The following is a 115,343-nucleotide window of genomic DNA, read 5'->3' on the forward strand; positions in this document are numbered from 1 at the left end:
GACGAGCAGCGGCAGGCTGGCGCCGAACGCATTCAGTCCCATGCCGAGGCCGATGACGGCATAGCCGGCGGCCATGGCGTGGACGGGATGAAAGCGCCGGGTGTAGCTGGTGAGCGGCAGCTCAAGGAAGACGATGAGGATGCCATTCAACGCCATCAGCAGGCCATAGGCGCGCTCGTCGAGGCCGGCGCCCTCGGTGGTTTGCAGGCCGTAGCTGCTGCTCATTTGCCAGAAGACGATGCCGATGAGCAGCGAGGCGCCGGTGGCGAGCATGAAGGGCGCATTGCCGCGCATGTGCTTCAGCGCATGGGTCCAGCCGCCCTTGACCGGAGTGGCAGTGAGGGGCCGTGGCTTCAGGCCGAAGAGCACGGTGAGCCCGAGGATGATGGTGGTCGCCGCATCCGCGATGAAGAGCGCCATGAACGATTGCTTGGCCATGAAGCCGGCGGTGGCCATGCCGGCGGCGAAGCCGAAATTGATCGCCAGCCGCTGGCAGGCGAAGGCGCGGACGCGAAGCTCCGGCGGGATCAGATCGGCGATCAGGGCTCCTGCGGCGGGGCCATACATCGCGGTGAGCAGGCCGGTCATGAAGGTGGCGCTCACCAGTGCCGGCACGCCGTGGGCCTGCGACAGCACCATCATGAAAAGTGCCGCCCCCGCGCAGGAGATGAGCATGGTCGGCTTCCGCCCGAGGCGGTCGGCGAGGTAGCCGCCGATCGCTCCGGCGCACAAGGCACCTGCGCCGTAGGCCGCCATCACGAGCCCGGTGGTCTTCACGTCGTGCCCCTGCTGGCGCAGGTAGATGGCCATGAACGGGATCACGAAGTGCCCGAAGCGGTTCACGAGCGTGCCGCTGAAGAGGATCCAGTACTGGCCGGGCAAGGCGCGCAGGTCTTGCCACAGCGTGGTATCGCGGGTCGGGTTCGGGTTCGGAGTCGGGTTCATGGGGCGCAAAAAAAGCCCCGTCAGCCGGTGCGGCGGACGGGGCGAAAAGGGTTCTGGAATCTCGGTCTATCCCATCACGATTTCATCCCGCCGCACGCGGTAGCCTTTGCGGTTTTTCGCAAAGAACGGGCGGACGACGACGAGAGTGGATTGCCACATCCCCGCGATCTGCCCGGCGCACTCGAGGTGCGATAGGGAGCGTTCGTGGGTGGATGCCGGATTCATCGAGTGCTGCGGACAGTGTTAGGCGGGGAGGCGGGAGTCAATCCGGATCTCGGTGATGCGGGGCGACCGCGCGTGGAGTTTTTAAAAACCGTGAATGGACGCATGAAACATGGCCCTATGTCGGCAGCGCGCGGTGGGGAAAGTGGCGGGCATTTTAAAATTTCAGGAATCCCGAACTTGTCCTAGAGTAAATTTTAAACTATTCCCCAGCGCGTGAACTCTCCGGTCCCACCCCGGTGGATGCGTTTCACCCCCATCGCTTTCGCCCTTCAAGCCGTTTGCCCGCTGGCAGCCCAAGTGATCGTCTCCTCTCCCGCGGCGATCACCCATCATGTGCAGATCCAACCGATCCGCGTGAAGAAAACCAACGGGGTCGCCGCGACCACGTTCGGAACGGGGACCACGGAGACCTACATCAAGGACCAGATCAACCGCGTCTGGGCGCAGGTCGGCGTGCAGATCACGTGGCTGCCGATGGTGGATTACACGAACAACTTCGCCTACGATGGCGCTCCCACCAGCTACGCCACGACTGTCCGGCCGGACACGCATCTGGAAGAGATCGTGGATAGCGCGGGGGTGCCGCCGAAGAGCGGGAATGCAATCGTGCTGAATCTTTTCTTCGTGGAGGTCGTGCCGGGCTTTGCCCAAAGAAACGACAATACGGCCAACGGTCTCGCCTTCGTGGATTCCAATGGGATCACGATGCACGTGGGCACCGAGCTGCTGACCTGGCAGGCCGGGCGGGACGTGGTCGCCTCGGTGGCCGCGCATGAGATCGGCCACAATCTGGGGCTGATCCACGCAGAGGGTCAGCCCACCAATCTGATGAGTTCGAACGGGACCGAGGATCGGCTCACAAGTGCGCAGAAGACGACGATTTTCGCCAACAGGTCCGGCACCGACAGCTATGAATTCCTCCAGCAAGCGGCGACGAGCAGTCACTACCAGCAATGGGCGGCGACTCACGCGGTGACCGGCGGGCCAGAGGATGATCAGGACAAGGACGGCATTGTAAACGTGATCGAATTCATGCTGGGACTGAATCCCAAGGTTTTCAGCAAGCTGCCCACGCCGGTCGTGGGAGCCAATGGACTCACGTGGACCCTGGCGAAGAATGCCAACGCGCTGGCGGATGGGCTCGTCTATCGCGTAGAGAGCGGCAGCGGCGAGACGTGGCTGACTGCCGGAACCGCCGGCAGCGGAAGTACGGTGGTGCAGAACAATGCGACCTCACTGGTGGTGCGCCTGAATTCGGGCGGCGGCCGGCGCTTCATGCGGATGAATGTGGATGTGCCGATGGCGCTGAGTTCGGGTGCGGCCGCGGCGGCGTTCTATCCGCCAGAGGAAGAGCCTGCTCCGCGGGTGGTCTCGGATTGCGGGCACGCGGGCTGCGGGATCCACACGGTGGCACCGTAGCGGAAGCGTGGCCGATGCTTCTTCTTGTAGCGGAAGCTCTGCGAGCTTCCGGCGGGGCGGGGTGTGAATGGAGGTCGCGGACTTGTTTGCTGCTTCGGGCCTCTCCTAACGAAACGACGAAGTCGTTCCGCTACATGTCCGCTACGCGAGGAAGCCGAGCGGTCCGGTGGCACCGGGCGTGAAGAAGTTCCCGGCATTCGGCAGGACCAGATGCAGGCTCGAAGGTGGCACGCCGAGCCATAGGGCGAGTTCGGCGAAGTATTCATCGCAACTCGTTGTCGGGATCAGGCGGCCGCGGCCGGTATCGAGTGGGTTGATCTCCGTGCCGCTGTCGGGATTGAGGGCGAGGCTGGGATACTGGCCGTAGATCTTTCTGCCGCCGACGCTGCCACCGAGCACGAAGTGATTGCCGCCCCACGCATGGTCGGATCCTCGGTCATTGCTGGTCAGCGTGCGGCCGAAATCGGAGGCGGTGAAGAGCACGACTTGGTCCTGGATCTGAAGCTCGACGAGTGCCCGCCAGAACTCGCCGATGGCCTGGTCCACACCCGCCAGCATGCTGAGCTGCGATGCCAGGGTTTCACTGTGGTGGTCCCAGCCGCCGAGCTGGACGAAGAAGGTCTGGCGGACCGCCTGGAGCTGGCCGCGACCCATGATGGCCTTTGCCACCTGGCGGAGTTGGCGGCTGAGCGGATTGCCATTGGTAAAGGTGGCCGCGGGCGGCAGCGATGGTGCCGTGGCGGCGGCATACATGGCGTAGGCATCCTGCGCCACGCGCCGCTTCTTCTGGAAAGTGTCCTGCAGCAGGTGGCTATACTGCTGGGCCAGCATGCTATCGACCGCGGTGCTGGCGGCGTTGGTGAAAGTACTATTGACGTCGTAGCCAGCGTTGTAGCCGGTGAGCGGGGTGGCACCGCCGCCGGAGCCATCGTTGTAGCCCGCGTTGACCGCGTATTCCGCGCCGGTCACGCCGCTCTGGAAGACATTGCTGCCGTCCACGGAGATATTCATCGAGACCGCCTGGCCGGGATTGATGTCCTTGATAAGGTCCATCATGCGGCCGGCCCAGCCGATGCCGGTGCGGCTCTGCGGGACGCTGGTCTGCCACTGCTCGATCTGGTCAGAGTGGGAGTAGAGGCCGAGTGGCAGCCGCTTCGATGCGGCGATGACCTCGCCGCGGTTGAAGACCGGCTCGATCAAGGTGCCCACGTTGGCGACGAAGGCGGCATCGCCGGCCTCGAAGCGCGCGGCCAGATTTGGCATCGACGGATGCACGGCGAAGGTGCGGCCCGGTGTATTGGTCGGGTGGATTTCGCGAAGGCCCGTCAGCGGGAGCGCGAGATTGCCCCGGCTATTCACATACTCCGTGCGCGAGTTCGCGTGGGTGGAGGACGGGCCGCTGTAGGGGGAGAGCAGATTGAAGCTGTCGTTCCCGCCGCTGAGAAACAGGCAAACGATGGCGCGATACTCGCCGGCAACGGGCGGTGCCGCATTCGCGATCGAGCTGGCGAGACGCAGATTCAGCAGCGTATTCAGCAGCGGGATCGAGCTGACGGCGGAGCAACTGGCTTGGCCGAGGAAGCGGCGGCGCGAAGCATTGTGGGCTTTCATGGGTGATCGCGAGAAGAACGATGACGCCGGGGGACCGCCGTGAGGCTTATCTCAGAATCGCCGGGACCTGTCCACCCGAGGATGGGCCATCGTTGTTACGACAACGAAACGTACGAACTTGGCGAAATTGGATAATGGCAGGGAAGGCCGGGATTCGAGGGGATTTCAGATTTTCGCGTAGGTTCGCCCTTTTCGTTGTCCCCTTGTCCCTTTTCTCGCGATCGCGGGTGTTCCGGTGGGATTGCTGGTCGCCTTTCCCATCGACATCCCCGCACTGGCACATTGTCCTTCAGGCGATGTCTCTTCCGTCCTGGGCCACCGAGATCGTCGCGCGCTATGAAAGCGGCGCGGCGGGGCAATTCATCCTCCACGGCAATGTCGCCGACCGCATGCTGTTGCGCCTGCCGGAGGGACCGAAGCTCGGGCGGCTCACGGACTATTTGTTAGACGTGCTGTTGCCGCGCTTCCAAGTGGTGCTGAGCTACGATCCCGGCTTCGGGCTGCGCGTCGAGCGGGGGAAGGAGACCTTTGCCGATTGGCCGGCCTTGAAAGAGATCGGCGAGTTGCCATCGCTGCCGCTGCCCGCGATCCGGGCGATTGCCCGCTTTCTCCAGTATGCCCGCAATCTGCGCGCGGTGGGAGCCAAGCCGGTGACCGTGGCGGTGGTGCTGCGGGATGCCCAGCTCTACGTGCCGGTGCTGCCGCAGACGATGAACCATGAGCTGAGCGCGATCGCCTCGCTGATCCGCTCGTGGGGTGGTGACACGACCTTGGCGGCGCATGGGCAGGCGGTGTTCCTGGTGGCGGACCGGATTCACAGCCTCCACCCGCTGGTCGCCACGAATCCGCGGGCGGCGGAGATTGAACTGCCGCTGCCGGATACCGCCGAGCTGGCGGGCGCCATGCAGGTGCTGGCCCCCGAGTGCCCGAAAGCATTGCCGGCGGATGCGGATTTCCCACGTATCGCCGCGCGGCTGGCGGGGACATCGATCGCGGCGCTGGAGGCTTTCCTGCGCCGTCGCAATCACGCCGGTACGCCCTTGGTGGATGCGGATCTCGGGGAGCTGCGGAAAGCCTTGGTCGAACGCGATGCAGGCGAGCTGATCGACTTCATCGAACCCGATCGGAATCTTGAAGACGTGATCGGTCTGGAGGGCGTGAAGACGAGGCTGCGGCAGGACCTTTTGCTGTGGAAGCAGGATGAAGTCGCGGCATTGCCAATGGGCTATCTGTTCTGCGGACCGGTCGGCACGGGCAAGACCTACCTCGCCGAATGCCTCGCCGGGGAAGCCGGGGTGCCGGTGGTCACGCTGCGGAATTTCCGCGACCGCTGGGTGGGTTCCACCGAGGCGAACCTGGAGAAGATCTTCGCGCTGCTCCATGCGCTCGGGCGCTGCATCGTCTTCATCGATGAGGCGGACCAAGCGCTGGGCCGGCGCGCCTCCGGTTCGGGCGACTCCGGAGTTTCCAGCCGCGTTTACTCGATGCTCGCCGCGGAAATGTCCGACACGCGCAATCGTGGCAAGATCCTGTGGGTGCTGGCCTCGAGCCGGCCGGACTTGATCGAGGTGGACCTGAAGCGTCCCGGCCGCATCGACGTGAAGGTGCCGATCTTCCCCACCGCCACGGCGGAGGAGGGGATGGTTCTGTTAGGCGCGCTGTGCAAGCGACGTGGCATCCCGCTCGATGACGCCGCGAAGACCGCGCTGTTGCCGCTGGTCCCGCCATGGCTGACGCCCGGTGCGGCGGAGGCGCTGGCGGTGAAAGCCTATCGCCTGACAAAGACCGGCACGCCGTCCCCGCAGGAAGCGCTGCGCGCCTGCCTGCAAGGCTATCTGCCGCCGGTCGATCCGCTCATCATCAAGGCGCAGATGCGGCTGGCGGCGGAGGAAGCGACCGATGCCGAATTCGTGCCCGCGGAGGTCCGCCGCTATCTCGACGCGACGTGACGCCGGAGCACGAACGGTTCGCGGAACTGGCGACGAGGTCCTTGGAATCATCGCCGGAACTCCGGGAGGAAGCGCATGCCGAGGTGCTGGGCCGGCTGGCGCATGGCGGTGGAGCAGGGGAGATCCCGGAGGCTGTCGTGCGACTGGAATCGAAACGGCCACGGTCTCCATGGACGTTGGCGTGCTTCGGGGTAGCAGCGCTAGTCGTTCTGGGCCTGTGTGCCGGTTGGCTGGGACGGCAAGCGGTGGCGGAAGGGAGAGTTCTCCAAGGGGTCATTCATTTCGGATCGAGCCTCGAGCCCGATGACGACCTGCTGCGCGAGTCCTTGGACCCAGCGACCCGTGACTTTGTTTTCGCGGGGATCGGCTCGGACCTGGAGGCGGCGAAGAATCTCGAACGGCAGTGGGAGCTCCATCCCGATGAACTCGGGATCTACGAGGAACTCATTCACCGTCGACTGGCGGCAAATCAAGGCCTGCCGCCGGATTTCGCGGAGACGTGGCGACGCCTTGAACCTGACAACGGTCTGTGGCCCTTCCTTGAAGCGATCGGGAAGCACGAGGAATGGAGGAAGGCACCGCCGGCAGGAGAGACGTTTTCCCGGGAGACGCTCGACCTGCTCCGGCAAAGCGCCGCGGCACAGCGATTCGAGCCTCACTTGCGGGAACTCCGGTCGCGCCGGCTGGCGATGCTGGGGCCGACCGAGACCTTGGCGGAAGAAACCCGGCTGTTCCTGTATTCGATCTCGGCCCTCTGGGTGCCGACGACGCGCCAACAGCACGGAACCATCCTCACCCTCACCAAGGCGGCGCAGCAGGCAGCGGCGGAAAAGAACGCGGAGGAACTCACCGCTCAGATCGCGTCCTGGGAGGGCTTGGTCGGCCGGCTGGGGGCAAACGGGACCACCTTGCTGGATCTGATCATCCCGGCAATCAGTTGGAACGACACCGGCAAAGCCATGCTTCAGGGGAGTCGGGACCTCGGCCTGCATGAGCAAGAGGTCCGGCTTGATGATCTCCAGAAGCAGCTCGCGGATTACCAAGCGGCCTATCGTCATTCCACAAGGAATGCGCGGCCGATGAGTTCACTGGCCCGGGTGATGGCAGTCGGAGGGCCCAAGCTGGGCCTTGCCGATGATGAGACCCTCTTCGAGCCCGGACGACGGGTCGAGTACGCGGTGGTGGATCGGATGCTTGGCTTGGCCGCGGCCATCGTGGTGCTGCTTTTCTTCGCCGGTGCGGCCATCGAGAGCTTCCGGCGCGGTCGCCGGATCAACGGCTTGGCGGATGGCCTGGCGCCGTTGTTCCGCCCGGCGGATCTTTTGTGGACCTTTGGTCTCGGGATCGCCTTGCCGGCGCTATGGTATGTCGGGATCGCCCGATGGACGCCCATCGGGCTGCGCGACATCGGGATGACCGAATATCATCCGCGGCCGATTTTGATCCAAGCGGGCGCGGCGCTGGTGTTCGCGATGTTGATGGTGGTCCAGACCGCACGGTGGAGGCTGGTGGCCCGGGCCGGGTTCCTTGCGCTGCGACCGGCTCGTCCGTGGATCGGTTGGACGATGGCCGGGGTCGCGGCGGCGGTGATTCCTGCGGCCGGAGGCGTGCGCTGGTTGTCCGGAAACGAGGAGCGCTACCTGTGGGCGGTGGCAGCCACGGGGGGCTTGTCCTTGCTGTGGCTGCTGTGGGAGGCGGGATCGGTGGTCTTCTCGTCCCGCGATCAGTCGCTCGGTGGCGTCTTGCTCTGCCGTCGCTTGATTGCGCCGTTCACGATGCTGGCGGTGCTGCTGCTTGCTTCGTGGGCACCCTTGAGATCCACCGAGCGCCACTGGCACGCCCGCGACAAGGTCACCCGCGCGGACCGGGAGCGGGGCGGCCTGACCCTACGGGAAAGCCGCATGGTCGATCACATTCGCGAGCGCTTCCACAAGGCGTTCCCTGAAACGAGCGGCACCCGCTGAAAAACTACTGCCCCGAGAGCGCGGCGAAGAGCGCCTGCATTTCCTCGTCCACCAGATCGCCGGAGACGAGTGTCCGCGAGATTTCCTCGCGCAGGCGATGGCGGTAGCGCTTCCGCAGCCGGTGCACCGCCACCCGGGCCGCGCCTTCGGTCATGCCGAAGTTTTCCGCGATCTCCGCGTAGGCGATGCGGCTGCTGCCCATGCCGAGGAATTGCTTCCACCGCGCGAAGTCCTCTTCCTCTGCCTCCAGATCGGCCAGCACCTTGTCGAGCAAGGCCATCGCCCACTCGAGGTCATACAGCGCGTCCGGGCTGCGCGGATCCGCGGGATCGAGCGCGAGCCCCGTCTCCGCGTCGCGCCGGTCGATGGAGATCCGTGTCGCGAAGCCGCCGCGCTTCTGCCGGTGGGCGTGCCGCCATTCATTCGCGAGGTAGTGCTTGAGCGAGCCTAACAGGAATGCCCTGAACCGCCCGCGGTCGACATCGGCATGGCGCAGGCTCTGGCCTTCCCACAGGTGGGCGAAGAAGCCTTGCACCAGGTCCTCCGCATCATGCTCGCCGTGGCCGAGTCGCCGGACGTAGCGGTAGAGCGGCGGCCAGTAGATGCGGAACAGCTCCGCCAGCCCGTCGCGCGCCCGTGCCGGATCCTCCGCCCCCGCGTCGCCGACGAGGGTCCAGCGGGTGGTGGCGAAGAGTGAGACGTGGGATCTTTCCGCGGCCATGTGATCCCCATCCTAACGGGAATCCGGTGCCGCGTTACACGCGAATGTTGTCAGCTGCTCACGGATAGCGCACGTGCCGCACGGTGAGTCGGCTCAGGGCAAAGTCGCCGCCGTAGTCGTTCCAAAGCTCCAGCGTCGAGGGCATCGCGCTCGCTTCGGTGTCGAGCTCGGCCAGCGTTTCTCCCTGGGCATTGGTGCCGGCATGGAGGGTGATCTTTCCCGCCGCGGGATCGTAGCGCAGCGTGAGATCGTGGGTGTCCAGGGCGGACAAGCGGGTCAGCTTGGACTCTTTGCCAGCGACATCGTCGCGCAGGCGCCAGCAGTGGTTCTCGCGGGCAAGGGCGACCACCGAGCAGAGGCGCTTGCCGTTTGCATCCTTCAGCGTGATCCGCTCGATGCCGCTGCGGCGGGTTTTCTTGTCCGCCATCACGGCGGGGGGGGTGGTGGTGAAACTCGCCACCCATACCTGCCGACCATCGCCTGGCGGAAGGTCGGTGAAGACCGCTCCGAGGTGGCGGAAGCCGCCCGATGTATCGAGCCGTCCTCCGCCTGCGGTCATGATGCCCTGCTGCTCGACGACGTTCCACGGTTTGCCCGTGTCCGGCTGCTTGCCGGCGAGCACGGTGTCCGGCGGCTCGCTGAAGTCGTCTTCGAAGATTACCCGCTCGACCGGCGGTGCTTGACGGAACGCAAGCCGCTCCGCCGCGGCCCGCCGGGTCGGCCCGCCATCACGCCACGAGGCGGATTCACCGGCGGAGAGCACGAGCGTGTCCGTGCCCGGCCGCTTGATTTCCACGCTGCCGCCCAGCACGTGCACGTCGCACGATCCATCGTCCAGCGCGCGGATGCCGAAGTCGGTGCCGACATGCCGCACGGTCGCGCCAGCCACCTTGACCTCGAAGCCCGGGCTATCCGCCGCCGCGCGGAAGAAGGTCCGGCCACGCCGCAGCTCGAGGTCGCCGTCGTTGCTCGTCAGCCGCAAGCTCGCTTCGCCATCGATGCTTGCCTCGGCGGAAGGATTCAGCCGCACGACCACCATGCCGTTGTGGACGTCGAGCATCTCACCCTTTTTCCAGAAGTTGGAGGTGGCCCCTTTTCCGTCGATGAGGAAATGGCTGTCCGCAGAGGCGGTCATGGTCACCCGCGGCGTGTTCGCGTGGATGACCATGGCCGTGAAAAATCCGGCCACCAGCACGGCGGCGAGGGCCAGCAGCACCTTGCCGATCTTGCGCCGCCTGACCGTCGGGACGGTGACCACCTTGGCGTGCGCGGCCAGATAGTCCGGCATCTCGTAGGTATCCACGAGCATCTGGTCGGTGCACAGCAGCGCGTAGTAATCGCGCCGCGCTGCGGGGTCGCGCAGCAGAATCTCCTGGAGCCGGGCGAAGTCCTCCTTGCCGATGCTGCCGTCAACCAACTCGTGGATCAGCGGCAAGGTCTCGCTTGGCCGGCTCATGAACTCCCGGGTTGATGAAGTTGGCCCTCGATGCAGCGCCGCAATCCGGCCCGGAGCTGATGGAGCCGCGCCTTGAGCGTGCCCACGCTGCGGTGGGTGTCATTCGCCAGTGTCTCCAGCGAGCCGCCGCTCCAGTAGCGGTGGCGCAGCAACACGGTGTCCTTCGGGGTGAGCTTGGCCAAGCAGTTGGAAAGCGCGGCCCGGCGTTCGGGCAACTCGTCCACCGTCTCGGCGAACTCGGTGGCGAAGAGGTCGAAGAGCTTGTCGTCGAAATTCACCAGCGGCGACTTCCGCTGCTTGCGCAGGTGGCTTTTCACCTCGAGCTGCGCGATCTGGAAGGACCAGTTCTTAAAGCTGCTTCCCGGGCGGAACTTCTCGCGCTTTTTCCACAGCACCATGTTTACCGCCTGCCGGATGTCATACGCCGCGTGCATATCGCCGGTCAGCGCGCGGATAAAATAGAACAGATCCATCTGACAGCGGGTCAGTTCGCTCACGAATTCGTCGAGATTCTCTTCGCTGGAGTCCATGGCTGCCTGGGAATGCACGGTCCATGCCGGGCCGATGGTTTAGTTTGGATGCGGGATTTCTGCCAGCCGGGAGCGGATCTTTTCCACCGCCCAAGCCGCGTGTTCGGCAATCAGCGGATCGGGATCGGCCGCCGCGCGGTCCAGGGAGGGCAGATCGTCCGCTCCGCCGGTGTTGCCCAGCACCACGCAGACGTTCCGCAGGAAACGCGGGCGCTTGATCCGCTTGATCGGCGATTTTGAGAAGAGCGTGCGGAAACCGTCGTCATCCAGCGCCAGGAAATCGCGGGCCTTCATCGCGAACACCGTTTCGCGGGCGTGAAAGCGAGCCTCACGCGACTCCTGGGCAAAGCGATTCCACGGGCACACCTCGAGGCAGGCGTCGCAGCCGTAGAGCCGGTCGCCGATCGCCTCGCGGAATTCCTCCGGGATCGGTCCCTTGTGCTCGATCGTCAGGTAGGAGATGCAGCGCCGGGCATCCACCCGGTGCGGCGCGGTGATCGCCTGGGTCGGGCAGGCATCGATGCAGCGGGTGCATTTCCCGCAATGGTCGCCGAAAACCGGGTCCGGAGGCAGATCCAGGGTGGTCAGCAGCTCGGCGAGGAAGAACCAAGTGCCGATCTGCCGGTGAATCTGCACGGTCGATTTTCCGTTCCAGCCGAGCCCGGCATCGCTGGCGAAGTCGCGCTCTAGCACGGGGCCCGTATCGACGTAGAAGCGCTGCGTGCCGCCGAGCGCCTGCATGCCCTCGTCCATTCGCCGTAACATCTTCTCGATGATGTCGTGGTAATCGTCATTCCACGCATAGCGGGCGATCCGGTAGCCTTCCCCCGCGCTACGGCCCGGGTAGTAATTCAGCGCGAGGCAGACCACCGCCTTGCAGCCGGGCAGCACCTCGCGCGGGTCGCAGCGGCGCTCCGGCGTGCGTTCCATCCATGCCATGTCGCCGTGGCAGCCATCGTCGATCCAGTCCTTGAAAGTGTCCGCATGCGTCGCCACGCGCGCGACCGCGATCCGGCAATCGTCAAAGCCGGTCTCGCGGGCGAGCTGCTTGATCGCATCGGCCGGGGACATGGGGGGACCATGGGGCGGGAAGGCGCGCGAGACAACCGCGGCGTCATTGCGCAGTTTTTGGCCGCTCCGCCCCTACCCGAACCGGTGGATTGAAATCCCCGGCGGGCCGGTCAGGGTTGGGAACCATGCACCGCCGGCAATTCATCGAACGCTCCGCCCTCGCCCTCGCCGCCGCTGGCGTTTCGCCCCTGCTTGCGGCGGAGAATGCTCCGGCGGATCGGCCGCTCGCCGTCTTTACCAAGATGCTCGAGAAAGTTCCCGCGGACGAGCTCGCGGAGAAAATCGCGGCACTGGGCATTACCGGCATCGAGGCTCCGATCCGGGCGGGCGGGCACATTGAGCCGAGGGACGTGGCGGACAAGCTGCCTGCTTTCAACGAGGCCTTCAAAAAGCGCGGCCTCGAGATCGTCATTCTTTCCTCCGACGTCGATCAGGTGAAGCCCGAACACGAAACCGTGCTCCGCACTGCCGCCGCGCTCGGCATCAAGCGCTATCGACTCAAGCACTACCGTTACGACTTGAAGAAGCCGATCGCCCCGCAGCTTGCGGACATCCGCGCCAAGCTCATCGACATCGCCGCGATGAATAAGGAACTCGGAGTGCAGGGCCAGTATCAGAATCACCGCGGCAACGATTACGTCGGCGGCCCGATCTGGGACATGGTCTCAGCGCTTGACGGCATCGATCCCGCGCAGCTCGGATTGGCCTTCGACTTCGCGCATGCCACCGTCGAGGGAGGCAACGCCTGGGAACTGAACCTGCACCGCGCCGCTTCGCACATCGTGTCGGTCTATTTCAAGGACTACCGCCTGGATGGGCGCCAGTGGAACCCGTGCCCACTCGGTGAAGGTGCGGTGAATCCGAAGTCGGCGGCGCTCGTCCGTCAGCTCCTGCCAGCCACCACTCCGATCTCCATCCACATCGAGTACATCTCCGGCGACAACCACGTCGCCCGCATGCTGGAGGCGATGAAGAACGATGTCGGGACCTTGAGGAAGTGGCTGAAGCCGGCCTGAGAAGCCGTCTGAAAAATATCGGCGGAACGGCTCCCCAATTGCCCATTGGGGAGCCAAGGCGGAGGGGCGGGACGCCCCTCCAACGGACTGGGGCAAGATGCCCCAGCTACGAATTCCAGACAGGCTCTAACAGCCCTTACGGTCCGAACGCAAAGCGCGCGAAGAAGCTCGTGCCTCCCGGCGGCGGGGTGATGCGATAGTGCAGGCGATCCACCGCCGGACTGGTGCTTTCGCGCTGACTGCCGATGAACTCGGCGCTGGCATCCACGTCCCAGTCCTCGAGGTCGGTCGAGATTTCCGGCAACACGCTGGCACCTTCCGCAGTGGCGCGGCGGGTGATGGTCATCAGGAAGCTACCTCCTTCCTCGACTTCGAAGGTCGGTGCCAAAGTCGGTTCGGAGGCCTGCGGATTGCCGCCGAGGAAGTACTCCTCGCGGGTGGTGAAGCCATCGCCGTCGAGGTCATCGTTGTCGCCGTGATTGCCATTCGCGGTCTTCCAGGCGGCATAGCTCTGGGTATCGGCAAGGCCCGGTGTGCCACCGCCCGCCACCGCGCTGGCACGCCAGCTTCGCGGGTCATCGTGATCCGGTGCGGACGCGGGATTGATCAGGACCAGCGAGTAGCCGTCACCGTCGGCTTCCAGTGGCCAAGGCAGTTGATCGCTGTAGATGAAGTCGTGCAACTCGTCGCCGTTCGCGGCGACCAGCCGGAGCTGCTCGCCGGCGTTGTCGAGGCTGTTAGGGAAGGTTCCCACCACCGGCCTGCCGGTTCCGAAGGCTGCGTTGAAGGCCGCCGTGTCCTTTACCACCAGGATCCGCGCGCCGGGTGCCAGCAGGGTGCTGCCGGGGAAGGTGAACTCGACACCCGCCTCGAAGCTCACGCTGCTCAGGTCGAGCGTCGCGTTCGAGACGTTCGTCAACTCGACATATTCGGTGAGCTCCACGTCGCCCGGGGGATTGTAGTAGATCTCCGAGACCACCAGCGTGGACGGCGCGGGCAGCGCGATGCCGCCGGTATTCGTGACCACGATGCTATCGCTGCCGATCACGGCGCCGGTGAAGTCCACGGCTTCCAGCGTGATCGCATTCGGACCCGCGCCGATCGGCACCGCCACCTGCCACTCTGTCGATGAAGTCCATGTGATCGCCAGCGGGACGCTCGATCCGGCGAGGCGGATATTGCGGACGTTCACCCAGCCGCTGCCGGCGAGCGAGGCCGGGCTGAAGGGCGTCGAGAAATTGGCCCCGCCATTCGTGGTGATGGCAAAGGGGACGGACGGCGTGTCGCTCTGGATCGCGCCGAGGATGTAATTCGAGCGGGTGTTGATGTAGCTCAGATGCCCGGCGAAATCCTGACCCGGCAACAAGCTGCCGTAGTGAGTGGCCCACGGCCCCAGATAAGACTGGTTGAAGACGGTCGTGCACAGGTGATGCAGGTGTCCGAGGTAGAGCCGGCGCCGCGCGGGATTCGCGACCAGCTTCTGGAGCTCGGAATTGTCAAAGATGCCCCGCGTCGCGCTGAACGAGAAGTCCATGTCGTGCGGGAAATAGAGGACGCGTCCATCCGGCCGTGCGTAGAAGATCCCGTTGTGGTTCGAGTTGTCGAAGAACGAGTCCCCCGCGCCGGTGGTGCAGGCGTGGGCCGATGCCTGGAGCCATTGAGCCGGATCGATGACGTCAGTCAGCCCGGTTTCAAAGGCACTGCCATTCTTGGCGAACTGCTTCGCGGCGGCGATGATCCGCGAGTAGTCGTCCTTGTCCTCGTTGTTCTCTAATAGGAAGTTCCAGCGGTAGGCTTCCTTGTCGTCGCCGAGGTCGGTCAAGTCCGTGCCGACCACGCCGTCCGGCTGCGGAAGCTTGTAGCCATTGCCATCGGTGGTGGTGGGGTAGTAGATCAGCTCGTACTCCCAGCCCGTGCCGTCGCTGCCGTTCTCAAACTGCGAGTCGAGGAACACGTCGCCGAAGCGAGCCATCTGCAGGATGGCATGGCTGGTGTGCGCGGGATTCGGCGCGATGACCTTGCAGAGGTCATTGTATTCCGCCGGGATGCCGCCGCCCGCTGCCATCGTGTGGTCGAAGAGGATTTCCCGGCAGCCGGTTTCCTGGCCGTCCGAACGGTCGATGGCCACGGTGCGGTGGGCTCCGCGGAATAGCTGGTCCTGATTGAAGCCGAGGTTGAAGCCGACCCGGTTGTTGGAAGGACGGCCGCGCTGGCTGCTCTTCAGCCGGACGCCGGCATCGTAGTAGATCTCGCGTTCGTCATAGATCACGGTGCAGCCGAGCCGTTCGTTGCTCATCAGGTTGTTCTCCTGATAGAGCAGCGCCTCATCGGCCGGATCCATTACGATCCGCAGGTTGTGCAGGCCGTTGGTGGCGGCCAGGCCGTCGTTCACCTGATAAAGGGCGTGCGAAGAGGCTCCCTCCGCGGGGAAGTACGAGGTCTGTGGTAGCACCCCGGCATCCGTCGCGGACACGTAAAAGCGAACGACGCTGGAGGTGGCTTGGCCCGGGATGGCTCCGGTGAAGGTGGTGCCGTCGCCGGAAGGAGTCATTGGGATGGCCGTGAAGGATCCGCCATTCACCGCGTAGTGGACCGTCAGTGTGCCGAGACCATCGGGATCGGCAGCGCGGGCGGTGACAGTGACGCTTCCGCCGGCATCCGGCACTGCAGGCGAGTGGATGAAGCGGGTGAATCCGGGCCCGGCATTCGTCACGGCCGCCGAGTTCGCCGTGCCCGGCGTGCCGGGGTGCTCCGTGCGCGTCAGTTCGGTGGTCTTGGCGCAGCGGTTGAAGTAGAGCCGGGTATTGAGACGGTTCGATCCGCCGAGCCAGCGGGCGCGGTAGCGGATCTCGTAAACGCGGCCGTTCACCACCGATCTTCCGCTGGCGAGCGTCGTCTCCACGTGGTTGTGCATGTGCTCGGTCGGTCCCTTGGAGGAGAGGCGCAGCACCGGATTTCCCGGTTGGTCGGGATCGTCGATCACCTGCGCGTGGCGGTGGTTGCCGAGAAAGCGCCAGCCGTTGGTGCCAGCGCTGAAATTGCCATTGTCGATCATCGGCACCGCGCTGCTGTCGGGATTTTCGATGACGGCGATGTCGTCGATCAGAACGTCGCCGCTGTCTAACAAGCCGAAGATAAACTCGCGCCACTGGCCATCCGGTCCGACCCTGCTCGCCGCAGCGGTGATGCGGTAGCTGTAGTTCTGCCACGTCCGGCGGGTGCTTTCATCACTGGCAGACCATGCTTCCGGCAGCGAGTTGTCCGAGCGCGGGTCGCGGAGTTCGAGGGTCGAGCCGTCGCCATCGGGGCTGCCGGGCCAACGGCCGCCATCGAAATACTTCACCTCGTCGGCCGGATTCCCCGCGCTGTCGAAGAGCGTCACCGTCTCGCCGCTGTTGGCGAGGCTGCCGGACCACGGGCCGAGCACGGTCACACCGCCGGGAACGGGGAAGCTGCCGGGATTCTTTGCCACGATCAGATGGCCGCCAGTTGCGAGCATCGTGTTGGCTGGAAAGGTGAACTCAATCCCGCCACCGACGCGCCAGCCACCGAGATTCACCGTCGAGGCACCGCGGTTGCGGAGTTCGATCCACTCCTTGTCCGCGCTTGCCGGCGTCAGTTCCGGCGGATGGTAGCAGATCTCGTTGATCACGATATTCTGCTGCAGCGCGAAGGCATTCGCTGCTCCCGCTGTCGCCGAGGAAGGGTAAAGCCAGCGGTTCGGCCAAGCGGCGCTGCGGCCGCGTACGACGGCTTCCGCGATCTGGGCATCGACCGGAGCCCCACCCGGTGCGCGCAGGATGATCTTGTCGCCGGTGCCGGGGCGGAAGCCGAGTTGGGTCTGATTGAAATGCAGCAAGCCACCCGCGGGAACGGTGGTCGTCGGCAAGGCATCAACGGCATCTTCGGAACCTGCCACCTCCAGCGTGAAGCCATTCGTCGAAATCGCCTGCGACGATGGATTCCGGACTTCGATGAAGAATGATACCGCTCCGGACGCTGCGATCTCATTCAACTCCAGCGCTGCGGGAAGGTCGGGATCCACGGGCGTCTCAATGCCGCGGAGGTTGGCCGTGAAGTAGGCGGTGTTGTCGGAAGCACCGGTGTGCACCGAGACGGCGAGGACATTCGTGCCGCTGACCAGAGCCGAGGATGGGACGGTGTGATACGCGGTGACCGCCGGCGCGGCGAGGTCGGCTGACGCTGACGTCGAGTGAGCCACCGCACCGCCGGGCATGCCGCTGCGCGAGATCTCCTGGCCGTTCAGATAGAAGACCGCGCCATCGGCCAGCGTGTGACCGAGTTCCAGCGTCGTGCGAGCGGGGTCGCCGGTGAAGGTGAAGGATTTGCGGAAATAGGAAGTCGAGGCATTTGTGGCGAGCGACGTCCGTGCAGCGCCATCTGGAAAGGCGGTGGCGAGGCCGTATTTCGCTTCGAGGTAAGCGCCGGTTGCTTGGAAGTCGGATTCCCCGAGCGCGTTGCGATAGACCAGCAGCTCGGCAATGTCGCCATTGAAGCCTTGGGTGGTTGAACTGCCGTGGCAGCCCATCACGATCGGCTGTGGTGTGAGATCCGAGCCGTCATCCGGCACGCTGCCTTCCATCACGCCATCGACCCACAGTTCGAACCGGCTCTCCGCCGGATTCCGCCGCACTGCCACGATTTGGAACTGGGTGGTCGAGATCGAGGTTGTGGACACCGGTCCTCCAATGCCTCCGCCATCATCGTAGCGCTTTTGGAATCCGTAGCGGCCATTCACCGCCTTGAGCGAGACCAGCGGTTCACCCACCGTGGTGACGCGGTCGAAGAGATAGGCACCTTCGCCTCCGGTAACGCTGCCGCTGTTAGGCGCAGCATTCGCGCGGCAGACGATGAAGTAGACGAAGCCCGACGTGGGTGCGATGCCGGGCGAGAGCGAAGTACGAAACTCATCGTTGCCATCGAAGTCGATCGCCGGTTCGCCACTGGGAGTGGCATTCGCTTGAAAGGCAGGATTGCTACCCGGGACGGCATTCTGTGAAACGCCATCGCCCGTGGCCGTGTCGGTCCACGGGCTGAAGGTGGCACCGTTCGCCACACCGGTGACCGCGCCAGCTCGATAGCGTTCGACCAGATTCGCGGTGACGCTCAGCACCGGAGGGGTGCCGGTGGTGGCGAAGGGTGCTTGGCCTTGCGACCAGAGGCTGTCGTTGTAGGAAGTGTTTTCCCAAGAACTGGACGGCGCGGCGGTGTTGTCGCGGTAGCGCCAGGTGGTGTCAGCATTCGTGAAGACGTGAACCAGCGGTTGATCCGGTGAACGGAAATTGAGGGTCGCCGGGGTGGCAGTGGCAAAGCGCCAGTTCGCGGGATCAAGCGCGCTGCTGCCGGGGAGACGTTTCGCCAGCGTGGCTCCGGGGCCATCGGCCGCAACCGGCCACGGCGCGGTGTCGCCATACGAGACCCGGTCCATCAGCCGGCCGGTAGGGCTCAGCAGGTCGACCGTTTCGCCGCTGTTGGAAAGGTTTCCGGTGAAGGGTCCGCGCACGCCCGGAATGCCAGTGAGCGATGCGTGGCCCGGCGTCTTCGCGATCAGCAGATAGCCGCCGCCGGGAATGACCGTGCTACTAGGAAAGACGTAGTCGATGCCATCCGCCAGTGACCAGCCGGAGAGATCGACGTTCACCGCCATCTGGTTGTGCAACTCGATCCACTCCGCCTCCTGGCTGGTTGGCGGATTGAAGTGAATCTCATTGAAAGTGACGACCGCATCGGGCGTGTCGGCGGACAATCGCGTCGCAGCGACGAGGCCAAGGAGCGGGAACCATCTAGGGGTGAACATGGACGAACAGAAAGGAGATCGGAGGTGGGAGGAGAGCCAGGGAGGGCAGGGCTCTCTCTCCCGAAAAGAGGGCTCCGCGGACCACTCGGGTCCGCGGAGCCGGGAAGCATCAGACTGCGAGGGAGGTTACTCCTCGTAGGAGATTCGATAGAAGGCGCGGCCGTCCGGAGGATCATTGTCCACCAGGTTCACGACGCCCGAACCCTCAGCCACCTTCGTGTCCACATTGGTCCAGCTGTCCGCTAGGAGCGTGGTCGAGCGTTGCAGGATGTAGGTGGCACCGGGAGTGCCGGTGAAGGTGCCGGTGACGTTGTTGCCATTCAGGTCGACGGCCAGCGTCATCTGAGTTGGCGGGACGCTCGCCCCGGAGACCACGGCGATGGTAACGGTGCCTGTGGCGGTGCCTCCCCAGCCGTCGCTGATCGTGTAGGTGAAGGTGTCATTTGCCTCGCCCGTGATCGGCCAATCCACGGGCGGAGTATAGACGAGGGTGCCCGGGGACCCGCCCGCCACGATGGTTCCGCCATTCACACTCGTGGCGTTGTAGTTGGTGAGCGTCAGGGTGTCGGTATTGCCGTCGGTATCGTTTGAGAGCAGGTCGAATTCGACACTGAGTTCGAGTGGCACGTTTTCGTCGGTGACGAGCGGGCCGTCGTTATTCGCGACCGGCGCGGCATTGGCGACCATCACCGGAACCGTGGTGCTTTCCGCGTCTCCTGCCGCGTTGGTGACGATGACCTTGTAGTTCCCGTTGATGGCAGCGCTGGTGCCGACGAGGTTGAGCGAAGTGCCGGTTTGGCCTGAGATCGGGTCGCCGTTCTTGTACCATTGGTAACCCAACGGACCCGAGCCGATGGCTGAAACCTTGAGGGTGAGGTTGCCATTGCGGATGACCGTGCCGCCCTTGGGCTGCACGATGACGACGGGCAAGGCTCCCGCCGCCGGGATCACAACTGCGCGCAGGGTATCCACACGCAGGCCGGTGAGGCCGTCGCCGGCATTGTTCACCACGAAGTCGATGTTATTGATGCCCGCGATCAGGCCGGGCGCGTTGCCGGTATCGATGACGAAGGGTTCCAGGGTGGAAAAGGCCGCGCCGGTGGGGTTGAGATTCGAAATGCCGGTGGCCACTCCATTGACGCGGATTGCCAGGCCGTTGTTGTCCGATGCCCACCTCCCAAGGATCCTGACGGTGGCAAGATCGCGGCCCGTGAGATCGATGTGGGTGCGATAGACGTAGGTGCCGAAGCCTTCACCGGCGTCCAAGCTGCCATTGGCGGAAGCGGTGTTCGCGAGCGGGCCAATCCATTTCGAGGTGGCGGAGTTCGCCAGCCATGCGCCGGGAACGTTGGTCTGCACGTAGGTGTCGAACTTGGTTCCGTCGTGCGGATTCGCAGTCAGCGTGTAGTGCGGGTCGATAATGCCGTTGGCCAGGATTTCTCCATTTTCGTCCAAGCCGGTACCGAAGATACCGGGCACGTGGTCGAGGACGAGCAGTGTGACCGTCTGGCTGGCGACGGAGTTGACTCCATTGCTCACCGTCACGGTGTATTTGCCGGTGTCCCCGGCGGTCACATTGGACAGATCCAGAACGGGACTGTCGGTGCCGACGACGGTCGTTCCACGCTTCCATTGGTAGGAAAGGGTGGCGCTGCCGATGGCTCCGACACGGAGCGTGTAATTGGAACCCGTGGCGATGATGGAACCTGCCGGTTGCAGCGTGATCAGCGGGGCGACGCCTGTCGTAGGGTCGGCCTCGCGGTTGCTGATGGCGCAAACATGGATGGAGGTGTTGTGGGTGTAGGCGGAGTGGAAGATCTTCGCGGTGCCGTCGGCCTTCGCCGTGTAGCGGTACTCGATGCGGATGCCCTTGTTGTTTCCGAACTCGGATTGGTCGATGACCACGGGGGCGTCTTCGCGATTGCCGAAGAACGTATTGTAGCGAACGCCCGGCGCTTCAAAGCCGGTCGAGTAAATGGTGAAGACGTATGCCTTGCCAGGGGTGAGGCCGGAGAAGTTGTGAGCTCCGGGGAAACCGGCATGTGCGAAATCCCGCGACAATGCTGCGCTGGGGCTCGAGATTTCGTTGTTCGTGTCGTTGTTAAAGACGTTCGGAAGGGCGGACGTGTAGCCCGGAGCGGCTGGATTGGCACCGGGGGTGCCAGTGAAGACGACGCCATTGACGTTCACACTCGCGGCGGTGCCGAAGTTGAGGGCATGGGTGTAGTGGTGGGTGGGGAGGACACCGGAGCTTGCGTCATCGTTCCATGCGGCGGTGGTAAATGCGGGTGCCGGGGTGCTGGCGACGGCCTCGCGGTTGCTGAAGCCAGAGGTATGGAACCCGCCCCCTCCGAGGGCCGGGTAGAATATGGTGACCGGCGAGCCAAGCGCGTCGGTGGTGTAGGCGTAGTGGACAAGAAGGCCGTAGCCCTGGCCTTGGCCGGCGGGCTTGCCCAGACCATACTTGTTGAGGCTCACCGTGAGGCGTTGCTCATTCGCACTCGCATTGCTGGAGAAGGTTGCCGAGCGGTATTCCGTGGCGGGGTTGCCGTCCCAACTCACCCCGTAGACCGTGAAGACGTACTGGGTCGAAGGCTTGAGGTTCTCCAACTTGATCGACGGCTGCCCGTCGTAGCGGAATGGTCCCGCGAGACCCGCACTGTTGCCGGTCACATGATTCGTGCCGCCGCCGTGGGTAGTGCCGAGGCCGGTGAGGGCGAAGCGACCGGGCGTCCCGGTTTCCCTGCCGAGGAAACGGACGCCATTGATGGTGACCCCGTTGTTGGTGCCGAAGTTGTAGGAGTGGGTATAGACGTAGCTGGAGTCGATGCCCGAATCGGCGTCGCCAGTCCACGGAGCCACCGACCAGGCGTTGGAGGAGGGAGCGATTTTCACATCGTCCACCGTCAGGGTATGGTCACCGGCGGTGCGCATGTTGGCGATGGCGATCGTGTGCTGCTCCGCGGTGGCGGTGAATTCGAAGGCCGCGTATTTGTAGAGGTTGGTTCCCCCGACCGCGGTCACTTCGGCATCCTCCCCCGCGGGGGTGCCATCGACGGAGAACCTCAGCACGGCGGACTGGCCGGCGCGGGCGTTGACGCGAAAGGAGACGTTGTACTTGGTGTTGATCTGCAGGCCGGTGACCGTGGTCTGGAGGCTGGCCACGCCGGAAGCGCCCGCTTGGACGAAGGCGACATTGAGGCCTTCCGGAATGACGCCGTTGTCCGCGAAGGGAGAGGAGCCTGAGGGGTTGAGGCCCGTCCGGCTCACCGGGGTGCCGGTCCAACCGGTGATCGGGCCGTTCGGCGTGAAGGTCGGGCTGGCGTCGATGTAGCCGGGGAAGACGGTGAAGGTATTGGCTTCGAATCCCGGGTTGGTGATGGTCTGGGCCACCAGCGGGATGGGGGAGAACAAGAGGGCAGCGGCGAGACAACTCGCCAGCGCTCCTGCGGAGCACGTGGTTAATTTCATGGGGAACTGGGTTGTTTTCTGAATTGGGTCTTTCGTGTCTTGGGATTCCACCGGGCCGACCTCTTCCACAGCTCGCTGCGAAATGGCAGGCACCGATGAACTCCGGTTTTACCCCGGTCTCGGGAAGAGGCGATGGAATTGGATTCCCAATCCCTGCCAAAATGCGCGGCGTTGTTAGGTCGATCCGCAATGTCCGTAGTCGATTGACATTGATGGAGTAAGAGTCGCCCACCTCAGGGAGACGGAAGGGCTGCCAAGTCGGACGTTGCGCTGCCCGATCCCGGGCCTCAGCCTCCAGGTGGACTCGCTCATCGCTGCGGGACGAAACCACCGCCACTCGCGCGGGTTTTCGTCCCGGAGACCCGACCCCGACATTTTCGCTTCCCGCCCGCCTCTCATCTGCTTTCGTCGCCGCCCGCATGGACAAGACCGCATTCTGGAAACTGCTCGATGGCCTCGACACCGAGGACGCTGCCGCCGAACTCGCCGCCCGCCTCGAAGAACTCGAGCCCGTCGAGATCGCGGACTTCCAACGCCACTTCGATGAAGCCCACGCACGCGCCTACAACTGGTCGCTGTGGGGCGCCGCCTCCCTGATGGAAGGCGGTTGCTCGGACGATGGCTTCGCCGACTTCCGCTACGGCCTGATCTCGCGTGGCCAGAAGGTCTACGACTCCGCCCTGGCCGATCCCGATTCGCTCGCCGACCTGTTGGATGAAGAGGACTTTCTCTCCAACGAAGAGTTCGGCTACGTCGCCGGTCAGGTCTATCAATCGATCACCGACGAAGAAATCCCGCACTCGGACGATCCGCCCGCCTTGGAACCTTCCGGCGAGGAATGGGACTTCGATGACATGGACCTGAATGCCGAGAAGCTTCCCAAGCTGACGGCGAAGTTCGGCGACTGAGCGAGAACGTCGTTACGCTCCGAACAAGCTCATGACCGGCTTCCCCTTGCCGTCTTCGGTGGCGTAGAAGGGGCGTTTCTCGATGTCGTAAACCGTTTTGGGACTGATGCCCATGGCGGTGAAGAGGGTGGCGTGAAGGTCGGTGATGGTGACCGGGTCCTTCACGGCGACCAGCGGACGCTCGTCCGCGGTCGCACCGTGGACGTGGCCTTTCTTCATGCCGCCGCCGAACATCACGACGGAAGAACCGCCGGTGAAATGGCGGTGCAGGCCGTAGTGGGTCATGTTCTCCAAGGTGTCGGATTTCACGCGCGCCTGATCCTTGGCCTCCGAGCCGGGCACGCCCTCGATCATCATGTCGCGGCTGAACTCGCTGGCGATGATCACCAGCGTGCGATCCAGCATGCGCCGTTCTTCCAGGTCGCGGATCAGCCGGGCGATGGGGCGGTCGATTTCCTGTTTCAGCTTGGCGACGGTTTCGTGGCCGTTCTCGTGGGTGTCCCAGTGGAGGAAAGGGACATACTCGGTAGTCACCTCGATGAAGCGCGCGCCGGCTTCCGCCATGCGCCGGGCCAGCAGGCAACCACGGCCGAAACGACCGGGGCCGTAAGAGTCCAAGGTCGCCTTCGACTCGCGGGTCAGGTCGAAGGCTTCCTTTTCCTTCGAGCCTAACAGGCGATGGGCATTCTCCAGCGAGCGGAGCATCGACTCCTGCTGGTGGTCGCTCATGAAGTCGCGCTGCGGGTTGGCATCCACGAGCTTGCGGTAGAGCTGGTAGCGGTTGGTGAAGCGGCCGGCGTCCATGCCCTCCGGCGGGCGCACCGAGCGGGCGGCCTCATCGGGGTAGGGCAGATTGAACGGTCCGAACTCGGCACCGAAGAAGCCGGCGGTGGTGAAGGCCTTGAGCTCCTCGCTCTCGCCGATGCCTTCCAGCCGCTGGCCGATATTGACGAACGCGGGCATCACCGGATTGCGCGGGCCGAGCACACGACCCATCCACGCGCCGATGTGGGGTGCGGCGACGGTCTGCGGCGGCACGTAGCCCGTATGCCAGTGATACTGGTGGCGAGAGTGAAGGATGGAGCCGAGGTCGGGCTGGACGTGCGAGCGAATCAGCGTCGCGCGATCCATCAGCTTTGCGATCTCCTCGAGGCCTTGGCCGATTTTCACGCCGTCGAGCGTGGTATCGATGGCGGGGAAGGTGCTGAGGATCTTGTCGATCGGCAGGCCCTTCTCAAAGGGGCGATAGCCCTTGGGATCGAAGGTTTCCGGGGCAGCCATGCCGCCAGCCATCCACAGCAGGATGCAGCAGTCGGCGGTGGCCTTGGGATGGACGACCTCTTCATTGCCAAACGCGCGCGGCGCGCCTGACATGGCAGCGGCCAGGCTGGAGGCGGAGAGTGCCTTGAGGAAGGTGCGGCGGGTGGTTTCCACGGGATGCAGAATGGTTCAGCGGACGAACTGGAACTCCGGTAACAATAGTACCATCCAAAGAAGATCCTCGATGGCTTGCGGTGTCGGGCGCTGGCCAAGCGTGCTGCCGAGGCCGTTCCTTTCCGCGGCGGTGGCACGGCGGCCGAGGGCCCGCAGGAAGACGTGGTCGATCAGCTCGGGCGTGGCCTTTTGCTCCCGGGAAAGAGCGGCGGCTCCTTTTTTCAGCAGGCCGGCGAGTTGCTCACCGTTGGCCAAGTCGATGGCTTCGAGCGTGGTGATGTTATCCGGCCGCATGCTGACGATCTGCTCGCGATTCGGGCGGCCGAGCGCGCGCATCAGCAGATCCGCCGCCACCAGTGACGCGCGAACCATCGGTTGCGGATCCGCGGCGAGCGGAGGCATGGTCGCTACAAAGCGGTCCCATACTCCCGGGTTGGCCAGCTCTTGTGCGGGCTTCCAATCCGTCGGCGGGCGGGAGAAGCGGCCTTGGGCATCGGGCAAGGTGGGAGTCCACTTCCACGACGAGTCGGTGGCGATGGTCAAGGGCTTGGCATCGGGCAATTCGATCCGGCCCTCGAACAGGAAGCCGGCGGGATTCGGTCCGCTGCCGCCGTTGCGAGCCACGACGATGATGGAGTTCTTGCCGGCGCGGAGGTGATCCAAGTTGATGGCAAGCCCGCGAGGGCCTTCCGGCTGGATGGTCTCGCGCACGACGGAGCGGCCATTGACGAAAATCTCGGCTTCATTGTCGGCAATGAAGACCGCCCGTGCGGATAGCGGCGTGGAGGGCAAGGTGACCTCGGTGCCGAGCACGATCGCGTGGTTGTCAGGCACGGCGGACGAAGCACTCGCTTCCGACCAGATCCAGCGGGCCTTCAGAACGGAAGAGCCGTCCGGTTTGCCACGGGGAACCGCATTGTTGGCCTTGGCCGGTGCCGTGCCGGTGAGTGTCCACACGGCATCCACGAATTGCTCGGCGCTCATGCGCTTGGCGAGCGGACCGCGGAAGACGGTGGGGTCGGCATTCTCCGCGGTGGCCACCGGCTGCGACTGATAGATCCGCGACGAGACGATGAGCGAGAGCGCCTTCTTCAAGTCGTAGCCATCGTCGGCAAGGCGCACGGCGAGGTAATCGAGCAGGTCCTCGTCCCACGGTTGGGTGTCCATAGCATCGACCGGGTGGACAATGCCGCGGCCCATCAGGCGATGCCACAGGCGGTTGACGATGGTGCGGGTGAAGCGGCCGTTTTCCGGATGGGTCATCAGCCCGGCGAGTTGCTTCAGCCGCTCCGGCTGAGGCGCGTTGGCATCGACTTCGCCGAGCTCGGGAAAGATCCAGCCGGCCTTGGCCATGCGGCCGGTCGGCTTGTCGCAGCGGGCGATTTCCAAAGGCCTCTCGGCATAGATGGCGGCGAGACCGTAGGCCTCATCGAGCTTCCAGCGGTCCACGAAGCTGTCGTGGCACGAGGCGCACTTCATGTTCAGGCCGAGGAAGGTCTGTGAGATGGATTGGGAGAACTGGATCTCGCGGACTTGCGACGCATTGACACTGCCGCGCCACTGGATGCCATCGATGAAGCCGCGCGAATCCGGCGTCGGCGGGGCGAGCAGCTCGCGCGCGAACTGGTCGTAGGGTTTGTTAGAAAGCAGCGATTGGTAGAGCCAGCCGGTGATCGGCTTGCGGCCGCCATCGATGTAGCCGGTGCCTTGGTAATCATTCCGGAGCAGGTCGTTCCAGAAGCTCAGCCAGTGCTCGGCATAGTCGGTGTCGCGCGCGAGCGTCGCGGCGATCAGCTTCTCGCGCTTGTCCGCCGAAGTGTCCGCGACGAAGGCGTCGATGGCATCGGGGGCGGGCAACAGGCCGGTGAGGTCGAGCGTGAGGCGGCGGATGAAGGCGGCATCGCCGAGGGGTTGCGGGCGGGTGACCTTGTTGTCCGCGAAATAGGCATCGACCAGACGATCGACGGGATGTTCGCGGCCTTCGGCAATTGGCGGCAGCTCCGGCCGGCGCGGCTTGAGCGGCGGCTCATAGGCATCCTTGCCGAAGGTGAAGCCGGGCTCCCACGCCATGCCCTCATCGATCCACTTCTTGAGGATCTCGGCTTGGTCTGCCGGCACACGCGGACCTTTCGGCGGCATGCGGTCCGACTTGTCGTCGGAAAGAACGCTTTCCAGCAGGAGGCTCTCGTCCGCCTTGCCGGGTTCGACCACCGCGCCGTTCTCGGAGCCGGCGAGCAGTGATTCCCGGGTGTTCATGGAGAAGCCGCCCTTCTTGGCGGTGTCCATGTGGCACTTGGCGCAGTGCTCCTTCAGGACCGGGACCACCTGATGGGCGAAGTCCACGTCGCCAAAGGCAGCGGACGCCCCGAGAAGCGGTAAAAAGTAGCGGAGAAACATCATCGCAAGGCGGGGATTTCCCCCCGGGCGGCGGTCGCCGGGGAGAGAGGTTTCCACCTACGACCCCAAGGGTCATTCTAATTTCACTAAAAAAAGGCGGTCACTTCGCCAGAAGGTAGGCGAGCAGGTCCTTCAGCTCGTCCGGATTGAGGCGGTTGATCAGGCCGGCGGGCATCGGGGAAACCGGCGACGGCTTGATGTCCTTGATCTGGCTGCGCTCGATCTCGCTGGTGGAGCTGAAGTCGAACGGGCTGGTCGCGATGATCCAGTGCTCATCCTTCTCCTCGATCAACTTGCCGACGACCTGTGAGCCGTCGTGCTTGATGATGGTGTCGAAGGCGTACTGGTCGGAGACGACCTTGCTGGGCTCGAGGATGGCTTCGGCGAGGTCCTTCACGCTGAATCGTCCGCCGACGGCGGTGAGGTCGGGGCCGGCCGAGCCGCCTTCGCCATCGAAGCGGTGGCACGCGGCGCAGAGCGAGGCCTGATACATCTTCTTGCCGTTCTCCTTGTTGCGACCGGTGAGGCCGGTGGCAGCGAGCTTTTCGATTTCGGTGACGGTCCATTCACGGCCGGGGCCTTGGACGGGTGGCAGATTGGCGAGCGGATTGGCGGTCACCACGGGCGCCATCTTCTGGATCCATTCACGCTCTTCCGGGGTGGCAGTTTCCAGCGTCTGCTTGCGCAGATCTTGGATGAAGCCGGCATAGCTGGCACCACCACTCTTCTCTACCAGGCGGCCGAACCACGCGAAGAAGCGCTTGCGGTCCTCCTGACTCCACGGGCCCTTCACCACCCGCAGGCAATACATGTAGTGGATGACCTGCGCGGGCGGCAGGTTGGAGATCATTTTCTTCACATCGCCACCGTACTGGGCGTTGCGCTCGGCGACGGCGAGCCAGTCAGGTGCAGGCGAGGGGCCCGTGGTATCCATCAGCGCCAGCGTGCGACCGACGATGCCGGGAGCCTGCAGGTAGCTGAGCATGCGGCACAGCTCGCGATCGACATCGCTCTGGTTCGAGGGGAAGGCGGCATCGATCTTGCCGATGACCTTGGTGCGTTCGTCAGTGGTCGGTTCGCCATGGCGGGCGAAGGCGAGACCGGCCGCACGGAGCCAGTTGATCTTCTGCGCCACGTCGAGCTTGGCCCAGTCGAGGCGCAGCAGCGCCTCCAGTGACACACTTCGCTGCGAGGCAGAGCCGACACGTGCGAGGGCGATGGCCCCTTCGATGACCTTCCACGGATCGTTCTCGCCGGCCAGTTTCTGGGCAATCTGGCCGGGGCCAGCGTGCTCGATGGCGATGCGCGAGTTGAAGCGCTCGATGCGATCCTTCGAAGCGAGACCCTCCCACGCGCCTTCCTTGCCGACGAGTTCGGCTTCCTTGGCAGCGAAGGGAACCGGTGCGACCGATTCGTTGCCGGTGTAGGTGACGCGCCACAGCGCCGAGGCGGTGCGGCGACCGCCGGTCATGAAATACATCGAGCCGTCCTTGCCGATGGCGGCATCGGTCAGCGGCAGGCCGGTGCCGGCGAGGAATTCCTCGCGCTCCGCCTTGTAGCTCGCGCCATCCGGCGTGAGATGGACGGCGTGGATGGTGGCATAGGTCCAGTCGAAGGCATAGAGCGCACGCTGGTACTTCGCGGGGAATTTGGCATCCTTGCCGGAAAGCATGCCGGTGGGTGAACCCGGCCCCAGCTCGACAAGCGGCGGCATACTATCTTCGTAGTAGGTCGGCCACGGGCCGGTACCGTGACGCCAGCCGAACTCCGAGCCGGGGACGATGTGGCCGATGCGGGTGGGGCGATACCACGGCATGCCGAGGTCCCACTCCATGTCGGAGTCGTAACCGAAGAGATCCCCGCGGTCATTGAAGGCGATGTCGTAGGTATTGCGGAAGCCCATGCCGACGAGCGTCCAGTTGGAACCGTCCAGATTGCAGCGGGCAACCCACCCGCCGGGCGCGAAGCGGTCCTGCGCGTGGCCGCGGGCATCGGGCCGGCGTGGCAGGAGCTGATCCTCCTTCCACACCTTGGGCACCATCGAGTCCTTCATTTCTGGCAGGTCGGTGAAGTTGCCGGCGACGAAGTAGATGAACTTGCCATCCGGCGACGGGACGAGTGCGTGAGGGCCGTGTTCGCCGTTGCCTTTTACGGCTAGCACCCGCTCGGCCTTGTCCGGCTCGCCATCGCGATCGCTGTCGGTGACGCGATAGACGCCTGCGGGCTCGGGACCTTCATTCACCGTGACCCAGAGCACACCCTGATGCCACAGCAAGCCATGGGCACCGGCGAGCGGAATGGAAGTCGGGGTGACGACGGTTTCCTGGTCCGGCTTGGTGGCGGGCGTGACGCGGTAAATCTTGCCGTATTGGTCGGCGCAGAGCAGGCGACCCGTGCCATCGACGGTCATGGCGACCCATGAGCCCTGGATGTTTGGCACCTGATAGAGGCGCTCGAGCTTGAAGCCGGGGAGGAGCTGATACTTGTCGCTGACATCGACCGGCATGGTGCCGCCGCCGGCATCAGGTTGGAGCACCATGCCCCACGGGCCATCGCCCATCTTGCCGACAGGGACGGCGGGCGTCCAATCGCGCGGCGAGAACCGCGGCTCCTGCCAGCCGCGCGGCGCTTCGAGGGCGGTCTGCCACTTTTCGTCAGAGACGATCCATGCCTTGCGACCACCCTTGAGCGTGGCGGTGAAGCGCAGGGCCATGCCAGCGCTGCCGTCCTGATTGCGGCCTTCCACGGCGATGACGTTGCGGCCGCCTTGGACGATGTGCTTCATGACGTCATGATTGGCGGGCGCACCCCACTCGCTGGTCCAGCCGAGGTCATTGCCATTGACCCAGACGCGCTGCCAGTTGTCGCAGGTGACGGCGAGCGAAGCGGAGATGATGTCGCGCGGCAGCGCGAACTCGCGGCGGAAGTAGACCTTCTGGTCGCTGGCGGGCTTGGCGTTCTGCCAGATCCACGAGATGGTCGGCTCGCCGGCTTGAGCGGCGGCGGTGGCCTTCGGAGGGACGGCCACGGGAGCCGGAGTGAAGGTGCGCAGGCGCAGGCCCTTGAACTCCGCTTTCATGGCAGGACCGGCGTGGACTTGCAGCGCGAGCACGCCTTTCAGGGATCGCTTCGCGGCATCGACGTCATGGATCTCCGCGACGGGCTTGTCGTTGATGTAATGCGTGGCGGTATCACCCTTCGCGACGATGCGGTAGGTGTTCCACTCCGCGAGATTGGTGGCGGGACGATCGAGCGAGCCGGTGACCTTCGGCTTGTCTGCGAGGTCGACCTTTTGGCCGCTTTCGCAGGCAATGCCGCGGCCCTTTTCCTCGTAAAGCATGCCGAGGTATTTCGGCTCCGGGTGGAGGTCCATCTGGTAGCCGCCGACGACCCACTGCTTGGGATCGAGCACGCGGCTGCGGTACTGCATGCCGGAGTTGTTGTTGCCGGTGACGCGGGCCTGATATTCCACCTCGAAATCGGCGACCTCGCCGCCTTTCCAGATCAAGAAGGAATTTGCGGCGAGCTTGCGGCCGGCGTCGTCGGTCTCGCCGACCAAAACGCCATTTTCAACGCGCCAGAGGCGCGGGTCTCCGGTCCAGCCGTCGAGGTCGCGGCCATTGAAGAGCGGTTTCCATTCCTGGCCGTGGAGCGGCAGCGCGATGAGGAACAGGGAAAGTGTTGATGCGAATCGTTGCATGGGTCGGGTGAAGACAGGAACGGAGATGGTTACGGGTTCTTTCCAGATGACGCACGATGGTCAGGAAATCCGAGCACGCGAGGTGCGCGACTGCCGGCTTCATTGATGATAAAGAGAACCGTGCGTGATGCGGGATCGTGATTCCACTGCGTCTCGCAAAGAGGGTAGAGCGCGTCCTTGCCAGCGATGCGGAAGCTGAGGTTCACGTTGTAAGGTTCGACCGCGGAGGCCGGTGGGTCGAGGATGACCTTCGCACGCGATTTCACGGCGAGCTTCTGTTTTCCGACGGTGCCGCCGACATCGTGGGCGGTCAGATTGAACCACAGCATCTGACCGGGCTTGAAGCGGTCCGCGGTGGCATCGATGACCTGCATGCGCACCGGCGCGGTCTTGTTCGCCGGATCCGGGCTGAGCATCAGGTAGATGTCACCGGTAGTTTCGGGCACGGCGGCGGAGGGCACCGTGGCAGGGATGGGCTGACCTTCCACCGGCAGCGCGGCGAGCATCCTCAACGTGAGCGCACCGCCGGGCAACTCGTAGACTTTCGACAGGTTCAGCCGTGGCAGCTCGACTTCTTGCGCGGCGGTGCCGTCGTGCAGGAAGAGCTTTTCCGGATCCGTATCCGCGGCACCCAGGAAGAGGACGCGGCAGGTGCGGGCGCCCTTCTTTTCCTGGGCGGTGAGGGCGAGCGGCAGCAGGCAGCAGAGGAAAACGAGAAATCGCATGGAATCAGTCTGTCAGATCTCCGAGGGGTTCAGCCAGCGGAAGCTCACCATTTCGAAGCGGCGGCCGAAGGTTTTGTTGATGGCGGACCTCGGCGGCGTGGCGAGTTCGGGGGCATCGGTGGGATCGATGTAGTCGCGGGTGCGGCGGACGGTGGCTTCGCAGACGGCGCGGCTGACGATGTTGCCCTTGTCATCCCGGGCATCGCCGTGGGCGCGGATGACGAAGGTATCGTCGCGGGCGGAAAGGATGGGCGCGAGCGGGCGGAGGATGTCGGCCTGGCGGGTCCAGCCGGGCAGGCCGTAGGCATTCCAGCCCTCGGCGGCGGCGGGGTGGCGGTAGCCGGCTTCCGCGACGCGTGGCGGATTGGCGGTGGCCTTGCCGGGCAAACCGATGGTGGCTTCCAAGGTGGCAAAGGGATTCGAGCCGCCTTTGGCGACTTCGTTGAGCGCGGCCTGCACGGCACCGGCGAGGGCGAGATTTCCGGAGGAAAGCTGGCGGTTCACGAACTCCGAGAGCGAGAGGAAGGGACCGCGCGCGCGGACCTGCTTCACAATCTCCTCCGCGAGCTGGTCGATGACCTCGTCATCGAGCACGCGGTAGCCAGCGAACTCAGTGGCCTCGGGGAAGCTGCCGGACGAGCCGGCCTTGCCTGCTTCCACATCGCCGGAAATCGAGAAGCGGCTGACCGCGTGATCGGTCTCGCCCGAGGCATCGACATTCCATGAGCTGCCGCTTTCCTGGATGTAGGGCACGCGCTGCTGGCGGGCATGGCCAAGCAGGGCACGCCAGGCGAGGACGGAGGTGGAGTTCACGTTGAACATGCCTTCCACTTCAAAGCGTGAGGCGATGGTGCGATACCCGTCGGATTTCTTGACGTGGTCGTCGTAGAGTTTGGTGGCATTGCCTTCCGCGGCAGAGGCGAAGCCAGCGTCCGCCGCGATCGGCAGGTAGGCGCGGTTGGCGAGTGGCGCGACGCCGGAAACGAAGTCGGTGTAGGTCGTCTGGAGGTTCTTGCCGCCGGTGCCGTAGTGGGTGGGATCCGGCGCGATCGAGGAGAAGAACCAGTCGTCGAAGAGCAAGTGATTCGCGCAGTAGCTGTCGTCGTGCTGAAGGTTCGAGGTGAGGTTGGCGTAGCTGGAGTTGATCACGGCATTCGCCGGCAGCAAGGGGCTGGCATCGCTGTTGCCGATCAGATTAAAGGCAAAAGGCGGGATGGGATTTTCATAGCGTATGTCCCAGTGCTGAAGCTCCCCGAGCGAGGCGAGCGGGCGCACCGGGATTTCCGCGATGACGCAGCGCGAGAGGCCGTCGGACTTGTTGAAGCCGGTCACGATGTAGCCGCGGCCGGTGGTGTCGCTGGCATTCGGGAGCTGGCTATCCATTCCGGAGTGCTTGATGAAGCTGTAGTCGAAGGGCGAGTTCACCGGGTGATTGGTGCCGCTGTAGTCGATGCCAATGGTGCTCTCCGCCAGGTCCTTGTCACCCATCGCGGTGTAGTTCACCAGCGGGCTGGATTGGACGAAGCCCTTGGCCGGCAAGTGGGTCTTGCTGGCCATGCGGGCGCCGAAGACGGTGGACATGAACGGCACCGGATTGGTGGCCGCTTGGGCGAGCGTGGCATCGCCCAGCTGATTGAGCGGCTTGTAGACGTCGTTGGCGATCAGCGGCGTGTAAACCATGCGATAGACGAGGTGCCGCACGCTTCCCGTCGACATGTCCAGGTAGATGCCGACACCCGGCTTGCCGTCGTCGTAGGTCGTGTCGAACTTGGCGTCCGCCTTGATCATGGTGGTGCCGGTGCCGATCACGGGTTGGTTGGAGGCGTTCTTCACGTCGAAGTAGTGGCCGCCTTTGCTGCGGTAGCCTGGCTGCAGCGTGGCAATGCTGCCGGCAGGGACGATCGTATCCGCGGAGGAACTTGAACCCGGGCTGAAGACCCGGGTCTCGCCGGGCTTGAGCGTGAAGGCCGCGGCAATCTGGTACTGCAAGTTGCCGGCGGTGGAGAGCGAAGGCTGGTTGTTCAGGCCACCTGCGGTCAGGCAGTTGAAAGTCGTGCTGCCGCTCACGTTGTAGCGGAGCGCCACTGGCAGCGGCTTGGGGACGAAAAATGAAAGGGAGGACGGGGAAGTGATCTCCACGCTGTAGGGATTCCACATCGTGATCACCGGGGTCACCAACAGGCGGGCGGTGTATTGGCCGGAGCCGCTGGCACCGGTCGCCACGGCATAGTGGGAGAAGACCCACTGCATGCGGCCGACCACCGGCAGCAGGCGGACCTTGTGGAGGAAGCTGAAGCCGTTGGCGGTATCGTCGATCCCGACCGAGTAGTTGTTGATGCGATTGCGGCCGGAGGAGTTGCTGCTGATCTTCTTGTAGAGGGTCGCGTAGTCGCGGAGATTTTCCCAACTGCTGACCGGGCCGTGACGGTAGATCGGCCATTCGCTGGCGCTGCCGCGGTAGGCGGACCAGGGGTAGAGCATCGAGCGGTCGGCGGTGGCGTTGCTGGCGGTCGGCTTGGTGGCGGCGCCGTCCTTTTCCGGGGTGAGGCGGAAGAAGGGGAGATTCGACGAGGGCAACTGGGTCCAGTTCTCCGTGGCCAGCGAGAGGTCCTTGCGCCAGCCGCCGGTGGCGGTGTTGGTGAGCAAGCCGACCGAGGTGGTGGAGAGGTCGTGGAAGAACTCCTGCGACGCCTTCAAGGTGCCCTTCTCCGCGATGAGATCGCCAAGCATCAGGCTGACCGTGCGATCGGCGGGCGTGGCGTCTTCGAGCAGATCCTCCATGCGGAATGGCTTGGGGTCGGCCACGGTGTGGCTCTTCGCGAGCACGGACCAGCGGGCTGCGGTGTCTTCGCTCGGTTGGTGGGGTTTGGGCAGGCGTGCCTTCTGGTTTTCGCCACCGATCCACCAGGCGAAGCCACCATTGCCTTGTGCGTCCGAGACTCGCTGGGGTTCCAGGTGAACCTGCAATTCCGCACGACCGGTGCCATCGCCGACGGTCTTGATGCCGACGAGCGGCACACTGCCGTTTCGCTCCTTGGTGTCGGGCAAGGTCTTGAGGTCGCCCGAGGTCAGCCAGGCGAGAAAGCGTGCCTCCTTTTTCGAGGCGTAGTTGCCGGGGGAAACCGGGCGGCCCTTGGTATCGTGATCGGTGCCTTCCCAGCTCTTCCAGACGCCGAGTACCGGCGGACGATCCGCGCCCAGGATATCCGCGCGTGCCGTGACGCGGGTGTCGGGTCCGGCCTGTTGCTGGAGCTCGCCGATCGCCATGACCAGGGCCATGCGGGCATTCGCGCGGGCCTGCGCAGCGTGGACATCGCGACCACCGCTGCGCAGCGAGATGGTGGAGAGGCCGAGCAAGCCGGTGACCAGCACCATGATCAGCACCATCAACGACAAGGAAATGATCAAGGCGAAGCCGCGGGGCCGACGCTGCCGGGCGGGAAAAGTAGGGTTGGAAGCGGTCATGGGTTTTTGCGTCACAATCCGATGTTGCGGGAGCCGGTCAGGGTTACCGGTCTTTCAAAGGAGTTGTTTTTATAGCAGGTGGGAGCGGGCGTGGTGAACTTCCGCTCAGGCCGCGCTGGCGCGGCGGCCGTGGAAGGATTCCTTCCATTGTCCCGGCGTCAGGCCGAAGTGCTCCTTGAAAAGCCGGCAGAGGTTCTTGGCGTTGCCGAGACCGGTCTCCATGGCCACCGGCTCCAGCTTCACGTCCTCCTCGCGAAGCATCGTGGCAGCCGCCTCGATCCGGCGGGCGATGATGTCCTGGACGATCGTGTTGCCGGTCACGGAGCGATAGAGCCGGTGCAGCGACCGGACCGACATGCCGCACTCGCGAGCCAGCGATGACACGGTCAGCGGCCGGGAATACTCGTGGCGGATCGTGCGGATGGCCTTGCGGATGCCGGGGATGTCGCACTCCGGCAGGGTGGTGCGACGTTCGTGAAAGGACGGGTGCCCTTGTCGCGAATTGCTCCAGTCATATCCTCCACCGGACGAGCCGGCGGGCGCTTCGATCATGTCCGCGTCGTCGGCGGATCCTTCGTAGCAAGCTTCGAGTTTCATGGGTTTCGGGCACTGGGATTTCTCCAGTGGACCGTGCTTCCCTACCCGAATGAATGTCGCTTGGATACCTAGGTGAATACCTAGTAACTACTCAAATCACTGATTTCCAGTGAGATGAGGTTGTCGCAAAAGTGACAGAATCTCCGTCCGTGGGGCCCGTTACGGAGCCTCTGGCTCGCGTTTCATGTACTTTAGCACCGCTTCCGTGCGCGTCCGCACGTGGAGCTTCCGGTAGATGTTGCCGAGGTGGAAGCTGACCGTCTCCATCCGCACCCCGAGCTCATGGGCGATCTCCTTGTAGAGGTAGCCCTTGGCCAAGAGGTCCAGCGTTTCCTTCTCCCGCTGGGTGAGGTGGTAGTCCTCGCTCGGCGCCGCGACGGGGAGCTGGACGGGCAGTTGGAAGTGCTGCACCACCTTGCGGGCGATGCCGCTCGACATCGGCGAGCCGCCGGCCACGACGTCGTCGAGCGACTCCAGCAACTTCGCGTCGATGTCACGCTTGAGCACGTAGCCGGAAGCACCGGCGGCCAGTGCCTCGAAGACGCGGTCGGTGTCCTCGAACACGGTCACCATCAGGAACTGCGTGCTCGGGCACAGCGGCTTGATCTTGCGGAGAAGCTGGATGCCGGACAGTCCGGGCAACTGGATGTCCATGACACAGGCATCCGGCGGGGACTTCTGGAGGCCCTCCAGCGCGGTCTCGGCGCGGCCATAGCAGCCGGTGACGGTCCACTTGTCGGAAGCGGACAGCGTTTCGCGGAAGGACTCTCTCAACAGGGAGTCATCCTCGACGATGGCGATGGTGCGCTTGGCCTGAGTCATGCCCTCGGCAATGCCGGAACTTTGGGGAGCTGGCAACGGAAGATCGCGCGGGTGCCCTTTCCGGGAGACGATTCGATGACACAAGTGCCGCCGAGTTCGGTGAAACGCGCGGCCAGATTTGGCAGGCCATTGCCCTCGCGCGGGATCGCTGGATCGAAGCCCTCGCCGTGGTCGGCGATCTCCGCGACGAGTGCGCCGTGATCGAAGCGCAGGGTGAAGGTGGCCTCGCAAGGTCCCGCGTGCTTGAGGATGTTGTGCAGCGCCTCCTTCACTCCGAGCGCGAAGTGATGGCGGAAATCCGAGCGCAAGGTGATGCGCGGGAGATCGTCCGGGATCGAGATCCGCAGCCGCACCGGACTGTCGCGGAAGATTTCCTGGGCCACGGCGGAGAGGTGCGACGCCAAGTGATCGAGCGTGTCGTTCGAGGGATTCACCGCCCACACCAGCCCGTCCATCGCGGTGACCAGATCGCGCGCCGCGGACTCCAGCCGCACGACCTGCTGGCGCGCTTTCTCCGGATCGCCATCGATGGCGCGCCGCACGAATGACGCGGCGAGATTCAGCACCGTGACGCGCGTGCCCAGATCATCGTGCATGTCGCGGGCGATGCGCGCGCGGTCCCGCTCCACCGCATGCTGGAGCTTGATGGCCGCCAGGCGGTGACGGGTTCGGCGGCGATACGCGGCGAAGAAAAGCAAGCCGGTGGCCAGCACTCCGGCGGCGACGGCCAGCGGTATGAACCACTCGCGTTCCCAGATCGGGCGCTTGATCTCGAGAGGAAAGGCGAGGCTCGCCGTCGCCGGTTGCGGTTCCGATCCCACGGCGATCGCTTGGAAGGCATACTCGCCCGGCGGCACGTTCAGGTAGCTGGCACGCAGCGAGGCACCCGGAATGACGTTGAAGGCCTCCTTCCAGCTCAGCAGGAAGGTCTCGCCCCCCTTGGCCGGCTTCACACCGAGCTCCCGCGTGGAGGTCCACTGCGCGGAGTGCTGCTGTTCCGCATCGAGCAGCCCCAGCGAAGGTCCGCGCATTTGCATCACGCGGGCGATCGCCGGTTCGGTGCCGCGCCTTTCCCAGTGCAGTGGGACGCCGCCGATCTGGTTCATCCGCTCGCCCTGCTGGAAGCCGCCGTCCACCCACAGGTTCTTCTGCGGCGTGGAGGAGCGGGCCAGCGCGAGGTCGTCGATGACCCAGGTGCCGGTGGTATCGGGCGTGCCTGAGGAAACCGTCACGCGGACTTTCCGCGTGCCCTCGGGGATGAACAGCGGCTCGGTGCGCGGCACCATCGGCGAGCTCAGGGCATCGATCTGCCAGCCGACGCTCGACCCCGTGGTGGCGAAGATCCGCTGCGTGAGCAGGAGCCCTGTGGCATCAAGCATTTCCCACTCCATGGTCATGCCGCGTGCGGCGGGATGCCATTCGTCGCCGAGCCCCTCGAGCCGGCAGCGCACCGCCAGGGGGTCGGCATTCACGCCGGGCAAGAAGCTGAAGTCGAAGTCCAGGCGGTGCAGCCCGGGCCCGAGCACCAGCGGCTGGCCGGAGCGGGGCAAGACCATCGGCTGCTCACCCACCTGCACCTGCTGCAGCAGCATGCCCAGCGGAGGCACCTGGGGGGGGGTGCGGCGCAAAATCTCGTCCGAGCGTTTCTTTTCGTCCTCGCTGACGAAGCAGAAATCGTAAGTCGGGCGGGCGATGCTGCTGATGCGGACCTCGTCGATCAGTCCGGGGAAGAACTCCCGTGGGGAAGAGGTTCCCTGGCGGTTGCCGGTATTCCCGATAGCGAAGTCCGCGAGTTGCCGGCCGATGTCCGCGGTCAGGGTGCCTTGGCCGATCAAATTGGCGGCCTCGTCTCCCGCGCCGAGCCGGGTCCAGAAGAGTTTCAGGTTGTTCACCGCCGACTCGTGGCCGTCGTAAACCACCGCGGCATGGAACCAGTCGGTTGTGTTCACGGCATGCGGCCCGCTGGTGGGCAAGGTCGCCAGGCCACCGCCACGAACGTCGCTCCCGCTGATCGGCAGGAAACACAGGAAGCCCGGCTTTTCGACCCGGAAAATGAACACCCGGTTATCCGCCACCTCGTCGTCCATGCTGACGATGTCGAGCGCCAGCCCGGTGGCGTCTGCGGGCATCACGTTGAACTTCACCAAGGCCTCGATCGTGAAGGCCCCGTCGTTTCCCATGATCGGGAACGGTGGATCGACATTGTCCTTCGGTCCGCTGTCCAAGGCCTGCTTGGCCAGAAGGATCGGCCCGTAGTCGCGATCCCCCCCCGGCGATGGTTGGAACGAAATCGCCGCGCCGAAGCCCGGGAACGGCGGTTGACCCGCCTTCGCGCCATTGAGCAGGCCGAGCAGTGGCGAGGGGCTCACGCCATCGTCCTTGAACGGCGGGCCGGCTTCATCGAGGTGCCACAAGTGCAGCGTGTGCTCGTCTGCTTCGTACGGCTGGAAGGCCGCCACGGGCAGGGCCGCCGCCGTCATTCCCACCGCTGCCATGAGCTGAAGCACCCGCATTCGACCTCAACTGAACTGCCTGCCGAGCGCGTTGCAAGCTGCGAACATTGAACAGCTTGCCCTTTTCGTGGTCCTAACCATTAGATCCCCCATTACCGCACCTCCCCCCGAGATGACCGGACGACTGACATTCGATGCCCCAAGCTTCATTCATTGTGCCTGCCATTCTGGCGGGTGGCCTGTTTTTCGGGTGGATATTCGCACGCTGGCTGGAAAGACGGCTTGATCGCAGCCGCAACTCGAGTTCGGAGGAGTTGTTGGACGAACTCGAGACGGCCTGCACGCCGCGCCGCAGCTTTGAGATCCGGGTCCGGCCGGATCACTTGAAACCGTTCCTTTCCTGCGTGGCGGAGCAAGTCGAGAGCGGCTTCAGCGTGCGTCATGCCCGTCACCTGCTAGGACGGATCCTGTCGCTGCGCGATCACATGGTGCGCCACACCTGGTACTCGGTGAAGGTGAATGGCATCCGCACCAATCTCGATCTGCAATGGTCACGCGATTCGGACGGCCGGATCCGCCTGCTGGTGCTGGCCGTGCCCAAGATCATCCGCGAGCTGAAGAAGCAGGCCAAGGTGCCTGCCCCCGCGGCTCCGGCGCTGCCGCAGCGCGAGCCGGTCATCGAAGGGAGCCCGGTCCAATCGCCGGCCGGCGGTTGATCTGATCCCGCGTTGACGAGGGCGCGCCGCGTTTCCATGGTCTTGGACCATGGCTTCCATCGCATTCACGCAGCACCTCCAGACGCATGTGGATGCCCCGCGCTCGGTCGTTTCCGGTGGCACCGTGCGGGAGGCACTGGAGGAAGTATTGTCCGAGAACCCGCGGCTGCGCGGCTACGTGCTGGATGACGCCGGCGCGGTGCGGAAGCACATCGCCGTCTTCCTCGACGGGGAGTCGGTGAAGGACCGTGTCGGCCTGAGTGACCCGCTGCCGTCGGGTGGCGAGATTTTTGTGATGCAGGCTTTGTCCGGCGGCTGACCTCCCGTTCGTCGAAAGGAAGATCACCATGAAACCGCGAATTCACGTCGGCACCCGCAAGGGCCTCTTCGCGTTCGAGAAAACCAACGGCCACTGGACCCCGGCGGGCGAATGGTTTCTCGGCATCCATGTCCCGATGCTGCTCCACGATCGCCGGGATGGACTGCTTCACGCTGCCCTCGAGCACGGCCACTTCGGCACCAAGATGCACCGCTCCGCCGATGGCGGGGCCACGTGGGAAGAGATGGCCGGCGTCGTCTATCCGCCGAAACCGGATGACGTGCCGGAGATCCGCGACAACTTCCGCAATCTGGTCGTCCCGTGGTCGCTGGAAAAGGTGTGGTCGTTGGAAACCGGCGGCGTTGATCAGCCGGGCCTGCTGTGGTGTGGCACTATTCCCGGTGGCCTGTTTCGCTCCACCGACAGTGGCAGGACGTGGGAGCTTGTTCGCGGATTGTGGGACCGGCCCGAGCGCGCCGATTGGGGCGGGGGTGGCTACGATTTTCCCGGCATCCACTCGATCTGTGTCGATCCACGCAATTCCCAGCGCTTGGCGGTCGCCATTTCCTGCGGCGGCGTCTGGCTGACGGAGGATGGTGGCGAAACCTGGGAGCAAGGCGCCCACGGCATGACCTACGATTTCCTGCCGGCCGAGCAGGGCGGGGCCGAGCCGGACGGCCAGGACCCGCACCGCATGGTGATGTGTCCCACGGTGCCGGATCGCTGCTGGGTGCAGCACCATTGCAGCATCTACCGCTCCGATGGGGCGGGCCGCGGTTGGCAGGAGATTCCCGGCGTGAAGCCGTCCGGCTTCGGGTTCGCCGTCGCCGTGCATCCCAAGGAGCCGGACACCGCGTGGTTCGTGCCGGCACGCAAGGACGAGTTCCGCTATCCGGTCGATGGCGAACTCGTTGTCACCCGCACCCGCGACGGCGGCAAATCCTTTGAGGTCCTCAGCAAGGGCCTCCCCCCCTCGCCATGCTACGACCTGATCTATCGCCACGGTCTCGACATCGACGCCAGTGGTGACGTGCTGGTGATGGGATCCACCACCGGCGCGCTGTGGGTCAGCGAGGACCAGGGGGATTCGTGGGAGCTGCTCACGGCGCACTTGCCGCCGGTTTACTGCGTGCGCTTCGCCTGAGGCCCGCGATTTGCTAGAGAGTTCTCATGTCCGACGATCCCCGCTTCATGCGCCGCGCCATTGAGCTTGCCCGGATGGGCATGAAAACCCGTGCGGGCGGCCCCTTTGGAGCGGTGGTGGTCAAGGATGGCGAAATCATCGGGGAGGGTCACAACCGTGTGCTCGCCACCAATGATCCGACGGCCCATGGCGAGGTCGTGGCCATTCGCGAGGCTTGTGCCCGGCTCGGCACGTTCAGTCTGGCGGGCTGCGAGATCCACACGACCGGCGAGCCCTGCCCGATGTGCCTCGGGGCGATCCATTGGGCACGGATCGGCCGCATCTACTATGGATTTAGTATTTCCGACGCTGCGACCATCGGCTTCGACGATCGCGAGTTCTACCGCCAGTTCTCGTTGCCGCTGGAAGAGCGGGACGTGGCGATTACCGAGTCGCCAGGTCAGGAAGCAAAGGTGCTATTGGCCGAATACCTTTCACTGCCGGACCGGGTGGCCTACTGAAGAGTTCGAACGCACGAAGGTCCCGCCGAAGTGCTTCGACGAGACCTTTGCAAGAATGATCCGAATCCAGCGAACAAGGGCTTCGGCACTCAGTTGCGGCGCCGGCGCACGAGCGCAAGACCTCCAAGCACGCCGAGCAGCGCGGTGGAGGGCTCGGGAACGATTGCCAATCCAGTGAAGGTCAGACCCGGAGTATTACCGACCGCCCCGACCAGATTGCTGATACCAGTGGTGAGATTGATCGTATACAAGTTGGTGACGCCGGCAACGTTGGCCAACGCGTAGCCGGTGTTTGTCAGGTCGATGTCAAAGCCGCTGCCTGTGGGTGTGAAGCCCAGGCCGAAGGCACTGACCGCCACCCCGTTCCCGAACGTTCCGGCAGGTGTGGTGTGCGAATTGAGGAAACCATCCGAGGAAAGCGTGTACAAAACCGCGGACCCGGGATTGTCGCCCGGATTCGTGTATCCTGCGCCCAGCACCGTGATGCCCGCACGAGCGCCTCCCAACGAATCGGTGAAGGTGAATCCGCCGTCCACCAGGACACCGCCGGGATTCGTCACCGTCTGCGGCAAGGAGGCAACATCCGGCTGGATACGGTAGTTGTTGGCCCCGCCATTGGAAATCACCCGGACCCGGTCGGCGAACGGATTGAAGTCGAACGCGTTCACCGAGCCCGTGATCGGGTTGGTGTTTGGCGTCCAGGCGCTGGTGCTTGTGCCGTTCGCAGTGTTGATCCGGGATCCAGCGCCGCTGCCGGTGATCCCGTAGAGCGCGCCGTTTGCCCCGTAGATGTCAACATCGACGTAGCCTGTGGCGGCACCGGAGGTACCCACCTGGCTCACCGCTCCGGGAGCGGCCGAGTCAAAGGAGTAGAAGCTGTTGTCGCTGCCGATCGTGTAGATCGTGACCGCGTTGGCAGAAGAAACGAACAGGCCGAAGGCGATCGCCGGGAGGGAAAATGAGAGAGAGGACATGTTGATTTTTTGGTTAGGTAGCCGCGATTGAACCAGACTCGTGGATCTTCCCACCAAATCGATGGGGGCAAATCCCCTTTCTAGACCGTTTTCGGATACCCCTATTCGGTGGCCTCGAGCTGCCCCGCTCCTGAGCCGCGACGATCATCGGGGTAACGTTTCATGGCACCGGCTCGGGAGCCGCCGGGAATCAGCGGGGTCATTTACGGTGAGGAGTATGCGACCTCCGATCTCGGTTCCTGGCTGCCGATTCCCGACACCGGCAGCGGTGGAAGCCACGTCTTTGCCGTTCCGATGGCGGGCAAGGAAGCGCTTTTCATCCGGCTGGTGGTGATCGCCGAATAGTCAGTCGAGACGCCGTCGAGGAGGCCCTCAGTCAGTCCCGGCCCGATACACCGCCAGGGCTCCGCAAAGGTCGCCGAGGGCGCAGCCGACGGACTTGAAGAGGGTGATCTCTTCTTCCGAGGTTCGGCCGGGAACGGTGCCACGGCAGAGGTCGGCGAGTTCACCCGTCACTTGCTCTTGGGAGAAGACGCCTTCGGCGATCGGCACGAGGATCTCGCCCGCTTCGCGAAAGCAGTTCGCGCGGGTGTCCACGTACACCTTCGAGCGCGTCACCAGTTCCGTATCGCACTCGCGTTTGTCGGCGTGATGATTGCCCAGGAAATCGGTGTGGGTGCCGGGCTTCACCCAGGCACCGCGGACGAGGATATCGGGACTGCCAGTGGCGGCGACGATGACGTCCGCTTCGCCGCATGCGGCTTGGATGTCTTCGGCGACGTCGAAGCTGATGCCGGGATATTCGGCGGCCGCGGCGGAGATCAAAGCGCGGGCCTTGTCCGGATCCCTGCCCCATACCAGTACGCGCTGGATCGCGCGCACGCTCGCATGGGCACGGATGAGGTAGGGTGCAAGCCGGCCCGTTCCTAACAGGAAGAGAGTAATGGCATCCTTGCGCGCGAGAAAGTCCGCCGCCAGCGCCGAGACACCGGCCGTCCGCCAGTAGGTCACGCTTGCGCCATCGACGAGTGCCAGCGGCACGCCATTCGCGCGATCGAAGATGAGGATCTTCGAATAGAGCGAGCGAAAGGGCGCTTGGTTCTGCGGAAAGTAGGTGAACGCCTTGAGCGCGATCACCTGGTCGTTCCACGACGGCAGCATCGCGAACGCTTCATGCCCCGGTGAGGACGGATCGAGCAGCATCACCTGCCGCGGCGGCATGGTGTAGTCGCCGGCGAAGGCTTCGCGCAGCGCTCTGATAAAGTCCGGATACCGCAGCGCGGCGTGAACCTGCTCTTCCTCGAGGATTTTCATGAAGCCGTGGTCAGAAGATTCCGAAGAACCACTTCTTCTTCGCGCTGCGCTTGTATTCGCCGTCGCCGACGGAGAGGACCTTCACCTCCACCTCGGCCAGCCCTTGGTCCCTGAAGCCGATCTTTTTCGCGGCGCGAGGCGAGAGATCGATGATGCGGTCGCCGATGAAGGGGCCGCGGTCATTGACCCGGCATTTCACCGACTTGCCATTCTCAATGTTGGTGACCTGCACCATGCAGGGCAGGGGCAGGGTCTTGTGCGCGGCGATCAGGTGCCACGGCATGACCTTTTCACCGAGCGAGGTTTGGCCGCGCTTGAGGCCGAAGAAGCTGGACTCATTGTACCAGGAGGCGGTGCCGCTTTCGACGTGGTGGATCGCTTGGTCCACGTCCATCGGGTGATAGGTCTGCCCGCGGACGTGGTACGACTTGGTCTGATAGCCCCGGTAATCGCCACCCGGATAGGCGCAGGAGGCCAGTAGCAAAAATGGCAAAAGCCGGAGAAGAGGTCCGCGGCCTTCGTTCGGGCCGGCATCGGACTTCCTCCGGCGTGGCAAGGCGGGCATTACTTATCGCGCTCGCGGATCATCGGCAGGGTGCGGGCGACCTGCTCCTTCATTTCCTTGCCCGGCTTGAACTTGACGACGGCGCGGGCGGGGATCGGCACATCCTTGTCCGGATCCTTCGGGTTACGGCCGATCTTGGCCTTGGTCTCCTTCACCTGGAAGGCGCCGAAATTCCGCATCACCACGGTGTCGCCGTTGGAGAGGGAATCGGTGATGGAATCGAGGGTCTTCTGGATCACGTCGAACACCTGCTGTTGGGTGAGGCCGGTTTCGTTGGAGATTTTGATGACGAGCTCGCGTTTGGTGATGGTTGCCATGGCTTTACGGGTGAAATGGTTCTGCGTGCAGCGGGGGGATTGGACACCACAGAGGGCGGTGTTTGTCCCGCGAAAAAGTGCGAAAAATCATGCTGGATCCATGCCAGCGCCGTTTGAATCACCGCTGACCGCTGCCGTGGTCTTGAAATGCAGCTTTGCGACCTTGCCAAGCGCCTCCATTCCGTGCTTGGCGACGACCTGCTTGGCGGCCTCGATTACCGCGGCGGAAGCTCCCAATGGTAGCACAATACCTCCCGCGGAGGAAGTCTTGTCCATCCACTCCACGAAACGCTCGCGAGCGAGGATGGATGCGGCGGCCACGGCGATGTCCGATTCTCCCTTGGTCCGCTGGTCGAGCTGGATGGATATATTTTGCTGCTTGAGCGCGCGTGCCAGCACGTCGGGCCGGGCGAATTGGTCGCTCAGGGCGCGCGGGCAGGCCGGCCGCTGGGCTGCAAGATTTGCAATGACCTTGGCATGGCCCCAGGCGAGCAGGCGGTTGAGATTGCCGAACGAGGCGAACATCCCGTTGTAGCGTTCCGGGCCGATCGCCACGACCGAGGTCGCGACGCCCGGCACCTCGCGGATCTTCGCGGCGAGGTCGCGGATGCGTTTTGCGCTGGAGATCCGCTTCGAATCCATCACCCCCGCGGCCATCAGTGCCCGGACGACGGTCGTATCGGTATAGACCCCGGCGATGACCAGCGGGCCGAAGTAATCGCCCTTGCCGCTTTCATCGATGCCGAAGTGCGGCGCGAACATCTCGGGATCCAACTCTTCCTCGTAGCCTAACCGGGCCTCGCCGAGCACCTCGGGCTCCAAGATGAAGCGAATGAAGTCCTCGGTTTCCTTGCCCTGCACCAGCACCTTCGGGCCCTTCTCGTAGACGGACACGTTCAGCTTGCCCTTCTTCGCGGCGAAGAGCGTGTAGGGCTTGGCCTCGAACTCATAGCCGCGCTCCTCCAACACCTCCCGCAGGCGGGCGGCCTGGGCGGTGGTGAGCGGTGCGGTGTGGGAGGTCAGGGACACGCCGCAAGGGAACGGTCGCAGTGCGGTGAAGGCCAAGGATTTTCGCATCTTCATGGGGGCGGGAGAAACGAACGCGAAGGATTTTTTAAACCCATTCCGCGGGAACTGACATCCAGTGGAGTGAAGTGCCTCTCCCGCCAGGGAGGTTGCAACCCAAGGCAACCGGCACCGACCCGCCACTAATAACCCATGAAACTCCTTCGATCCCTTGTTGCGCTGGGGCTTTCCTCCAGCGCGGCCTTTGCCCTAACCACGCAGAACTACGCCGATGCCACCGCTGAGGTGGGGTTGGCGAGTTCGCAGCCCCACCTCGACATCACCTCGGTCGATGTGACCGTCGATGCCACCGGCGCGGATATCACGTTCAAGATCAACCTGACTGGTAGCCCGATAGCCACCAATTGGGGCAATTACATGATCGGCATCCGCTCGAATCCCGGCGGGGCGATCACCGGCAACGGATGGGGCCGACCCATCCACATGGCCGGCGGAATGACGCACTGGGTGGCCTCTTGGGTTAACGACGGCGGACCATCGGGAGCTGCCGGCCAAGTCTGGACCTACGCCACGAACTGGGCCAACACGGCGACGCCGACAGTCACCCGCGACGCGACTGGCGTGACGATCACCACCACGACCGCGGCACTCGGACTCTCGCCGGGAGAAACGTTCTCCTTCGATGTTTATTCGAGCGGCGCGAACGGCGGTCCCAGTGCCGTGGATGCGCTTTCCGCTGCGACCACCTCCATCAACGACTGGCCCGGACCTTTCCCACCAATATCGTCGCCGGCACGCCTAATCCGGCAAAGACCTTCGTCATGCCCGGCACCGCGGACTATGCGACGTGGATCGCCGACTTCGGCCTCACGGGGAATGATGCGCTTGCCTCGACCGACTACGATCAGGACGACCTGACCAACCAGCAGGAGTTCGATCTCGACCTCGGCCTCAATCCGACGTTTCAGGACACGGATTTCGACGGTCTTTGGGACGGCTGGGAAACGCTCGATGGTATCTATGATGGTCCCGAGGATACGGGCACGAACCCCATGGTCGTTGATTCGGATGGTGACGGCGTCTCCGACGGGGAAGAAGTCGATCCCACCATCGAAGGAGCCTACCAGCAGAACCCGAACCGCTTCAACCACGCCAAGATGGTGGTGCCGGGCACCTTCAACACTCCCGGCACTTGGGATGCTACCGGGGTCAGCGATCCGACGAACGAGATGACCCGCGTCGGAACCGATCTGACCCAGCAATATCAGTGGGCACTCGACTACCACTTCACCGTGCCGAAAGCCCAGATCACCTACAAGTTCGCTGCGGGATCCTGGACGCGGAACTGGGGCGCCAGCGGCACGGCCGGCGTGGCAGCGGCGAACGGCGGCGAGATCAATCGCATCGTCACCGCCAGCGGCATCCATCGCTTCACCTTCGACACGAACTCCCTGGCTCCCACTTACACGTTGACCCGGCCGAACTTCGCCGATGCGACGGCTTACCTCGCGGCCTACGGCTTGATCGCGGGTGCAGACGAGGATGAGGACAACGTGAACAACGAAGCCGAGTTCACCGCCAATACCGACCCGCGCAACAAGGACACCGATGACGATGGCCTGGACGACGATGTGGACCCCGATCCGCTGGTGCCTGCGCCGGAGTCGCGCGAGGTGGTCTTCCAAGTGAACATGAGCGTGGCGATCAGCAACGGCGACTTCGAGCTTGGTGATACAGTGCGCGTTATCGGTCAGTTCAATGGCTGGAACACAACCACCGGCGTGGTCCTGGAAGATCCCGACAGCGACGGCATTTACACCGGCCCCTATCAGGCGGTGGGCTTCGAGGGCGTCGCCTTCGGCACCTACAAGTTCTTCATCGATGGCGGCCCGAACTTCGGCTACGAGCAGGGTGCGGATCGCAATTTCAACCTTGGCCCGGATGGGGTTCAGCAAGAGTTGGCGGTCGTCTATTTCAGCCATGTGGGCCCTCCTGCGTGGTTCAACGCCTGGATCGCCACCTTCATCGGACTCTCCGATTCTTCCCGTGGCGGTGATCCCGATGGAGACGGCATGACGAATGAGGATGAGTTCCTCTTCGGCACCTCGCCGGCCAGCGGGGCGGAGCGTCCGATCTCCGCGACTCGCACCCAGACGGGCTTGCGGCTGACGTGGCTCGAGCGCGAGACCGGTGCCACCTACGCGTTGCAGGAGAATCCCGACCTCGCAGGGGTTTGGGATCCCAGCACCGTCGTTCCGGCCAACGCTACGGATCAATCCGGCGTGCCCGCCGACTACGATCGCGTGGAAGCGTTGGTGCCGGTCGGCAGTGGCGCGAACTTCTTCCGCGTGAGCGGCAGCGAGGACAACTGATTTACCCCTGGCGAACCCTCCCTTGCCCCGTCCGCTTCCCCAGCGGACGGGGTTTCGCGTTTTTCCTTCAGGCGAAGATTTCCTTCACCACGCGCGAGGGCTTGGTGACGTTCGACAAGCGCTGGTCGAGTCCTTGGAAGGGATAGGTCAGCCGCTTGTGGTCGAAGCCTAACAGGGTCATCAGCGTCGCGTGGAAATCGTGGGCGCTGACCTTGTCGATGATTGCGTCGTAGCCGACCGGATCGGTCTCGCCGTAGGAGAAGCCGCGCTTCACCCCGCCGCCGGCGGCCCACAGCGTGTACGCACCGGTGTGGTGGTCGCGACCGACGTAGGGCATTTCGACGCCACCGCGGTTCTCACGCATCGGGGTGCGGCCGAATTCGCCGCTCCAGATGACGAGTGTCTCGTCTAACAGCCCGCGCTGCTTGAGGTCGTTGAGCAGCGCGGCGATCGGTTGGTCGATCTGATTGCACTTGTCGACGAAGCCTTGCTTAAGGTCGGTGCCCTTGTCGGTGCCATGCGAGTCCCAACCCCAATCGAAGAGCTGGATGAAGCGGACGCCGCGCTCGGCCAGACGACGGGCGAGCAGGCAGTTGTTCGCAAAAGACTCCTGCCCCGGGCGGGTGCCGTAGAGCTTGTGGATCGTTTCCGGTTCCTGCTTCAGGTCGAAGGCGTCCGATGCGTGGATCTGCATGCGGAATGCCATTTCATACTGGGCGATGCGGGTGACGGTCTCGGGGTCGCCGAAGTCGGTGGCCACGCGTTGGTTCAGGTCATTGAGCGCATCCAGCGTGCGGCGGCGCAATGCCTGCGAGACGCCGTCGGGATTCTTCAGGTATAGCACGGGCTCGCCTTGGGAGCGGCACTGCACGCCCTGATAGACGCTGGGCAGATAGCCTGAGCCCCACACGGATTTGCCCGCGTCCGGGTTCTTGCCGCCGGAGGTGAGCACGATGAAGCCCGGCAAGTTTGAGTTCTCCGAGCCGAGACCATAGGTCGCCCATGCGCCAGCAGAGGGCGAGCCCGGGAGCTGGCTGCCGGTGTGCATCAGGAGCTGCGCCGGGCCATGGTTGAACTGGTCCGTCCACATCGACTTGATGAAGCAGACCTCATCGATCACCTGCTCGAACTTCGGCAGGCGGTCGGAGATCCACTGGCGGCTCTCGCCTGCCTGGTGGAAAGGGAACTGCGAGCCGAGCATCTTCGGCACGCCCTGGATGAAGGCGAACTGCTTGCCTTCAATGTACTCCTTCGGGCAGTCCTTGCCATCGAGCTTGGCGAGCTCCGGCTTGTAGTCGAAGAGTTCAAGCTGGCTCGGCGAGCCGGCCATGTGGAGGTAGATCACCCGCTTCGCCTTCGGCGCGAAGTGCGAGAGATCCGGCCGCAAGGGGTCCGCGGGATCCTTCTTCAGTGCCGCTCCGTAGCCCTGCGAGCCGAGCCAAATCCCGCCGAGGCCGATCGAGCAGTTCTGCAGGAAATGCCGCCGGGTGACGTGCCGCGCGCGGTCGAGGTGGAGTTCTTGGAAAACGTTCATCGGGTCAGGGCGAGGTCGGAGTTGAGCAGCGTGTTGGCGACGAGCACCATCGCAGCTTCCTCGGGTGTGGCGCCGAGCTTGGCGGATTCGGCCGGGGCTTTCTCGTAGTCCCCCTTGGCGTCGGCGTGAAGTTTCGCGAGCGTGGCGATCACCGGCTGAGGCGCGTCTTGAAGCGTCAGCATCTTGTAACCCCGTGCCAGACGTTCCTCGACACTCGCGCCTTCCATTCGCTTCGCGAAGGCCTGCGCGAGTTCGATGTGAGCGGGGTCGTTCAGCGTTACCAGTGCTTGCAGCGGCGTGTTGGTGGAAATGCGGCGGGCCGAGCAGGCGTCGCGGGTCGGCGCGTCGAAGGTGAGGAAGGCCGGGTAGCCGCTGGTGCGCTTCGAGTACGTGTAGAGTGCGCGGCGGTAGCGATCCTCGCCTTGTGAGGTGTCCCACTTGGCACCGCTGTAAACCGACTTCCACACGCCTTCCGGCTGCGGCGGATAGACCGGCTTGCCGAATTGCTTGCGCGACAACAAACCGGAAACGAGCAGTGCCTGATCGCGCACCATTTCCGCCGTCAGTCGTTGGCGCGGGCCGCGGGAGGCGAGTTGATTCTTCGGGTCATGCTCAAGCACCTTCGGCGTCGCCTTCGACGACTGCCGGTACGATGCGGATAGTACTAGCTCCCGCAGGAAGGGCTTGAGGTGCCACTGATGGTGATCGCGAAGACGCAGCGCGAGGTGATCTAGCAGCGGCTGGTTCGCAGGCGGCAAGCCGGAGCTGCCGAAGTCTTCCTGGGTTTCCACGATGCCGATGCCGAAAAGTTCGGCCCACAGGCGGTTCGCCATCACGCGGGCGGCGAGCGGATTCTCCGGCCCGGTGAGCCACTTGGCCATGTCGAGACGCGTCAGGCGGCCGTTTTTCTTCTTGGCGCCGCCGGTGAGGCCGGGGATGGCCGGCTGGACTGACTTGTCCTTGGTCATGCGGTTGCCGCGGAGGAAGACGCGGGTGTCGCGTGTGGCGTCCGGCAGGCGCTCCTGCATCACCGGCATCATGATGCCAGGGATGGCGCCGTAGGCCTGCTTGAGTTGGCCGTGGGCGATCCACGCGGCGGCCCGCTCCGGGCTCATCACGTATTGGGTCAGCCGGTCATCTGGAGAAACGGCGAGGCGGAATTTCCGCATCACGCAGCCCTGCGTCTCGTTGCAGGTCACGCCATGCTTGAGGCGGATCTCGAAGCGAGAGCCCGGCGGCGAATCCTCGACCTTTTCCGCCACGAACCAGCCGGTGCGCGGACCCCGCAGCACCGGGTAATCGCCGAAACCGCCGCCGCCCTGGACCACTCCATGTTGGTCGAATGGGCCGGCGATGAAATCGCAGACGACTTCCTTCAGCTTCACCGGCTGGCGGGCGCCGTCAGCGAGGATTCGGTCGATCTCCAGCTTGGTGACCACCGCGCCGTGCTCGCTCCACTTCGCCGGGTCATCGCTCATCGGCAGGATGTCGAGCCGCAACACGCCCAGCTTTGACGCCGGTGTGGTGACGGTGAAAACGGTGGCGGTCGGGTTGGTCCCACTGGCGAGGAACACGCCATCGGCTTGCTGCTCGAGCTTGCCGGTGGCGGCAGATGCCACGGCGGAGTCGGACTTCACCGTCTGCCAACCGCTGATTTCCTTGGCGAGGGACAGCACCGCTTGATTGAGGACGTCGCGGTCGTGCTGAATCTCCTTTTCCACGCGCTGTGACTCTGCCTGCTGGTCCGGATTGTTCGTGGCCTTGGTCTTGGGAAACTCGTTGTTCAGGTCGCTGTCCTCGCTGTTGTCGAAGAACGCCATGAACTTGTAGTAATCGTCGTGAGGAAACGGGTCGTACGGGTGCGAGTGGCACTGGGTGCAGCCGAAGGTCGTGGCATTCCACGCGGTCCACGTCGTGTTGACCCGGTCCATCACGGCAGCGACGCGATACTCCTCGTCATCGGTGCCGCCTTCGGTGTTGTTCTGGGTGTTGCGATGGAAAGCCGCCGCGATCAGATCGCCAGGCTCGGGCTTCTCTAACAAATCACCCGCGAGCTGTTTGCGAGTGAACTCGTCGAAGGGCATGTCCGCGTTCAGCGCCCGGATGACCCAGTCGCGGAAGGGCCAGATGTCGCGGTGCGGGTCCTTCTCGAAGCCCGTGGTGTCGGAGTAGCGCGCGAGATCGAGCCACATCGCGGCCCAGCGCTCGCCGAACTGGGGCGACGCGAGCAGGCGGTCCACCGCGGCCACCATGGCGGGTTTTGGATTGGCGGCGACGGCCTGCCGGAAAGCTTCCCACTCCTCGAGCGTCGGCGGCAGGCCGGTGAGGTCGAGCGTCACGCGCCGGAACCACTCGGCCGGCGGGGCTTCGGGCATCGGGGAAAGATCTTCCGCCTCCAGCTTAGCGAGGACGTGGCGATCGAGGCCGATCTGCGGCCACTCCGCGTTCTTCAGAACGGGGGCCGGCGGCTCGACCGGCTTTTGGAATGACCAGTGCTCGCCCCACTTCGCGCCTTCCTTGATCCAGCGCTCGAGGGTGTCGATTTGCGCCGGTTCCAAGCCATTGGGATGCTCCTCAGGCGGTGGCATCTTCTCGTCCGGATCGGAGCTCTTGATGCGCCGCATCAATTCCGACGCCGCCGGGTCGCCGGGAACCACGATCGTTTTGCCGGACTCGCCTTTGCCGAGCGCTTCCTCGCGATAAATGAACGAGGTTTCGCCGGCCTGCTTCACGCCGCCATGGCAGGTCGTGCAGTTCTTGGTGAGGATTGGCCGGACGTCGCGGTTAAAATCGACCGGCTCCTCCGCGGCGAGCGGGAGGGTCAGCGGGGCTAGGACGAGCAGGTGGAGACGCATCAGGTAGCGGGAATATACGACGAAGGTGGCGGATCTTTCACCTCCCTCGACTTGGACGAACAGGATAATACTTGTGGATTATGGGCGCAAATCCCCCGTAAGGGTCGGTGGTGAGCGGCCACCATTGGAAAATCTGGGCGCAGCAGGTCCACACCCCGCTGGGTTCGCTGGTGGAGGTTGGAGAGGTCGTCCACTCCAGCGGGCGGATGTCGCGTTTCCGCTATCTGCGACGCTACGCGCTGATCGTCATCACCCGCGGCGAGGGCCACTACGAGGACGAATCCGGCCGGGAGCGCAGTCTTTCGGCCGGCGACTGGATCCTTGTTTTCCCGGAAATCGGCCATTGCTACCGCCCGGACCGGCCGGGCGGCTGGGATGAGGTTTACGTGATGTTTGAGGGGCCGGTCTTCGAAGCGTGGCGGATGCATGGCCAGCTCGATCCCGAGCGTCCGACCGGTCGCCTGGCGGACCCGGAAAGCTGGCTCGCGGAGTTCAAGCGCGAGATGCTGGAGGAAAATTCCGGCAGCCTGTTGCGGCTTTGTGCCTTCCAGAAGCTGTTGGCTGCGGCCTTGGAGGGCGGTGGCGACGCCTCCGGGGCGACGAACTCGGCCCCGGCATGGTTTGCCGATGCCTGCCGGCTGCTATCGCGGCCGGAAGCGGATGCCGCCCAAGCCGCGCACGACCTCGGGATGAACTACGAAACCTTTCGTAGGAAGTTCAAGGCGCACGCTGGCGTCGCGCCGCATCGCTACCACCGCCATCAGCTCGTGAATGTGGCGGCCCGGATGCTCGACTCCACCGATCTCAAATCCGCGGAGATTGCCCGCACGCTCGGCTTCAGCGACGAGGCGTATTTCTCCCGCGTCTTCAAGCAGGTCACCGGCCGCTCGCCGCGGCAGTACCGGACGCGCCAGGAGGCACGGTGAAATCGACAGCGTCGGGATGTTGATCGCCTGACGGCAAGGGTACCCGCCAAGAAAAACGGCCGGAACCCCGAGGGTTCCGGCCGTGGCAGAAAAGGCGGCGTTTTCTCTCAGTCCGTTTGGATTTGGGCGGTACGGGCGTTGAGTTCCTCGACGGTCTTGCGGAGGCTGTCGATCTCCGTCGCCTTCGCGGCGATCTGCTGCTTGAGCGCGTCGCGATTGGTCAAGGCGGTGGTGAGCTCGCCTTTCACCGAAGCCAACTCCTTCTGGAGGGCAAACTGGGCGTCTTCCGCACGCTTGCGCGCGACATTTGCCTCGCGGATGGCGGCGGTAGCGAGTTCCGACTGTTCCTTGGCAGCCTTGATCTCGGCGGCAAGCGGTCCAACCGTATGGCGGAGCTGGGCGGCTTCCTTCTGGAGTTGCGCGAGCGTGTCCTTCGTCGCGGAGAGTTCGCCGCGGGCATCGTCGCGTTCCTTCGCGATCGTGGTGGTCGCCTTCTTCAGCCCTTCGGCTTCGGTGCGGACCGCCACGATGGCCTTTTCGTTTTCGGCCAGCTTGGCGGCGAGTTCGCTGCGCTCGCGGATCACCTTGGCGAGTTCCTCGGTCTTCGACTTCACGTCGGAGGTGAGCTTCGCAAAAGCCTGCTTGAGGCTGGAGAGAGCATTTTCGCTCATGGAGAGCTGTTGCTTCGTGCCGGCATGCGCCTTGCCTTCGATTTCGCAGCGCTTGGCGAGATCCGCATTGGCGGCCTTCAGGGTCTCCGCCTCTTTCTTCAGTGCAACTCGCTCGGCCGGGGCTTGGAGTTCGCTGCGGACTTCGGCGAGACCGCCCTTGAGCGCGGAGAATTCCTTCATGGCGGCGCCCATCTCGTCGCGGAAGGTCGCGAGCTTCGCGTAGGCCTCTTCGCCTGCGCCGAGCTTCTTCTCGAGCACGCCCGCCTTGTCCTTCCATTGGGAGATCTCCTGATTGGAAGAGCCGAGCTGTTGCTTCAGACCGGCGAGCTGCTGCTCGAGCTGTTGCTTCGCCTCGCGCAGGGCGGTGGCTTCGGTCCGCGCGGCATCACGCTGGGCGGCCGTATCGGCCGCTTCCTTGCGAGCGTTGTGGATCGTCTTGTTGATCGTTTCGAGGTTCTTCTGAAGGCCGGCGAGTGCGTCGGCCTCGGAAACGGCGGCGGTGGGGGCCGGTGCGGTCTGCGTAGAAGCGGGTGCGTTCTCCGCCCTGACAAGCGGGCTGGCAGCGACCACGAGGGTGAGCCAGATGGGTGCAGTGGTGCGTTTCATTGATTCCAAGGTTTGGGTCGCAGGAAACATTTCCCGCAACCTTGAGACCTACTTAATCAACAAATTGCGGTAATCAATCAAACTTCATACTAAATGTGCCTGAAGGAGCTCGGTGGTGCATCATGCACGAGATTGGGAGGATTTCCTTCCAAGCAGGAATTCCGGCCGTGACTCCAGATTTCCCCAGCAATGACGCTGGAATCTCACTCCTTCGGAGCCACCCGTTTCCAGAACTCGTCGAAGACGATGGCATCGAAGAAGGCGGTGACGGTGACAATCTTGCCATCTTTGATCTCCATGAACCATGCATAGGTATTGCGATACGGCTTGCCGTCGCGGGCGGTGGCTTCTCCATCGAACAGGGCGATCACCGTGTCGCCGTCGCAGTGGAGGCTTCGCACCGTGGGGACGAGCGGCTTCGTCACGCGCGCATTGAAGGGCCTGATCACGGTGCTCAGGAACTCCTCGCGGGTCGCGTATTTCTTGGCGACGACGGAATTTCCCGTGATCGTCCACGTGGCGTCTTCGGCGAGCAGTTCGAAGGGCCCTCCGGTTCCGGCGCGCCAACGGTCGAAGCTTTCACGGATCAACTGCTTGTTGGCTTCGGGGGCGCTCGGTGTCTTTTCCGCAGCGTTCATGGCAGAGGTTCCTGCGAGCCATCCGATGGCAAGGGCCAGGGCGAAGGAAAGGAACTTTGGTTGGAATTTCATGGTGCGACCGGGGTGGAGAAATGCGTCTGTTAGAACCGGATTACGGCCCGGCCGACGATGTCGCCGGTTCTCAGCAGCTCGAGGTTCTCGTTCGCGTCCTGAAGGGTGATCGACTTGACGGTGTGCTTGATCTTTCCCTGCGCCGCGAGCGCCATGATCTCGCTGAGGTCGTTGTAGTTTCCCCAGAAAGACCCGTGGTAGGTGTACTCGCGGGCCACGAACGGAAACAGCGGGATATCGATCTGGTCTCCCACGAGACCGACGGAGGAGTAGTGTCCGCCGACGGCCAGCAGCTCGAATCCCATGCGGATCATCTCAGGCGCACCCGCGCAGTCGATGACCGCGTCGAGGTCGCCTTTGCCGACGGCGTTGTTGAGTTCCTTGCGGATGTCGGCGGTGGATTTTCCCTTGGTGCTGATGACGTGGTCCGCACCGTATTCGGCGGCGACCGCGAGCTTGTCGGGATGACGGGCGAAGGCCACGACCGTGGCACCCCCTCCCAGCAGCTTCGCATACTGGACGGCGTAGGCACCCAAACCACCGACGCCGACAACACCCAGCACCCGGTTGGGTCCCAGGGCACCGGCATTGCGCAGCTTCTTGATGCCGCGGTAGGGAGTCAGTCCAGCGTCGGTGAGCGGCGCCAGTTCCTCGGCCTTCAGGCTCTTGTCCACCTTGATGAGGTAGCGGGAGGGAACGGGCACAAATTCCGAATAGCCGCCGTAGGGGCCGAAGCCGGGCCACTGTCCGTGGCTGCAGATCTGGGTGTTGCCCTCCTGGCAGTGGCGGCAGGTGCCATCGCCCCAGCCGCCGACCACGACGACCTGGTCGCCTTCCTCAAATCCGGCGGACTTCGGCACGAGGCTGCCGATCTTGTGGACGATGCCCGCGATCTCGTGACCGGGGGTCAGCGGAAACTTCGATTCCGCATACTTGCGGAAGTAGCCATCGAGGAGCTGCACGTCCGTGCGGCACATGCCTGCGGCTTTCACTTGGACGAGAATCTCGTCGGCTTTGATCTCGGGCACCGGCACCTCCTCGAGGATCAGGGGCTTGTGGAATTCATGCATGCGAGCGGCCAACATAACTAAGGTCCTTTCTTTTCTGGTGGGGATTGGATGGCGGCATCATTGCCGCCGGTCAGTGAAACGAGATCCCGGAAGAAAAGGGACAAACGCCGGTGAGATTTTTTTGGTCGGGACGCGTGGTACCGGTCTCGCGAAAATCGATCGGCCTTTTTTGACGCGCGATCTCGTTATCCACCTGGAGGCCTGGTCTTGTCCGATTGGCTATCCAGTTGCCATCGAGAACGATTTCATCGAAAGACGTAAGCGGTTGAGATGAACTCTTCTCCCGATCCGGTCATCGCCCTCTTCAACGAGGCGCTCGGCCTCGCGCCCGAAGAGCGGGTCCGCTATCTGGACCACGCCTGCGGGGGCGATGCAGCCTTGCGCGAGCGGGTGAAAAGCCTGCTGCTAGCCCACGACCGCGCGGGCGATTTCATGGGTGAGCCGGTGGCGATCCTCCAGCAGGGCACCGCGAGCGAGCCCGCCGGGGAGGCTGCGGGCGACCGGATCGGCCCTTACAAACTGCTTCAGCAGATCGGCGAGGGAGGCTGTGGCGTCGTTTTCATGGCAGAGCAGGAGGAGCCGATCCGCCGCCGCGTGGCGCTCAAGCTGGTCAAGCCCGGCATGGATACGAAGAGCGTGATCACCCGCTTTGAGGCGGAGCGGCAGGCGCTCGCGATGATGGATCATCCCAATATCGCCAAGGTCTTCGACGCCGGGGTGACGCCCACCGGCCGGCCGTATTTCGTTATGGAGCTGATCCACGGTATCCGGATCACGGAGTTCTGTGACGAGAGCGCGTTGTCCACTACTGAGCGGCTGGAACTCTTCGTGCAAGTTTGCCACGCGGTCCAGCACGCCCATCAGAAGGGTATCATCCACCGGGACATCAAGCCGTCTAACATCCTGGTGACCCGCACCTCGGCGGGCGACGCCTTGCCTATGGTCATCGATTTCGGCGTGGCCAAGGCGATCACCGGCCAGCGCCTGACCGACAACACGCTCTTCACCGCCTTTGAAATGCTCATCGGCACACCGGCCTACATGAGCCCGGAGCAGGCGGCGTTCACCAACGTGGATGTGGACACGCGCACCGACATCTACGGTCTCGGCGTACTGCTCTACGAGCTGCTGACCGGCACCACTCCCTTCGATGCGCGTGAGCTGCTCAAGGTCGGGTTGGATGAAATCCGCCGGGTGATTCTGGACAGGGATCCCGTCCTCCCCTCCACCCGTCTGAAATGCATGGAGGCAGGAGACCTGACCGCGACCGCACAGCACCGGCAGAGCGAGCCGTTGCGTCTGATCCGGGTCGTGCGGGGCGATCTCGATTGGATCGTGATGAAGGCGATGGAGAAGGATCGCGCCCGGCGCTATCCGACGGCCAACGCATTGGCGACGGACGTGCAGCGCTACCTCGCGGATGAAACCATCACGGCGCGTCCTCCCGGCTCTCTCTACAAGCTCCGGAAGTGGATGGTGCGGAATCGCCTGCTGGCCGGCAGCCTGCTGGTGATCGGATTGCTGCTGTCAGCGGCCTTGGCGATCACTTCCATACTGCTCTCCCGCGAGCGGGAGGCACGCCGCCAGGCCGACTTGGAAAAGCGCCGTGCACAGGCCGCCGCCGCGACCAGCCAGCAAGTTGTGACTTTCCTCAAAGAAACGCTGGCAGGCGTCGCTCCCTCGGCCGCCAAGGGAAGGGACACCCGGATGCTGAGGGAGATCCTCGATCGCGCGAATCACCGGATCGCGGAAGGCTTGGCAGGGCAGCCAGAAGCGGAGGCGGAGCTGCGCTACATCTTCGGCGTCGTTTATGCGGACCTTGGGGCTTACAAAACCTCCGAGCAGATGTTCCGGAGGGTCCTGGAGCTTCTCGGGAGGGTCTCGCTTCCGGAATCGGTTGGAGCTGCAAGGGCTCATAGCTTCCTTGGTCTCGTACTGCTTCGCCAGAGCAGATGGAACGAGTCCGAGGCCGAACTCCAGGCCGCTCTCGATCTGTGGAAACGCCTTGGCTTGCTGGAGGAGATTAGGGCGGTGGAGACGCTCGCAAACCTTTCGGTTTTGCGCAGGCTGGAAGGCAGGCTTGAGGAGGCGGAGTCCTTGTCGCGCCGCGTCCTGGAGTTACGGCGGAAAATTCTGCCACCCGCGGATTCCCGCATTCTTTCCGCGTCCAGCAATCTCGGCAGCGTATTGGTGGCTGCCGGGAAGATCAGCGAGGCGGAGCAGCTCTTCCGGCAGTTGATCGAGGAAAGGAAGAACCGCGAGGAAACCGAAGATCACAGCATTGCACTCATCCACCACGCTCTCGGGGCGGTGCTCCAGAGACAAGGGAAGTCCGGTGAGGCGAGGGAATGCTACGAACGCGCGGTCGCGATACGGCGCGAAATGCTGGTGAAAGGTCATCCCCATCTGACCTCATCGCTGATGGCTTTGGCGAATCTGCAACGTGCTGCCGGAAAGACCGGTGAGGCCGAAGCCCTGTATCGTGAGGCATTCGAAAACTCACGGAATAGAACGGATGAGGAGGATCCCACGGCCACCGCGAAAGCCTTGGAGGATCTCATCAAGCTGATGCTGGTCCAGAAGAAGCGGATTGAGGTCGATGCCCTGTTCTCGGAGCTGATGCCCCCCGGGTTTCCGATCACCTTGGAGAATGTCCCGCTGTGGAAGATCCGGGCGGAGTTCCTCGCTAGGACCGGCAAGTGGGCGGAAGCCATGGCACTTGGCGAAAAGCTCGTGGCATTGCAGCCCGGGGACCATGAACTCTACCACACGCTGGCCCCGCTCCTCATTGCCGAGGGGGAAATCGAAGCTTATCGCGAACTCTGCGACAGGATTCTCAAACGCTTCGTCGCGCCGACGGATCCATTCCTGGCGGACCGCATGGCCAAGGACTGCCTCATCATGCCTTCGGCGGAGGGCGACGTGAAGGCGGCCGCGGCGTTGGCGGAGGTCGCCGTGAGCAAAGGAGCGGGAAGGGCCTCCTCGCCCTTGTTTCATTTTTGCAAGGCACTGGCGGAATACCGTCAGGGGAACTTTGCGGAGGCCATCGAGTGGGCGGAGAAGGTGAAAGGCTTGCTTCCTCATGCCGCGGTGGAGGCGGGCGCAATCCTGGCGATGGCGAATCACCAATTGAAGCAGTTCGATGCGGCGCGGGCGCACTTGGCGGGCAGCTCGGCCGCATTTGCGAAGCTGCCATCCCTGGAAAGCGGCGATCTAGGCGGTGATTGGCGGGATTGGATCATCGCCCGCACGTTACTTGCCGAGGCCCGCACGCTGATCGAAGGATCGGCCCGATGAAGAGTTTCATTCTGTTTCAGAGCCGCGCCAGCAATCCATTGCGATTGCAATCGGAGGGGCATTGGCGAAGTTTGGCAACGCTTCCGAATCCATCTTCCCCCGATTCCATGAGTGATGTCACGGTCATGCTTGCGGCAGTCGAGCAAGGCGAGCCGAATGCCGCCGAGGAACTGCTCAAGCTGGTCTATGACGAGCTGCGCAAGCTCGCCGCTTTCCGGATGTCGCAACAGCCGCCGGGCCAGACGCTCCAACCGACGGCGCTCGTCCATGAGGCTTGGCTGAAGCTGGTAGGGTCAGCGACGCCGACCTTCAACGACCGGGCCCATTTCTTCTCCGCCGCCGCGGAGGCCATGCGCCATATCCTGATCGACCGCGCCCGCCGCAAACAAACCCGCCGGCATGGCGGCGACTTGGAACGGGTGCCGATGGGGGAGTTCGAAGTGATGTCGCCGCTTCCAGACGAGCAAATGCTCGCGGTGAATGAAGCGCTCGACCGCTTTTCTCTCCAGTATCCGGCGCAGGCCCAGGTGGTGAAACTCCGCTACTTCACCGGCATGACGAACGAGGAGATCGCACGGCTGCTGAAGGTGTCCGTTTCCACGGTGAAGAACTACTGGAATTTCTCCCGCGCCTGGCTGTTCCGGGAGATTGACGGCGAGCCGGATTGACCCGTGATCACTGGTCCAACAGGTCCGGCCGGTTCTCTCGCGTGCGCTCGAGCGCCCTCTCCGTTTTCCAAGCCGCGATTTTTGCGTGGTGGCCGGAGATCAGCACGTCCGGCACCTTCATCCCGCGGAAATCGATCGGGCGGGTGTAGGCCGGCGCTTCTAACAAACCGGGATCGGAAAACGATTCGTCCTGATGCGAACGCTCGTCGCCGAGTGCGCCCGGAAGCAGCCGCACGATGGCGTCCGTCACCACCGCGGCGGCGATGGCACCGTTGGTGAGGACGTAGTCGCCGATCGATAGTTCCACGTCGACCAGCGCCTCGATTACCCGATGATCGACGCCCTCGTAGTGGCCGCAGAGCAGGATGAGGTGCTTTTCCTCCGACAGCTCGCGGGCGATGGCCTGCTTGAAGACCTTTCCCTGCGGGGTCATGAGGATAACCTTCGACTCCGGGGTGCGCAGTTCCTCGATCGCGGCGAAGATCGGGCCGGGCATCATCAGCATGCCTTGGCCGCCACCGCAGAGGGTGTCGTCGGTGCGCTTGTGCTTGTCGGTGGACCAGTCGCGGATGTTGTGGGCGCGGATCTCCACTAGCCCGGCGTCCTGCGCCCGGCGGATGATGCTCTCGCCGAGCGGGGCGAGGGCGATCTCGGGAAAGAGGGTGAGGATGTCGATGCGCATTCGGCGGCCGGGTTTTAACCGCGAATGGACGCGAAGGAACGCGAATCTTCTGCAGCTATAGCGGAATGGCTGCGCCGTTCCGGCGGGGCGGAGTTGGGAGCTGGATCGCGCTTTGATTTGTGGTGCGGTCGGTACCCCGCCGGAACGACGAAGTCGTTCCGCTACCTCGAGTTGGCCAGGAACGCGATCAGCGCGATGACGGCGATCGCAAGCAAGGTCACGAACGCGATCTTCCACGCGCTTAGCGGGAAGCGGGCGTGGGCGGTGCCGGTGACGGCGTTGACCGCTCCCTGCCAGGTCTTGCCGCGATACTGGTAGGCGAGCAGCCAGATGGGGACGAGGATGTGCTTGAAGGTCTTGTCGGAAAACTCGGGGTAGATCTGGAGATTCCGATAGGTGTCACCGGGCACCTCGCGGCCGCACATTTCCCGCAGGATGCCTTCCATGGTGCCGAAGCCGAGGCGGGCGCCATCCAGCAGCGGGACCTGGTAGTGCTCGACCTGCCAGCCGGAGACGTAGCGGGTCTCGTAAGGCACGAGATCCTTCGTAGGAAACGGCTCCAGCTTCTGGAGGAGCTCGGTATCGAGTCCGCGCGAGCCAGAGATGACGATGTCGTCGAACCACGTGGAAACGTGGCCGCTTGCCGGTCGCCATTTGGTGCGGCGCTCCTGGCGGGTCACGGTGCGGCCTTCGGAATCGCGGCTCTGGACGGTGACGTAGTAGTAGGTGCCGCTCTCCGCGGTCCACGGGCACTCGGCATTGGAGTCGAAGGTCCAGTAGGGCAGATAGACCCGGTTGATGCGGTCGATCAGGTTGCGACGCTTGAGGTCGTTCGGGGCGAACCAGCGCGCGGCCAGGAAGGCCTTGAGCGCATGGTAAGCCTTCTCTTTCGAAATCGCGGCGGGCAGCAGCGACTCCGGCAGGATGGGGCTGTGGATGTCCTTGTAGTCGAGCAGTTCGGGCGAGCCGCAGAAGTCGCAGTGCTGGGCGACGGTTTCGGCGCTGCGGACGAGAACGGCGTGGCAGTTGTTGCACTGCACGCGGCGGGTGGCGGTGTCCACGTTGATGGCCTTGTCGCCGAGGCGCGCAATGGCTTCATCGAGGTCATGCTCGACGATCGCTCCGGCCATCGGCGGCGGGCCGATATTCGGGAAATGGGTGCCGCAATAAGGGCAGACGAGCTCTTTCTTGCCGGGATCCCACTCTCCCTTGCCGCCACATTCCGGGCAGACGTGTCGTTCGAGCGAACGCACCTCCGCCGCGACCCCGCGCCGGTCGGGCAGCGGGGGCGGCATGCGCTTCTTTGGCAGCTCGATCGGCAGGCTGTCTTCCTCCGGCAGCTCCGGTGAGTCGGTGGGCTCCATGGCGGTGGCGGGGGCGAGACGCCCCCGCAACGGACTGGGGCACGATGCCCCAGCTATGGGAGGTTAGTGGGCGAGGAAGGTATCGAGCGCGGTGCGGGTGACGCGGTAGCTGGAGCCGATCTTCTTCGCGACCAAGGCGCCGGACTCGATCTCGGCCATCACGTCGGCCTCGGACACGCCGAGCATGCGGGCGACGGTGGCGGGATCGAGCACGTCGGGATTTGCCGGAGCGGCGGCGGCAGCGGGAGCCGCACCGGGCAGCGGCGGCGGTGCGCCACCGGTGAGCCCGCCTTGTTGCATGAGTTCCTTGGCGACGGCGAAACCGACCGCCAGTTCGCTGGCGGTGCCGGCCGCGCCCCCGCCACCACCGGCCGCCATGCCCTGCGCCATCTGGTATTTCACGTAATCGTTGAGATTGCCGATGGCGGACATCGCGGAGCGCTTGTCGATCGCCTCCTCGACTTCCGGCGGAACGCTGACGTTTTCGACGACGAACGAGGCGACCTCGATGCCGTACTTCGCGGAGATAACCGGGTTGATCAGCGGCATCAGCGCATCGCCGAGCTCGGTGTAGCGGGTCGCCACGTCGAAGACCGGGACGTGGGCATTCGCCAGCGCGTCGGAGAAGATGCTGACGATGCGCGAGCGCATCGTGTCGGCGAATTCATCCACGCGGAAGTCGTGGTCGGAGCCGGCGACCTCCTTCAGGAAGGTCTGCACATTCACCACCCTGAAGTCATAGGTGCCGTAGGCGCGGGCGCGGACGACGCCGAGGTCGGCATCGCGCAGCATGATGGGATTGGCGGTGCCCCACTTGTTGCCGGTGAAGAGGCGGGTGTTGACGAAATAGACGTCGGCCTTGAAGGGCGACTGGAAGCCGTACTTCCAGCCCTTGATGCGGGTCAGCACCGGGATGTTGTCGGTGGTCAGCGTGTGCTTGCCGGGGCCGAAGGTGTCGCCGAACTGGCCGAGATAGAGGAACTGGGCGACCTGGCTTTCCCTAACAATAAGCTGGGCGCCGTTCTTGATCGCCTTGTCGTCATCCGGGTAGCGCCAGGCGATGGTGTCCCGTGAGTCGTCCTGCCACTCGATGATCTCGAGCAGCTCGCCTTTGATGAAGTCCATGAGTCCCATATGCGTGGAAGGGGTAAATTGACCCCTGCACGCTGAATGGCCCCGCGCGGGCCATCAATGAGAAATCGGAGACGATTTTCGTAACGGCGCGGGCCGCAGGTTTCTGCAAGTTTGCCGATCGTGATAGAACAACTCCCAGACTTGGCATGAAGGATTCCACCAAGCTGATTCTTTGTTCCCTGTTGTTCGTGCTGGCTGGCGTGATCGCTTTCCTCGCGCCCAAGTACCAGACTTGGCGATCCGCCCGGCTCCTGGAGGACTTGGAGACGCTTCCGCTGAAATCAACTCTCAGCATCCGGGGGAGCGACATCACCAGTCCGCGCCATACCTGGTCGGTTGGAAATTACGGCGTGACCGATGTCGGGCACTTGCGCCTGGTCTTCGAAGACCTCCCGTTTTCCGGCACCTCTTCGTCCGGCTCGCTTACCCTCGGGACGAAGTCCTCCGGTGGCGGAGGCGGCGGCAGTTCCGGAGTGGGGAATCGCACGTTCGAGTACGATTCCATTCCCGGCGGCAGCCGCTGCCGGTTCGGTGGCGCGACCTTCGAGATTGTCGGTGGGCAGCTGACTCTCGCGGGCACGACGGTCGATGCTACGGGAGCGCCCTCCTTGGTCCTGATCGGCAAGGACCGGAAGATCCGCGAGGTGAAGCCGCTGAGGCTGGCCGCTCCCTGAGCTGAAGCTAATGTTGGACGCGGATCCGGGATCCATATCGCGGCCCTACAGGCCGCCGTGGACGTCGGTTCGGCGACCCCGCCCGTTGGGCGGGGCTGAGGGATCGCGCACCGTTAGTGCTGAAGAATGAAAAAGCCCGGTTCCCTCGCGGAAACCGGGCTCTTTGGAAACGTTTGCGTCCCGATTAGTTCGAGGACGAGATCAGGCTGGCCTGGGTGGCGCCCTTCTTGAGCTTCTTGGCCTTCAGCCAGCTCATGGTGGCGCGGAGCTTTTCACCGGTCTTCTCGATCGGGTGATTGGCTTCCTCCTTGCGGATCTTGTTGAAGCGTGGATAGCCGTCCTTGTACTCTTGGATCCAATCCTTGGCGAACTTGCCGGATTCGATGTCCTTGAGCTGCTTCTGCATCCGCTTCTTGACGGAGGCGTCGATGATCTTCGGTCCGACGGAGACATCGCCCCACTCGGCGGTTTCGGAGACCGAGAAGCGCATGCCGGCGAGGCCCTGCTCATTCATCAGGTCGACGATGAGCTTCAGCTCATGGAGGCACTCGAAGTAGGCCATCTCCGGCTGGTAGCCGGCTTCGACGAGGACTTCGAAGCCCGCCTTCACGAGGGCGGAAGCGCCGCCGCAAAGGACGCACTGCTCGCCGAAGAGGTCGGTCACGGTTTCCTCGCGGAAGTTGGTTTCAAAGACACCGGCGCGGGTGCAGCCGACGCCACGGGCCCAGGCGAGGGCCTTGTCCTTGGCCTTGCCGGAAGCATCTTGATGGATGGCGATCAGGCCGGGGACGCCCTTGCCGGCGACGAACTGGGAGCGGACGGTGTGGCCCGGGCCCTTCGGCGCGACGAGGATGACGTCGATGTCCTTTGGCAGCTTGAGGCCACCGAAGAGGACGGCGAAGCCGTGCGAGAAGAGGATGGTCTTTCCCGCGGTGAGGTTCGGCGCGATGTCCTTCTCGTAAACGCCGGGGATGACGGTGTCCGGGACGGCGACGAAGATCACGTCGGCGGCCTTCACGGCCTCGGCGGTGTCCATCACTTCGAAGCCGAGCTTCTTGGCGACTTCGCGGGACTTGGACTTCTTGTAGAGGCCGATGACGACCTTGCAGCCGCTGTCCTTGAGGTTGAGGGCATGGGCGTGGCCCTGGGAACCGAAGCCGATGACGGCCAGGGTCTTCTTCTTAAGCGGAGCGAGCGACGCGTCCTTGTTCGTGTAGATCTTCGCGGCCATGGCGATGAGGTGTCTAGTGGTGAATGCCGGAGCCTCCTGGCCGCGGCGGGCGAACAAGCTGGAGACTTGACGCTCAGGGGTCAAGCGCGCGGTGCGCGGAAGGAAGCGGCGCGATTGATCCCGGGATTCGCGGGGTTCGTCACAGGTCTCTTGGAGCCGGGTGGATGGATCGGCATGACAGGCCCCGTGACCCGCATCCTTTCCATCTTTGCCTGTTTGCTGCTGCCTCTATCCGCCGCCACGTGGACCAGTGACTTCGACGCCGCGCTGAAGGAGGCCAAGGCTTCCGAGAAGGCCGTGCTCATTGATTTCACCGGCTCCGATTGGTGCGCGTGGTGCATCAAGCTGAGGCAGGAGGTCTTCGATCAACCGGAGTTCGAAGCCGGGGCGAAGGACAAGTTCATCTTCGTGGAGCTCGATTACCCGAAGGACAAGTCGCGGGTCACCGAGGCTGTCGGCAAACAGAACGCGGAGCTCTTGAAGCGCTACCCGATCAAGGGCTACCCAACGATTTTGCTCTGCGATGGGGAAGGCCGGCCCTTCGCCGCCACCGCGTATCAGGAGGGCGGACCGGGGAAATACCTGCCCCATCTCGACGAGCTGCTGGCGAAGCGCACCGCGCGGGACAAGGCCTTCGCCGAGGCCGATAAGAAGGAGGGCGTGGAAAAGGCGAAGCTCTTGATCGCCGCGTTGGAAGGCTTGCAGCTCGATCCGCCGATCGTTGCCGTGAACTACCCGCAGGTCGCGGAGCAGATCAAGAAAGCCGACCCGAATGACGAGACCGGCTTTGCCAAGAATCAGGCGGCCGAGGGGCGCTTCGCGGACTTCATGGCGAAGCTCGGGGAAAGCCGTCAGTCTAAGAATCTGGATGGAGAGATCAAGGCCGCCGAAGCCGCGCTCGCCGATCCGAAGATCACCGGCGAACTCCGCCAGCAGGTCTATGGGCATCACGCCGCCTCATTCGCTTACGCGGAGAAGTTTGATGAGGCGATTGTGGTGCTGAACCGGGCGATCGCCGACGAGCCCGACGGCACGCGCACGGTGGAGCTTCAGAACTTCCGCAGCCTGCTGGAGCGGCTGAAGGCGGGCCTGCCTGCGGAAGCTTTGCCGTCGAAAGGCGAGTGAGCGATGGTGGAGAAAAACGCGGGCGAGATAAAATTTCCGCTTGTTGTTTACCAAACGGTCAACTATCACTTCCGGCGTGGGACGCAAAAGTGACGCCAAGCAACGACTGCTCGATGCTGCTCTCGATCTGATCTGGGAGAATAGCTACGGGGTCGTGACGATTGACGCCATCTGCGAAAAGGCCGGGGTCAAGAAGGGTAGCTTCTACTACTTCTTCGAATCCAAGGCCGAACTGGCCGTCGCGGCGCTCGAAGAGGAGTGGCAGACGGAGATCAAGCCGAAGTTCGACGGGATGTTCTCGGTTTCGAATCCGCCGCTGGAGCGGATCCGCCTTATGTTCCAGTCCTGCGTCGATTGTCAGGAAGAGATCCAGAAGGAATACGGTCAGATCCTTGGATGTCCTTGTTTCTCATTGGGTTCCGAGATCTGCACGCAAAACGAACCGATCCGCGCCAAGGTTCAGGAAACGCTTTGCCGGTTGGTTCGCTACTTGGAATCAGCCATCCGCGATGCCCAGGCCGACGGGCTGATCGCTCCCGGCGATCCTCTGGTGAAAGCCAAATCGGTCTATGCCCTTTACGAGGGCAGCCTCGCCCAAGCACGCATTGCCAATGACCTCGAACCGCTCCGCCTGATGCAGGATTCCGTCATGGACCTGCTCGGCGCGACCGCTGAAGCCCGTCTGGGCTAAACTTTCCCTTTTTTGCCTAGATTGTTTACTAATTGGTCAACTATAAATCGCTAACTCCCAAAGCCATGAGCACGAACAAACTCGCAGGAAAAGTCGCCATTGTCACCGGAGCCTCCAAGGGCATCGGAGCCTCCATCGCCAAGCACCTCGCCGCCGAAGGTGCGTCTGTCGTGGTGAACTACGCCTCCAGCCGTGAGGCTGGAGAAAAGGTCGCCGCTGAAATCCAGGCCGCGGGCGGAAAAGCCGTCGCGCTGCACGGTGACCTTTCCAAGCAGGAAGACGTCTCGCGCTTCTTCGGCGAGGTGAAGCAGCAATTCAGCACCGTCGACATCCTCGTCAACAACGCCGGCGTCTATCAATTCGCCCCGCTCGAACAAATCGATGCCGCGCACTTCCACTGGCACTTCGACCTGAACGTGCTCGGCCTGCTGCTCGCCACCAAGGAAGCGGTCGCGCTGTTCCCGGAAAGCGGCGGCAACGTGATCAATATCAGCTCGGTGGTTTCCACCGGTGCCTTCCCTGGAGCCGCGGTCTATAGCGCGACCAAGGGAGCCGTGGATGCGATCACCCGTTCGCTCGCCGCCGAACTCGGCCCGCGCGGCATCCGCGTGAATGCCATCAATCCGGGGATGGTGGAAACCGAAGGCACCCACGCGTCGGGCATCTCCGGCAGCGACTTGCAGAAACAGGTCGAAGCCGTCACTCCGCTCGGCCGCATCGGCCAGCCGCAGGATATTGCGACCGCCGCTGTCTTTTTGGCGTCCGCCGATTCGTCATGGATTACCGGACAGACTTTTCAAATCGCGGGCGGATACCGGGCATGAGCCCGCTTTTTTGGCCCAAATCTTTACCAATCAGTCAACTACCTATCTTTATGAATGTTCCTGATCGTGATGAAATCGCGATTTCCGAGGTGCCTGAGCCCCGGTCACGCTTCCACACCCGCCTGGCGCTGATGCTCGTAGGCATCGGCGCGGTCGCTGCGGGAATCCACTATGCGCCCTCAGCCCTTGCGGCCGAGACGAAGCAAGAGGCTCCCGCGATGGCCCCGGCGAAAGTCACCGTCGCGACGGTCGAGCAACAGACGCTCGCCGAGCACCGCGAGCTGATCGGCCGCGTCGATGCGCGGGAAACCGTCGAGATTCGTCCCCGGGTCCCGGGCCCCATCGATGACGTCCGTTTTAACGCCGGCAGCGTGGTGGAAAAGGGCGACATCCTGTTCGTGATCGATCCCCGCCATTATCGCGCCCAAGTGGACCTTGCCGCGGCCGCCGTCGAGCGCGCCAAGGTCCGCCTGGGGATCGCGGAGAGCGAGGCGAAGCGCACCGGCAACCTGCTCGCCGCCCGCGCCGTCTCGGTGGAGGAGTCGGACACGCGCAACTCCCGCCTTGCGGAGGCCCGCACCGACGTCGCCGCCGCAGAGGCCAGCCTGGCGACCGCGAAGCTCGATCTCGAGCACACGGAAGTCCGCTCGCCGATCCGCGGCAAAATCAGCCGCGCGCTGGTCACCGCCGGGAACCTCGTTTCCAGCGAGAACCTGCTGGGCACCGTGGTCTCCACCGGTGACGTCTTCGTTTACGCCGACGTCGATGAGAACACCGCGCTGACCTTCGATCGCCTGCGTCGCGAAAAGAAGATGGGCGAGGGCAAGCTCATGGTGGAAATGCAGGTCGGCGATCAGAAGGATTACCCGCACAAGGGCTTCATCGAGTCCGCCGACAATCGCGTCGACCCCGCCACCGGCACGTTGGTCTATCGCATGATCTTCCCGAATGAAGACGAGTCGTTGGTCCCCGGCCTCTACGCTCGCGTCCGCCTGCCGGTCAGTGCTCCGGCGCCGGCCTTGCTGGTGAGCGAGCGCTCGATCGGCACGAACCAGAGTCAGAAATTTGTGCTCACCGTGACCGCAGACAACACTGTCGCCTACCGCACGGTGAAGCTCGGCCCGGTGCTGGAAGGCAAGCGCGTGATCCGCGAGGGCATCGAGCCCGGCGATCGGGTCATCGTGAATGGCCTGCAGCGCGTCACCGCCGGCATGATCGTCGATCCCGCGGTCGCAGTGAACTGAAGCGCCCGATCTAACAACTATCCCGCGGACCGGAGCAAGTGCTCCGGTCCGTGTGGGAAGCCGCGTCCCTTTTTCTCGCGTCCCCTCCTGCCATGAACTTCTCCGATTTCTTCATCAAGCGCCCGATCTTTGCCGGCGTGCTATCCATCGTCATCTTCCTCGTCGGCGCGATCGCGCTGTGGAAGCTACCCGTCAGCGAATATCCCGAGGTCATTCCGCCCACGGTGGTGGTGCGCGCCTCGTATCCCGGTGCGAATCCGCAGACCATTGCGGAGACCGTATCCACGCCGCTCGAGCAAGCGATCAATGGAGTGGAAAACTCCATCTACATGTATTCGCAGGCGACCAGCGACGGGGTCATGACCCTCACGGTCACCTTCAAGCTCGGCACCGATCCCGACCTTGCACAGGTGCAGGTGCAGAACCGCGTCGCGCAGGCGCTGCCCAAGCTGCCGGAGGAAGTGCGCCGCCTCGGCGTGACCACGATCAAGAGCTCGCCGGACCTCACGATGGTGGTGCACCTGCTGTCGCCCGATGGCCGCTACGATGACATCTACGTCCGCAACTACGCCACGCTGCAGGTGCGCGATGTGATCGCCCGCTTGCCCGGCGTCGGCCAGGTGCAGCTCTTCGGCTCCGGCGACTATGCGATGCGCGTCTGGCTCGATCCGAACAAGATCGCGGCGCGCGGCATGACAGCGGGGGACGTGGTGAATGCCATACGAGAGCAGAACGTGCAGGTCGCTTCCGGAGCGGTCGGACAGCAACCGACTCCGCAAGCCTCCGACACCGAGCTGCTCGTCAATACCAAGGGTCGCTTGGTATCGGAGGAGGAGTTCGGCGATATCGTGCTGAAGGTCGGCGCGCATGGCGAACGCACGCTTTTGAAAGACGTCGCACGCATTGAGCTCGGCGCATCCGAATACGCGTTGCGCTCGTTGCTCAGCAACCAAACCGCCGTCGCCATCCCGATCTTCCAGCTTCCCGGTTCGAATTCGATCGCGCTGTCGAACGCCGTGCGCGCCAAGATGGAAGAGCTGAAGGCCGACTTCCCCGACGGGCTCGACTACAAGATCGCTTATGACCCCACCGTCTTTGTCCGCCACTCGATCAAGGCGGTGGTGCACACTCTGTTAGAGGCAATCGTCCTGGTGGTGCTGGTGGTGATCCTCTTCCTCCAGACCTGGCGGGCCTCGATCATCCCGCTAGTCGCGGTGCCGGTCTCGCTGGTCGGCACCTTCGCGGTGATGCTTGCACTCGGGTTCTCGATCAATGCGCTCTCGCTCTTCGGGCTGGTGCTTGCCATCGGCATTGTCGTCGATGACGCGATCGTCGTGGTGGAAAACGTGGAGCGGAACATCGCGCTCGGGTACTCACCGTTGGAGGCGACGAAACGAGCGATGCGAGAGGTGACGGGGCCGATCATCGCGACGGCGCTGGTGCTGTCCGCGGTGTTCATTCCCACCGCGTTCATCACCGGCCTGAGCGGCCAGTTCTACAAGCAGTTCGCCATCACCATCGCGATCTCCACCGTCATCTCGGCGTTCAATTCGCTCACGCTTTCCCCGGCACTCAGCGCCTTGCTGCTGCGCGACCACCATGCGCCGAAGGATCGCCTGACGCGGATCATGGACGGTGCCTTCGGATGGATCTTCCGCCCCTTCAACCGCTTCTTCGAGTGGTCGTCTAACAAGTATGCGAGTTCCGTCCAACGGCTGGTCCGCCGCGGTGCCATCGCGCTGGTGGTTTATGCCGGTCTGGTCTTCATGACCTGGAGCATGTTCAAGAAGGTGCCGTCCGGGTTCGTGCCGGCGCAGGACAAGCAGTACCTGGTCGCCTTCGCCCAGCTACCTGAAGGAGCCTCACTGGAGCGCACCGATGAGATCGTGCGGAAGATGGGCGAGATCATGCTGAAGCATCCCGGCGTCCAGGACTCGATTGCCTTCCCAGGCCTTTCGATCAACGGCTTCACCAACAGCCCGAACTCCGGAATCGCCTTCGTCGGCCTCAAGTCCTTCGACGAGCGCAAGGGCCCCGGCCTCTCGGGGAAAGAGATCGCCGCCCAGCTCCAGGCTGAGTTCGCGAATATCCAGGGCGCCTTCGTTGCCGTCTTCCCGCCGCCGCCGGTCAATGGCCTCGGCACCACGGGTGGCTTCAAGCTCTACATCGAGGACCGCAGCGGCGCGGGCTATGATGAGCTCTACGCCGCGACCCAGGCATTGGTCGCGAAGGCCAATGCGACGCCCGGTCTTGAAGGCATGTTCTCCGGCTTCACGGTGAATACGCCGCAGCTCCAGGCCGATGTGGATCGGTTCAAGGCCAAGCAGCAGGGGATTCCGCTGGGGAATATCTTCGAGGCGATGCAGGTGAATCTTGGCTCGCTCTACGTGAACGACTTCAACCGCTTCGGACGCACCTATCAGGTCGTGGCCCAGGCCGACGCCGAGTTCCGGAGTGACGCCGATGACATCGCCAAGCTGCGCACCCGCAACGACAAGGGCCAGATGGTCCCGCTCAGCTCCGTCGTCAACGTAAAGGAAACCTACGGCACCGACCGCGCCATGCGATACAACGGCTTTCCTGCGGCGGACCTGACCGGCGGACCGGCCCTCGGCTTCAGCTCCGGACAGGCGGAGGCGCTGATGGAAAAGGTGGCCGCCGAAACCTTGCCGAAGGGCATGGCGCTCGATTGGACCGACCTGACCTATCAGAAGATCATTGCGGGCAATACCGGCATCTACATTTTCCCGCTGTGTATCCTGCTGGTGTTCCTGGTACTAGCCGCGCAGTACGAAAGCTTCCGACTGCCCTTCGCGGTGCTGCTGATCGTGCCGATGGCGCTGTTGTCCGCGATGGTCGGCGTGTGGTGGACCGATGGTGACAACAACATCTTCACCCAGATCGGCCTGATCGTGTTGATTGGTTTGGCGGCGAAGAATGCGATCCTGATCGTCGAGTTCGCCGTGCATTTGCGCGAGCAAGGGAAGAGCGTGGTCGAATCCGCGGTGGAAGCCGCGCGGTTGCGCTTGCGGCCAATCCTGATGACCTCGATCGCCTTTATCGCCGGTGTGTATCCGCTCGTCGCCGCGACCGGTGCCGGTGCGGAGATGCGCCACGCGATGGGTGTCGCGGTATTCTCCGGGATGATCGGTGTGACCGTCTTCGGCCTGCTGCTCACGCCGGTGTTCTATGTCGTGCTCGCGAAGATCGGCGCGAAGAAGGACGCATGAGGACCATGGGGGGAGCCGCCCTAACAATCGGAACGATGACTTGAGTCCAACCTAACCCAGCCGGAAGGGCGCAGCCCTTCCGCTACGAAGAAGAAAAGCATTTCATGAAAACTTCCCGTCTTCTGCTGCTCTCCGCAGCGTTCCTCACCTCCTGCTCATTCGAACCCGCGCTGGACAAGCCGGGCGTCGAGGTCGTGCCTGTCAGTTTCTCCGGCAACGGCGCTGGCAGCGCTTCCGCCACGCTCGACTGGCGCTCGTTCTTCACCGATCCGCGCTTGAAGAAGCTCGTCGGCATCGCGCTCGAGAACAACCGCGACCTGCGCGTGGCCACGCTCAATGTCGAGCAGGCCCGTGCTCAGTACGGCATCTCTCGTAGTGCGCTCTTTCCATCCGTCGATTTGTCCGCCACCGGCTCACGACGGCGGACACCGGGCTCGACCGTCTCCGGGGGGACGGCGGTCGAGTCCCGGAACTACGACGTCTCAGTGGGAGTCACGGCCTACGAACTCGATCTCTTCGGCCGCGTTCGCAGCCTGAACCACGCCGCCCTTCAAGATTACTTCGCCAGCGATGCCGCACGGCTCGGCGCGCAGATCTCGCTCGTCTCCGAAGTCGCCGCGCGCTACCTGAATGAACGCGCGCTGTTAGAAGAGATCGCACTTTCCGAACAAACGCTCGCGTCGGTGAGCAAGACCTACGACCTGACCCGGCAACGTCTCGAAGCGGGCGACGTGTCCGAGCTGGATGCCCGCTCAGTGGAGATCCAGGTGAAGACCGCCGAGGCGAACCTCGCGGCGTATCGCCAGCAGCTTGCGGAGACGCACAACGCGCTCGCCTTCCTGCTTGGCACTTCGTTGCCCTCGAATCTTCCTGAAGGCCGTAGCTTGGACCAAGCACTCGTCTCCGACCTGCATGCCGGTGTTCCTTCGAACCTGCTGACACGCCGTCCCGACATCCTTGAAGCGGAGCACCAGCTCCGCGCAGCGAACGCGAACATCGGCGCGGCCCGTGCGGCCTTCTTCCCACGCATCACGCTGACCGGCGCGGCTGGCACGGCGAGCGGGAGCCTCGGCGACTTGTTCCAAAGTGGCAGTTCCGCGTGGGCGTTCGCGCCACAGATCAGCGTGCCGATTTTCGACGGCGGCTACAACAAGGCGAACCTCGAAGTGGCCGAGGTCCGGAAGCAGATCGGCATCGCGCAGTATGAGAAGTCGATCCAGAACGCTTTCCGCGAAGTGTCGGATGGCCTTGCCGCACGCTCCGGCCTCAACGGCCAGGTCGCCGCCTACGAAGGTCTCGTGGCTGCCCAGCAGAAGCGCTTCGACCTCGCCGATGCGCGTTACCAGCAGGGCGTGGACAGCTATTTCGAGGTGCTCGATGCCCACCAGGATCTCTACGCGGCGCGCCAGATCCTCATCCGGCTCCGCCTCGCCCGCCTCACCAATGCGGTCGGCCTTTACAAGGCGCTCGGTGGGGGTTGGTGAGCCGTTCTTTCGGCTCGACCCCGCCGTGGCGGTGGGGTCGAGTCTGCGCGGAACCTCATGCCCGCCACCGCCATCCGACTGGCCGCCTTCACCGAATCGGTGATCCGCGGCACCACCCGCCTCGCCAACCAGCACGGCGCGATCAATCTCGCGCAGGGCTTTCCGGATTTCGATCCGCCGGAAGAGCTATTAGGCGCGCTGGAAAGGGCCGCACGCGGGCCGCATCACCAGTATGCGGTGACCTGGGGTGCTCCTCGCTTCCGGGATGCCCTGGCGCGAAAGATCTCGCGCTTCACCGGATTGGAAGTCGATCCCGATCGGCATCTCGTCGTCACCTGTGGCAGCACCGAGGCGATGATGGTCGCCATGATGACCGCCTGCAATCCGGGCGACAAGGTGATCGTCTTCTCGCCCTTCTACGAGAACTACGCGGCCGATGCGATCCTGTCGGGAGCGGAGCCGATTTATGTCGCGCTGCATCCACCGGACTTCGGGTTTGACCGGGACGAACTGACCAAGGCGTTCGAACAAAAGCCGAAGGCGATTGTTGTCTGCAACCCTTCCAATCCGACCGGCAAGGTCTTCACGCGCGACGAGCTGCTATTCATCCTGCAACTCGCGGAGGAGCACGATGCCTTCGTGATCATGGATGAGCCGTATGAGCACATCGTCTTTGCGCCGCATGAGCACGTCTATGCCGCGGCCTTGCCGGGTGCGGCGGAGCGGGTGATCACCTGCAATTCGCTATCGAAGACGTACTCGATCACCGGCTGGCGCTTGGGTTATGTCCATGCCGCGCCGGAGGTGATCGCGCAGGCGCGGAAGGTGCATGACTTCCTCACGGTGGGTGCGGCTGCCCCTTTGCAAGAAGCGGCCGTTGCGGGACTCGAACTGCCGGACAGCTACTACGCTGGCTTGCTCGATCTCTACACTGCGAAGCGCGATGTGTTCCTCGGCTACTTGAAGGAACTCGGCTTACCCTTCACCGAGCTGCAGGGCGCGTACTACGTGATGCTCGACATTTCCTCGCTCGGCTTCGCGACCGACACCGAGGCCTCCGATTGGCTGATCAAGAAAATCGGTGTGGCTGGGGTTGCGGGATCGAGTTTCTTCCGCGAGCCGGTGAACGACTTCATCCGCTTCCACTTCGCCAAGAGCGAGGGGATCTTGCGCGCGGCAGGGGAGAAGTTGCTCCGCTTGCGCGAGCGGTGAAACGCAATCGGCCTCCGGTCGCAGGAACCGAAGGCCGATAAGATCAACGACGGAAGGTGCCCGTTACTTCAGCGGAATGGAAACTTCCGGGCCGATGAGCTGGATCGCGCTGTCGGAGCAGCTTTCGATACGCTCGAGCACGCGGCTGACGGCTTCGCGGGCCGGCTTCGGAAGTGCGGCGAGCTTCGCATCGCCGAGGGCGGCGGTGACGGCTTCCGCAACCGGCGAGATCGAGCGGCCCATCTTCACGATCTCATCACCGGTTGGCTTTTCCGGCGGAGCGAAGAGGCCTTCGAGCGGGCTCTTCGGCTCGGGCACCAGCTTGATCGCATCTGCATCCACGCCGCATTTGCCGGAGGCAAAGGCGATCGCTTCACCGAGGCCGCCGAGTTCATCGACGAGGCCGAGTTCCAAGGCACGCTTGCCGGTGAAAACTCGGCCGCCTGCCATGCCTTCGAGCTCGCCCTTCAAGCGGGTGCCACGACCGGCTTCGATGCGCTTCTTGAAGGTGCCATAGACCTGGACCATCGAGTCACGGACAAGCTTGGCCTCTTCTTCGGTGAAGGGATGGAACATCGACTGCGCGCCGGCGTTCTTGCCGCGCTGGGTGGCGTGGGTGGTAATGCCGAGCTTCTCCATCGCGCCGCCGAGCACGAGCTTCATGCCGACCACGCCGATCGACCCGGTGATGGTGCCTTCTTCCGCGAAGATGCGGTCGGCACCACTAGAGATATAGTAGCCGCCGCTGGCCGCGACGCCACCCATCGAGACGACAAAGGGCCGGCCGCTGGCCTTCCACTCGTCGGTGGCTTCCCACAGGACCTCGCTGGCGAGGGCCGAGCCGCCGGGCGAATCGACGCGCAGCACCAGCGCCTTCGCGTGGTCGTCATGGAGCAGCTTGAGGATCTGGGTGCGGATCGGGGCGATGGACTCGTTGGAAATCTCTCCTTCGAAGGGAACCACCGCGATGTAGTCGGTCTTGCCGGCCTTCGACTTGTCGCTCTCGAACATGAGCTTGAAGATATCGAACATGCCGCTGATCTCCGGTCCATCCAGGTCGGGCAGCGCGTATTCGCGGTCGAACTTGGCGCCCTCATAGGCGGCCTTGACCGCGGCGGCGAAGTCGGTGCGGTGCTTTAGCTCGTCCACGAGCCCGGCTTCCTTCGCTTGTTGCGCGGTGAAGGTGCCGAGATCGACCAGCGAGCGGATCTTTTCCGCCGGCACCTTGCGGCCTTCGGAGATCCCCGCGATGAGCTGGTCGAAGATCCCGCCGATCAATTCTTCCTGCTGTTGCTTCGCGAAGTCGCTCGGGCCGGTGCGGTAGAATTCCTCGCCGAAGCTCTTGAAGTCACCGATGTGGATCACGTCGGCGACGACCCCGGCCTTGTCGAGCAGGCCCTTGAAATACATCGACTCGGAATAGAGGCCGCTGAGCGAGACATCGCCCTCGGGCATGAGGGTGAAGTGGTTCGCGGCGGAGCCGAGCAGGGCGGTGCCATTGCCGAGCGAGTCGGTGTAGAGCCAGACGTCCTTGCCGGCGGCGCGCACGGCCTGGAGCCGGCGGTGGAGTTCCTGGAGCTGCGAAAGCCCGAGTTCGGCATCGTCGGTATCCACCACCACGGCCTTCACGTTGGGATCCGCGGCGGCCTTTTTCAGGCTGCGGGTCAGGTCGAAAAGGGTGAGCGGGCGGGTGGCCTCCATGCCCAGCCCGCCAAGGAGCGAGGCTTCCGGGCGGCCGGATTCCGAAATCGCGCCTTCGAGGTCGTAGATGGCGACGACCGGTTTTTCTTCGGCCGCGGCGAGCGGCAGCGCGGCGAGGAGACTCAGGGCAGTGGTGGTTTTCATGATCACAACGGAACTTCGCACCGGGGAAGCGGCAGGTTACACCGGATTTGTGCGTTCTTTCGGCTCCCGGTCAATGCGGGCATTTCCCACTCAACGGAATCGCCCGCCGGGACATCTAGGAGGAAACCCATGCGACGCTGCCTTGCCGCCCTCCTATTCTGCCTCGCCTCCGCCCACGCCCGGCCGTGGACGGACGATGTGATGTATTTCGTCATGACCGACCGCTTCCACGACGGCGATCCGGCGAACAACACGCCGGCGGGCAGCGATCCGCTGCTTCATGATCCGCTGCAGAAGAATATCGGCATGTATCACGGCGGCGACCTGCGCGGCCTCGAGCTGGCGATCGAGAGCGGCTATTTCACGGAACTCGGCGTGACGGCGTTGTGGATCACGCCGCCGGTGAAAAACGTCTGGCGCTCCGGCTACGACCTCGGCGGCTGGAAGACCGGCTACCACGGCTACTGGACCCAGGACTTCCTCGATATCGACCCGCACCTGACCAGCGCAGTCTCGATGAAGGGCGAGACGTATCCGGAAAATGCCGAGGGGCGGATGCGGCACTACCGCGACTTCGTGGCGTTGGCCCACGCGAAGGGCCTGAAGGTGGTGCAGGATGTGGTGCTGAACCACGCGGGGCCGGTGTTTTTCTACGATGTGGATGGGGACGGCGTTTTCGATGACCAGACCAAGGAGGAATGGGTGCAGCCTTTCAAACGCGACGGCTTTCACCCGGGCGCGGCATGGGCGGACACCGCGAAGTGGAACTTGAAGAAGACCCAACCGGACGGGCCGCGCGAGCTGCTAGGAAAGCGGATCGCGACGAAAGGCGTGCTGGCCGAGCTGCCGAGCTACGGGCGGAAAGGCTTCTCTTCGGAGAGCTTGGGCAAGTCGGATGGCGAGGAAGTCGAGTGCGACTTCTTTTCACTGCGTGACCTGTGGACGAAACCGGGAAGCGCGCACTTCGAGCAGTTGGTGGACGAGTTCGTGGAGATCTACGCGTTCTACCTGCTGGACGTGGGGATCGACGGGCTGCGCATCGACACGGTGAAGCATGTGCACCACGAGTTTTGGGATGCCTTCACCGAACGGCTGCGGAAGCGGCTGGGAGGGAAGGCGAAGGACAAGCTGCTCTTCGGCGAAGTCTATGACGGCGATCCGAAGAAGCTCGGCGGCTACACGTGGCGTAGCGATTGGCCGAAGCGAAAAGAGCCGTGTCTCGACTCGGTGCTGGATTTCCAATTCTGCTTCGCGGCGCGCGACTACCTGCGGCGCGAGGGTGGGGAGCATGGTAACGCGGGAAATCTGGAGCGCGCGATGAAGGCACTCCGGGGCGGCGATGATGGCGGCCGCCCGTTCTACAATCCCAACCCGGGACCGGACGGGAAGAATGCGCGGGAGAAATCGATCACCTTCATCGAAAACCACGACGGATTGAATCGCTTCCGCGTGGCGGGGGTGACGGCGGAGCGCCATGACCTGGCGCAGGTGCTGGTGCTGACTTTGCCGGGGATTCCGTGTGTCTACTACGGTGCCGAGGTCGCCCTGCACGACACTCGGGGAAAGGTCGGGCAGGACACGGAGTCGGGCCGGCTGACGCTGTTCCGGCGCGAGGCTGCGCCGCTGCTGGACTCACTGAAGGAGGCTCCTTCCTTCCAAGCGATTTCGCGTGCGGCGGAACTGCGGCGGGAGTTGCCGGTGCTGCGCGACGGATCGTTCGTGCCGCTGTGGGTGGATAGCCCGCAGAGCGGCGAGGACGATGGCGTGTTTGCCTTTTGCCGCGAAAAAGGCGGAGAGCGGGTGATGGTGGTGTTCAATGCCGCTACCGATGGGCGGTCGCCGGAACTACCGGCAGGGGGCTTCCCCGCGGGCACCCAATTGAGCGTCACACCGGTGTGTGGGAGTAGCCCGACTTCCCAAGCCACGGTCGGCGCGGAGGGGCGGGTGAAGGTGCCCATCGGAGCCAATGCCGCCCTGCTGCTGCAACGAATCCTGGAGACCGCTGAGGCAAAGTAGTTCACTTTTCTTAACTTTCCGGGTATTTCCCCGGGGGTGACCTCCCAAGAAAAAGCCAATTGGATCCGCCGGATCTTCACCCTGGGCCTGATCGGAGCCGCTGCGGCGGCCGGCCTATATTTCGCAATGCCCAACGGCTGGTGGAAAGGACTCGGAAAGGCAGCGAAGAAATCCGGCCAGGTGAACAAGGAGAACTTCGCGCAGATCCAAGCCTCTCCGAACCAACTGACGGTCATCAATATGGTGGTGGAGGGAAATCCGGACTCGAAGAAGCTCCAAGAGGTCCTCGAAAAGCTGAAGAAGGACAAATACGGGGAGCGGGTGGTGATGACGGAACTCAATGTGAACGAGGAGCCTGAACTCGCCGCGAGCCAAGGGGTGAAGAAGGAAGAATTCGCCGGCCAACTTGATTTTCACGCAAACGGGAAGAAGCTCGAACAACTCGTCGGCCAGACCGATCCCGTGGTGGTCGAGAAAACCATCGACCGTCTCTTGGCGGGTCTGGTCCAGCGGATCGGAAAAGATTGGCTGCCGGATGTGCCCGGCATGCAACGCAACCAAGGGCAGGAGGTTCTCAAGGTCCAACCGGCCGAACCTGCCCCGCCATCGAGAAAACCATGAGACTCCATCTTGCGACTTCACTGCTGGTGCTGCTGGCCGTTCCCGCGTGCGAGAAGGCGAAGGACCTGCTTGCCAAGGCCAAGCCCGCTGCCTCCAAGCCGGCGGCGAGCGCGGCTTCAGCCGCGTCGATGCCCGCGGTTCAGGATCTCGATGCTGCGGAGTACGACGGATTCATCGCCACGCCCGGTCACCTGATGGTCGTGGATTTCCACGCCGACTGGTGCGGACCCTGCAAGGTGTTGGGGCCGGTGCTGGAGCAGGTCGCGGGAGAGTTTCCGGGGAAAGTGAGCATCGGAAAGGTCAACGTCGACCACGCCCAGCAGATCGCGCAGCGGGAGGGCGTCAGTGGCATCCCGGATGTCCGGCTCTTCCGCGACGGCAAGGAAGTGGACCGCTTCGTCGGTGGAGTCAGTGCCGACAAGCTCCGGGCCTTGTTTCAGAAGCACAGCGAGGACCTGCAGGTGGCGAAGGCGGAGAAGCCGGCCGCTGACCCGCAGGCCCCGGCCGCGCCCGCCGAACCGGCGATCCAGCCCATGAAGAAGGACTGGCTGCCACCCGGCATCGAGCGCCGCTGAGGGATTGATTCAGCGTGCCCGGCCGTCGGTCATCTTGATCGGCTGGATCAGGCCCTTGTTGTCGTATTCGACCTTTTCGACCGCGATCTTGCGGCCGCCGCGGAAGGGTGGATCTTTGCGGGTGGTTTCCCAGCGGTGGTAAATGATGAACCACTCCTTGGTCGCCGGATTTTCGACGAACGAATGATGCCCGGGTCCCTGGTGCTTGTCGTCGCTTCCCAAGATCTTTCCCCGGTAGCTCCACGGCCCAGTCGGCGATGGCGCGGTGGCATAGTGGACGGAGTAGCTGCTGTCGTTCCACTTCCCGTCGCTATAGCTGAGGTAGTAAATCTTCCCCCGGAGATGCATGAAGGCGCCTTCGGTGAAATGCTGCGGCTGCTCGACATTCACCTCGCGCTTGAAGCTGACCATGTCGTCCGCCATCTCGAAGACCCGCAGCTTCGCGCCCGCGCTACCACCGGCGTAGAACCAGGATTTCCCGCCGAAGGAGGGATCGGTGAAGACCATCGGGTCGATCGCCTCGAAGCCATCGCCACCGGTGAGCAGTGGCTTGCCGCTGTCGGTGAAAGGTCCGGACGGTGACTTGCCCACGGCCACGCCGATGCGGCTTGGGGTCGGGTTTTGCGGGCCGACCGAGTAGTAGAAGTAGAACTTGCCCTTCTTCTCCGCGAGCGCCGGGGCCCATGCGCCATGCCACGGAGCGCCATCGGCTTTGACCCACGGGACCTTGTCGAGTTCCAGGATGACGCCCTCGCGCTTCCATGAGCGCAGGTCGGTGGAGCGGTAGGCGGCGAAGACGGGATCCCGGCTACTCGCCTCGGTGGGGTAGAGCCAGTAGGTTTTCCCGACCACCGAGGCGTGCGGGTCCGCGCCATCCATCACTGGATTCGCGGCGAGCGGGGGTGCGAGGAGAATCAGGGCGAGGTAAAGGCGCATGACGGGGACTACCGGGGCGGCCGTGATCATCTTGCCCGCCGGCCGGAAATCCAGCCGTTCATTCGCTGACCGGGTCCAGCGTCTCCTCCCTGACCGTACCGTCCTTTTCGATGACGGAGAATTTCCCGCCGCTGCGCCGGGCGAGTTCCTTCATGGGGCCCACCGCGCCCGGTTCCATCATGGAGATCGAGTTGATGATGGTCTTGGCGGTCTTCGCGCGGTCACCCATGGCTTGGGCGATACTCAATGACTCCTTGCCGGAGACGCCGTCGGTCATGAAGAAAATCAGATCGGGGGCGGGGTGGAGCTTCAGCGCCATATCGAGCGGCCCTTCCCATGAAGTGCCGTATTGCCGGGGACTTTGATCGATGGCTTCCAAGGAAGCCTGGATCCTGGCGGGATCCGCCTTGAACCAGCGGACATCGCGCTGCCGGCCTTTCGGTTCCTTCGATTCCCACACGGTGCGGTCCTTGGCGATCGCCCACTTGTAGTGGCGGCCACCGGCATGGACGACCGCTTCGCGCCTGTTTTCCTTCATGTCCACCTTGTCACCCGCGAGCCAAGTAGGGCCGGCGAAAAAGAAGATCTGGTATTCCATTTCGTAGTTGAGCGCGGCGACGCTCCGCTTCAGCTCCGCGCGCAGAAGTTCGATGCGCTTGCCCTCCTGCATGGAGAGCGAATAGTCGATCAAGTAGGCGATGCGTTTGCCCTTGGTGGTTTGATTGAAGAAAGTGACGTTGCCGCCTTGGCCGAAGCCCTTGCCGGTGCCGAAGCCAGGGCCGCTGCCACTGCCGATCCCGGTCCCATTCCCGCCACCGCTTCCTCCACCACTGCCCCCGCCGGAGCCTGCTCCTGCGTTAAGATCCGGCAGTGATGCTGACATCGGGGTGGCATCGGCATTTGGCAGGATGATGCTCGATACCGAGGTGCTGACGATCGGGCGGGAGAGCGCTGAAGATATCTTCTGCTGGGCGCGGGCCTGCTGCTGGATGCGGTGCCCGCCATCGCCGCCACCCCCGCCGCCCGTACCCCGGAAATCCGGTGCCACCTCCACCGGTGGCGTGACCACGGTGTAGAAAGCGAAGATCGCCAGCGCGATGAAGCACACGTGGACCACCAAGGAGACGAAAAACGCCCCGGCCCCCATACGGGCGAGGCGTTGTTTCAACTTGGAAGGAGCGGAGATGGCCGGTGCGTCCGGCTGCGGGTCGGGGTTGCTCATGTGCCTGCGGGGATTTTTTCCAGCAGGCGGAACGGGCAAGCGTTCCGATATCTTGGAAGAAACCCCGGGGATCTTTAGCGGCTGAGCGCCGGAAGAGCTCCCTGTGGCTCGCGAAGTTCGTGCAGTCGCGCCAGTCCGCTGCGGACATCCCGGAGAATTTCCCCAAGGGCATAAGCGTAGGGGGCACCTTCATCGACCAGCCGGACAAGCACGCGCTCGACCCTACGGTCACAACGTTCGCACTCGCGTGGAAGACCTTCGCTGAAGGTCGGAAAACGCCGGCTCACCAGGGTCATCCAGAGTTGCTGGAATCCGGCCTCGCCGCTGACGCCGAAGTCAGGAATGTCACCTTGGGCGTCGATGATCGCGGCGATGCGGTCCGCATGCTCCGTCCGCTCCCTGGTGAGGTTCTGGCAGACCCGGGCAAGAAGCCGCGATTCGGAAAGTCGTGCAGCGTGGCCATAGGCGACCGCCGCGTCCAAGGTGCGGGTGAGCGCGGTCTGGAGGGTAACGAAGGGCGCTTGAGTTGGCAGTCTCAGCTCGTACATGGGCACAGACCTTTGCATGTCTCATGCCGAATGTCATGAAGGGGTTTCTCCTCAGTTTCCAATGGGTTGCCACTGCTGGTTCGCAACCTTGAGGCGCATGCTGCAATTTCCGAATGGCGGATTGCCATCACAAGCCGGCGTGCCACCCGCTTTGGTCCCGATACAGTTCGAGGCTGCCGCTTTCGACGAAGCGGTTTTCATTGAAGCGATGGAGGACGACACGCAGCGAGTCGCCGTCGTGGTGAATCACGTGAAAGCCCGGTGGTTCCCCTTGCAGGCGGGTGGAGCAGACGGTCGGTGCCTGGGACACGATTGTGCTCCACGTCGCGTCCTGACCGATCACGCCTATGCGGGACTGGTGGAAGTGGCCGCAGAGGACCAGATCGACGCGCGCTGCCGCGAGCAGGGACAGCAAGGGCGGCAGCGGCTTCACCACGTCGCGGCGGTGGTCCGGCGGGGCGAGCAGCGGGTGATGCAGCGTGAGGACGCGGAGTCCGGGTGAAGATTTTCCAAACCGCGGGGCGGCTTGGTCAAGCTGCTGCGGAGAAAGCCGTCCCTTCGACCAATCCAAGTGGAAGCCAATGCCGCGGCTGCTGTTCAGCCCGACGATCTCGACCGCGCCGGATCGCAGCGATGGCTCGAGGTCTCGTCCGAAGGTCTCGCGATAACGCCGGAAGGGCCGGAAGACGCGGTCGAAGAGTTGGTTGAAGGCGGGAATGTCGTGGTTGCCTGGAATCACGAACCGCGGGTGGGGGAGTTGTTCGACGAAGGATTTCGCCGCCTGGAGCTCGGCTCGCCGCGCCCGCATGGTCAGATCCCCGCTGAGCACCGTGAAGTCCGGGGCAAGATCCGCCGCACAATCGAGGAATGCCCGGGCAGTCGCCTCATCGGCCGCGCCGAAGTGGGGATCCGAGAGGTGAAGAAGGCGGGTCATGGGGCGGGGGCGAGATTCTCCGCCGTGGTCAGCACGTGCAAGTGCTTGGGAAGGATGGCGAGTTTGAGGGGCAGGGGGAGGCGGAGGATCTCTCCATCGATCATGACCGACAGATGCTGGCGGCGGCCGGCGCGCAGTTCGAGGGCAGGCGCTTGGAACATGGTCAGCTCCGGATTCTCCTCCTGGCGGCCGAAGATGTAGTCGAGCATGCCGCGGAACGCTGCGGTCGCGTGGCGCTGGCGGCCGATGTAGGCGGTCAGATTGCCGGAGGTGAAGTCGGTGCGTGCCGGCACCAGACCGGCCGTCGCGCGGTAGCGACCCGGGACGAAGGCGGAGAACTTAGTGCGCGCCCGGCCATCGAGCCCCTCGCCCTGCCATGATAAGTGAATCGGTCGCGACTCCCTGAAGGTGCGGGGCAGTGCGGTGATGAGCTTGAAGGTTTTCTTCCACCAGTGCCCGCCGTGATCGCGGCGCTCGAAGGTCTTCGCGAACTCGGGGTAGAAGCCGAGGATGGTGGTGCACAGGCAGGCGTGACCGGCGGCATCGAGCACGTCGATCGCGTGGACTTCCGCTTTGGCGAGGAAAGCCGCAGCCTCCGTGATGTCCAGCGGCACTCCGAGGTCGCGAGCGGCAAGATTGAAGGTGCCCATCGGCACGATCCCGAGCGGGATGCCGGTGCCGCCGAGGTGATTCGCAGCCGCGGAGACGGTGCCATCGCCGCCTGCCACGATCACGGAGGCAGGCGCGGCCTTCACCGCTTCGCGCAGGACGGCGTCGATTTTTCCCGGCTCAACGATCTTCGACTCGATGTCGCGCCCGGTTTCTCGAAAAGCCGCGGCGACGGTGGCGCAGACTTCGTCGGCTTCGAGGCCGCGTTCGTTTCCGCCGGAGCCGCGGTTGAGGAGGAGAAGCGATGGGGACATACGATGGGTCCTCCTAACAGCCCCCGTGCCTCGCTGCTTCCAACCGCAATCGACCGGCCTGCAAGGGGGCGGGCGTTCGCGATCGTTATTTAGTCGTGCGAAATGCCACGGGGGAGATTGAGAGGTGGCACATTGCAATTTGCCGGAGCCCGCTGGAGTGGGCTGGTCCTTGGATTTTCAAGGGTCAGCCCGATTGGTGCGGAGTTTGCAAAAAGGATCCCACCATGAATCCGATCCTGTTGTTTGATACCTTCGCATGCCGCTCCTCCGAAGTGGTGCGGCACCGTCTTCTCCGCCCGATACTGATCGCCCTGTTGCTGGGATCGGTGACCTTTGGGCTCAACTCCTGCGCCACCGCCCGTGGATTTGGCCAAGACGTCGAGACTACCGGAGAAAAGATCGAAGACGCCGCTACGCGCTGAACGGCGCGGAATCGAAAAAAGCCCGCTCCGGCAGATCGCCGGGCGGGCTTTTTCGTATCGTGATCGCGCTTATTCGAGGAAGCTGCGCAGCATCCACGCGGCTTGCTCGTGATTCTGGAGGAGTTCGGTGAGGAAGTCCGCGGTGCCGGCGTCGCCCGCTTCATCGGTGGCGTCCACTGCCTTGCGCAGTTCCCGTGCAGCGGCTTCGTGATCATCGCGGAGCGCGACGATGGCTTCATCGCCGCCGATCAGGGCGCCGGAGCATTCCTTCAGCGAAGCGAGGGCAAGAAACTCCTTCATCGAGCCAGGACTCGAGGAGCCCAGCATGCGGATGCGCTCGGCGGTCTTGTCGATGGCGAGTGCGAGCGCGTCATACTGGGCTTCGAAGAAGGCGTGAAGCGTGTGGAAGCGATGGCCGGTGAGGTTCCAGTGGAAGTTACGCGTCTTGATGTAGAGCACGTGTTGATTGGCGAGAATGCCCGACAGCGCTTTGACCGAAGAGGCGCGCACCTTCGCATCGAGGCCGATATCGAGGGTTTCAGTGGTGCGGGCGGAAGCAGTGGCTTTGGGAGCGGCTTTCTTTTTCATGATAGATCACCTCCATTTTAGCAATCGGTGCGCCGCCGTGACAATAACCACGGGAGGAACTCATAGTGAGGGGCTTGCGAAGAATCGACGGGGTTGAGTTGATCCCCTTCCGGAGGCGTTTTGCACGATGGGATTTTGCCCTTCTTGCCGCGAGGGCGTCCGGCGTCCAGATTCCGCCATGCCTGACTCCCTTGCCGCCGTTGACGCTGGATTTGTGGAATTGCGCGAACTCCGATTTTCACAGAGGGCGGCGGGGCTGATGAAGGCAGCGGAGTTGCTGGAAGCGGGGGAGGAGGAGTTTGCACTCTGGATGGCGAGGGAGATGGGAAAGCCAGTCACCCAAGGCCGGGCGGAGGTCGCCAAGTGCGCGGCGACCTGCCGCTACTATGCCGAACACGGCGAGGCGATGCTGGCTCCCCGGGAACTCGAGGGAGCCAGGCTGCTTCACCAGCCCTTGGGGCCGGTGCTTGCGGTCATGCCGTGGAACTTTCCCTTCTGGCAGGTCTTCCGCTTCGCCGCGCCGGCACTGATGGCGGGAAACACGATCCTGCTGAAGCATGCGTCGAACGTGAGTGGATGCGCCCGGGCCATCGTGAGGCTCGTTTCTTCCGCCTTCGGCCGCGATGACTTCCTGCGCGCGGTCTTCGTCTCGGGAAAGGAGGTCGAGCCGCTCATTGCCGATCCGCGCATTCGCGCCGTGACCTTCACCGGCAGCACCGGGGTGGGTCGCGAGGTCGCCGCGGCGGCTGGCCGGCACTTGAAGAAGTCGGTCCTCGAGCTCGGCGGCAGTGATCCTTACCTCGTGCTTGAGGACGCCGATCTCGCTCGCGCCGCGAAGACCTGCGCCGCCGCGCGCATGGTGAACGCCGGGCAGAGCTGCATCGCCGCCAAACGCTTCCTCGTCGCGGCCGCGGTTCATGATGCCTTCGTCGAGCGCTTGCGGGACGAACTTGCGACTTTCAAGCCGGGCGATCCCTTCGAGCCGGCGACGAATCTCGGCCCGATGGCCAAGGCCAGCCTGCGCGACGAACTCCATGCGCAGGTGACCGGCAGCGTGAAAGCCGGAGCACGACTGCTGCTCGGTGGCGAACCGGTCGAACTACGGGAAAAGTCGTACTACCCTGCGACGCTGCTTTGCGGAGTCGTTCCCGGCATGCGGGTCTTTGATGAGGAAACCTTCGGGCCGGTCGCAGCGGTGATCCGTGTGGAGCATGAGGCGCAAGCGATCGAGCTCGCGAATCAGACGGCCTTCGGCCTCGGTGCTGCAGTGTTCAGCGGCGACGTGGATCGCGCCCGTCGCGTCGCGGAGCAACTCGATACCGGCACGGTGGCGATCAATGGCCAGGTGGTTTCCGATCCCCGCTTTCCCTTCGGCGGTGTGAAGGACAGCGGCTGGGGGCGCGAGCTGGGCGAGCATGGCATCCGCGAGTTCGTGAATGTGAAGACGGTGCGGGGGTAATTCCTTGGAGTGCGGTGACTCGTCGCCGCTTTTTCCCCGAGGCTTGTCGAGGTGAAGGCAGGCCGGATGCGATGCTTCACGTCGGCAAGCCGACTGCCTGAAAGCGGCGACGAGTCGCAGCACTCCAAGGAAATTGTTTCTTGCCACGTCGCAAAAAGCGGCCAGTCTCCGCGCCCCGCCGCCCGAAGTGCGCGGCGCTTGTGCGATCCAGGAGGCCTAGTTGTTGGTGGTTTCCAGGATCATTCGTCCTGAAATCACCATCTATTATGGAAACACCTCCGTTCTCTGAACTCGGGCTTTCGCCCGAACTGCTCGCCGCCGTCGAAGTCCTCGGATTCGAGCGCCCGTCGCCGATTCAAGCCATGGCGATCCCGGTCGCACTGACCGGCCGCGACATCCTCGGCCTCTCGCACACCGGCTCCGGTAAGACCGCCGCGTTCACGCTGCCGCTGCTCGCGAAGCTCGATTTTAACCTTCGCCGCCCGCAGGCGCTCATCCTCTGCCCAACCCGCGAACTCGCGGTGCAGGTCTGTGAGGAAGTCCACCGCCTCGGCTCGAAGCTCGGCCAACTCCGCGCCATTCCGGTCTATGGTGGCGCGCCGATGGACCGCCAGCTCCGCGCCTTGCGCGATGGTGTCCAGGTCGTGGTCGGCACTCCCGGTCGTGTGATGGATCACCTTCGCCGCGGTTCCTTCGACGTGAGCGGCATCCAGACCATCGTGCTCGATGAGGCGGACCGCATGCTCGACCTCGGCTTCCGCGAGGAGATGGAAGAGCTGCTTGGCCAACTGCCGAAGGAGCGCCAGTCGATGTTCTTCTCCGCCACCATGAGCAAGGGGGTCACCCACCTCATTGGCAAATTCGGCAACAATCCGCAGACCATCGAGATCGACCAGAAGTCGAAGACCGTCTCGACCATCGACCAATCTTACTTCGAAGTGCGCGAACGCTCGAAGGTGGAAGTGCTCTCGCGCTTGCTCGATATGGAGCAAGCCCGCCTCGCGATCATCTTCTGCAATACCAAGCGCTCCGTGGACGAGTGCACCGAGTCCTTGCTCGCCCGCGGCTACACCGTGGATCGCTTGCACGGCGACATCACCCAGCAGATGCGCGAGCGCGTGCTGCGCCGCTTCCGTGATGGGACCATCGAGCTACTCGTCGCCACCGACGTCGCCGCGCGTGGTCTCGACGTGGAGAACATCGACGTGGTCTTCAACTACGACTTGCCGCAGGACCCTGAGGACTACGTTCACCGCATCGGCCGTACCGGTCGCGCGGGTCGCAGCGGCCGTGCCGTAAGCTTCGTCTTCGGCCGCGAGATCCATCGCCTGGAAATGATCGAGCGCTACACGCGCGGGGTCATCCGCCGCGAGAAGGTGCCATCGCAGGAGCAGGTCGAAGGCCGCCTCGCCGACCTCGCCTTCGAGGCGATCAAGGAGCGCCTCGAGAAAGGCGAGTTCCAGTCGCACGAGGAGCAGGTGGACCGTTTGTTAGAGCAAGGCTACACGCCGACCGACATCGCCAGCGTGCTGTTCACGCTCTTGCGCGAATCGGGTGGCCGGGAATTCGGCGAGATCCAGGAAGACCGCGAGGACCCGCGCGACCGCCGCCCGCAGCAGCGCGGCGACCGCCGTGAGCCGTCGGGCGGTAACTTCCGCGAACGCGAGCCCCGCGCCCCGCGCGAACGTGGGCCGCAGGACAATGTTGACATGGTGCCGCTGTTCTTCTCGCTCGGGAAATTCCACGGCGTGAAGGTCGGCGAAATCATCGGGATGCTCTACGGCGAAGCCGGCCTGCCGGATGGCGCCGTCGGTCACGTGAAGCTGTTCGCCAAGCACAGTTGCATCGACGTCCGCGCCGATTGCGCCCAGCGCCTGGTGGAGATCTCCAAGGGTGCCAGCCTCCGCGGTCGTAAGTTCGTCCTCGATTTCGACCGCGGACCGAAGAGTCAAGCCTGAGGCTCGGTCTGAAAAATTGCTTTGGGAAGAATCCCGGGGATACTCCGAAGGCATGATCCTGACCATCGAGCAGTTCCAGAAGGACGCGAAGCCGTGGCTGGCCAAGGTGAAGGAGACGGGTGAAACGCTGGTCCTGCTCTCCGGGGCCGAGGCGTATGAAGTTCGGCCTGCGGGTCCGGGCACTGCGGAGCAATCTGTTCGCATCTTCGAAGGTGAACTGCCGAAGCGGAGCATCATCGTGGGCGATCCGGAGGATCTGGTTCACATCGACTGGTCCTCCGAATGGCGTCCGTGATCCATCTCGATACTCACTGTGTGGTCTGGCTGGCGGCGGTGAAATCGAGCGATTCCCGTCCTTCGTCCGGCCGCTCCTCGTGACGCAGCACCGATCCGCCAAATTCTTGGAGTGTTGCGGCTCTCCAAGTCGCCTCGACTGCACGCGGAGCGTGCGGACCACAATGGGGGTGAAACAAAAAAACCCCGGCCGCTCGATTGCGACCGGGGCTGGAAGCGGACTGGGGTCCGGTTATGGATTGGTGACGCTGACCCGCAGGAAGCCCTTGCTTGGCAGGCCGTTCGATCCGCCGAGGCTGAACGAGCGGTATTCGTAGCTGACGCCGCCTTGCGGGGTGAGGGTCGGCAGGTTGGTGGTCACCGGGGTGACGGGGGTCACGGTCAACGGGTAGGATGCCAAGGTCATGCTCCCCTGTACGGCGATGCCGAAGCCGGCGAAGCTGGAGGTCGAAGGCGCCCCGGTGCTGAAGGCGGGGGTGCCCACGGGAACCGCGATGGTCATGACCAGCTCCTTGGCGAGGTCGGCGTTGGTGTCCACGGCGAAGGAATAGATCTTCGGATTATTCGACCCGCTGATGGGCGAGCCGCCGAGGATGAATTCGGTGCCGTTTTCGAAGCCGTCGTTTTCGAAGTCCACGTTCGCAAGGCCGGGGTTCGGCGAGAAGCTGGCTGCCCATGACGAGTAGGAAGGACCTCCGGTGACGAGCTTGATCTGACCCGCGGTGGCGTAGGTGATGGTGTAGCCCGGCAGGACGGTCGCACCCTCGGCCAGCCCGCTGAAGGTGCCGGTGAGGGCACCGGTGTAGGTGGCGATGATGTATTCGCCCGCGGTGGCTCCGTCCCCGATGGCGCTGACATTGAGGGTGGCTCCGGTGATGTTGAGGGCCCCAGTAACGACCAGCGTGTCCTCGGTGGCTCCGTTGACCTCGCAGGCATAGGTGCCGGCGATGACGGTGGCCCCGACGGCGAGATCGCCAGCGGAGGTGCCAGGAGCGACAGTGCCGCCGGCATTGACGGTGAGCGCACCGGTGAAGGCACCGGTGCCGCCGAGGGTGCCGCCGGTGTTGACGGTGACTGCCCCGGTTCCGGTGCCGGAGTTGGTGGTGTTGGTCACCAGCAAGGTACCGGCGTTCACGGTGGTGCCGGCGGTATAGCTGTTAGCGGCAATCAGTGACATGGTGCCGACACCGGCTTTGATGAGGGCGCCGTTGTTGCTATCGGAGTTTTCCACCTCCGCGCTGATGGTCAGGTCGGCTGCCGCGCTGCCGGTGGCATCGGCCACCGTGAAGGTGCGGACACCTACCAGGGCCATGCCTTGGAGGGCCGCGGCCTCGCTGGATTGAATGGTGGAGGCCGCTGCCCCGCCGACGGTGACGTTGCCGACGAGTTGGAAGCTCTCATCGTTGTAGGCGTTACCGGCACCGGCATAGGTTAGATCCACGGTACCGCCGTTGAGCGTGAGGTTGCCGAGATGGCCGTGGCTTTGCGTGGCGGTAGGGAACGCGATACTGGTGCCCGTGATGAAGCGCAGGGTTCCGCCGGCGTTCACCGTCGTGTTGAGCGCATTCCCGCTTTGCGGCAGCGGGTTGGTGCCCCGGGCCACCAAGGTGCCGGTGTTGTTGATCACCAGCGAACCGCCGTTGGGCAGGCGACTGGCGGTGTTGTTGCTGTCAACGATGATGCTGCCGCCGTTCACCGTGGTGCCGCCAGTGTAGGTGGGTTGAGCGGAGATGATAGTGAGCGCGCCAACACCTTGTTTCACCAGACTCGTTGCGCCGCCGATCGTGCCGGTACCGGTGAAGGTGTAGGGCACGGTCGCGGTGTTGTTCACGACGAGCCCCAGCGGCACCAGTGCTCCGACGAGGGTGACGGTCCCGTTGGCCGCACCTGCGGTGTCATCGAAGGTGACCCCATCACCGGTGAAGAAGGTGGAAGGGGCGGGAGTGGTGTCATTCCAGTTGGTGATCGCGCCGCCGATCGCCCAGTTCAGGCCGCCAGTGCCGGTCCAGGTGAGGGCTTTCGTCGCGAGATCGAGGGTCACCGCATTGGCGGTGACGGCGAACGTGCCGGCGCGGAAGTTGGCGGGGTTGACCAGGGTGAAGTCAGCGGGCACCGCATCGGTGGTTCCCGTGAAGCTCAGCAGTGTGAACGGAGAGCCCGGCACGATGCGCGAGCCGGGGGTCACCGTGACGCTTACTTGTCCCGCAGCGCCATTGAAGTTGACGTTGCCGCCTACGGTGAGCGGGTTGGCCAGGGCGGCATTGACGCCGAGACCGGTCGCGCCCGCGCCGAAGGTCAGGGAACCGCCAGTGGCGATACTGCCGCCGCCGTTCAGCGACGAGTTGGGATTCACCGTCACCGCCGTGGCGCCGAGGCTGCCGGTGAGTGTGATGTTGGCGGTGCTGACCAAGTTGTGGCCGATGGTGGTGGCCCCGGTGTAGGTGCTCGCGCCGCTCAAGGTGAGGTTGGTGGCTTGTGCGGAGGCCGGATCGAGGGTGCCGAAGGTCACGCCGAAGCCGCTGCCGACGATGGGGCCGGAGATGGCACCCGTGCCACTGTGGGTGGAGATCCGCGAATTACCAGCCAGGGTGATGGTTCCCGAGATGCTGCTGTTGCTGAGGCGAATGGCGCCAAGCTGGCCGGCCCCTTCGCCCCAGCCGTCGCCGGCGATGGTGAAGTTGTTCGCGTAGGTGCCGGCGGTGATGAAGAACTGGCCGTTGGTGCCGGTGACGAGGTTGGCGGTGCCGACGTCGTTGACGCTGTCCAACGCGAGACGGCTGGCCTCTGCGGTCATCGTGCCGCTGAAGCCGCTGTTGTTGCCGCTGATCGCGTGGCTGGTTTGAGTGTTCTCCCCGGAGCCGTTGTTGGTGCCGGTGAAGGTGAGGTTACCCGCGCCGCTGAAGGCGTTGGAGAACGTCAAGCCGTCCGAGCGGCGGATATTCACGGTGCTGCCGCTGGCGATGCTGACCGCGCCGGTGCCGAGCGAGCCCACGTTGACGGGCGTGTTCGCGCCGACCTGCAAGGTGCCGCCGTTGACCGTGGTGGTGCCGGTGTTGGTGTGGTTGGCGGTCAGTGTCAGCTTGGACGTGCCGGATTTCACCAGCGAGCCGCCGCCGGAAAGCGTGCCGGTGGAGGTGAGGGTGTAGTCGCCTGCGGAATTGTTCACGGTGACTTTCGCCGGAGCGAGGGTCCCGGTGAGGTTCACCGTTTTCGGGCTGCCACTGAGCAGGCTATCATCGAAAGTCACCGCGTCGAAGACCTTGAAGACGTCGTTCGAGCCACCGTTGTTGAAGTTGGCGGTGGTATTGAGATCCCAAGTGCCCGTGTCCACGCCTGCGGCCGAGGCATTGTTCCAGATCAGATTTGCCCCGGCTCCGGTGATGGTGAGCTGGAGCTTGTTTCCGGCGACCGCGGTGGTACCGGTCACCCGTGTCGGACCGAAGGATGTATTCGGCGACAGGGTGGTGCTCCCCGTGCCGGCGATGCTGCCAGCCGTCACCAGGTCATAGACCGTGCCGATGGTCTGGGAGTTGGCGTCGAGATCCTGGAGGGCGATGGTGGTATTGCCGCCGGTGGTCAGCGTCAGGGCACCGGTGACCGTGGTCGTCGCGCCTGTCTGCGCGGCCAGGCCCAAGGTGGAGCCGTTGTTCGCGGTGAGCGCGGCGAAGGTTTTTCCTGCGGTCGAAGAAATGAACGAGCCCGTGCTGTTCACGGTGATCGCCGAGCTTGGCAGGGTGCCGGTGCTGCCGAGGAGAAGCGTGCCGCCATTCACGGTGGTCGCGCCGGTGAAGCTGGAAGCCCCGGTCAGCGACATCAGGCCCGCGTCGTTCTTGGTGATGCCGTAGCCTGCTGAAGCTTGGGTGATGGCGGCGCTGACCAGCAGGTCGGTGGCTGCCGCCCCGTCCGCCACGGTGAAGGCAACCGCGTTGCCCGGATTATTTTGGCGGATATTGATCCGGCCTGCGACGGTGGAGGTGGTTGCCGAGGCCAGGCTGTTCACCACGGTGCCGCCGGCCCCCACGTCGCTGCCAAAGGCAAACAACTGGGTTGCCGTCGCGCTGGACGTTCCCCCGTTGGATCGCAGGGTGCCGCCGGTGAGATTATAGGTGACGCCCCAGCCATTGTCGCCCGCCGCGGTGTTGTCGAGCGTGCCCGACAGATTGACCGTGTCGACCTTGACGCCGGTGGTGTAGCCAAGCGCGTTGACGGCGGTCAGGTTAAGCGTCGTCCCGGAATTGACCGTGACCGTTCCGCGGATCCTGCCAACTCCCGTGCCGGCTGCGCCGCCGAGAGTGAGCGCCCCGGCGTGGACGGTGGTGCCTCCCGTGTAGGTGTTGTTTGCAGTCAGCGTCAGGGTGTTGCCATCCACCTTGGTGAGGGCGAAGCCGGTGCCGGAGATCACGCCGGAAACCGTGCCACCACCGGTGTTGGAGCCGATCGACGCATTCGCCGAGAGCGTGATGTTACCCGAGACGATCGCGCCGGTGTCGAGGCGGATGGCTCCGCGCTGGACGCTATCCACGGAATTGCCACCCGAGCCGGAGATGATGAAGTTTTTGGCGAGGGTCACGGCACCGGAAGCATAGACTTGGGAGCCGCTGCCGGAGGTCGGCGTGCTGGTCCCGTTTACCGTGACCGTGCCGGCACCTCCGCCCAGCGCGGCGGCATTGGTGCCGATTTGCAGACGCACGGAGTTATTGAGCGTCACGCCTCCGGAATAGGTGCTGCCGGTATTGGTAAATGCCAAAGCACCGCTACCCGTCACGGAGAGAGCGCCAGCCCCTGAGAGCAGCCCCGAGAAAGTGGTGATCGTGTTCGCGACCGGCGTCGTGATGAGCGCTGGGGAAGTCAGGGTGACGGCTTGGGCCAGCGTCTGCGCAGTGCCGGTAAGCGTCAGGTTGCCGCCATTGAAGGTGAGGGTCCCGGCTCCCAAGTTGGCCGAACCGGCGATGGAAAGCGTGCCGCCGGAAACATTCGTGCCGCCGGTGTAGCCATTGGTACCGGAGAGGACCAGTGTGCCCGCGCCGGCCTTGGTGAGCGAACTGGCGGTGACGCCATTGTTTGCCAAGGATTCCGCGATCGTGGCGGTGTCGGCGAGATTGGTCACCGTGATGGTGCTTGCGAAGTCGTTCGAGAGGGTCAGCGATCCCATGGCGTCGTTGGCGAGCGTGAAGCCGGTGATGCCAAACGTGATGTCATCGAAGATGGTGTTCGCCTCGGTCACGGTGACCGTTTCGGCGGCGAGGTCGAAGATCGCGTCTTCGTTCGGGGTCCAGACGACGGGACCCGGGTTCCAGTTTTCGTTGCCGACGGCGGTGCTCCAATTGCCGGTGGGACCGGCGGAGTTCCAGGTAAGGGCCGCAAAGACGGGGGCAGGGAGCGCCGCGGCGGTGAGCAACAGGGCGAGACGGCCGCCCGAGCGGGAGAAGAGATTGGGTTTCATGGAGGTTATTGGTCGAGGTCTTGGGTCCCCTTGGGTTGGGTATTGGTGTCAATTATTGCCAAAACTAGAAGATGTTCTGAGCAATATCGCCCATTTGTAGGGCGATATTCGGTCGATACAATGTAAAACATGATCGTGGTTAAAAAATGGGGATGGATAAATTTGACTTTCATTGTCGTCTCGATCGCGAGGCAGGGAGATTAATCGATGCAGGCGGAAACGCCGGTGCGCACCAAAAGAAAGCCCCGGCCGCTGAGTGGCGACCGGGGCTGGAAGCGGGCTGAAGCCGTTACGGATTGGTGACGCTCACCCGCAGGAATCCCTTGCTTGGCAGGCCGTTCGATCCGCCGAGGCTGAACGAGCGGTATTCGTAGCTGACGCCACCTTGCGGGGTGAGTGCCGGCAGGTTGGTGGTCACCGGAGTGACCGGGGTCACGGTCAATGGATAAGACAACAAGGTCTCGCTGCCCTGTACGGCGATGCCGAAGCCGGCAAAGCTGGCGGTGGAGGGCGCTCCGGTGCTGAAGGCGGAAGTGCCCACCGGAACCGCGATGGTCATGACCAGCTCCTTGGCGAGGTCGGCGTTGGTATCCACGGTGAAGGAATAGACCTTCGGATTGTTCGACCCGCTGATGGGCGAGCCGCCGAGGATGAACTCGAGGCCGTTCTGGAAGCCGTCGTTTTCGAAGTCCACACCTGCCAGGCCGGGGTTCGGCGAGAAGCTCGCGGCCCACGAGGTGTAGTTCGGCCCGGCGGAGACCAGCTTGATCTGGTTGGGGGTGGCGTAGGTGATGGTGTAGCCGGTGATGACCGTCGCTCCTTCCGGCAGGCCGGTGAAGGTGCCGATGCGGGCACCGGTGTAGGTGGCGATGATGTATTCCGACACCGTGGGGGCAGCGAGGATCGAGACGTTCAGCGTGGCTCCATCGATATCGAGGCTGCCGGTGACGGTGAGCTTGTCGGAGGTGCTGCCATTGATCTCGCAGGCGTAGGTGCCGTCGATGATGGCCGCGCCGGTGGCCAGCGGGACCGCGGAAGGGCCGGGGGCGATTGTGCCGCCGGTGGCCACGTTGACCGTGCCATTGACAGTTCCGGTGCCTCCGAGAGTCGCGCCGGACGAAACGCTGACGGCGCTGGCCGCATTGGTGGAGCCATTGACCAGGAGCGTCCCGACCGCGACGGTGGTCGCACCGTTGTAGCTGTTGGTGGCGCTCAGTGTCATGGTGCCGGTACCGATCTTGTTGATGCCTCCCGCAGCACCCCCGATGGTGCCCGGACCCGCCAGGATCATGCTGACCGTCAGGTCGGTGGCTGCGGTCCCGGTGACATTGGCCACGTCGAAGTTCTGGACATCCTGGAGGTGGATGCCGCCGGTGCCGTTCATCACTGACGGCGTGGTATTGCCTCCGGTGCTCTCGACCTTGACCGTCGAAGCTCCCGTCGAGTTGTTCGCCAGGAGATAGTCATAGTTAGCGAGGGTGCGGTTGGAGGTCCAAGTCGCGCCGTTTCGCAGCGTGACGCTGCCAATCCGGTTGTCCCCGGTGTTGGTGAACAACAGCGTGCCACCGTCCACCGTGAACAGGCGCGTGTTGCCCATCGCCGTGCCGTGGTCGAGGGTGAACAGGTTGGTGGCGTCCACCGTCATCGTCGCGCCGGTGCCAACGTTGAAGCCCGACGATCCCCGGAGCTGGCCGGCGATGGTGAGTGTGCCGGCGTTCACCGTGGTGGCACCGGTGTAGGTGTGGTTGGCATTGAAGCTCACGGTGCTGGTGGTGCTGGTGTCCTTTAGGAAGGCTCCCGCACCGCTGATGGCTCCGGCGAAGCTCTGGTTGCTGCTGGAGGCGTGCTGCAAGGTGCCGGCGTTGGCGATCGCGCTGGTGTGCGATCCGCCGCCGAGGCTGCCCGTGCCGGTGATCCGCAGGGTCGTACCGCCGGCGGTCGAGAGGGCGCTTCCGGCTACCAGGCTTCCGCTGATTTCCAGCACTCCCTGGACGACTCCAGTGGTGCCGGTGTGGGTGTTGGTGCCGGAAAGCACCAGCGTGCCTGTGCCTCGCTTGCTCACGCCGAGCGCGTTGATGCCGCCGTTGGGATTGGCGATGGGCGAGGCGTAGGTGAATGAGCCACCCGCGTTCGTGGTGTTGATCCCGAGGTTCGAGCCTTTCAGGAAGCCGCTGGTGGTCGTGCCCAGTGTCTTGATGGCATCGAGATTCGCCGAGGTGAACTCCCCTGCGCCGCCGACATTGAAGGTCGCGGTCGCACCGGAATTGACCGTCAGGTTGGTGGCGGTCCAGCTCGCCGGAGTGTTATTGTAAAACGCCGTCTGCTTTGCGAACTGCAGGTTGCCGCTCGCCGCACGGGTGGTGCCGGTGTAGGTGTTGACACCGGACAAGATCACCGAGGTGCCGTTCGTTACGAGGTTACCGGCTCCTGTGATCGAGTTTGTGGCATTGCTGAAGATGGCGTTCTTGTCGGCATAGACGGCAGTGATGGTATTGGTTCCGCTCAGGGTGATAGTGCCGCCGTAGGTCACCACCCCGTCCTCGGAGGTCAGGGTGGCATCGTTCAGGTTGATGTTGTTGGCGTAGCTTTGCGCGTTGCCGGTACTGGCGGTGAAGATGCGCAGGTTGCCGCCCGAATTCACCGTCACTGCACCCGCGCCGAGGCCGGATTTGGCACCTGCGGCGATGGGCGTCGCCACGGTGAGCGTGCCGCCGGTGACGGTGGTGCCGCCGCTGAAATCATTCGTGCTCGCGACCGTGGTGTTTCCCAGTGTGACGTTGCCCGCGGTGCTGAGGGAGACTGCTCCGCTGCCATTGTTGGTGATTTTCGCGACCACCACCGGGGCGTTCGCCCCTGAATTGGCGAGGAACACGTTGCCGGGTGTATCGGCGGCTCCGCCTGCGGTCAGCGAGCCGTTTTGAAGGGTGGCGACCGAGCTGCCGACACCGGAGATCAGCTCGCCATCGGCAGCGAGCCGGAGCGTCTGGCCTCCGAAGTCGACCGTGGTGGCGGTGGTGGCCGTGTGCAGCATCGACCGGATGTCCGTGGTCGCAGCTCCGAGCAGGATGTTGCCAGCGGTTCCGGTTCCCTCGATGGTGCGGACGATCGACCCCGCGGCCGAGGGGATGCTCTTCGTCCCCGAGGACAGATTGGTGACGTCGACGTAGGATACGCCTGGAGCGGCGATGATATTCCCGGCGCCGTCATTGGCCGCGAATTGGATGCCTCCTAACAAGGTGCGGGGCAGATAACCCTGGGCGTTGTTGGCGTTTGTCGTCGTCGCCAGACCGCCGAGTTGGACATTCAGCAAGCCGTTGGTGACGTAGTTGCCGAGTGCGATCGTGGCGAGATTCGCGCCACTGACCGTGACGGCCGACGCACCGTTGATCGTGACGGCGCCGACGAGTTCCGCGTGGGAGCCCGAAGCGCCGGTCATTTGCAGGGTCGAGTTATTGAGGGTCAGCGCGGCGCTGTCGGAAAGCTTGCTGGTGTCGCTGCCCGAGTAATCGAGCGCCAAGATGCCACCGGTGGAGGTCGTCGCGCCGCTGAAGGTGTTCGCGCCACCGGCAAGGGTTCCGCCGAGTGCCAGGGTCGAGGTTCCGGTCTTGTTAATGCTGCCGGCCCCCGAAATGACGCCGAGGTAGGTTTGGACTGCATTGCCCGAAAAGGTGACCGGGCCGTTGAGCGTGATGTTACTGTCGATGGACGAGGCATTGCCCAGGTTGCCAATGATGGCCCCGGCATTGGCCACGATCGGGCGCGTGACATTCGGGCTGGTGTTTCCCCACACCCCGAGGGTTCCGCCATTGTTGACGGTGATGGTCCCGGTGCCTCCGAGGGTCGAGGTCGTCGTCTCGATGCCGAAGATACCGGCGTTGATCACGATGTTGCCACTGGTGATCTCACCGCCGACCACGGAGACTTGGTTGCCGTCGATCTTGGTCAGGGTGTTGCCTGCCAGGTCGAGCCTCGGCGTGGTGCCGGGACGGATATCGAAGCGCCCGGTGCCGCCGATGGTGGCGTCGGCAGTGAGTTCCAGGCGATTGACCGAGTTGAGTTGGTCCGCGCCGGTATTGATCAGCGCGCCGGCATTGCCTGCGCCGGTGCCTGCAATCCGGAAAATTTCGGTGTTGGTGACCGCCTGATTGTTCAGATCGAGGGTGGCACCACTGGAAACGAGGGTCTCCGCCCCTCCGCCGCCCGCGCCAAGTGCGGCGGCGTTGCCGAGTTTCAGCGTTCCTGCGGTGACCAGGGTTTGTCCGGTGTAGGTATTGGCACCGCTCAGGACCAGCGTGCCAGCCCCGGCCTTGGTGAGCGAGCTGAGGCCCAGGGTGTTGTCGGCGAGGGTCTCGGCAATGGTGGCGGTGTCCGCGGCGTTCGTCACCGTGATGATGCTGGCCTGGTCATTGGCCAGATTGAAGGAGCCTGCGCCGCCGGCGATGGTGAACCCCCCGGCACCGAAGGTAATGTCGTTGAACGTGTTCGCCGTGGTGACGGTCACCGTTTCGGGCGTGCCACTGAAGATGGCGTTCTCATTCTGGGACCATGGCACGTTACCGGGCAGCCAGTTGGTGCTGCCGGCGTCGGTACCCCAGTTGTTGGTCGGGCCGGCTGGGTTCCAAGTGAGGTCGGCCCAGAGGGGCAGGGGCAGCGCGACTGCGGTCAGGAGCAGGGCACGACGGCCGATCAGAGGGAGACGGAATTGGGTTTTCATCGAGGTTCTTTGGATTTCTTGGGTCTTAACTTGGGTCTTAGAGGGAGCATTCGGGCAAAATGCTCACTCTACGGGTTCAAAAACGCCGTTAAATTTCGGCGACAACATGGAGTAATGTCGCGTCATCGCCAGAGATGACATAAAGTTTCATCCTTGGTCGATTCGGCGACCGGCGAGTGGGAATTGAAGGCGGGTCGGGGGACGGAAGTGGGTTTCGCGTTGCCCGTTGGGTACCAGTCTATCTCGTCGCGCTTCGGCCGGTTTTCAAGTGGGCGCTGCCAATTCCGCACGACCGGTGTGAATCCGCCGGAGTAGGCCGGAAACATCATGGCGGGAGGCAGGTTTTGCCGGACACTGGTCCGCCTGTATGAAGACCTTCCCGCTTGTCCTCCTTGCCGGTGTCATGGTGCTCGCCGCGACCGCCGCGGAAACCCGGACCTGGGTTTCCAATGATGGCCGGCCGATCGAAGGCGAGTACCTCCGCGCGAATTCAGAAGCCGTGGTGCTCCGCAAGAAGGACGGGAGCGAGCTCTCGGTCCGCCTGAAGTTCCTCAGCGTCGCCGACCGGGAGTTCGTGCAGCAGAAGGTCGCCGCCGCAACCCCCGCCGAGGCGAAGGAAGAAAAGGTGCGCAACGACCTGAAATACCAGCTTTCCGGCGGCCATGAGAAGTGGCCGGAGGATCGCAAGAAGCGCATCACGGATGCGATGGACGCCGCGGTCACGCTCTACAACAAGACCGGCAGCTTCAAGAAACAGCTCACCGCCAATAATAGCCCCGGCACCCCGACGGCGGACGCGAACTACGACGGCTGGATCAATTGGGGCGGCACGATCAACGCCCGTGTGGCATTGCACGAGATCGGCCACACGCTCGGCATCGGCACGCATCCGAATTGGCAAGCGAACATCAAGGAAGGCAAGTGGACCGGCAAATACGCGCTGGAGCAGCTCCGCGAGTTCGATGGGAAGGACGCGGTGCTCCACGCCGACCGCATGCACTTCTGGCCCTACGGCCTCAATTTCGACAACGAGTCGAGCAAGGAGAACGACCTGCGCCACGTGAAAATGGTCGCGGCGATGCGCAAGGACATGGGAATCGATTAAATCACCCGATCACGCACGGCAGCAGCACCGCGTCGCGCATGCCATGGATCTTCTTCTTATCCGCGGGGGCGAGGGTGGCCAGCGCGCCGGCGAGCGAGGTTTTGCCCTGATCGTCCGTGAAGTAGTAAGGGCAGAGGCGGACGCGGCCTTTCATGAGATAGACGCTGCCGTCCTCGCGGAACACCGGGTGCTCGATCAGGCGGCCTTCGCTGAAGGACTGCATGATCCACGGCTGCTGGTCGAAGTCTTCCGTGGCGATGCGGATGCGCTCGGCCCAATCCGCTTGCGATAGATCGTGGCCGACGTGGACGCCGCGCGAGCCCCAGGCGGTCTCGTGAAAGCCGCTGATCTTGAGAACGAGGCGGCGCTGCTTCTGGCTGAAGGCGGCAACCTCGTCCCATGAATTCACGCCGAGCACCGGCAGCGCGGCTTGCGGCGGGAGCGGCGAGGGATCGACCACCCAGCCATGCGGGACAATGTCCCGCACGCGAGACAGGTGGCTGCCGCGGAGCGCCTGCTCCCAGATGGGCTTCAAGGCCGGCGTCCACAGCAGGGCGAGCCACAGCTTGTCTTCCAAGTGGGGCTTGCAGGGTGGTGTGAGCCGTATTTCCCCGGCTGCGGATTTTTCCGCGAGGTGGCGCGCTTCGGGGACAGACTCCCAGTCGAACCACTCGAAGAAGCGGTAGAGGGCGCGCTCGTCGGGCTGATACTCCTCGGCGGGCTCGACGGTGCGGCCGCCGCCGCTTCCGCGGGCCAGCCATTCGAGTTCGCGGCGATAGTCGGCGGCTTCCTCGGCAATCAGGATCGCGCCGCCCTCCGGCAGCACCGAGGAAAACCCGGCGAGCATGCCATCCCCCCCGCCGAGCACGTTGAAGCCGGCTTCGGCGTAGGTCCGCGACAGCCACGCGGTGATGCCGAGGCCGCCGGGCACCGAGTCCAGTTCGGTCAGCGAAAACTTGCCATCGTCCATCAGGATCAGGTCCGGGCGGATGACGCGGGGCAGGGTGTCGCGGAATTCGGGCTGGCGCTGGAGTTCGGCCATCCAGGCCGGCTTCCCGGTGTCGAGCAGCTCGGCGATCCAGCGCGGCATTTTTCCCGTGGCGCTGCGGCGGTAAAGGTCGTCGCAGGCGCGTTGGAACTGCGCTAGCGGATGGCCCAGCGACTGGAGGAAACGGCCCTCCGCCTTGGTCAGCTTCAGTGGCTCCGGCGAGTACTGCCAGTTCCCTTCGAAAAGGCCGCCCTCGGGCAAAGCGGCGCGGATCTGGTCGAGGGTCAGGCTCATTGCATCGACCGCAGCGCACCGCGGATCATTTCTTCGACCGAGGCGCCGGGGAGCACGTCGAGCACCTGGCGGATCGCCTTGCGGGACTCGACCTGCTTGTAACCGAGCGCCATCAGCGCCAACTCGGCATCGGCGGTGGCCGGGGCCATCTGGCCGCTGGCGACCTCCTGCCAGGTATCGGCCACGCCGACCTTGTCCTTGAGTTCCAGCACGATCCGCTCGGCGGTTTTTTTCCCGAGGCCCTTGATCTTCGAAAGTTCGGCGGTGTCGCCATTGGCCACGCAGGCCTTGAAGCGGCCGGCGGGCATGCCGCTGAGGATGGCCATGGCGATCGCCGGGCCGATCCCGCTGACGCGGTCGATCAGCAGCAGGAACAGGTCCCGCTCCTCCTCCGTGGCGAAGCCGTAGAGGGTGTGGGCCGTTTCGCGGATGTGCAGGTGAGTCCGCAGATCGACCGGCGAACCCTCCGAAGGGTGCAGCCGGTCGAAGGTCGAGAGCGGCACGTGGACCTCGTAGCCCACGCCATTCACATCCACCACCAAGCGGTTGGGATAGGCTTCCAGCACCTTGCCACGCAGCCGTGCGATCATCGTGGGTGGAGCTTGGAGAGGGTTCGCGAACTGCCAAGGGCGAAGTTCCGGCATGACTTCCGGCGGGGAAAATGGGCGGATTTTCCCCGTGAAAACCCGGCTTTACACGGGGGACGCCGCTCCTATAGTGCGCGCCCCATGACCGTTTTGGCCACCCTTCTCGACATCAGCATCAATCTGCTGCTGTTCGTCTTCGTCGTCGTCTGCCTCTTGATGAGCATGATCATCCTGATGCAGCGCCCGAAGAATGAAGGCCTCGGAGCGGCGTTCGGTTCGAACACGACCGACCAGCTTTTCGGTGCCCGCACCACCAATGTCCTGCAGAAGGCCACGGTCTATCTTTCCAGCCTGTTTTTCGTGATCACGCTCACGCTGGCCGTGCTGATGACGAAGCGCAACGGCAGCCAACTGAGCCTTCAGGCCGCGGTGGTGCCGCCGGCAGAAGAGAAGGTTGAAGAAAAGCCGGCCTCGATCGCCGAAGAGGCGGGCGAAAAGGCGCTGGAGCCCGAAGCCGTGACGCCGCCGGTACAAGTGCCGGCCGAGACTCCGGCGACCACGCCGGCTGAGACGACTCCGGAACCCAAGCCCGAGGATGCCCCCAAGCCGGAAACCACCCCGGCTGAGGAAACCACGCCGCCTGCCGAAGAGACCAAGCCAGCGGAGGAAACGAAACCCGCTGAGGAGCCCTGAGGGGCCCTGGTGCTACTTTCAAGCGAGGCGCGTGGCGAAAATGCCCCGCGCCTTTTTCTTTGGCGGGGGATTCCCCTTGGCCACCGGCACGGCCCGCGCTTGATTCGCCCGCAGCATGACTCCTGATGCCGAGCTTCCCGTCTGGGCGCGCGAAGACGCCTTCCCGGAAGCCGGCCCCGGTTGGGGCTGGGTGGACCGCAAGGGCCGCCGGGTGGCGGTCGAGGGCTTCGAGGAACTCTCCCAAGCCATCGTCGAGGACGCCGGTGCGAGGGTCGATCTGGTGTGGACGCCGGACGCCCGCGGCTGGGTGCTGCCCGAGGAAATCCCGGCGCTCCATCCCGCGCTACGCGAAGCCCGCCTCCGCTGGGCCAGATGGGAGATCGGGGAGGGAAAGCGGCAGATGGGGATTTTCGCCGCGGCATTCGCCGTGGTGATGGGGTTTCATTGGTATCGCGGCGAGGGCATGTTCTCCAGCGGCACGCTCGGGCTGGCGCTGTTGCTGTTCTTCATCTTCGGCTTCCTGCCGTGGTATCAGGGACACAAGCGGCTGCGGAAGGCGCGGAAATGGGCGGCCGGGGAGATGGCGGAGGATGCGCCGGTGCTGCGCTTCGAAACGTGGCTGTCCATCCAGCCGGCACCCGTGACCCGGCTCCTGCTGGGGCTGATGGTGCTGGTGGGCTTGGTGCAGATCTACGTCGAGTGGAGTTCCAAGATGCCTTCCCAGCTCGGAATGGTCAGCGTGGATCGGGCGGCTTTGACCAAGCTCTCCGGGCGGCCGGGCGACTGGTGGCGATTGCTCACCGGGCCCTTCCTCCACGGCCACTGGTTGCACTGGCTGATGAATGCCTCGGCGCTGGCTTACCTCGGCAAGCGGGTCGAGGTGTTTGCCCGGTGGCCGCACGTGGCGCTCGCGTTCCTGATCTCGATGTGGATCGGCGGCGAGGCGTCGGCCCGCTTCATGACCAAGGCTTCGGTCGGCATTTCGGGCGGGCTCATGGGCTTGCTCGGCTTCCTGCTCGTCTTCGAGTCGATGCACCGCTTGCTGGTGCCGGAAAGCGCGCGTCGGCGTTTGCTCGCGGGCATCGTGATGACCGCCGTGCTCGGCTATGCGTTCCGCCACTTCATCGACAATGCCGCCCACGCTGGCGGCCTCGTGGCTGGCATGATTTACGCCGCGATGGTGTTTCCGAAATCCTCGTCGCCCCATCGTCCTCGGACGACCTCCGCCGATCTCATCTTCGGCGGCGCGGCGGTCGGGCTGCTGGTGGCCTCGGCGCTGCTGGCGTGCATGAAGATGCTGGGATAATTCAGGGCCTCATCTCTTGCACTTCTGTCGAGCGCGCCTTCACCTGATCCCATGAAAGACCGGACTCGGGGTTCGCCCGGAACTTGCTTCGCCGCGCGATGAGTTCGTTCCGTTTCTCCTCACCGACCTCTTCAAGGGGCTCGTCGGCGAGGCTGTCCCAAAGGTCTTCGACCAATTCGATGCGCTCGGCCCGGCTCAGTTTGAAGAGTTCGGCGTAGTCCATCTTCATGTCTCTTTCATACCGGCGGAACATGTTCCGCGCAACCATCGACAGCGAGCGTTCAGGACGCCGATCCGTAGCGGATCTCGCGCACCATCCGCAGCGCGCCTTCCATCGTGCGGGCGGCATTCGCCACCCACTCCTCGCCGAACTCGCCGAAGCCGAGCGGCTTGGCGGCGGCGCACAGCAGCGCGGCCAGCACGAGTTGATTGGCCAGGTAGATGATCACCAGCGAGAGGAAGGTGCCGTTTTCCCGCAGGTCCGGCTGGTCGCGCGGGATCATCCACAGCGTCCAAAGCAGGTGGAAGGCCCAGAAGAAACCGACCCAGCCGAAGAGGATCTTATCCGTCACCGGGGGCAGCTCGAACGCCAAGCCTAACAGCAGGTGCAGCACCACGCCAAGCGCGGCCCACAGCGGCACGAAGTAGGGCGACAGCGCGATGAAGATGTTCGACTTGTTCGTCGTGACGTAGCCGCCGTCGAGGCTGACGCCCCAGTCGCTGACCCGGCCGCGGAAGGCCCAGATCGAGAGGATGTGGGTCAGCTCGTGGCCCAGCACGTAGAGGTAGAGGAAGAACGACCGCAGCAGGCCGCTGAAGAACCACCCGGTCATCAGCAGCACGCCGATGGCGAAGTACCAGAACGCCGGCATTTCCCAGAATTCGCGCTTCTGGGCAGCGTCGCTGAACTGCATGAAGAAGGTCCACGAGGTGATCCAGCACAGCGGCAGCAGCAGCAGCCCCATCAGCCAGCGGAACATCCGTATAACGAGCCCGGCGGGTGGGTCCTCGTAGCCGAAGACCGCCGTGCCCGCGATCGACGCGCGGACGTGCTTCAGGTCGCGCTGGCCGAGCCGGCGGTTGATCCGCTCATGGGCCCGCGCGTTCGCCTTGGCCAGGATTTCGGAAAACGACTGGCGGCGCTTGCGACGGGCATTTCCCGTCGTTGAGCCTAGCCGGATCTGCTTCTTGGGGGTCCTCGCCATGCGCGCGGACCTGATTACTTCGGGAAACTTAAGGAATCAAGATCGAATAGGTGTTCAAACGATCTTGAGGCGCGCCAGGTCCTGGGTGTCCACGAGGCCGACCGCGCGGCCTTCCGCATCGAGCACCACCACGTCGTCCACGCGATGCGAGCCGATCGTTTGCACCGCCTCGACCGCCAGTGAATCGGCGTCCACGCTGATCGGCTTGCGGGTCATGAACTCCGCCACCGGCCGGTCGCCGACGTGCGGGTCGGCTTGATAGCAGCGGGCGAAATCGCCGTGGGTGAAGATGCCGCCCAGCTTGCCATCTGCGGCCGTGACGACACACGCACCGGATCGGGCCTTGGTCATCGCGACCAGTGCCTCGCGGACCGTGGAACCGTCGGCGACTTGGGCGAGCTGCTCCCCGGCGCGCATGATGTCGGAGACGCGGGTCAACAAAGCGCGGCCGAGCGCCCCGCCGGGATGGTAGCGCGCGAATTGCTTCTCGGTGAAGCCGCGCGCCTCGAGCAGGACCATCGCCAGCGCGTCACCCATCACCAGCATGGCGGTGGAGGAGGAGGTCGGCGCGAGATTCATCGGGCAAGCCTCGCGGTCCACGGAGGTATCGAGCACCACGTCGCTGTGCTCGCCGAGGGTCGAGGCCGGCTTGCCGGTGAGGGCGATGACTTGGACGCCGAAGCGCTTCACGTGCGGCAGTAGGTCAAGCAGCTCGGCGGTCTCGCCGGAGTAGGAGAGCATCAGCACCGCATCGCCATCGGAAAGGATGCCGAGGTCGCCGTGGAGGGCATTTTGGGAATTGAGCACCACGGCGGTCGCGCCGGTGGAGTTCAGCGTGGCGGCGATCTTGTGGCCGATGTTCCCGGACTTCCCGATGCCGACGACGACGATCTTGCCGCGGCGGTCGAGGGTGTCCTTGAGCATTTCCACGGCGCGGGTGAAGCCGCCGTCGAGCCGCGCCGCCATCCCTTGCAGCGCAACGGTCTCGATCTCGATGACTTGCCGTGCCTTCGCCAGAAACTCCATGCGCAGAGCATGGACGGCCCCGTCCCGGTTCGGGAACGACAAATTCCCGGCAATGCAAACCCGGGAATGGCAGGGGAGCGTGACGGCGGGGATCCTGCAAGCGGTTGTCAGATGTCATTCTGGCTGCGCGTTTCGACGAGGTCGGCCCTTCGGATGGCGCTAGCAAGAAGCGGTGCCGAAATCAGAACGGCGGTGACAAAGCAGAACGTGATGTCCGCGACAAAGGTCGGGTGCCGATCCGTTCTAAGGCCGTTCGCCGTGGCAGAGAGCGCCAGCACGATGCCGATGAATCCGTGGAACGGTCCGAGAAGGCGCACCAGACCTTCGAAAGTTGCAGGTTTGATACAGGCCAATGCCGAGGCAATCCCGATGCAACCGAACGACGCGGAGGCCATCTTCAGCCAGTAATCAAGGAGCGGCTGGTAGCTGATGCGATCCGCTCCCATCAGGTAGAGCTGATACGAAGCGGAGTCCCATGAAGAGAAGGTGAACATGAACGAGATTCCCCATCCGATGCTGCTGAGCAACAGCCCTAGGCGGAGGACGCGCAACCATCCCGATGATTCCGGGATCAGACTTTTTCTTTGCCGGACCATCGTATGACTCTCTCCACTGCCGAAACACGGTGACGGCCGCCAAGTTGCGTCAGCCGGACCTCTTGATTCACGCCGTCCGGCGGCTGCGAATGCCGCTCCAGAATTCCGATTCGCTCAAGGCGGTCGTTTCGCCGCTTTCAAGCCCGTCGTCGCGACGGGTGGCTTCTTCCAAGAGATCATCCGCTGTCACCGCAGGTCCCACGCTTCGGAGCAATTCACCGGCGAGCTTGAACCGGGAACGCAGCGGCAATTTCAGCGCAAGCGCTTGGATTTCGGAAGCCGAAGGCATCGCGGTTAGGATATCGGATGAAGGCTCTCCCGAAAGGCAAAACTCCGGTTGGCTTGCGGCGACGTTTCAGCGTCAGGGCTGCTCTTTCACGTCCAGTGAGAGGTCGTCGAGGTAGAACACCGAGTCCTTCTCCCCGCGCGAGTCGATGGAGAGGGTCAGTTCGCGGTCCTTGAGGTTGAGGACAGGAGGCCGCTGTTCAACCATTACGTCGCTGGGCATGCGCTCGAGATTTTCGCCGAGGTCGAACTCGATGCGGAGCGCCTGCCAGCCGGGCTCCGTGGAAAGCTGGAGCTGTTGGTTCGCGGCTTCGTACTGGATCATCGCGGGACGTCCGCTGGCGACCACGCGGAGGGCGGAGCGGAGGACTGGCAGCGCGGTGCTTTCGGCGTAGGTCCAGCCGGTCAGCACGTAGCGGGCACCCGGTTGGGCAGTGATGGGATTGCCATTTTTATCCCGCAGTCGCTGGGTGAGATAGGCTCCTCTCTTCATCCGCGCGACGTTCCGGCCGGATCTGGCGTAGATCCTTCCTTCGGTGACGCGGGCAACTTCGCAAAGGTCGACGTCCTGCGTGGTGAAATAGTCCTGCCAGTCGATGAGCGCGGAGGTGCTGCCCGTGGGATTCAGCGAGAGGTCGGTGGTTTCGAAGCCGGGATTTCTCAGGACCGGTGCGTCCACGGGATGAAGGAATCCCGGGAGCAGGACTGCCGCGGCGACCGCGATGGCAAGCGCGCAAACCCCGCCGACGACCGCGAAAATGCGGCGGCGTTGCTTGGGGTCGGGGCGGTCCAAGCGGCTCCGCGGTCCGACGCGGAGTTCCTGGCTGCGCTGGATTTCCATCGCGGGCCGGCCGTCCCGCCGGGCCAGGACCACTCGGCGGGTTTCGAGCCATTCGAGTTCGCTGGGTTCGAGGGCCTCCTTCAGGTCCGCGTCGAAGAGGAGTCGCTGGGCAAAGCGGTCGCGGGCGGAGGGATCTTCGCGAAGCAACTCCTCCAGGCGCTGGTGTCCCGCCTCATCGAGACGTTGGTCGAGGAATCTGGCGAAGAGCTCGGTGAGCTCGTCGGCATCGGGAGGATGGACGGGCAGTTCGCTCATTCCGACGGGGTGAGCTGACGGGTCACACAATCCCGGAGCAGCGCCCGCAGCCGTTCGAGGCGCTTGTAGAGGGTTTCCAGCGTCTTGCCGGCGCGCTGGGCTTCCTTGGAAAGTTCACTGGGACTTTCGTCGCCGTAGCGCAGCCGGATCAGCGCCTGCTGGTCGGCACTTAGCCGGCCGATGCAATGCCGCAACGCCTCAACCCGGTCGGTCGGCTCGGTGGAAGCGGGGCGCTCCTGCGCCGCCACGGCATCCGCGAGCGACTGGGCCACGTCCGGCGCGAGGAGTTGCAGCCGGCTGCCGTGAAACTTCCGCCGGGCCGCCATGCCGATGTGCCGGGCGCAGGCGAGGGCATGGTGGAGAAAGGCCTGGTCGCCGTCATCCAGCGGCCCTTTCCGCCAGGCAACGAGGGCCACTTCCTGCACGCAATCGTCGAGCAGGCTGCCGTCGGGGACGAAGCTGGCGAGGTAGGCGCGGACCGACCGATGGGACTGCTGCCAGTATTCGGAGAACCGGCGGACGTGCTCGGCATCCTGTCCCGCCAATGCGTTTTCCCCGCCGGCCGCCAACAGGCGTTCGGGAGAATTGGCGAGGCTCAGCGAATGGGACATGGCGACGTGCGGTCGGGCATCCAGGGGTGGGGCCGGGGTAAAACGGCCCCTTGGGCATCCTTTACCCATGGACCGGCCGGATCCCGGAGGCGATGCAAAAATCGGGGCGGAGCCCCGGTGCCGGGGCGTTTTCGGGAGAAAAATGTCAGGTCTGCCGCCCGATGGAACACTTTCGGTCACCACCCGCATTTGAGGGGGCTTCCCGTTTTTCCGTTTAGTGCTTAAGACTCACCTCAAGTCTCGCGTAGAACGAACCCACCATTTCCGCCCGAACCCTGATGAAACCACCCTTGCCGGGCTTTGCCCGTCTCCTCGCCGCCAGCTTCCTGCTGCTGGCCCAAGCCCATGCCGCGAACAAAATCGTCTTCCTCGCCGGTGGCAAAAGCCACGGGCCGGGCGAGCACGAATTCCGCGCCGGCTGCATGCTCCTCGCGAAAGCCCTCAATGAGAGCGGGCTCGACGTGCAGGCCGAGGTCCACAGCGGCTGGCCGTCCGATGAGAAGGTGCTCGATGGGGCCAAGGCGCTGATCATTTACGCCGACGGCACCAGCGTGGTGGGCAAGGGCTGGGACAAGGTGGACCAGATGGCCAAGAGCGGCGTCGGCCTGATGTTCATGCACTACGCCGTGCATCCGTCGAAGGAGCAGGGCGACAAATACTATCGTCCCTGGATCGGTGGCGCATTCGAAGATGGTTTTTCCGTGAACCCGCATTGGGTGGCGGACCTCAAGGTGCTGCCGGATCACCCGGTGTCCCGCGGCGTCGGCTCAGTGGTCGAGGCCTACGACGAGTTTTACTACAACATGCGCTTCATGGCCGACCGGGCCAAGGTCATGGACCTCGTCACCGGCGTGCCCGATCGCGAGCGCATGAAGCGCTACATCAACCTGTGGAACCAGCACGGCGTCCAAGGCATGGGCAAAAAGCAGACGCTGATGTGGGGCATCGAGCGCCCCGACGGCGGCCGTGGCGTCGGTTTCACCGGCGGCCACTACCACCGCAATTGGTCGGTCGATGGCTTCCGCACCCTCGTTCTCAATGCGATTACTTGGACCGCCAAGGTCGAGGTCCCGAAGGACGGAGTGAAATCGAAGCCGCTCACCGAGGATGATCTGAACGCCAACCTGGATGACAAGGGCAAGGCACCTCGCCTGACCGTCGTGAAGCCGGGCGAGTTCAAGCAGATCCCCGCCGCACCGGTCCAGACCGAGCGCGAGGCGGGATTCCCGCAGCCGGACGGCCCGCAGAAGTTTGAGAACGCCGGCCGCAAGCCGGCCGCCGCCAAGGGTGGCCCCGTCAAGCCGGTCGCGGAAACCCCGGCGATGAATTCGAAGAGCCCGCGTCTCCACGACATCAAGGCGAAGATCGAGGACGCGAAGGAACTCTACCTTGTGGTCTCCGACAACGGCGACATGTCCTTCGACTGGGCGAACTGGATCGAGCCGAAGATCTTCTTCAAGGACGGCACCTCCAAGGACCTCACCGAGCTTCCATGGACTTCCGCCAGCGCCGGTTGGGAACAACCGAAGGTTGGCAAGAGTGTCGGCGGCCAGGCGCTGACCATCGACAAGAATGCTTACGACAAGGGCATCGGCACCCATGCTGCCTCGACGATCGTTTACAAGCTGCCGGAGAACGTCCGCGGCTTCACCGCGAAGGTCGGGATCGATGACGGCGGGATGTTCCAGCAGGGCAAGACGCAGGCTTCCGACGTGAAGTTCGCGGTCTACACCGAGAAGCCGCCGCTCGCCGGCGAGCAAGGCGACACGCTGGTGCCGGAAGATCTTTTCACCACGCCGGACAACAACCTGGAGGTCACCGTGTGGGCGACCACGCCGATGTTGAAGAACCCGACCAACATCGACTTCGATGCGGAGGGCCGGCTCTACGTCGCCGAGGGCGCGAACTACCGCCACGCCAATGGCGCTGCCCCTGAAGGCGACCGCGTCGTGATCCTCTCCGACACGGATGGCAACGGCCAGGCGGACACCACCGAGGTCTTCACGCAGGACAAGAATCTGGAGTCTCCGCTCGGGGTGGCGGTGATCGAGAACAAGATCATCGTTTCCCAGCCGCCGGACATGATCGTTTACACCGACGTGAATGGCGACCGGAAGTTCGATCCCGCTGTAGACAAGCGCGAGGTACTGCTCACCGGCTTCAATGCCCGCCAGCACGACCACTCGCTGCACAGCGTGACGGTCGGTCCCGATGGCTTGTGGAATTTCAACAACGGCAACTGCGGTGGCATCTTCACCGACAAGTCGGGCAAGACCTTCCGCGTCGGCAGCGACTACTACAAGAGCGGCGGCGGCACTTGGTACTCCGACACGCGCTCCGCGGCAGGCAAGCCGAGCGACGATGGCAATGTGTGGGTCGGCGGCTTCTCCGTCCGCATGAATCCGGACGGCACCAACGCCCGCATCGTCGGCCATAACTACCGCAACTCCTACGAGCAGGCGCTGACGTCGTTTGGCGACATGTTCCAGAGCGACAATGACGACCCGCCAGCCTGCCGCGTGGCCGAGATCATCGAAGGTGGCAATGCCGGCTTCTCCTCGGCCGACGGCCAGCGCACGTGGAATGCCGACCGTCGCCCGGGCCAGGACACGCCGACCGCCGAGTGGCGTCAGGAAGATCCCGGCACCATGCCTTCGGGCGATGTTTACGGCGGCGGTTCTCCGACCGGTGTTGCCTTCTATGAGAACGGCGCGCTTGGTGACAAGTGGCAGGGACTGCTGCTCGCCTGCGAGGCCGGCAAGAACGTGGTCTTCGGCTATCTTCCGGTGCCCGATGGCGCGGGCTTCAAGCTCGAGCGGATCGACTTCCTCACCTCTAACAAGGAGAAGGAATTCGCCGGATCCGATTTCCTCGGCGGCAAAGCGAGCGGCGAGCTCAAGACGCTCTTCCGCCCGGCCGACGTGACCGTCGGTCCCGATGGCGCGCTCTATGTGGCCGACTGGTTCGACCCGCGCGTGGGTGGCCACGGCACGATGGACAAGTCCGGCTCGGGCACCATCTACCGCATTGCACCGAAGGGTTTCAAATCGGTTGTGCCGAAGCTCGACCTGACCACCACCGAAGGCCAGATCGCCGCGCTCAAGAGCCCGGCGGTGAACGTGCGCAACAGCGGCTTCGTCCGCCTCAAGGCCCAAGGCGAAAAGGCCGTGCCCGCGCTTGTCGAGCTGCTCAAGGACAAGAACCCTTACATCGCCGCCCGTGCCGTGTGGCTGCTCGCCCAGGTCGGTCCGTCCGGTGAAAAGGTCGTCTCCGATCTGCTCTCGTCGGACAATGCCCGCACCCGTCTTGTCGCTTGTCGCGCGGTTCGCGCGGCCGGTGGGGATGTCGTGAAGCTGGCTGAGAAGATGGCCGCCGATCCATCCCCGATGGTTCGCCGCGAGATCGCTCTTTCGCTGCGTGATGTGCCGGCGAGCAAGGCACTGCCGTTCCTCGTTACCGTCGGCGAGAAATTCGACGGCAAGGATCGTGCCTATCTCGAGGCCTTCGGTCTCGGCTGCACCGGCAAGGAGGCCGTGGTGTACGATGCCCTTCGTAGCAAGGTCACCGCTTCGCCCGACATGTGGACGGATGCCTTCGCCTGGCTCGCCTGGCGCCTCCATCCGCCGCAAGCGGTGGCCGACCAGAAGGCGCGTGCGCTTTCCGGCAAGGTCAGCGCGGATCAGTCGAAGCTGACGCTCACTGCACTCGGCTTCACCAACAGCGCCGCCGCCGCCACCGCGATGATCGAACTCGCGAACACCGCCGGCTTTGTCCACAAGGACCTGGCCAACTGGTGGGTGAATAATCGCAAGGGCAACCTGTGGAAGCCCTTCAATGTGGACGGCATCCTCAAGGCCATGGGCCAGGATCCGGTGAACACGAAGCTGGTGGCGGTGGAGATGCCTGCCGAGCCCGCGAATGCACCGAAGCTCCCGCCGACCGCGGAGATCCTCAAGCTGCAGGGCGATGCGGTGCGTGGCAAAACAGCGGTTGCCGCTTGCTACATGTGCCACCGCTTCGGCGATACCGGTGCCGATTACGGCCCGGACCTCACCAGCTTCGGCAAGCAGCAGCCTGCGGAAGTCATCATCAATGCCATCGTGACTCCATCGGCCGATGTCTCGCACGGCTACGACGGCACCGAGATCAAGACGAAGGATGGCATCACTATCATGGGCATGGTGCTCAGCGACAGTGACCCGGTCATCGTGAAATGCCTCGGCGGCCAGACCCAGACCATCGCCAAGTCCCGCATCGCGAGCATGAAGAAGATGGAAAAGTCGCTGATGTACTCACCTGCGATGCTCGGCCTGACGCCGCAGTCGGTGGCCGACATCACGGCTTACATGAAAGGCCTGTGATCAACGCCTGATTGCTCTGAACAAAGCCCGGCACTAACAGGTGCCGGGCTTTTTTATTCATGCCGGGGCTCATGGCGGTGCGTTGGCTGGAGGGCCTTGCGAAAATTAATTTTCGGGGAGCGGAGGTTTGAAGTGAACCGCGAAATAACGCGAAATACGCGAAATCTGTTAGAATGGGGATCTTCTCCCGCCTTTAGATTTCGCGCTCTTTCGCGTTATTTCGCGGTTCAATTTCTTCGTCCGAACTCGGCTTGGAGGGCCACGTTCCAGAGCGGAGCGCCCTAGACCCTGAAGATCTCATCCAGTTCGATCACGTGCTTTCCGTCTGGGAATGCCTTGGGCGCTTTGGCCAGCTTCTCGGCAAGGGTTGAGGTCGGCATTGGCCGGAATTTCCGGAACAAGCCGAGACCATTCACAACCTTCAAGGCCTGGGCCATCATTCTCTCGCTGGGCCGATCACTATCCTTCCGAAGCAGAAAGCCCGGCCTGAAAATCAGGCATTGGTCGAAGCTCAGGTTGGCGATGTGCTCATCAAGCGAGCCCTTCATCTTGGAGTAAAAGACCTTGCTCGTGGTGGATGCGCCATAGGCAGACAACACCACTGCCCGGCGGACTCCATTTCGCTTCGCGAGTTCGGCGAATTTCGCGGGGATGTCATGGTCGATGTGCCACTGTTTTTCCTTCGAGCCAGCCGCCTTCAGCGTTGTGCCAAGGCATGTAAACCAGACGTCCCCGCGGATGAAATCCGAGACCTCCTCGAGCTTCTCGAAGTCAGTGACGACTTCGGAATACAAGGGGTGTACCAATCCGCTTGAGCGACGCACAAACGCCACCACCTCCGTGTAGCTCGGATCCTCTAACAGAATCCTCACGAGATCTTTGCCCGTGGCTCCGGTGGCACCGATGATCAACGCTTTCATTGGGGAATTGGTGTGGAGAGAAGAAATGCCGCTTGGAGCGATTCAAGGGATGCCTCAGGCGAAGTGGTAGCGGGAAAGCCAGTGGGCATAGGAAGGCGGCAGGACCGAGGAGGGGTTGGGGAGACCCAGCTCGCGGGCAGCCGCCAAGGGCCAGTGCGGATTGGCCAGCAGCGGTCGGCCGAGCATCACGAGGTCGGCGGCTCCTTCCTGAAGCATTTCCTCGGCGAGTGCCGGGGTGTTGATGTTCCAGGAGGTGGAGCCAGGCAGGCCGGTTTCATTCAGGAAGCGTTTGGAGATTTCCCGGAGCTGCCCCGGACCCCACGGGATCTTCGCGGTGGGGGTCGAGAAGCTCATGCTGACGTCGAGGAAGTCCAGGCCGAGTTCTGCAAAGCGTTTGGCCAGGGCGATCGATTCCGCGAGGGTCTCCTCGTTGCGCTCGTCGAACTCGATCACGCCGAGGCGCGCGGCCAGTGGCAGGTGATCGGGCCAGACCGAGCGCACGGCTTCGAGCGTTTCCAGCATGAAGCGCGCCCGGTTTTCGGCGCTGCCGCCGTATTCGTCGGTGCGGTGGTTCGACCATGGCGAGAGAAAATTCT

General features: G+C 63.9%; 85 protein-coding genes (2 of these 85 cut by a window edge). 34 read left to right on the forward strand and 51 right to left on the reverse strand.

Annotated elements, in window-relative coordinates; translation table 11 throughout:
• Together OKA05_RS07610 and OKA05_RS07615 are read right to left on the reverse strand one after the other, a co-directional pair.
• Nucleotides 1-945: the 5' portion of an MDR family MFS transporter gene (locus tag OKA05_RS07610; protein WP_264486524.1), read on the reverse strand. Its footprint begins 267 nt before the window's first position; the window shows 945 of its 1,212 coding nt (coding positions 1-945); the start codon lies at nt 943-945; the stop codon falls past the left edge of the window.
• Nucleotides 946-1,011: 66 nt separating this feature from the next.
• On the reverse strand, nt 1,012-1,170 hold the full coding sequence (locus OKA05_RS07615; protein WP_264486525.1) for a hypothetical protein: 159 nt from the start codon (nt 1,168-1,170) through the stop codon (nt 1,012-1,014).
• Between the two features lie 240 nt (nt 1,171-1,410).
• Between OKA05_RS07615 and OKA05_RS07620 the strand changes: the two genes are divergently transcribed.
• Nucleotides 1,411-2,589 (forward strand): zinc-dependent metalloprotease family protein, encoded by a 1,179-nt coding sequence (locus tag OKA05_RS07620; protein WP_264486526.1) that lies wholly within the window; start codon nt 1,411-1,413, stop codon nt 2,587-2,589.
• 141 nt (nt 2,590-2,730) lie between these two features.
• Here OKA05_RS07620 and OKA05_RS07625 read toward each other — a convergent pair whose 3' ends face one another.
• On the reverse strand, nt 2,731-4,200 hold the full coding sequence (locus tag OKA05_RS07625; RefSeq protein ID WP_264486527.1) for a DUF1501 domain-containing protein: 1,470 nt from the start codon (nt 4,198-4,200) through the stop codon (nt 2,731-2,733).
• Nucleotides 4,201-4,496: 296 nt separating this feature from the next.
• On the opposite strand from OKA05_RS07625, the gene OKA05_RS07630 reads away from it, so the two are divergent.
• Nucleotides 4,497-6,149 carry an ATP-binding protein gene (locus OKA05_RS07630; RefSeq protein WP_264486528.1) on the forward strand — a complete coding sequence of 551 codons (1,653 nt, stop codon included), beginning with the start codon at nt 4,497-4,499 and terminating at the stop codon, nt 6,147-6,149.
• On the forward strand, nt 6,146-8,113 hold the full coding sequence (locus OKA05_RS07635; protein ID WP_264486529.1) for a hypothetical protein: 1,968 nt from the start codon (nt 6,146-6,148) through the stop codon (nt 8,111-8,113). The genes OKA05_RS07630 and OKA05_RS07635 overlap by 4 nt, the downstream gene beginning before the upstream one ends.
• Before the next feature lie 4 nt (nt 8,114-8,117).
• Here OKA05_RS07635 and OKA05_RS07640 read toward each other — a convergent pair whose 3' ends face one another.
• Genes OKA05_RS07640 through queG form a run of 4 tightly spaced genes read right to left on the reverse strand, consistent with a single transcriptional unit; the run spans nt 8,118 to nt 11,891 of the window.
• Nucleotides 8,118-8,834: an RNA polymerase sigma factor gene (locus OKA05_RS07640; protein WP_264486530.1), complete on the reverse strand. Its 717-nt coding sequence runs from the start codon at nt 8,832-8,834 to the stop codon at nt 8,118-8,120.
• A 58-nt stretch (nt 8,835-8,892) separates the two neighbouring features.
• A complete protein-coding gene (locus OKA05_RS07645; RefSeq protein ID WP_264486531.1) occupies nt 8,893-10,290 on the reverse strand; it encodes a FecR domain-containing protein in 1,398 nt (465 codons plus the stop codon).
• Complete coding sequence (locus tag OKA05_RS07650) at nt 10,287-10,820, reverse strand: sigma-70 family RNA polymerase sigma factor (RefSeq protein ID WP_264486532.1); 534 nt, start codon at nt 10,818-10,820, stop codon at nt 10,287-10,289. Before OKA05_RS07650 ends, OKA05_RS07645 begins: the two co-directional genes overlap by 4 nt.
• Nucleotides 10,821-10,859: 39 nt before the next feature.
• A complete protein-coding gene (gene queG, locus OKA05_RS07655) occupies nt 10,860-11,891 on the reverse strand; it encodes a tRNA epoxyqueuosine(34) reductase QueG (protein WP_264486533.1) in 1,032 nt (343 codons plus the stop codon).
• Between the two features lie 125 nt (nt 11,892-12,016).
• On the opposite strand from queG, the gene OKA05_RS07660 reads away from it, so the two are divergent.
• Nucleotides 12,017-12,907, forward strand: coding sequence for a sugar phosphate isomerase/epimerase family protein (locus OKA05_RS07660; protein ID WP_264486534.1), 891 nt, complete (start codon nt 12,017-12,019; stop codon nt 12,905-12,907).
• 136 nt (nt 12,908-13,043) lie between these two features.
• On the opposite strand, the gene OKA05_RS07665 is transcribed toward OKA05_RS07660, so the two are convergent.
• Both OKA05_RS07665 and OKA05_RS07670 read right to left on the reverse strand, forming a co-directional pair.
• Nucleotides 13,044-18,725 carry a lamin tail domain-containing protein gene (locus tag OKA05_RS07665; RefSeq protein ID WP_264486535.1) on the reverse strand — a complete coding sequence of 1,894 codons (5,682 nt, stop codon included), beginning with the start codon at nt 18,723-18,725 and terminating at the stop codon, nt 13,044-13,046.
• Nucleotides 18,726-18,851: 126 nt separating this feature from the next.
• Nucleotides 18,852-22,196 (reverse strand): Ig-like domain-containing protein, encoded by a 3,345-nt coding sequence (locus OKA05_RS07670; protein ID WP_264486536.1) that lies wholly within the window; start codon nt 22,194-22,196, stop codon nt 18,852-18,854.
• A 419-nt stretch (nt 22,197-22,615) separates the two neighbouring features.
• Between OKA05_RS07670 and OKA05_RS07675 the strand changes: the two genes are divergently transcribed.
• Entirely contained in the window at nt 22,616-23,104 is a 489-nt protein-coding gene (locus OKA05_RS07675; protein WP_264486537.1) for a DUF4240 domain-containing protein, read from the forward strand.
• Between the two features lie 12 nt (nt 23,105-23,116).
• Here OKA05_RS07675 and OKA05_RS07680 read toward each other — a convergent pair whose 3' ends face one another.
• The 8 genes from OKA05_RS07680 to OKA05_RS07715 form a co-directional block, all read right to left on the reverse strand.
• Nucleotides 23,117-24,478: a DUF1501 domain-containing protein gene (locus OKA05_RS07680; protein WP_343226956.1), complete on the reverse strand. Its 1,362-nt coding sequence runs from the start codon at nt 24,476-24,478 to the stop codon at nt 23,117-23,119.
• A 75-nt stretch (nt 24,479-24,553) separates the two neighbouring features.
• A complete protein-coding gene (locus OKA05_RS07685; RefSeq protein ID WP_264486539.1) occupies nt 24,554-26,938 on the reverse strand; it encodes a DUF1549 domain-containing protein in 2,385 nt (794 codons plus the stop codon).
• A gap of 97 nt (nt 26,939-27,035) precedes the next feature.
• Entirely contained in the window at nt 27,036-30,635 is a 3,600-nt protein-coding gene (locus OKA05_RS07690) for a 3-keto-alpha-glucoside-1,2-lyase-like domain-containing protein (RefSeq protein WP_264486540.1), read from the reverse strand.
• A gap of 29 nt (nt 30,636-30,664) precedes the next feature.
• Entirely contained in the window at nt 30,665-31,360 is a 696-nt protein-coding gene (locus tag OKA05_RS07695; RefSeq protein WP_264486541.1) for a hypothetical protein, read from the reverse strand.
• A 12-nt stretch (nt 31,361-31,372) separates the two neighbouring features.
• On the reverse strand, nt 31,373-34,825 hold the full coding sequence (locus tag OKA05_RS07700; protein ID WP_264486542.1) for a pilus assembly PilX family protein: 3,453 nt from the start codon (nt 34,823-34,825) through the stop codon (nt 31,373-31,375).
• A gap of 105 nt (nt 34,826-34,930) precedes the next feature.
• Nucleotides 34,931-35,422, reverse strand: a complete 492-nt coding sequence (locus tag OKA05_RS07705) for a helix-turn-helix domain-containing protein (RefSeq protein ID WP_264486543.1) — start codon at nt 35,420-35,422, stop codon at nt 34,931-34,933.
• A gap of 159 nt (nt 35,423-35,581) precedes the next feature.
• Entirely contained in the window at nt 35,582-36,244 is a 663-nt protein-coding gene (locus tag OKA05_RS07710) for a response regulator (RefSeq protein ID WP_264486544.1), read from the reverse strand.
• Nucleotides 36,241-38,739 carry a histidine kinase gene (locus tag OKA05_RS07715; RefSeq protein WP_264486545.1) on the reverse strand — a complete coding sequence of 833 codons (2,499 nt, stop codon included), beginning with the start codon at nt 38,737-38,739 and terminating at the stop codon, nt 36,241-36,243. The genes OKA05_RS07710 and OKA05_RS07715 overlap by 4 nt, the downstream gene beginning before the upstream one ends.
• A 173-nt stretch (nt 38,740-38,912) precedes the next feature.
• Here OKA05_RS07715 and OKA05_RS07720 point away from each other — a divergent pair, with 173 nt between their 5' ends.
• From OKA05_RS07720 to OKA05_RS07735, 4 genes are read left to right on the forward strand one after another with little or no spacing between them, the layout of a single operon-like run.
• The gene (locus tag OKA05_RS07720; protein ID WP_264486546.1) at nt 38,913-39,413 is read left to right on the forward strand and encodes a hypothetical protein; all 501 of its coding nucleotides are present in this window, start codon (nt 38,913-38,915) and stop codon (nt 39,411-39,413) included.
• A 49-nt stretch (nt 39,414-39,462) separates the two neighbouring features.
• On the forward strand, nt 39,463-39,732 hold the full coding sequence (locus tag OKA05_RS07725) for a MoaD/ThiS family protein (RefSeq protein ID WP_264486547.1): 270 nt from the start codon (nt 39,463-39,465) through the stop codon (nt 39,730-39,732).
• A 28-nt stretch (nt 39,733-39,760) separates the two neighbouring features.
• Nucleotides 39,761-40,876 carry a WD40/YVTN/BNR-like repeat-containing protein gene (locus OKA05_RS07730; protein WP_264486548.1) on the forward strand — a complete coding sequence of 372 codons (1,116 nt, stop codon included), beginning with the start codon at nt 39,761-39,763 and terminating at the stop codon, nt 40,874-40,876.
• 26 nt (nt 40,877-40,902) lie between these two features.
• On the forward strand, nt 40,903-41,376 hold the full coding sequence (locus tag OKA05_RS07735) for a nucleoside deaminase (protein WP_264486549.1): 474 nt from the start codon (nt 40,903-40,905) through the stop codon (nt 41,374-41,376).
• 89 nt (nt 41,377-41,465) lie between these two features.
• Here OKA05_RS07735 and OKA05_RS07740 read toward each other — a convergent pair whose 3' ends face one another.
• On the reverse strand, nt 41,466-42,350 hold the full coding sequence (locus OKA05_RS07740) for a DUF4394 domain-containing protein (protein WP_264486550.1): 885 nt from the start codon (nt 42,348-42,350) through the stop codon (nt 41,466-41,468).
• A 162-nt stretch (nt 42,351-42,512) separates the two neighbouring features.
• Here OKA05_RS07740 and OKA05_RS07745 point away from each other — a divergent pair, with 162 nt between their 5' ends.
• Nucleotides 42,513-42,695: a hypothetical protein gene (locus OKA05_RS07745; RefSeq protein ID WP_264486551.1), complete on the forward strand. Its 183-nt coding sequence runs from the start codon at nt 42,513-42,515 to the stop codon at nt 42,693-42,695.
• A gap of 27 nt (nt 42,696-42,722) precedes the next feature.
• Here OKA05_RS07745 and lhpI read toward each other — a convergent pair whose 3' ends face one another.
• From lhpI to rnhC, 4 genes are all read right to left on the reverse strand, one after another.
• Complete coding sequence (gene lhpI, locus OKA05_RS07750) at nt 42,723-43,664, reverse strand: bifunctional Delta(1)-pyrroline-2-carboxylate/Delta(1)-piperideine-2-carboxylate reductase (protein WP_264486552.1); 942 nt, start codon at nt 43,662-43,664, stop codon at nt 42,723-42,725.
• Nucleotides 43,665-43,674: 10 nt separating this feature from the next.
• Entirely contained in the window at nt 43,675-44,157 is a 483-nt protein-coding gene (locus tag OKA05_RS07755; protein ID WP_264486553.1) for a septal ring lytic transglycosylase RlpA family protein, read from the reverse strand.
• Between the two features lie 71 nt (nt 44,158-44,228).
• Nucleotides 44,229-44,546 (reverse strand): HU family DNA-binding protein, encoded by a 318-nt coding sequence (locus OKA05_RS07760; RefSeq protein ID WP_193212187.1) that lies wholly within the window; start codon nt 44,544-44,546, stop codon nt 44,229-44,231.
• Nucleotides 44,547-44,633: 87 nt separating this feature from the next.
• The gene (gene rnhC / locus OKA05_RS07765; protein ID WP_264486554.1) at nt 44,634-45,629 is read right to left on the reverse strand and encodes a ribonuclease HIII; all 996 of its coding nucleotides are present in this window, start codon (nt 45,627-45,629) and stop codon (nt 44,634-44,636) included.
• A gap of 135 nt (nt 45,630-45,764) precedes the next feature.
• Here rnhC and OKA05_RS07770 point away from each other — a divergent pair, with 135 nt between their 5' ends.
• Both OKA05_RS07770 and OKA05_RS07775 read left to right on the forward strand, forming a co-directional pair.
• Nucleotides 45,765-46,490, forward strand: a complete 726-nt coding sequence (locus tag OKA05_RS07770; RefSeq protein ID WP_264486555.1) for a hypothetical protein — start codon at nt 45,765-45,767, stop codon at nt 46,488-46,490.
• Nucleotides 46,394-47,944: a hypothetical protein gene (locus OKA05_RS07775; protein WP_264486556.1), complete on the forward strand. Its 1,551-nt coding sequence runs from the start codon at nt 46,394-46,396 to the stop codon at nt 47,942-47,944. Before OKA05_RS07770 ends, OKA05_RS07775 begins: the two co-directional genes overlap by 97 nt.
• 67 nt (nt 47,945-48,011) lie before the next feature.
• Here OKA05_RS07775 and OKA05_RS07780 read toward each other — a convergent pair whose 3' ends face one another.
• Both OKA05_RS07780 and OKA05_RS07785 read right to left on the reverse strand, forming a co-directional pair.
• Nucleotides 48,012-49,478 carry a DUF1501 domain-containing protein gene (locus tag OKA05_RS07780; protein WP_264486557.1) on the reverse strand — a complete coding sequence of 489 codons (1,467 nt, stop codon included), beginning with the start codon at nt 49,476-49,478 and terminating at the stop codon, nt 48,012-48,014.
• Nucleotides 49,475-52,333: a PSD1 and planctomycete cytochrome C domain-containing protein gene (locus OKA05_RS07785; protein WP_264486558.1), complete on the reverse strand. Its 2,859-nt coding sequence runs from the start codon at nt 52,331-52,333 to the stop codon at nt 49,475-49,477. Before OKA05_RS07785 ends, OKA05_RS07780 begins: the two co-directional genes overlap by 4 nt.
• 110 nt (nt 52,334-52,443) lie before the next feature.
• Between OKA05_RS07785 and OKA05_RS07790 the strand changes: the two genes are divergently transcribed.
• Nucleotides 52,444-53,259 carry a helix-turn-helix domain-containing protein gene (locus OKA05_RS07790; RefSeq protein ID WP_264486559.1) on the forward strand — a complete coding sequence of 272 codons (816 nt, stop codon included), beginning with the start codon at nt 52,444-52,446 and terminating at the stop codon, nt 53,257-53,259.
• 107 nt (nt 53,260-53,366) lie between these two features.
• Here OKA05_RS07790 and OKA05_RS07795 read toward each other — a convergent pair whose 3' ends face one another.
• The 3 genes from OKA05_RS07795 to OKA05_RS07805 form a co-directional block, all read right to left on the reverse strand.
• Nucleotides 53,367-54,536, reverse strand: a complete 1,170-nt coding sequence (locus OKA05_RS07795) for a coiled-coil domain-containing protein (protein WP_264486560.1) — start codon at nt 54,534-54,536, stop codon at nt 53,367-53,369.
• Nucleotides 54,537-54,739: 203 nt separating this feature from the next.
• Nucleotides 54,740-55,246, reverse strand: a complete 507-nt coding sequence (locus OKA05_RS07800) for a nuclear transport factor 2 family protein (protein ID WP_264486561.1) — start codon at nt 55,244-55,246, stop codon at nt 54,740-54,742.
• Nucleotides 55,247-55,275: 29 nt separating this feature from the next.
• Nucleotides 55,276-56,331, reverse strand: coding sequence for an NAD(P)-dependent alcohol dehydrogenase (locus OKA05_RS07805; protein WP_343226953.1), 1,056 nt, complete (start codon nt 56,329-56,331; stop codon nt 55,276-55,278).
• Between the two features lie 255 nt (nt 56,332-56,586).
• Between OKA05_RS07805 and OKA05_RS07810 the strand changes: the two genes are divergently transcribed.
• Nucleotides 56,587-59,613: a protein kinase domain-containing protein gene (locus OKA05_RS07810; protein WP_264486563.1), complete on the forward strand. Its 3,027-nt coding sequence runs from the start codon at nt 56,587-56,589 to the stop codon at nt 59,611-59,613.
• Nucleotides 59,614-59,720: 107 nt separating this feature from the next.
• Nucleotides 59,721-60,281, forward strand: a complete 561-nt coding sequence (locus OKA05_RS07815; RefSeq protein ID WP_264486564.1) for a sigma-70 family RNA polymerase sigma factor — start codon at nt 59,721-59,723, stop codon at nt 60,279-60,281.
• Nucleotides 60,282-60,288: 7 nt separating this feature from the next.
• Here OKA05_RS07815 and trmD read toward each other — a convergent pair whose 3' ends face one another.
• The 3 genes from trmD to OKA05_RS07830 form a co-directional block, all read right to left on the reverse strand.
• Nucleotides 60,289-60,963: a tRNA (guanosine(37)-N1)-methyltransferase TrmD gene (gene trmD / locus OKA05_RS07820; protein ID WP_264486565.1), complete on the reverse strand. Its 675-nt coding sequence runs from the start codon at nt 60,961-60,963 to the stop codon at nt 60,289-60,291.
• Between the two features lie 161 nt (nt 60,964-61,124).
• Entirely contained in the window at nt 61,125-62,327 is a 1,203-nt protein-coding gene (locus tag OKA05_RS07825) for a zinc ribbon domain-containing protein (RefSeq protein WP_264486566.1), read from the reverse strand.
• Between the two features lie 63 nt (nt 62,328-62,390).
• A complete protein-coding gene (locus OKA05_RS07830; protein WP_343226954.1) occupies nt 62,391-63,461 on the reverse strand; it encodes an SPFH domain-containing protein in 1,071 nt (356 codons plus the stop codon).
• 146 nt (nt 63,462-63,607) lie between these two features.
• Here OKA05_RS07830 and OKA05_RS07835 point away from each other — a divergent pair, with 146 nt between their 5' ends.
• Nucleotides 63,608-64,135 carry a hypothetical protein gene (locus tag OKA05_RS07835; protein ID WP_264486568.1) on the forward strand — a complete coding sequence of 176 codons (528 nt, stop codon included), beginning with the start codon at nt 63,608-63,610 and terminating at the stop codon, nt 64,133-64,135.
• A 184-nt stretch (nt 64,136-64,319) separates the two neighbouring features.
• On the opposite strand, the gene ilvC is transcribed toward OKA05_RS07835, so the two are convergent.
• The gene (ilvC, locus tag OKA05_RS07840; RefSeq protein ID WP_264486569.1) at nt 64,320-65,366 is read right to left on the reverse strand and encodes a ketol-acid reductoisomerase; all 1,047 of its coding nucleotides are present in this window, start codon (nt 65,364-65,366) and stop codon (nt 64,320-64,322) included.
• A 186-nt stretch (nt 65,367-65,552) separates the two neighbouring features.
• Here ilvC and OKA05_RS07845 point away from each other — a divergent pair, with 186 nt between their 5' ends.
• The 7 genes from OKA05_RS07845 to OKA05_RS07875 all read left to right on the forward strand — a co-directional run bounded on the left by OKA05_RS07845 (nt 65,553) and on the right by OKA05_RS07875 (nt 75,176).
• Nucleotides 65,553-66,491, forward strand: a complete 939-nt coding sequence (locus OKA05_RS07845) for a thioredoxin family protein (RefSeq protein ID WP_264486570.1) — start codon at nt 65,553-65,555, stop codon at nt 66,489-66,491.
• A 76-nt stretch (nt 66,492-66,567) separates the two neighbouring features.
• Complete coding sequence (locus OKA05_RS07850) at nt 66,568-67,182, forward strand: TetR/AcrR family transcriptional regulator (RefSeq protein ID WP_264486571.1); 615 nt, start codon at nt 66,568-66,570, stop codon at nt 67,180-67,182.
• Nucleotides 67,183-67,247: 65 nt separating this feature from the next.
• Nucleotides 67,248-68,006: an SDR family NAD(P)-dependent oxidoreductase gene (locus tag OKA05_RS07855; RefSeq protein ID WP_264486572.1), complete on the forward strand. Its 759-nt coding sequence runs from the start codon at nt 67,248-67,250 to the stop codon at nt 68,004-68,006.
• Between the two features lie 50 nt (nt 68,007-68,056).
• Entirely contained in the window at nt 68,057-69,250 is a 1,194-nt protein-coding gene (locus tag OKA05_RS07860; RefSeq protein ID WP_264486573.1) for an efflux RND transporter periplasmic adaptor subunit, read from the forward strand.
• 92 nt (nt 69,251-69,342) lie between these two features.
• Nucleotides 69,343-72,480, forward strand: a complete 3,138-nt coding sequence (locus OKA05_RS07865) for an efflux RND transporter permease subunit (RefSeq protein ID WP_264486574.1) — start codon at nt 69,343-69,345, stop codon at nt 72,478-72,480.
• Between the two features lie 104 nt (nt 72,481-72,584).
• The gene (locus OKA05_RS07870; protein WP_264486575.1) at nt 72,585-73,964 is read left to right on the forward strand and encodes an efflux transporter outer membrane subunit; all 1,380 of its coding nucleotides are present in this window, start codon (nt 72,585-72,587) and stop codon (nt 73,962-73,964) included.
• Between the two features lie 57 nt (nt 73,965-74,021).
• Nucleotides 74,022-75,176 (forward strand): pyridoxal phosphate-dependent aminotransferase, encoded by a 1,155-nt coding sequence (locus OKA05_RS07875; RefSeq protein ID WP_264486576.1) that lies wholly within the window; start codon nt 74,022-74,024, stop codon nt 75,174-75,176.
• Between the two features lie 63 nt (nt 75,177-75,239).
• Here the strand turns inward: OKA05_RS07875 and OKA05_RS07880 are convergent, their stop codons facing one another.
• Nucleotides 75,240-77,021, reverse strand: a complete 1,782-nt coding sequence (locus tag OKA05_RS07880; protein ID WP_264486577.1) for a S49 family peptidase — start codon at nt 77,019-77,021, stop codon at nt 75,240-75,242.
• Between the two features lie 129 nt (nt 77,022-77,150).
• Here OKA05_RS07880 and OKA05_RS07885 point away from each other — a divergent pair, with 129 nt between their 5' ends.
• From OKA05_RS07885 to OKA05_RS07895, 3 genes are read left to right on the forward strand one after another with little or no spacing between them, the layout of a single operon-like run.
• Nucleotides 77,151-79,037, forward strand: a complete 1,887-nt coding sequence (locus OKA05_RS07885; RefSeq protein ID WP_264486578.1) for an alpha-amylase family glycosyl hydrolase — start codon at nt 77,151-77,153, stop codon at nt 79,035-79,037.
• Between the two features lie 36 nt (nt 79,038-79,073).
• Nucleotides 79,074-79,658: a thioredoxin domain-containing protein gene (locus OKA05_RS07890; protein WP_264486579.1), complete on the forward strand. Its 585-nt coding sequence runs from the start codon at nt 79,074-79,076 to the stop codon at nt 79,656-79,658.
• Nucleotides 79,655-80,233 (forward strand): thioredoxin family protein, encoded by a 579-nt coding sequence (locus tag OKA05_RS07895; protein WP_264486580.1) that lies wholly within the window; start codon nt 79,655-79,657, stop codon nt 80,231-80,233. Before OKA05_RS07890 ends, OKA05_RS07895 begins: the two co-directional genes overlap by 4 nt.
• A 9-nt stretch (nt 80,234-80,242) precedes the next feature.
• Here OKA05_RS07895 and OKA05_RS07900 read toward each other — a convergent pair whose 3' ends face one another.
• The 5 genes from OKA05_RS07900 to OKA05_RS07920 all read right to left on the reverse strand — a co-directional run bounded on the left by OKA05_RS07900 (nt 80,243) and on the right by OKA05_RS07920 (nt 84,796).
• Nucleotides 80,243-81,199 carry a family 43 glycosylhydrolase gene (locus tag OKA05_RS07900; RefSeq protein WP_264486581.1) on the reverse strand — a complete coding sequence of 319 codons (957 nt, stop codon included), beginning with the start codon at nt 81,197-81,199 and terminating at the stop codon, nt 80,243-80,245.
• Nucleotides 81,200-81,227: 28 nt separating this feature from the next.
• On the reverse strand, nt 81,228-82,391 hold the full coding sequence (locus OKA05_RS07905; protein WP_264486582.1) for a hypothetical protein: 1,164 nt from the start codon (nt 82,389-82,391) through the stop codon (nt 81,228-81,230).
• Between the two features lie 74 nt (nt 82,392-82,465).
• Entirely contained in the window at nt 82,466-82,939 is a 474-nt protein-coding gene (locus OKA05_RS07910) for a hypothetical protein (protein WP_264486583.1), read from the reverse strand.
• A 127-nt stretch (nt 82,940-83,066) separates the two neighbouring features.
• Nucleotides 83,067-83,873: a metallophosphoesterase family protein gene (locus OKA05_RS07915; protein WP_264486584.1), complete on the reverse strand. Its 807-nt coding sequence runs from the start codon at nt 83,871-83,873 to the stop codon at nt 83,067-83,069.
• Entirely contained in the window at nt 83,870-84,796 is a 927-nt protein-coding gene (locus OKA05_RS07920) for a diacylglycerol/lipid kinase family protein (RefSeq protein WP_264486585.1), read from the reverse strand. The genes OKA05_RS07915 and OKA05_RS07920 overlap by 4 nt, the downstream gene beginning before the upstream one ends.
• Before the next feature lie 224 nt (nt 84,797-85,020).
• On the opposite strand from OKA05_RS07920, the gene OKA05_RS07925 reads away from it, so the two are divergent.
• On the forward strand, nt 85,021-85,218 hold the full coding sequence (locus OKA05_RS07925) for an entericidin A/B family lipoprotein (protein WP_264486586.1): 198 nt from the start codon (nt 85,021-85,023) through the stop codon (nt 85,216-85,218).
• Nucleotides 85,219-85,287: 69 nt separating this feature from the next.
• On the opposite strand, the gene OKA05_RS07930 is transcribed toward OKA05_RS07925, so the two are convergent.
• The gene (locus OKA05_RS07930) at nt 85,288-85,806 is read right to left on the reverse strand and encodes a Dps family protein (RefSeq protein ID WP_264486587.1); all 519 of its coding nucleotides are present in this window, start codon (nt 85,804-85,806) and stop codon (nt 85,288-85,290) included.
• Between the two features lie 178 nt (nt 85,807-85,984).
• Here OKA05_RS07930 and OKA05_RS07935 point away from each other — a divergent pair, with 178 nt between their 5' ends.
• The 3 genes from OKA05_RS07935 (at nt 85,985) to OKA05_RS07945 (ending at nt 89,518) form a co-directional block, all read left to right on the forward strand.
• Nucleotides 85,985-87,265 (forward strand): NAD-dependent succinate-semialdehyde dehydrogenase, encoded by a 1,281-nt coding sequence (locus tag OKA05_RS07935; protein ID WP_264486588.1) that lies wholly within the window; start codon nt 85,985-85,987, stop codon nt 87,263-87,265.
• 266 nt (nt 87,266-87,531) lie between these two features.
• Nucleotides 87,532-89,223, forward strand: a complete 1,692-nt coding sequence (locus OKA05_RS07940; RefSeq protein ID WP_264486589.1) for a DEAD/DEAH box helicase — start codon at nt 87,532-87,534, stop codon at nt 89,221-89,223.
• A 52-nt stretch (nt 89,224-89,275) separates the two neighbouring features.
• Nucleotides 89,276-89,518: a hypothetical protein gene (locus OKA05_RS07945; RefSeq protein WP_264486590.1), complete on the forward strand. Its 243-nt coding sequence runs from the start codon at nt 89,276-89,278 to the stop codon at nt 89,516-89,518.
• 231 nt (nt 89,519-89,749) lie between these two features.
• Here OKA05_RS07945 and OKA05_RS07950 read toward each other — a convergent pair whose 3' ends face one another.
• A complete protein-coding gene (locus OKA05_RS07950; RefSeq protein WP_264486591.1) occupies nt 89,750-94,960 on the reverse strand; it encodes a beta strand repeat-containing protein in 5,211 nt (1,736 codons plus the stop codon).
• Between the two features lie 289 nt (nt 94,961-95,249).
• Nucleotides 95,250-99,674 (reverse strand): beta strand repeat-containing protein, encoded by a 4,425-nt coding sequence (locus tag OKA05_RS07955; RefSeq protein WP_264486592.1) that lies wholly within the window; start codon nt 99,672-99,674, stop codon nt 95,250-95,252.
• 367 nt (nt 99,675-100,041) lie between these two features.
• On the opposite strand from OKA05_RS07955, the gene OKA05_RS07960 reads away from it, so the two are divergent.
• Nucleotides 100,042-100,779 (forward strand): zinc metalloprotease, encoded by a 738-nt coding sequence (locus tag OKA05_RS07960; RefSeq protein ID WP_264486593.1) that lies wholly within the window; start codon nt 100,042-100,044, stop codon nt 100,777-100,779.
• A gap of 1 nt (nt 100,780) precedes the next feature.
• Here OKA05_RS07960 and OKA05_RS07965 read toward each other — a convergent pair whose 3' ends face one another.
• Together OKA05_RS07965 and ruvA are read right to left on the reverse strand one after the other, a co-directional pair.
• Nucleotides 100,781-102,061, reverse strand: a complete 1,281-nt coding sequence (locus OKA05_RS07965) for a hypothetical protein (RefSeq protein ID WP_264486594.1) — start codon at nt 102,059-102,061, stop codon at nt 100,781-100,783.
• Nucleotides 102,058-102,651, reverse strand: coding sequence for a Holliday junction branch migration protein RuvA (ruvA, locus tag OKA05_RS07970; protein WP_264486595.1), 594 nt, complete (start codon nt 102,649-102,651; stop codon nt 102,058-102,060). The genes OKA05_RS07965 and ruvA overlap by 4 nt, the downstream gene beginning before the upstream one ends.
• 138 nt (nt 102,652-102,789) lie before the next feature.
• On the opposite strand from ruvA, the gene secG reads away from it, so the two are divergent.
• Both secG and OKA05_RS07980 read left to right on the forward strand, forming a co-directional pair.
• Nucleotides 102,790-103,341: a preprotein translocase subunit SecG gene (gene secG / locus OKA05_RS07975; protein WP_264486596.1), complete on the forward strand. Its 552-nt coding sequence runs from the start codon at nt 102,790-102,792 to the stop codon at nt 103,339-103,341.
• 115 nt (nt 103,342-103,456) lie between these two features.
• Nucleotides 103,457-104,647 (forward strand): rhomboid family intramembrane serine protease, encoded by a 1,191-nt coding sequence (locus OKA05_RS07980; RefSeq protein WP_264486597.1) that lies wholly within the window; start codon nt 103,457-103,459, stop codon nt 104,645-104,647.
• A gap of 1 nt (nt 104,648) precedes the next feature.
• Here OKA05_RS07980 and OKA05_RS07985 read toward each other — a convergent pair whose 3' ends face one another.
• From OKA05_RS07985 to OKA05_RS08015, 7 genes are all read right to left on the reverse strand, one after another.
• On the reverse strand, nt 104,649-104,876 hold the full coding sequence (locus tag OKA05_RS07985) for an addiction module protein (protein ID WP_264486598.1): 228 nt from the start codon (nt 104,874-104,876) through the stop codon (nt 104,649-104,651).
• 52 nt (nt 104,877-104,928) lie between these two features.
• Nucleotides 104,929-105,852 carry a hypothetical protein gene (locus OKA05_RS07990; RefSeq protein WP_264486599.1) on the reverse strand — a complete coding sequence of 308 codons (924 nt, stop codon included), beginning with the start codon at nt 105,850-105,852 and terminating at the stop codon, nt 104,929-104,931.
• Between the two features lie 54 nt (nt 105,853-105,906).
• Nucleotides 105,907-106,878 carry a KpsF/GutQ family sugar-phosphate isomerase gene (locus tag OKA05_RS07995; protein ID WP_264486600.1) on the reverse strand — a complete coding sequence of 324 codons (972 nt, stop codon included), beginning with the start codon at nt 106,876-106,878 and terminating at the stop codon, nt 105,907-105,909.
• Nucleotides 106,879-106,985: 107 nt separating this feature from the next.
• A complete protein-coding gene (locus OKA05_RS08000; protein ID WP_264486601.1) occupies nt 106,986-107,372 on the reverse strand; it encodes a hypothetical protein in 387 nt (128 codons plus the stop codon).
• Nucleotides 107,373-107,541: 169 nt separating this feature from the next.
• A complete protein-coding gene (locus OKA05_RS08005) occupies nt 107,542-107,763 on the reverse strand; it encodes a hypothetical protein (protein WP_264486602.1) in 222 nt (73 codons plus the stop codon).
• 72 nt (nt 107,764-107,835) lie between these two features.
• Complete coding sequence (locus OKA05_RS08010; RefSeq protein WP_264486603.1) at nt 107,836-108,855, reverse strand: anti-sigma factor family protein; 1,020 nt, start codon at nt 108,853-108,855, stop codon at nt 107,836-107,838.
• The gene (locus tag OKA05_RS08015; protein WP_264486604.1) at nt 108,852-109,466 is read right to left on the reverse strand and encodes a hypothetical protein; all 615 of its coding nucleotides are present in this window, start codon (nt 109,464-109,466) and stop codon (nt 108,852-108,854) included. The genes OKA05_RS08010 and OKA05_RS08015 overlap by 4 nt, the downstream gene beginning before the upstream one ends.
• 278 nt (nt 109,467-109,744) lie before the next feature.
• On the opposite strand from OKA05_RS08015, the gene OKA05_RS08020 reads away from it, so the two are divergent.
• Entirely contained in the window at nt 109,745-113,827 is a 4,083-nt protein-coding gene (locus tag OKA05_RS08020; protein WP_264486605.1) for a PVC-type heme-binding CxxCH protein, read from the forward strand.
• A gap of 281 nt (nt 113,828-114,108) precedes the next feature.
• On the opposite strand, the gene OKA05_RS08025 is transcribed toward OKA05_RS08020, so the two are convergent.
• Both OKA05_RS08025 and OKA05_RS08030 read right to left on the reverse strand, forming a co-directional pair.
• A complete protein-coding gene (locus tag OKA05_RS08025) occupies nt 114,109-114,747 on the reverse strand; it encodes an NAD(P)H-binding protein (RefSeq protein WP_264486606.1) in 639 nt (212 codons plus the stop codon).
• A gap of 54 nt (nt 114,748-114,801) precedes the next feature.
• A protein-coding gene (locus OKA05_RS08030; RefSeq protein ID WP_264486607.1) for an NADH:flavin oxidoreductase/NADH oxidase crosses the window boundary here: on the reverse strand, nt 114,802-115,343 show its 3' portion. Its footprint extends 559 nt past the window's final position; 542 of the gene's 1,101 nt are visible here — the last part of the coding sequence; its start codon lies off the right edge, out of view; it ends in the stop codon at nt 114,802-114,804.

This window comes from Luteolibacter arcticus (assembly GCF_025950235.1).
GTDB lineage: Bacteria > Verrucomicrobiota > Verrucomicrobiia > Verrucomicrobiales > Akkermansiaceae > Haloferula > Haloferula arctica.

Excerpts from the sequence above, each read along its gene's own strand:
- OKA05_RS07950 (WP_264486591.1), bottom strand. The coding sequence starts at position 94,960 with ATGAAACCCAATCTCTTCTCCCGCTCGGGCGGCCGTCTCGCCCTGTTG.
- queG (WP_264486533.1), bottom strand. The coding sequence starts at position 11,891 with ATGTCCCCGGCCGATGCGATCAAGCAGCTCGCCCGCGAGACCGGCTTT.
- OKA05_RS07675 (WP_264486537.1), top strand. The coding sequence starts at position 22,616 with ATGGACAAGACCGCATTCTGGAAACTGCTCGATGGCCTCGACACCGAG.
- OKA05_RS07645 (WP_264486531.1), bottom strand. The coding sequence starts at position 10,290 with ATGAGCCGGCCAAGCGAGACCTTGCCGCTGATCCACGAGTTGGTTGAC.
- OKA05_RS08000 (WP_264486601.1), bottom strand. The coding sequence starts at position 107,372 with ATGTTCACCTTCTCTTCATGGGACTCCGCTTCGTATCAGCTCTACCTG.
- OKA05_RS07870 (WP_264486575.1), top strand. The coding sequence starts at position 72,585 with ATGAAAACTTCCCGTCTTCTGCTGCTCTCCGCAGCGTTCCTCACCTCC.
- OKA05_RS07805 (WP_343226953.1), bottom strand. The coding sequence starts at position 56,331 with ATGTTGGCCGCTCGCATGCATGAATTCCACAAGCCCCTGATCCTCGAG.
- OKA05_RS07770 (WP_264486555.1), top strand. The coding sequence starts at position 45,765 with ATGAAACTCCTTCGATCCCTTGTTGCGCTGGGGCTTTCCTCCAGCGCG.
- OKA05_RS07690 (WP_264486540.1), bottom strand. The coding sequence starts at position 30,635 with ATGCAACGATTCGCATCAACACTTTCCCTGTTCCTCATCGCGCTGCCG.
- OKA05_RS07860 (WP_264486573.1), top strand. The coding sequence starts at position 68,057 with ATGAATGTTCCTGATCGTGATGAAATCGCGATTTCCGAGGTGCCTGAG.
- OKA05_RS07735 (WP_264486549.1), top strand. The coding sequence starts at position 40,903 with ATGTCCGACGATCCCCGCTTCATGCGCCGCGCCATTGAGCTTGCCCGG.
- OKA05_RS07760 (WP_193212187.1), bottom strand. The coding sequence starts at position 44,546 with ATGGCAACCATCACCAAACGCGAGCTCGTCATCAAAATCTCCAACGAA.
- OKA05_RS07695 (WP_264486541.1), bottom strand. The coding sequence starts at position 31,360 with ATGCGATTTCTCGTTTTCCTCTGCTGCCTGCTGCCGCTCGCCCTCACC.
- OKA05_RS07800 (WP_264486561.1), bottom strand. The coding sequence starts at position 55,246 with ATGAAATTCCAACCAAAGTTCCTTTCCTTCGCCCTGGCCCTTGCCATC.
- OKA05_RS07930 (WP_264486587.1), bottom strand. The coding sequence starts at position 85,806 with ATGAAAAAGAAAGCCGCTCCCAAAGCCACTGCTTCCGCCCGCACCACT.
- OKA05_RS07835 (WP_264486568.1), top strand. The coding sequence starts at position 63,608 with ATGAAGGATTCCACCAAGCTGATTCTTTGTTCCCTGTTGTTCGTGCTG.
- OKA05_RS07810 (WP_264486563.1), top strand. The coding sequence starts at position 56,587 with ATGAACTCTTCTCCCGATCCGGTCATCGCCCTCTTCAACGAGGCGCTC.
- OKA05_RS07915 (WP_264486584.1), bottom strand. The coding sequence starts at position 83,873 with ATGACCCGCCTTCTTCACCTCTCGGATCCCCACTTCGGCGCGGCCGAT.
- rnhC (WP_264486554.1), bottom strand. The coding sequence starts at position 45,629 with ATGAAGATGCGAAAATCCTTGGCCTTCACCGCACTGCGACCGTTCCCT.
- OKA05_RS07985 (WP_264486598.1), bottom strand. The coding sequence starts at position 104,876 with ATGAAGATGGACTACGCCGAACTCTTCAAACTGAGCCGGGCCGAGCGC.
- trmD (WP_264486565.1), bottom strand. The coding sequence starts at position 60,963 with ATGCGCATCGACATCCTCACCCTCTTTCCCGAGATCGCCCTCGCCCCG.
- OKA05_RS07615 (WP_264486525.1), bottom strand. The coding sequence starts at position 1,170 with ATGAATCCGGCATCCACCCACGAACGCTCCCTATCGCACCTCGAGTGC.
- OKA05_RS08010 (WP_264486603.1), bottom strand. The coding sequence starts at position 108,855 with ATGAGCGAACTGCCCGTCCATCCTCCCGATGCCGACGAGCTCACCGAG.
- OKA05_RS07830 (WP_343226954.1), bottom strand. The coding sequence starts at position 63,461 with ATGGGACTCATGGACTTCATCAAAGGCGAGCTGCTCGAGATCATCGAG.
- OKA05_RS07680 (WP_343226956.1), bottom strand. The coding sequence starts at position 24,478 with ATGTCAGGCGCGCCGCGCGCGTTTGGCAATGAAGAGGTCGTCCATCCC.
- OKA05_RS07785 (WP_264486558.1), bottom strand. The coding sequence starts at position 52,333 with ATGCGTCTCCACCTGCTCGTCCTAGCCCCGCTGACCCTCCCGCTCGCC.
- OKA05_RS07895 (WP_264486580.1), top strand. The coding sequence starts at position 79,655 with ATGAGACTCCATCTTGCGACTTCACTGCTGGTGCTGCTGGCCGTTCCC.
- ilvC (WP_264486569.1), bottom strand. The coding sequence starts at position 65,366 with ATGGCCGCGAAGATCTACACGAACAAGGACGCGTCGCTCGCTCCGCTT.
- OKA05_RS07745 (WP_264486551.1), top strand. The coding sequence starts at position 42,513 with ATGGCACCGGCTCGGGAGCCGCCGGGAATCAGCGGGGTCATTTACGGT.
- OKA05_RS07730 (WP_264486548.1), top strand. The coding sequence starts at position 39,761 with ATGAAACCGCGAATTCACGTCGGCACCCGCAAGGGCCTCTTCGCGTTC.
- OKA05_RS08015 (WP_264486604.1), bottom strand. The coding sequence starts at position 109,466 with ATGTCCCATTCGCTGAGCCTCGCCAATTCTCCCGAACGCCTGTTGGCG.
- OKA05_RS08025 (WP_264486606.1), bottom strand. The coding sequence starts at position 114,747 with ATGAAAGCGTTGATCATCGGTGCCACCGGAGCCACGGGCAAAGATCTC.
- OKA05_RS07795 (WP_264486560.1), bottom strand. The coding sequence starts at position 54,536 with ATGAAACGCACCACTGCACCCATCTGGCTCACCCTCGTGGTCGCTGCC.
- OKA05_RS07725 (WP_264486547.1), top strand. The coding sequence starts at position 39,463 with ATGGCTTCCATCGCATTCACGCAGCACCTCCAGACGCATGTGGATGCC.
- OKA05_RS07650 (WP_264486532.1), bottom strand. The coding sequence starts at position 10,820 with ATGGACTCCAGCGAAGAGAATCTCGACGAATTCGTGAGCGAACTGACC.
- OKA05_RS07865 (WP_264486574.1), top strand. The coding sequence starts at position 69,343 with ATGAACTTCTCCGATTTCTTCATCAAGCGCCCGATCTTTGCCGGCGTG.
- OKA05_RS07960 (WP_264486593.1), top strand. The coding sequence starts at position 100,042 with ATGAAGACCTTCCCGCTTGTCCTCCTTGCCGGTGTCATGGTGCTCGCC.
- OKA05_RS07990 (WP_264486599.1), bottom strand. The coding sequence starts at position 105,852 with ATGGCGAGGACCCCCAAGAAGCAGATCCGGCTAGGCTCAACGACGGGA.
- OKA05_RS08005 (WP_264486602.1), bottom strand. The coding sequence starts at position 107,763 with ATGCCTTCGGCTTCCGAAATCCAAGCGCTTGCGCTGAAATTGCCGCTG.
- OKA05_RS07885 (WP_264486578.1), top strand. The coding sequence starts at position 77,151 with ATGCGACGCTGCCTTGCCGCCCTCCTATTCTGCCTCGCCTCCGCCCAC.
- OKA05_RS07660 (WP_264486534.1), top strand. The coding sequence starts at position 12,017 with ATGCACCGCCGGCAATTCATCGAACGCTCCGCCCTCGCCCTCGCCGCC.
- OKA05_RS07855 (WP_264486572.1), top strand. The coding sequence starts at position 67,248 with ATGAGCACGAACAAACTCGCAGGAAAAGTCGCCATTGTCACCGGAGCC.
- OKA05_RS07965 (WP_264486594.1), bottom strand. The coding sequence starts at position 102,061 with ATGAGCCTGACCCTCGACCAGATCCGCGCCGCTTTGCCCGAGGGCGGC.
- ruvA (WP_264486595.1), bottom strand. The coding sequence starts at position 102,651 with ATGATCGCACGGCTGCGTGGCAAGGTGCTGGAAGCCTATCCCAACCGC.
- OKA05_RS07955 (WP_264486592.1), bottom strand. The coding sequence starts at position 99,674 with ATGAAAACCCAATTCCGTCTCCCTCTGATCGGCCGTCGTGCCCTGCTC.
- OKA05_RS07620 (WP_264486526.1), top strand. The coding sequence starts at position 1,411 with ATGCGTTTCACCCCCATCGCTTTCGCCCTTCAAGCCGTTTGCCCGCTG.
- OKA05_RS07710 (WP_264486544.1), bottom strand. The coding sequence starts at position 36,244 with ATGACTCAGGCCAAGCGCACCATCGCCATCGTCGAGGATGACTCCCTG.
- OKA05_RS07815 (WP_264486564.1), top strand. The coding sequence starts at position 59,721 with ATGAGTGATGTCACGGTCATGCTTGCGGCAGTCGAGCAAGGCGAGCCG.
- OKA05_RS07705 (WP_264486543.1), bottom strand. The coding sequence starts at position 35,422 with ATGAAACTCGAAGCTTGCTACGAAGGATCCGCCGACGACGCGGACATG.
- secG (WP_264486596.1), top strand. The coding sequence starts at position 102,790 with ATGACCGTTTTGGCCACCCTTCTCGACATCAGCATCAATCTGCTGCTG.
- OKA05_RS07825 (WP_264486566.1), bottom strand. The coding sequence starts at position 62,327 with ATGGAGCCCACCGACTCACCGGAGCTGCCGGAGGAAGACAGCCTGCCG.
- OKA05_RS07945 (WP_264486590.1), top strand. The coding sequence starts at position 89,276 with ATGATCCTGACCATCGAGCAGTTCCAGAAGGACGCGAAGCCGTGGCTG.
- OKA05_RS07665 (WP_264486535.1), bottom strand. The coding sequence starts at position 18,725 with ATGTTCACCCCTAGATGGTTCCCGCTCCTTGGCCTCGTCGCTGCGACG.
- OKA05_RS08020 (WP_264486605.1), top strand. The coding sequence starts at position 109,745 with ATGAAACCACCCTTGCCGGGCTTTGCCCGTCTCCTCGCCGCCAGCTTC.
- OKA05_RS07630 (WP_264486528.1), top strand. The coding sequence starts at position 4,497 with ATGTCTCTTCCGTCCTGGGCCACCGAGATCGTCGCGCGCTATGAAAGC.
- OKA05_RS07640 (WP_264486530.1), bottom strand. The coding sequence starts at position 8,834 with ATGGCCGCGGAAAGATCCCACGTCTCACTCTTCGCCACCACCCGCTGG.
- OKA05_RS07625 (WP_264486527.1), bottom strand. The coding sequence starts at position 4,200 with ATGAAAGCCCACAATGCTTCGCGCCGCCGCTTCCTCGGCCAAGCCAGT.
- OKA05_RS07910 (WP_264486583.1), bottom strand. The coding sequence starts at position 82,939 with ATGTACGAGCTGAGACTGCCAACTCAAGCGCCCTTCGTTACCCTCCAG.
- OKA05_RS07900 (WP_264486581.1), bottom strand. The coding sequence starts at position 81,199 with ATGATCACGGCCGCCCCGGTAGTCCCCGTCATGCGCCTTTACCTCGCC.
- OKA05_RS07905 (WP_264486582.1), bottom strand. The coding sequence starts at position 82,391 with ATGAGCAACCCCGACCCGCAGCCGGACGCACCGGCCATCTCCGCTCCT.
- OKA05_RS07875 (WP_264486576.1), top strand. The coding sequence starts at position 74,022 with ATGCCCGCCACCGCCATCCGACTGGCCGCCTTCACCGAATCGGTGATC.
- OKA05_RS07925 (WP_264486586.1), top strand. The coding sequence starts at position 85,021 with ATGAATCCGATCCTGTTGTTTGATACCTTCGCATGCCGCTCCTCCGAA.
- OKA05_RS07935 (WP_264486588.1), top strand. The coding sequence starts at position 85,985 with ATGCCTGACTCCCTTGCCGCCGTTGACGCTGGATTTGTGGAATTGCGC.
- OKA05_RS07920 (WP_264486585.1), bottom strand. The coding sequence starts at position 84,796 with ATGTCCCCATCGCTTCTCCTCCTCAACCGCGGCTCCGGCGGAAACGAA.
- lhpI (WP_264486552.1), bottom strand. The coding sequence starts at position 43,664 with ATGAAAATCCTCGAGGAAGAGCAGGTTCACGCCGCGCTGCGGTATCCG.
- OKA05_RS07780 (WP_264486557.1), bottom strand. The coding sequence starts at position 49,478 with ATGAACGTTTTCCAAGAACTCCACCTCGACCGCGCGCGGCACGTCACC.
- OKA05_RS07775 (WP_264486556.1), top strand. The coding sequence starts at position 46,394 with ATGCCCGGCACCGCGGACTATGCGACGTGGATCGCCGACTTCGGCCTC.
- OKA05_RS07685 (WP_264486539.1), bottom strand. The coding sequence starts at position 26,938 with ATGATGTTTCTCCGCTACTTTTTACCGCTTCTCGGGGCGTCCGCTGCC.
- OKA05_RS07670 (WP_264486536.1), bottom strand. The coding sequence starts at position 22,196 with ATGAAATTAACCACGTGCTCCGCAGGAGCGCTGGCGAGTTGTCTCGCC.
- OKA05_RS07715 (WP_264486545.1), bottom strand. The coding sequence starts at position 38,739 with ATGGCAGCGGTGGGAATGACGGCGGCGGCCCTGCCCGTGGCGGCCTTC.
- OKA05_RS07995 (WP_264486600.1), bottom strand. The coding sequence starts at position 106,878 with ATGGAGTTTCTGGCGAAGGCACGGCAAGTCATCGAGATCGAGACCGTT.
- OKA05_RS07980 (WP_264486597.1), top strand. The coding sequence starts at position 103,457 with ATGACTCCTGATGCCGAGCTTCCCGTCTGGGCGCGCGAAGACGCCTTC.
- OKA05_RS07940 (WP_264486589.1), top strand. The coding sequence starts at position 87,532 with ATGGAAACACCTCCGTTCTCTGAACTCGGGCTTTCGCCCGAACTGCTC.
- OKA05_RS07700 (WP_264486542.1), bottom strand. The coding sequence starts at position 34,825 with ATGACCGCTTCCAACCCTACTTTTCCCGCCCGGCAGCGTCGGCCCCGC.
- OKA05_RS07740 (WP_264486550.1), bottom strand. The coding sequence starts at position 42,350 with ATGTCCTCTCTCTCATTTTCCCTCCCGGCGATCGCCTTCGGCCTGTTC.
- OKA05_RS07880 (WP_264486577.1), bottom strand. The coding sequence starts at position 77,021 with ATGAAAACCACCACTGCCCTGAGTCTCCTCGCCGCGCTGCCGCTCGCC.